At 33.3% G+C, this 115,343-nt stretch carries 87 protein-coding genes, 2 tRNA genes and 1 pseudogene (2 of these 90 only partly in view); 66 read left to right on the forward strand and 24 right to left on the reverse strand.

The genetic code is table 11. From position 1 onward, the window contains the following. Window positions 1–159: the 3' portion of a thioredoxin family protein gene (locus tag ACM55G_RS03990; RefSeq protein ID WP_416842612.1), read on the forward strand. 138 nt of this gene lie to the left of the window's left edge; only the last 159 of its 297 coding nucleotides appear in the window; the start codon falls outside the window, past its left edge; its stop codon occupies window positions 157–159. A gap of 14 nt (window positions 160–173) precedes the next feature. On the opposite strand, the gene ACM55G_RS03995 is transcribed toward ACM55G_RS03990, so the two are convergent. Then, a complete protein-coding gene (locus ACM55G_RS03995) occupies window positions 174–815 on the reverse strand; it encodes a polysaccharide deacetylase family protein (protein ID WP_416842613.1) in 642 nt (213 codons plus the stop codon). Window positions 816–898: 83 nt separating this feature from the next. Then, window positions 899–4,174, reverse strand: a complete 3,276-nt coding sequence (locus ACM55G_RS04000) for a glycosyltransferase family 117 protein (RefSeq protein WP_416842614.1) — start codon at window positions 4,172–4,174, stop codon at window positions 899–901. A gap of 252 nt (window positions 4,175–4,426) precedes the next feature. Here ACM55G_RS04000 and ACM55G_RS04005 point away from each other — a divergent pair. Further along, window positions 4,427–4,497 (forward strand) — tRNA-Gln (locus ACM55G_RS04005). Between the two features lie 127 nt (window positions 4,498–4,624). Here the strand turns inward: ACM55G_RS04005 and ACM55G_RS04010 are convergent. Continuing rightward, window positions 4,625–5,449, reverse strand: a complete 825-nt coding sequence (locus tag ACM55G_RS04010) for a universal stress protein (protein ID WP_416842615.1) — start codon at window positions 5,447–5,449, stop codon at window positions 4,625–4,627. Window positions 5,450–5,621: 172 nt separating this feature from the next. On the opposite strand from ACM55G_RS04010, the gene rimP reads away from it, so the two are divergent. From rimP to infB, 3 genes are all read left to right on the forward strand, one after another. Then, entirely contained in the window at window positions 5,622–6,086 is a 465-nt protein-coding gene (gene rimP / locus ACM55G_RS04015) for a ribosome assembly cofactor RimP (RefSeq protein ID WP_416842779.1), read from the forward strand. A gap of 13 nt (window positions 6,087–6,099) precedes the next feature. After that, window positions 6,100–7,353: a transcription termination factor NusA gene (gene nusA, locus ACM55G_RS04020; RefSeq protein WP_416842616.1), complete on the forward strand. Its 1,254-nt coding sequence runs from the start codon at window positions 6,100–6,102 to the stop codon at window positions 7,351–7,353. Between the two features lie 112 nt (window positions 7,354–7,465). Continuing rightward, window positions 7,466–10,369: a translation initiation factor IF-2 gene (gene infB, locus ACM55G_RS04025; protein ID WP_416842617.1), complete on the forward strand. Its 2,904-nt coding sequence runs from the start codon at window positions 7,466–7,468 to the stop codon at window positions 10,367–10,369. An 886-nt stretch (window positions 10,370–11,255) separates the two neighbouring features. Here the strand turns inward: infB and ACM55G_RS04030 are convergent. Then, the gene (locus ACM55G_RS04030; RefSeq protein WP_416842618.1) at window positions 11,256–11,645 is read right to left on the reverse strand and encodes an SPOR domain-containing protein; all 390 of its coding nucleotides are present in this window, start codon (window positions 11,643–11,645) and stop codon (window positions 11,256–11,258) included. Window positions 11,646–11,861: 216 nt separating this feature from the next. On the opposite strand from ACM55G_RS04030, the gene ACM55G_RS04035 reads away from it, so the two are divergent. From ACM55G_RS04035 to queG, 10 genes are all read left to right on the forward strand, one after another. After that, entirely contained in the window at window positions 11,862–13,196 is a 1,335-nt protein-coding gene (locus tag ACM55G_RS04035) for a c-type cytochrome (protein ID WP_416842619.1), read from the forward strand. A 29-nt stretch (window positions 13,197–13,225) separates the two neighbouring features. Continuing rightward, window positions 13,226–16,282, forward strand: a complete 3,057-nt coding sequence (locus ACM55G_RS04040; RefSeq protein WP_416842620.1) for a TAT-variant-translocated molybdopterin oxidoreductase — start codon at window positions 13,226–13,228, stop codon at window positions 16,280–16,282. A 38-nt stretch (window positions 16,283–16,320) separates the two neighbouring features. Then, a complete protein-coding gene (nrfD, locus tag ACM55G_RS04045; RefSeq protein ID WP_416842621.1) occupies window positions 16,321–17,724 on the forward strand; it encodes an NrfD/PsrC family molybdoenzyme membrane anchor subunit in 1,404 nt (467 codons plus the stop codon). Continuing rightward, the gene (locus ACM55G_RS04050) at window positions 17,717–18,241 is read left to right on the forward strand and encodes a DUF3341 domain-containing protein (protein WP_416842622.1); all 525 of its coding nucleotides are present in this window, start codon (window positions 17,717–17,719) and stop codon (window positions 18,239–18,241) included. The genes nrfD and ACM55G_RS04050 overlap by 8 nt, the downstream gene beginning before the upstream one ends. An 8-nt stretch (window positions 18,242–18,249) precedes the next feature. After that, window positions 18,250–18,798, forward strand: coding sequence for a c-type cytochrome (locus tag ACM55G_RS04055; RefSeq protein WP_416842623.1), 549 nt, complete (start codon window positions 18,250–18,252; stop codon window positions 18,796–18,798). Window positions 18,799–18,825: 27 nt separating this feature from the next. Next, complete coding sequence (locus tag ACM55G_RS04060) at window positions 18,826–20,178, forward strand: quinol:cytochrome C oxidoreductase (protein WP_416842780.1); 1,353 nt, start codon at window positions 18,826–18,828, stop codon at window positions 20,176–20,178. Between the two features lie 19 nt (window positions 20,179–20,197). Then, window positions 20,198–21,352 carry a cytochrome c oxidase subunit II gene (locus tag ACM55G_RS04065; RefSeq protein ID WP_416842624.1) on the forward strand — a complete coding sequence of 385 codons (1,155 nt, stop codon included), beginning with the start codon at window positions 20,198–20,200 and terminating at the stop codon, window positions 21,350–21,352. 29 nt (window positions 21,353–21,381) lie between these two features. Beyond that, window positions 21,382–23,178 carry a cytochrome c oxidase subunit I gene (locus ACM55G_RS04070; protein WP_416842625.1) on the forward strand — a complete coding sequence of 599 codons (1,797 nt, stop codon included), beginning with the start codon at window positions 21,382–21,384 and terminating at the stop codon, window positions 23,176–23,178. A 163-nt stretch (window positions 23,179–23,341) separates the two neighbouring features. Continuing rightward, a complete protein-coding gene (gene ruvB, locus ACM55G_RS04075; RefSeq protein WP_416842626.1) occupies window positions 23,342–24,364 on the forward strand; it encodes a Holliday junction branch migration DNA helicase RuvB in 1,023 nt (340 codons plus the stop codon). Window positions 24,365–24,479: 115 nt separating this feature from the next. After that, window positions 24,480–25,403 (forward strand): tRNA epoxyqueuosine(34) reductase QueG, encoded by a 924-nt coding sequence (queG, locus tag ACM55G_RS04080; RefSeq protein ID WP_416842781.1) that lies wholly within the window; start codon window positions 24,480–24,482, stop codon window positions 25,401–25,403. Window positions 25,404–25,425: 22 nt separating this feature from the next. Here the strand turns inward: queG and ACM55G_RS04085 are convergent, their stop codons facing one another. The 6 genes from ACM55G_RS04085 to ACM55G_RS04110 all read right to left on the reverse strand — a co-directional run bounded on the left by ACM55G_RS04085 (window position 25,426) and on the right by ACM55G_RS04110 (window position 33,503). Next, window positions 25,426–26,463, reverse strand: a complete 1,038-nt coding sequence (locus tag ACM55G_RS04085) for a LacI family DNA-binding transcriptional regulator (RefSeq protein WP_416842627.1) — start codon at window positions 26,461–26,463, stop codon at window positions 25,426–25,428. 238 nt (window positions 26,464–26,701) lie between these two features. Then, window positions 26,702–27,721: a LacI family DNA-binding transcriptional regulator gene (locus ACM55G_RS04090; RefSeq protein ID WP_416842628.1), complete on the reverse strand. Its 1,020-nt coding sequence runs from the start codon at window positions 27,719–27,721 to the stop codon at window positions 26,702–26,704. Between the two features lie 117 nt (window positions 27,722–27,838). Beyond that, entirely contained in the window at window positions 27,839–29,587 is a 1,749-nt protein-coding gene (locus ACM55G_RS04095) for a glycoside hydrolase family 13 protein (protein WP_416842629.1), read from the reverse strand. 35 nt (window positions 29,588–29,622) lie between these two features. After that, the gene (locus ACM55G_RS04100) at window positions 29,623–30,531 is read right to left on the reverse strand and encodes a carbohydrate kinase family protein (protein WP_416842630.1); all 909 of its coding nucleotides are present in this window, start codon (window positions 30,529–30,531) and stop codon (window positions 29,623–29,625) included. After that, the gene (locus tag ACM55G_RS04105; RefSeq protein ID WP_416842631.1) at window positions 30,524–31,855 is read right to left on the reverse strand and encodes a sugar porter family MFS transporter; all 1,332 of its coding nucleotides are present in this window, start codon (window positions 31,853–31,855) and stop codon (window positions 30,524–30,526) included. Before ACM55G_RS04105 ends, ACM55G_RS04100 begins: the two co-directional genes overlap by 8 nt. 52 nt (window positions 31,856–31,907) lie before the next feature. Further along, a complete protein-coding gene (locus ACM55G_RS04110) occupies window positions 31,908–33,503 on the reverse strand; it encodes a glycoside hydrolase family 32 protein (RefSeq protein WP_416842633.1) in 1,596 nt (531 codons plus the stop codon). A 196-nt stretch (window positions 33,504–33,699) separates the two neighbouring features. Here ACM55G_RS04110 and ACM55G_RS04115 point away from each other — a divergent pair, with 196 nt between their 5' ends. From ACM55G_RS04115 to ACM55G_RS04250, 28 genes are all read left to right on the forward strand, one after another. After that, the gene (locus tag ACM55G_RS04115; protein ID WP_416842634.1) at window positions 33,700–35,706 is read left to right on the forward strand and encodes a glycosyl hydrolase family 95 catalytic domain-containing protein; all 2,007 of its coding nucleotides are present in this window, start codon (window positions 33,700–33,702) and stop codon (window positions 35,704–35,706) included. Window positions 35,707–36,213: 507 nt separating this feature from the next. Continuing rightward, entirely contained in the window at window positions 36,214–39,186 is a 2,973-nt protein-coding gene (locus ACM55G_RS04120) for a SusC/RagA family TonB-linked outer membrane protein (protein WP_416842635.1), read from the forward strand. Window positions 39,187–39,196: 10 nt separating this feature from the next. Continuing rightward, window positions 39,197–40,723, forward strand: coding sequence for a RagB/SusD family nutrient uptake outer membrane protein (locus ACM55G_RS04125; RefSeq protein ID WP_416842636.1), 1,527 nt, complete (start codon window positions 39,197–39,199; stop codon window positions 40,721–40,723). A gap of 300 nt (window positions 40,724–41,023) precedes the next feature. Then, the gene (locus tag ACM55G_RS04130; protein ID WP_416842637.1) at window positions 41,024–44,341 is read left to right on the forward strand and encodes a VCBS repeat-containing protein; all 3,318 of its coding nucleotides are present in this window, start codon (window positions 41,024–41,026) and stop codon (window positions 44,339–44,341) included. Further along, complete coding sequence (locus tag ACM55G_RS04135) at window positions 44,334–47,594, forward strand: VCBS repeat-containing protein (protein ID WP_416842638.1); 3,261 nt, start codon at window positions 44,334–44,336, stop codon at window positions 47,592–47,594. The genes ACM55G_RS04130 and ACM55G_RS04135 overlap by 8 nt, the downstream gene beginning before the upstream one ends. Window positions 47,595–47,634: 40 nt before the next feature. Then, window positions 47,635–48,987 (forward strand): vanadium-dependent haloperoxidase, encoded by a 1,353-nt coding sequence (locus tag ACM55G_RS04140; RefSeq protein ID WP_416842639.1) that lies wholly within the window; start codon window positions 47,635–47,637, stop codon window positions 48,985–48,987. A gap of 1 nt (window position 48,988) precedes the next feature. Then, window positions 48,989–49,906: a GyrI-like domain-containing protein gene (locus tag ACM55G_RS04145; RefSeq protein WP_416842640.1), complete on the forward strand. Its 918-nt coding sequence runs from the start codon at window positions 48,989–48,991 to the stop codon at window positions 49,904–49,906. Window positions 49,907–50,044: 138 nt separating this feature from the next. Continuing rightward, a complete protein-coding gene (locus ACM55G_RS04150) occupies window positions 50,045–51,340 on the forward strand; it encodes an MFS transporter (RefSeq protein ID WP_416842641.1) in 1,296 nt (431 codons plus the stop codon). Between the two features lies 1 nt (window position 51,341). Next, on the forward strand, window positions 51,342–52,289 hold the full coding sequence (locus ACM55G_RS04155; RefSeq protein ID WP_416842642.1) for a carbohydrate kinase family protein: 948 nt from the start codon (window positions 51,342–51,344) through the stop codon (window positions 52,287–52,289). Between the two features lie 6 nt (window positions 52,290–52,295). Continuing rightward, entirely contained in the window at window positions 52,296–54,032 is a 1,737-nt protein-coding gene (locus ACM55G_RS04160) for an alpha-amylase family protein (RefSeq protein WP_416842643.1), read from the forward strand. 104 nt (window positions 54,033–54,136) lie between these two features. Next, on the forward strand, window positions 54,137–55,351 hold the full coding sequence (locus ACM55G_RS04165) for an MFS transporter (protein WP_416842644.1): 1,215 nt from the start codon (window positions 54,137–54,139) through the stop codon (window positions 55,349–55,351). Beyond that, window positions 55,348–57,213: a trehalase family glycosidase gene (locus ACM55G_RS04170; protein ID WP_416842645.1), complete on the forward strand. Its 1,866-nt coding sequence runs from the start codon at window positions 55,348–55,350 to the stop codon at window positions 57,211–57,213. The genes ACM55G_RS04165 and ACM55G_RS04170 overlap by 4 nt, the downstream gene beginning before the upstream one ends. Before the next feature lie 75 nt (window positions 57,214–57,288). Further along, window positions 57,289–57,714, forward strand: a complete 426-nt coding sequence (locus ACM55G_RS04175) for a CBS domain-containing protein (protein ID WP_416842646.1) — start codon at window positions 57,289–57,291, stop codon at window positions 57,712–57,714. Between the two features lie 156 nt (window positions 57,715–57,870). Further along, window positions 57,871–60,153 carry an NADP-dependent malic enzyme gene (locus tag ACM55G_RS04180; RefSeq protein WP_416842647.1) on the forward strand — a complete coding sequence of 761 codons (2,283 nt, stop codon included), beginning with the start codon at window positions 57,871–57,873 and terminating at the stop codon, window positions 60,151–60,153. Window positions 60,154–60,249: 96 nt separating this feature from the next. Further along, window positions 60,250–60,831: a Holliday junction branch migration protein RuvA gene (ruvA, locus tag ACM55G_RS04185; RefSeq protein WP_416842648.1), complete on the forward strand. Its 582-nt coding sequence runs from the start codon at window positions 60,250–60,252 to the stop codon at window positions 60,829–60,831. 23 nt (window positions 60,832–60,854) lie between these two features. Then, a complete protein-coding gene (sov, locus tag ACM55G_RS04190; RefSeq protein ID WP_416842649.1) occupies window positions 60,855–68,021 on the forward strand; it encodes a T9SS outer membrane translocon Sov/SprA in 7,167 nt (2,388 codons plus the stop codon). A 93-nt stretch (window positions 68,022–68,114) separates the two neighbouring features. After that, a complete protein-coding gene (gene gcvH / locus ACM55G_RS04195; protein WP_416842650.1) occupies window positions 68,115–68,495 on the forward strand; it encodes a glycine cleavage system protein GcvH in 381 nt (126 codons plus the stop codon). A gap of 55 nt (window positions 68,496–68,550) precedes the next feature. Beyond that, the gene (locus ACM55G_RS04200; protein ID WP_416842651.1) at window positions 68,551–68,871 is read left to right on the forward strand and encodes a VanZ family protein; all 321 of its coding nucleotides are present in this window, start codon (window positions 68,551–68,553) and stop codon (window positions 68,869–68,871) included. A 182-nt stretch (window positions 68,872–69,053) separates the two neighbouring features. Continuing rightward, window positions 69,054–69,797, forward strand: coding sequence for a deoxyribose-phosphate aldolase (gene deoC / locus ACM55G_RS04205; RefSeq protein WP_416842652.1), 744 nt, complete (start codon window positions 69,054–69,056; stop codon window positions 69,795–69,797). A gap of 18 nt (window positions 69,798–69,815) precedes the next feature. After that, window positions 69,816–71,933 carry a gliding motility protein RemB gene (locus ACM55G_RS04210; protein ID WP_416842653.1) on the forward strand — a complete coding sequence of 706 codons (2,118 nt, stop codon included), beginning with the start codon at window positions 69,816–69,818 and terminating at the stop codon, window positions 71,931–71,933. A gap of 106 nt (window positions 71,934–72,039) precedes the next feature. Beyond that, complete coding sequence (gene cyoE, locus ACM55G_RS04215; RefSeq protein ID WP_416842654.1) at window positions 72,040–72,942, forward strand: heme o synthase; 903 nt, start codon at window positions 72,040–72,042, stop codon at window positions 72,940–72,942. 2 nt (window positions 72,943–72,944) lie between these two features. Beyond that, complete coding sequence (locus ACM55G_RS04220) at window positions 72,945–73,532, forward strand: cytochrome c oxidase subunit 3 (protein WP_416842655.1); 588 nt, start codon at window positions 72,945–72,947, stop codon at window positions 73,530–73,532. A 42-nt stretch (window positions 73,533–73,574) separates the two neighbouring features. Next, window positions 73,575–74,552, forward strand: coding sequence for a cytochrome c oxidase subunit 3 (locus tag ACM55G_RS04225; protein ID WP_416842656.1), 978 nt, complete (start codon window positions 73,575–73,577; stop codon window positions 74,550–74,552). A 16-nt stretch (window positions 74,553–74,568) separates the two neighbouring features. Beyond that, the gene (locus tag ACM55G_RS04230) at window positions 74,569–74,919 is read left to right on the forward strand and encodes a cytochrome C oxidase subunit IV family protein (RefSeq protein ID WP_416842657.1); all 351 of its coding nucleotides are present in this window, start codon (window positions 74,569–74,571) and stop codon (window positions 74,917–74,919) included. A gap of 75 nt (window positions 74,920–74,994) precedes the next feature. Then, window positions 74,995–75,636 carry a hypothetical protein gene (locus ACM55G_RS04235; RefSeq protein ID WP_416842658.1) on the forward strand — a complete coding sequence of 214 codons (642 nt, stop codon included), beginning with the start codon at window positions 74,995–74,997 and terminating at the stop codon, window positions 75,634–75,636. A 12-nt stretch (window positions 75,637–75,648) separates the two neighbouring features. After that, window positions 75,649–76,335: an SCO family protein gene (locus ACM55G_RS04240; protein ID WP_416842659.1), complete on the forward strand. Its 687-nt coding sequence runs from the start codon at window positions 75,649–75,651 to the stop codon at window positions 76,333–76,335. Between the two features lies 1 nt (window position 76,336). Next, a complete protein-coding gene (locus ACM55G_RS04245; RefSeq protein ID WP_416842660.1) occupies window positions 76,337–76,921 on the forward strand; it encodes a DUF420 domain-containing protein in 585 nt (194 codons plus the stop codon). 7 nt (window positions 76,922–76,928) lie between these two features. Continuing rightward, window positions 76,929–77,177, forward strand: a complete 249-nt coding sequence (locus ACM55G_RS04250) for a hypothetical protein (protein WP_416842661.1) — start codon at window positions 76,929–76,931, stop codon at window positions 77,175–77,177. 91 nt (window positions 77,178–77,268) lie between these two features. On the opposite strand, the gene ACM55G_RS04255 is transcribed toward ACM55G_RS04250, so the two are convergent. Continuing rightward, a complete protein-coding gene (locus tag ACM55G_RS04255) occupies window positions 77,269–78,678 on the reverse strand; it encodes a DUF4403 family protein (RefSeq protein ID WP_416842662.1) in 1,410 nt (469 codons plus the stop codon). 192 nt (window positions 78,679–78,870) lie between these two features. On the opposite strand from ACM55G_RS04255, the gene ACM55G_RS04260 reads away from it, so the two are divergent. The 3 genes from ACM55G_RS04260 to tsaB all read left to right on the forward strand — a co-directional run bounded on the left by ACM55G_RS04260 (window position 78,871) and on the right by tsaB (window position 82,368). After that, a complete protein-coding gene (locus ACM55G_RS04260) occupies window positions 78,871–80,307 on the forward strand; it encodes a TolC family protein (protein WP_416842663.1) in 1,437 nt (478 codons plus the stop codon). 6 nt (window positions 80,308–80,313) lie between these two features. After that, window positions 80,314–81,618: an efflux RND transporter periplasmic adaptor subunit gene (locus ACM55G_RS04265; protein ID WP_416842664.1), complete on the forward strand. Its 1,305-nt coding sequence runs from the start codon at window positions 80,314–80,316 to the stop codon at window positions 81,616–81,618. A gap of 81 nt (window positions 81,619–81,699) precedes the next feature. Further along, window positions 81,700–82,368, forward strand: coding sequence for a tRNA (adenosine(37)-N6)-threonylcarbamoyltransferase complex dimerization subunit type 1 TsaB (gene tsaB / locus ACM55G_RS04270; RefSeq protein ID WP_416842665.1), 669 nt, complete (start codon window positions 81,700–81,702; stop codon window positions 82,366–82,368). 10 nt (window positions 82,369–82,378) lie between these two features. Here the strand turns inward: tsaB and ACM55G_RS04275 are convergent, their stop codons facing one another. From ACM55G_RS04275 to ACM55G_RS04285, 3 genes are all read right to left on the reverse strand, one after another. Continuing rightward, entirely contained in the window at window positions 82,379–83,206 is an 828-nt protein-coding gene (locus tag ACM55G_RS04275; RefSeq protein ID WP_416842666.1) for a mechanosensitive ion channel family protein, read from the reverse strand. A 75-nt stretch (window positions 83,207–83,281) separates the two neighbouring features. Further along, complete coding sequence (locus tag ACM55G_RS04280; protein WP_416842668.1) at window positions 83,282–83,791, reverse strand: YtxH domain-containing protein; 510 nt, start codon at window positions 83,789–83,791, stop codon at window positions 83,282–83,284. A gap of 455 nt (window positions 83,792–84,246) precedes the next feature. Next, the gene (locus ACM55G_RS04285; protein WP_416842669.1) at window positions 84,247–85,146 is read right to left on the reverse strand and encodes a NifU family protein; all 900 of its coding nucleotides are present in this window, start codon (window positions 85,144–85,146) and stop codon (window positions 84,247–84,249) included. A gap of 151 nt (window positions 85,147–85,297) precedes the next feature. Here ACM55G_RS04285 and ACM55G_RS04290 point away from each other — a divergent pair, with 151 nt between their 5' ends. Then, window positions 85,298–86,296 carry a PorP/SprF family type IX secretion system membrane protein gene (locus ACM55G_RS04290; protein ID WP_416842670.1) on the forward strand — a complete coding sequence of 333 codons (999 nt, stop codon included), beginning with the start codon at window positions 85,298–85,300 and terminating at the stop codon, window positions 86,294–86,296. Between the two features lie 12 nt (window positions 86,297–86,308). After that, a complete protein-coding gene (locus tag ACM55G_RS04295; protein ID WP_416842671.1) occupies window positions 86,309–86,827 on the forward strand; it encodes a gamma carbonic anhydrase family protein in 519 nt (172 codons plus the stop codon). A gap of 217 nt (window positions 86,828–87,044) precedes the next feature. Here the strand turns inward: ACM55G_RS04295 and murI are convergent, their stop codons facing one another. The 8 genes from murI to ACM55G_RS04335 all read right to left on the reverse strand — a co-directional run bounded on the left by murI (window position 87,045) and on the right by ACM55G_RS04335 (window position 95,588). Continuing rightward, window positions 87,045–87,821 carry a glutamate racemase gene (murI, locus tag ACM55G_RS04300; RefSeq protein WP_416842672.1) on the reverse strand — a complete coding sequence of 259 codons (777 nt, stop codon included), beginning with the start codon at window positions 87,819–87,821 and terminating at the stop codon, window positions 87,045–87,047. A 110-nt stretch (window positions 87,822–87,931) separates the two neighbouring features. Beyond that, a complete protein-coding gene (locus ACM55G_RS04305) occupies window positions 87,932–88,432 on the reverse strand; it encodes an OmpH/Skp family outer membrane protein (protein ID WP_416842673.1) in 501 nt (166 codons plus the stop codon). A 20-nt stretch (window positions 88,433–88,452) separates the two neighbouring features. Next, window positions 88,453–89,682 (reverse strand): OmpH/Skp family outer membrane protein, encoded by a 1,230-nt coding sequence (locus tag ACM55G_RS04310; RefSeq protein WP_416842674.1) that lies wholly within the window; start codon window positions 89,680–89,682, stop codon window positions 88,453–88,455. Between the two features lie 35 nt (window positions 89,683–89,717). Beyond that, entirely contained in the window at window positions 89,718–92,462 is a 2,745-nt protein-coding gene (locus ACM55G_RS04315; protein WP_416842675.1) for a BamA/OMP85 family outer membrane protein, read from the reverse strand. After that, the gene (locus tag ACM55G_RS04320; protein ID WP_416842676.1) at window positions 92,395–93,135 is read right to left on the reverse strand and encodes an isoprenyl transferase; all 741 of its coding nucleotides are present in this window, start codon (window positions 93,133–93,135) and stop codon (window positions 92,395–92,397) included. The genes ACM55G_RS04315 and ACM55G_RS04320 overlap by 68 nt, the downstream gene beginning before the upstream one ends. 4 nt (window positions 93,136–93,139) lie before the next feature. After that, window positions 93,140–93,823 carry a type IX secretion system protein PorG gene (gene porG, locus ACM55G_RS04325; protein WP_416842677.1) on the reverse strand — a complete coding sequence of 228 codons (684 nt, stop codon included), beginning with the start codon at window positions 93,821–93,823 and terminating at the stop codon, window positions 93,140–93,142. Between the two features lie 156 nt (window positions 93,824–93,979). Then, entirely contained in the window at window positions 93,980–94,864 is an 885-nt protein-coding gene (locus ACM55G_RS04330) for an NAD kinase (protein ID WP_416842678.1), read from the reverse strand. 64 nt (window positions 94,865–94,928) lie between these two features. Then, a complete protein-coding gene (locus tag ACM55G_RS04335) occupies window positions 94,929–95,588 on the reverse strand; it encodes a CBS domain-containing protein (RefSeq protein WP_416842680.1) in 660 nt (219 codons plus the stop codon). A 113-nt stretch (window positions 95,589–95,701) separates the two neighbouring features. Here ACM55G_RS04335 and ACM55G_RS04340 point away from each other — a divergent pair, with 113 nt between their 5' ends. The 15 genes from ACM55G_RS04340 to ACM55G_RS04410 all read left to right on the forward strand — a co-directional run bounded on the left by ACM55G_RS04340 (window position 95,702) and on the right by ACM55G_RS04410 (window position 109,221). After that, complete coding sequence (locus ACM55G_RS04340) at window positions 95,702–96,415, forward strand: pyridoxine 5'-phosphate synthase (protein WP_416842681.1); 714 nt, start codon at window positions 95,702–95,704, stop codon at window positions 96,413–96,415. A gap of 133 nt (window positions 96,416–96,548) precedes the next feature. After that, window positions 96,549–97,322, forward strand: coding sequence for an alpha/beta fold hydrolase (locus ACM55G_RS04345; RefSeq protein ID WP_416842682.1), 774 nt, complete (start codon window positions 96,549–96,551; stop codon window positions 97,320–97,322). 39 nt (window positions 97,323–97,361) lie between these two features. Beyond that, window positions 97,362–97,706 (forward strand): phage holin family protein, encoded by a 345-nt coding sequence (locus ACM55G_RS04350; RefSeq protein WP_416842683.1) that lies wholly within the window; start codon window positions 97,362–97,364, stop codon window positions 97,704–97,706. An 84-nt stretch (window positions 97,707–97,790) separates the two neighbouring features. After that, entirely contained in the window at window positions 97,791–98,162 is a 372-nt protein-coding gene (locus tag ACM55G_RS04355) for a hypothetical protein (RefSeq protein ID WP_416842684.1), read from the forward strand. 147 nt (window positions 98,163–98,309) lie between these two features. Continuing rightward, on the forward strand, window positions 98,310–99,206 hold the full coding sequence (locus ACM55G_RS04360) for a DUF3347 domain-containing protein (RefSeq protein ID WP_416842685.1): 897 nt from the start codon (window positions 98,310–98,312) through the stop codon (window positions 99,204–99,206). Between the two features lie 62 nt (window positions 99,207–99,268). Then, entirely contained in the window at window positions 99,269–99,982 is a 714-nt protein-coding gene (locus tag ACM55G_RS04365) for a DUF3347 domain-containing protein (protein WP_416842686.1), read from the forward strand. A gap of 1 nt (window position 99,983) precedes the next feature. After that, window positions 99,984–100,454 carry a heme-binding domain-containing protein gene (locus tag ACM55G_RS04370; RefSeq protein ID WP_416842687.1) on the forward strand — a complete coding sequence of 157 codons (471 nt, stop codon included), beginning with the start codon at window positions 99,984–99,986 and terminating at the stop codon, window positions 100,452–100,454. 172 nt (window positions 100,455–100,626) lie between these two features. Next, a complete protein-coding gene (locus ACM55G_RS04375) occupies window positions 100,627–100,734 on the forward strand; it encodes a heavy metal-binding domain-containing protein (RefSeq protein WP_416842688.1) in 108 nt (35 codons plus the stop codon). A 151-nt stretch (window positions 100,735–100,885) separates the two neighbouring features. Then, window positions 100,886–101,446, forward strand: a complete 561-nt coding sequence (locus ACM55G_RS04380) for a helix-turn-helix domain-containing protein (protein WP_416842689.1) — start codon at window positions 100,886–100,888, stop codon at window positions 101,444–101,446. A gap of 107 nt (window positions 101,447–101,553) precedes the next feature. Then, on the forward strand, window positions 101,554–102,003 hold the full coding sequence (locus ACM55G_RS04385) for a heavy metal-binding domain-containing protein (protein WP_416842690.1): 450 nt from the start codon (window positions 101,554–101,556) through the stop codon (window positions 102,001–102,003). A 57-nt stretch (window positions 102,004–102,060) separates the two neighbouring features. After that, the gene (locus ACM55G_RS04390; RefSeq protein ID WP_416842691.1) at window positions 102,061–104,592 is read left to right on the forward strand and encodes a heavy metal translocating P-type ATPase; all 2,532 of its coding nucleotides are present in this window, start codon (window positions 102,061–102,063) and stop codon (window positions 104,590–104,592) included. Between the two features lie 38 nt (window positions 104,593–104,630). Then, on the forward strand, window positions 104,631–107,276 hold the full coding sequence (locus ACM55G_RS04395) for a multicopper oxidase domain-containing protein (protein WP_416842692.1): 2,646 nt from the start codon (window positions 104,631–104,633) through the stop codon (window positions 107,274–107,276). A gap of 47 nt (window positions 107,277–107,323) precedes the next feature. Then, window positions 107,324–108,142: an MOSC domain-containing protein gene (locus ACM55G_RS04400; protein WP_416842693.1), complete on the forward strand. Its 819-nt coding sequence runs from the start codon at window positions 107,324–107,326 to the stop codon at window positions 108,140–108,142. Window positions 108,143–108,407: 265 nt separating this feature from the next. Continuing rightward, window positions 108,408–108,785, forward strand: coding sequence for a hypothetical protein (locus ACM55G_RS04405; protein WP_416842694.1), 378 nt, complete (start codon window positions 108,408–108,410; stop codon window positions 108,783–108,785). 364 nt (window positions 108,786–109,149) lie between these two features. After that, a tRNA-Glu gene (locus tag ACM55G_RS04410) sits at window positions 109,150–109,221 on the forward strand. 182 nt (window positions 109,222–109,403) lie between these two features. Here the strand turns inward: ACM55G_RS04410 and ACM55G_RS04415 are convergent. Both ACM55G_RS04415 and ACM55G_RS04420 read right to left on the reverse strand, forming a co-directional pair. Then, window positions 109,404–109,953 (reverse strand): annotated as a pseudogene (locus ACM55G_RS04415) (REP-associated tyrosine transposase). Window positions 109,954–110,429: 476 nt separating this feature from the next. Next, window positions 110,430–111,734 carry a hypothetical protein gene (locus ACM55G_RS04420; RefSeq protein WP_416842695.1) on the reverse strand — a complete coding sequence of 435 codons (1,305 nt, stop codon included), beginning with the start codon at window positions 111,732–111,734 and terminating at the stop codon, window positions 110,430–110,432. Between the two features lie 398 nt (window positions 111,735–112,132). Here ACM55G_RS04420 and ACM55G_RS04425 point away from each other — a divergent pair, with 398 nt between their 5' ends. The 3 genes from ACM55G_RS04425 to clpX all read left to right on the forward strand — a co-directional run. After that, the gene (locus ACM55G_RS04425; protein WP_416842696.1) at window positions 112,133–113,458 is read left to right on the forward strand and encodes a trigger factor; all 1,326 of its coding nucleotides are present in this window, start codon (window positions 112,133–112,135) and stop codon (window positions 113,456–113,458) included. A gap of 311 nt (window positions 113,459–113,769) precedes the next feature. Then, window positions 113,770–114,444, forward strand: coding sequence for an ATP-dependent Clp endopeptidase proteolytic subunit ClpP (gene clpP, locus ACM55G_RS04430; RefSeq protein WP_416842697.1), 675 nt, complete (start codon window positions 113,770–113,772; stop codon window positions 114,442–114,444). A gap of 76 nt (window positions 114,445–114,520) precedes the next feature. Beyond that, on the forward strand, window positions 114,521–115,343 hold the 5' portion of the coding sequence (gene clpX / locus ACM55G_RS04435) for an ATP-dependent Clp protease ATP-binding subunit ClpX (RefSeq protein WP_416842698.1). 410 nt of this gene lie beyond the right edge of the window; 823 of the gene's 1,233 nt are visible here — the first part of the coding sequence; the start codon lies at window positions 114,521–114,523; its stop codon lies beyond the right edge, outside the window.

Below are 115,343 nucleotides of genomic sequence, written 5' to 3' on the forward strand. Positions count from 1 at the left end.
ATAAAGATAGATGTTGATAAAAATCAGGAACTAGCTGAAGCACTTCGAATAAAAGGTCTTCCTACTCTAATGATTTACAAAGAGGGTTTAATGATCTGGAGACAATCCGGAGAGTTAGATGCTAATACTATTATTAGCATTGTTCAAGAACAATTGTAGTAAAAGCGTTGTTTTTATTCTATAATATCACAAATAAAGTTGTTTTCTTTTAGATAAGCTAAAGTTCTTGGAAGTACATATTCTAAGTTTTTGAATGCTTTTATACTGTCATGAAAAACAATTACACTTCCTGATTCTACAGTCGAAAGTACGTTTTCTAAACAATTTTCCTTAGAAAGGTTTTGATCAAAATCTGCGCTTAATACATCCCACATTATTATTTTGTAGCCTAATTTTTGTATTTTTTTTGCTTGAGCTGTTTTTATTTTTCCATAAGGTGGTCGGAAAAGTTTAGATTTTAAGTTGATACCAGATTGCTGAATGATTTCTTCACATCGTTTGAAATTTTCTAAATAAGCTCCAGTTGTAGTTTTCCAGCCGTTCAGATGATTGAAGGTGTGATTACCAATCGCATGTCCTGCGCTCATTATTTTTTTTAATATTTCGGGATGTTTAGCAATATTATCTCCGATGCAAAAAAAAGTAGCATCTACATCGTGTTTTTTTAATTGTTCCAAAACCCATTCTGTTATTTCCGGAATAGGTCCGTCATCAAAGGTGAGGTACACTTTGTTTTCAGAATTGGGAATATCCCAAGTATAATTTGAAAATATTTTTTTTATAATCAGATTTGTTTTTATCCAATAAAAATCCATTTGTTTTTTATTTAAAAGTAAAAAAAAATAGCGACATTTTTCAATATCGCTATGGTGTCTATTGTCAAATTCTTTAATTAAATTTACTCTTTTTCGCGACCAAAACGCTCGAACATTTTAATATACGTATTAAAAATCACTTTATTTTTTTTGAAAAAACCAGGATCTCCACTTTCTTTCATTACATGAAGTAAGCCTCTGTAGCGTTCAATGTCAGTTATTATATCTACTGCAATACCAGTTTGATCTACTGCATTGAGATTAATGTAATAATTTAAATTTTCTTTGTATTTAGTCATTAATTTTTCAAGGAGTTCCTGAGCTTTTGCTTTTTCTCCAATAGCATAATACCCTGTAGCAAATGGTTCAACCAGGGAATAATAGCCAAATTTATCCAAAGGCATTTTTGTCATGGCTAAATCAATAATGTTTTTAGCCTTGTCTTTCTTTCCTTCAGCAATTAACTGGGTCATTAATCGGGCAAGATTCATTCTGTATGTAATACTATTTTTTCGAGTTTCAGGATCATGATAAATGGTTTGACTTTCACTATTTCCCCAATCCCACTTCATAACGTTAGCGTACATTTTATCAGCATCAATCTGTCCCATTTCCATTTGGTTGTCATCTTTCCCCATTTTAGTTTTTAAAGGAACTAGTTTATAAACCATTCCGTCTAATTGAAGATAGTCTTTCATCCACAAATAATCTTCATTGTCAAACGCACCACCGCTAAAGTAAATAGGTCTTTTCCAGTTGTTATTAGCTACAATATCGAGCATCATTAATCTATTCTTGTACAATGCATTTCCTTTGATATCGATGTCTATGTAAGGAACAATAGAGTCATTATATTTAGCAGAAACAACTTTGTTTTTGATGATAACATTTTTGTCAACAGGAATTCTAAGTTTATTTGTTGGATAAAAATGAATGGTTTGTCCATTTTGCATCTCCACAGTAGATTTTGGGTTTTTAATAAAACTGATAAAATCTTTTAATTCCCATCTGCTTTCTACTTTTGGGATATGAGCCACATAATCCAGTTTGTCTCCCACATATTCATCATGTATAAATGAAATAGGTAACGGATCTGATTCGTATGTTTTAGTTTTCATTTGATCGATATACCAATCGGTCATGAAAAGGCTAGTGTTAACAATTTTCACATCGGTTCTTACTTTTTCAATTTCCTGAGCATACCAGAGTGGGAAAGTGTCATTATCACCAATAGTAAATAATATGGCATTAGGATCACAAGAAGTAAGGTATGCTTTTGCCATTGCAACGGCAGTATATCTATTTGAACGATCATGATCATCCCAGTTTTGAGATGCCATCAACACTGGAGCGGCCAGTAAACTGGTTACTATAATTATTGGGCCGGCTATTTTTGGAGCCAGATATTTCTGGAGACTTTCATATAAAGCATACACGCCAAATCCTATCCAGATTGCAAATACATAGAAAGAGCCCACTAAAGCATAATCTCTTTCTCGGGGTTCAAATGGTCTTTCATTCAGGTAAATTTTCAATGCTATTCCGGTGAATAAAAATAGCGCTAGCAAGACATAAAAGCTCTTTAAGTCTTTATTGGCATGGTACATTAAACCAATAAGGCCAAGAATGAAAGGTAAAAAGAAATATACATTTCGGCCTTTATTATTCAATACATCCGACGGTAAATTATCTTGTGAACCTAAATGGAGATTGTCAATAAATTGTATTCCGCTAATCCAATTTCCGTCTAAATTATCATATCTTCCTTGAACATCACTTTGACGCCCAACAAAATTCCACATCAAATACCTCCAATACATGTAGCCAAATTGATATTCGAACATGAAACTGAAATTGTCAACAGTAGTTGGTTTTTCTATGATTAGGTAATCTCCATAGCTTTTTAAGAAAGAAACGTAACCTCCATTGTCAATTTGTTTTTGAGCATACGATTGTCTAAATTCATGGACTGTTTTTTCGACTTCATTTTTCAATTGCGCGATGGCTTTGTTGTACTCCTCTTCAGTTAACTTGCTTGGATCAATACCATATTTTGCTAAATCATCCTCATAAGGATAATCGGGATTGATTCTAAACTCTGGAGGGTTTGAGAAATTCATGTAATTCTCTACGTGCTCAGTACTCCACATTCTAGGCAAAATAGTTTTTTGATTATCATCGCTATTTTGTTCGGCATTTTTAAAATTATTTGTGATAACGTATTTATCGGTTTTATAATCTCTTTCGTAGTTTGGAGCTTTGTCTAAATAAGGATGGTCCTTGTCTAAACCAGCAAAGGTTTCAGTATATTGAGAGCCATAAAACAAAGGATTGACGCCATATTGTTCTCTGTTATAATAAGCAAGAACTTCAGCTGCATCCGAAGGTTTGTTTTCGTTAATTACGGTATTTGCATTTGCTCTAATGGGCAACATCATCCAAGTGGAGAAGCCAATTAAAATAAACAAGATACAAAGGATTATAGTGTTGTAGAATACTAAACCTTTTTGTTTCGTGTATTTTAAACCAAAGTAAAAGAACGCAATGAATAGGAGTCCAACAAAAATACTTCCTGAATTAAATGGCATCCCTATTTTATTGACCATGAAAACCTCTGTATTTGCAAAGAAAGCCATCGTTAATGGCAGCAATAATTTGAATATAAAAAGTAGAACGGCAATAACAACAACATTTGCAATGATGAAATTTTTGACGGTGACAACTTTATGATGTTTGAAAAAATAGAGAAAACCAATTGCTGGGATTGTTAATAAAGCCATGAAATGAACTCCAAACGAAAGTCCGACAACTAGCGAAATAATCAATAACCATTTATTTCCTCTGGGGGTTTCCATGTCTTGTTCCCAACGTAAACCTAACCAAAATAACAACGCAATCAATAAAGAAGCCATCGCGTAAACTTCAGCTTCTACGGCATTGAACCAAAAACTATCGGAAAAAGTATACGCTAAAGCACCTACAAAACCACTACCTAAAACAGCTATATCATTGTTTTTATCATTTTTAGAAAATCGAGAAATTAGTTTTTTTAGGATCATTGTGGAGGACCAATACATAAATAATATAGTAAAGGCACTGGAGAAAACTGACATCATATTAACCATTAAAGCAATATGTTTATCATCTGAAGCAAACATGGCAAAAAAGGCGCCAATCATCTGGAATAAAGGTGCTCCAGGCGGATGCCCTACTTCTAATTTAGCAGCTGTGGCAATATATTCTCCACAATCCCAGAAACTCATTGTGGGTTCAACGGTGAGTGTGTATGTTACTAATGCGATTCCAAATGTAAACCAACCTATAATCGTATTCCATTTATTGAAATTGAATGTTGCCATATTTCAGTGCTAAATTGTAGTTAAATTTTGTGTTGCAAAGAAAATGTTTTTTTATGTAACGATACAGGCATTAACAAAATTTTCTAAAAAACAAATTCAGAAAACTAATGGTTTGGTTTCTAGTGCTTTTGAAAATTTTACCTACTGTTAGTAACCTAATCGAAAATTATTTTCAATAAAAAGCGATAAAAAATTTGTGCAAATTAAAATTTGTTCTAAATTTGCACTCGCTAAGCAGTAGCAAAGCAATTCTGGTCTATGGTGTAATGGTAACACAACTGTTTTTGGTGCAGTCGTTCAAGGTTCGAGTCCTTGTAGACCAACGTAAAGCCTCTCAATTTTTTGAGAGGCTTTTTTTATTGAAAAATTTCCCGAAAGTCTTTTTTGGATTATATATAAATGCTTAGATGGTGAAGGGGTTTAATGAAGGTTGATTTTGGGAACTAAAAATTAAATTTTAAAAGTAATGACTGGTTTGACAACGTGGCTTACTATGTTCTCACTGATACTTCCGTTAAAAAAATGGGCTAATCCGGTTCTGCCATGTGTGCAGAGGCCGATTAAATCAGCATTAATTGTATTTGAGAAATTGAGTATTCCGTTTTCTACATTGGCATCATTAAAAATATGTAAGGAGTAGTTTTGAATATCAAAATTAGCAATAAATTCATGCATTAATTTTTCACCGGTTAAGGTAGTTTTGAAACTATTGGGTGTGCAAATCATTACTAAAAATAGATTTGCATCAAAGATTTTAGTAAATTCAATCATTTTTTTGAATGGTTTTTTTATTTCATTCGAAAAATCTGATGCGAAAACGAAGTTTTTACCTTCAAATTTGCCGACATCTTTTTTGATGACTAAAACTGGGATATCAGAAAGGCGTACTACTTTTTCAGTATTAGAGCCAATGAGTAATTCTTCAATTCCAGATGATCCATGTGAGCCCATGACGATTAAATCAATTTTATTTTTTTTGCTAAAAGCTAAAATTCCGTTGGAAGCTCTTTCAAAATGGACTGTTTCGGTGACTGAAATTCCATTTAAATAGGGGCGTTCTTTGATTTTTTGGAACGTTTCGTTAGCTTTTTTTATAAATAACATTACTTCTGGAATTCCACTTCCTCCAGAAATGGCATCGCTCATTTGGCTTGGTAACTCCAGCATATGAAGTAAAAGTATTTCGCAATTATTTTTTTTGGCAATTTGTGCGGCTACTTTTAATGCGTCTTCAGCATGTTCTGAAAAATCGGTTGGTACTAAAATTCGTTTCATAATTAAAAGTTTAAATTATGTAAAAACAGGTATTTTAATGCTCGATTAAAGATAAGAAATATTTTAACAGCAGTCGATTATTTTAATTAATAAAAAAAACACTATATTTGCACCGTTATTTATTAAAATCTAGATAATGAGGGGACTAAATGTCCCCTCTTTTTATAAAAATATGACATTTAAAGAAAAAGTACATACGTTAGTGACAGAATGCCTTTTAGAAAAGCCTTCAGTTTTTTTGATAGACTTTACTATCACTGATGCTTTTAAGGTGATTGTGCATTTGGATGGTGATAGCGGAGTAGCGCTTCAGGATTGCATCGATGTGAGTCGTTTTATAGATAGTAACTTGGATCGCGAGGAACAAGATTACTCTTTAGAAGTAGCATCTGTAGGGGTTGGGTCGCCATTAAAATTAGTGAGGCAATACAAAAAAAATGTAGGGCGCACATTGATTGTGAAGACTGGGACAGAAATAATTGAAGCAGAATTAGTGGAAGCTAATGATGATTTTGTAATTTTGTCGTGGAAAGCAAGGGAGCCTAAAAAGATAGGAAAAGGAAAAGAGACAGTTCAAAAGGAACTAAAACTGCCTTACGCAGGTATAAAAGAAGCAATTGTTACAGTAACATTTTAATTAAAGAATTCGCATGGAAAATTTAGCATTGATCGATTCATTCTCAGAGTTTAAAGATGATAAACTTATTGATCGTGTAACGCTTATGGCAATTTTGGAAGATGTATTTAGAAATGCATTAAAGAAAAAATACGGTTCAGATGATAATTTCGATATTATTATAAATCCTGACAAAGGAGATATGGAAATTTGGAGAAGAAGAGTAATCGTTGCTGACGAGGATTTGGATTTTGAAAATGAAGAAATTACTTTGACAGAAGCAAGAAAAATTGAAGCCGATTTTGAAATTGGTGAAGAAGTTTCTGAAGAAGTAAAATTAATTGATTTAGGAAGAAGAGCTATTTTGGCCTTGCGCCAAAACTTAATTTCTAAAATTCATGAGCATGATAATACAAATCTTTATAAACAATTTAAAGATTTAATTGGAGATATTTACACTGCCGAAGTACATCATGTGCGTCCTAGGGTTGTGATTTTAGTTGATGATGAAGGGAATGAAATAATTTTACCAAAAGAAAAACAAATACCTTCTGATTTTTTCCGCAAGGGAGATAATGTGAGAGGAATAATAGAAAGCGTTGAATTGAAAGGGAATAAGCCTCAAATTATTATGTCTAGAACTTCTGAGAAGTTTTTGGAAAAGTTATTTGAGCAAGAAATTCCGGAAGTATTTGACGGGTTAATTATGGTGAAAAAAGTAGTAAGAATTCCAGGTGAAAAGGCAAAAGTAGCCGTAGATTCTTATGATGATAGAATTGATCCAGTTGGAGCTTGTGTTGGTATGAAAGGTTCTCGTATTCATGGAATTGTTCGTGAATTAGGAAATGAAAATATTGACGTAATCAATTATACTAGTAACATTCAATTGTTTATTACCAGAGCATTAAGCCCTGCTAAAGTTTCTTCGATTAAAATTAATGAAGATACTAAAAGAGCAGAGGTTTTCTTGAAACTGGAAGAAGTTTCTAAGGCAATTGGTCGTGGTGGACACAATATTAAATTAGCGGGTTTGTTAACTGGTTATGAATTAGATGTTATCCGAGAAGGTGATGTTGCAGGTGCAACTGCTGATGAGGATGATGTTGAATTGACTGAGTTTTCAGATGAAATTGAAGACTGGGTTATTGAGGAATTTGCGAAAATTGGTTTAGATACTGCAAAAAGTATTTTAAAACAAGATGTAGAAGATTTAGTAAGAAGAACTGACCTAGAAGAGGAAACGATTCTAGATGTAATGAGAATATTGAAAGAAGAATTTGACAGTTAGTCAATGTGTCTTCAACGATAAACATGCCACTTTACAATTAATTCTTGCTCGGTAGGTATCGAGTTAGAAGTGAAGTGAGGAATAACAAAAAAGATAATAATAAAAAGGTTTTATGTCTGAAGAGAGAATTATTAGAATAAACAAAGTTTTAAGGGAATTGAATATTTCTTTAGAAAGAGCTGTGGATTATCTAAAAGATAAAGGGATTGCTATTGAAGCTAATCCAAACACAAAAATTTCTGATGATGTATACAATGTCTTGTGCGGTCAGTTTGCTGGTGACAAAGGGAATAAAGAGGCTTCAAAAGAAGTAGGGGAAGAGAAAAGAAAAGAAAAAGAAGCTTTACGTGTGGAGAGAGAAAAAGAAATCGAAGACAAGCGTAAGCAAGATGAAGAACGACTAAAACAACAAGAAGTTATAAAAGCGAGAGCTGTTGTGACGGGTCCGGTTCAGGTTGGGAAAATTGATCTCAATCCTAAAAGACCAACAGTTGTACCTGTTCCTGCTAAGGTTGTTGAAAAAATCGAGGCTCCTGTAGTTAAAGCTCCAGCTCCGGTTGAAAAACCTGCTGTTGTTGAAGCTGTTCAAAAAGAGCCAGTTCAAAAAGAGCCAGTTCAAAAAGAACTTTCACAGGATAAATCTGTTTCAGATAAAAAAGAAGTTAAACCTGTTATTGGAATAAAAGAAGTTAAGAAAGAACCCCTAAAACAGGTTGTTGCTGAACCAATAAAAGTTGTTGCAATTGAAGAAGCACCTGTTGATGAGACTATAACGACTCAATATCAAAAATTATCAGGGACAACTTTGACAGGTCAAATAATTGATTTATCTCAATTTAATAAACCTAAGAAGAAAAAGGAAGAGCCTAAAATTACTCCAAACAAACCGGGTACGCCTGGAGCTGTAGGAGCTAATAATGCCAATAAAAATAAACGCAAGAGAATTGCTCCAAAGCCGGGTGCTCCTAGACCACCTGCAGTTCCCGGAGCTCCAAATCCAAATAAAATTACCCCAAATACTGGCGGTGGTGGTGGATTCAATGCAAATAGAAGTGCCAGGCCTGGTTTTGTAAAAGGAAACAGACCTGCAATTGTTGCAAAAGTGGAGCCTACGGAAGAGGAAGTTAAAAATCAAATTAGAGAGACTTTAGAAAAACTACAAGGAAAAGGTGGTAAATCTAAAGCTGCAAAATATAGAAGAGATAAAAGAGATACACACCGTCAGAAATCTGATGATGAGCAAAGAGCTATTGATGAAGGAAGTAAAACTATTAAAGTTACTGAATTTGTTACTGTAGGTGAAATTGCCATTATGATGGATGTGCCAATTACTAAAGTTATTGGTACTTGTATGTCACTTGGAATCATGGTTACCATGAATCAACGTCTTGATGCAGAAACATTGACAATTGTAGCCGATGAGTTTGGTTATGAAGTTGAATTTATTACTGTTGATATCGAAGAAGCGATTCAAGTAGTTGCTGATAAAGAAGAAGATTTAGTTTTCAGAGCACCTATCGTTACTGTAATGGGTCACGTCGATCACGGTAAAACATCGTTACTGGATTATATTCGTAAAGAAAATGTCATTGCTGGGGAGTCAGGTGGAATTACACAACATATCGGTGCCTACGGAGTAACATTAGATAATGGTCAAAAAATCGCATTTTTAGATACGCCAGGACACGAAGCTTTTACGGCGATGCGTGCTCGTGGAGCTCAGGTTACGGATATCGCTATTATTGTAATCGCAGCTGATGATGACATTATGCCGCAAACAAAAGAAGCAATAAGCCATGCTCAAGCAGCAGGTGTGCCAATTATTTTTGCTATCAATAAGGTGGATAAACCAAATGCTAATCCTGAAAAAATTAAAGAAAAATTAGCAGGTATGAATTTACTTGTTGAAGATTGGGGTGGAAAAATCCAATCTCATGATATTTCTGCCAAAACAGGATTGGGAGTTAAAGATTTATTAGAAAAGGTGTTATTAGAAGCTGAATTATTGGATTTAAAATCTAATCCAAATAAAGCAGCTCAAGGAACCGTTGTTGAAGCTTTCTTAGATAAAGGAAAAGGTTATGTTTCTACTATATTAGTACAACACGGAACACTTAAAATAGGTGATTATATGTTAGCTGGGAAGCATCATGGTAAGATTAAAGCCATGCATGATGAACGTGGAAATATAGTTACTGTTGCAGGTCCTTCGACCCCGGTTTCAGTTCTTGGGTTAGATGGTGCGGCAACTGCTGGTGATAAGTTTAACATTTTTGAAGATGAAAAAGAAGCAAAACAAATAGCATCTAAACGTTCTCAGTTAATGCGTGAACAATCAGTACGTACACAAAGACACATTACATTAGATGAAATTGGTCGTAGAATTGCATTGGGTCAATTTAAAGAATTGAACATTATCCTTAAAGGAGATGTTGATGGTTCTGTTGAAGCCTTGTCAGATTCGTTCTCTAAATTATCTACTGAAGAAATTCAAATTAATATCATACACAAAGGTGTTGGAGCAATTACAGAAACTGACGTTATGTTGGCTTCAGCTTCTGATGCAATCATTATCGGATTTAATGTTCGTCCTGCTGGAAATGCAAGACAATTGGCAGACAAAGAAGAAATTGATATCCGTTACTATTCTATTATCTACGCCGCTATCGATGACTTGAAAGATGCGATGGAAGGAATGCTTGCTCCGGAAATGAAAGAAGAAATTTTGGGTACTGCTGAAATTAGAGAGATATTCAAAATTTCTAAAGTTGGTTCTATTGCTGGAAGTATGGTTATGGACGGTAAAATTGTTAAAAACGCCAAAATGAGAATCATCAGAGATGGTGTTGTTGTCTTTACTGGAGAGTTATTAGCTTTGAAACGATTTAAAGATGATGTAAGAGACGTTGCTAAAGGATACGATTGTGGTATTCAAGTGAAAGGATACAATGATATCGAAGAAAGGGATGTTATTGAATCGTACCATGAAGTAGCTATCAAAAAGAAATTGAAATAGTATTTAATATATTAGCTTTTGATATAAAATCCCGACTCGTCGGGATTTTTTTTGTTTTATGTATTTATGATTCTTTGTTCGGGAGTAATGAGAGTTGTTTGATTTCAATTTGGGCGTGCCTCCCCATTTGGAAAAAATGGCTAGTAAGATTTATAAAGCATAAAAACGCAAAAATCAGGTAGCGCTACAAGTTATGGCAAGATGAGTTTTATCCGATAATATTAGACACTTTAGAAAAAATACAACATTGAGTAAATCTTTATGTAGATCTATTTATAGAAGCCGCGTTGCAAACGCTTTGTTTTATTGTAATAAAGTAAGTAGTATTTGAAAATGATCGCCAGAGAGAAACCAACTTTCAAGAGGACTGTGTGAATCGAGATTACATTAAAGATAAATTAAACAGAACAAATTTGTAAGAATTCAAAAATTGTTTTAATTATAAGTTTTGTTATTTGCCCTTATCTCTTATGCTCTTATTTTTGGAGTGCCTATTTTTTAGGAATAATCATTTAGTTAATTTCTAATGAGAAAAAAATAAAAAGATTTATTGGATTCCGATATGTGGCTTTTGTTAATAATTTACACGCAATTCTAATTCTTTAGATGTAAGAAGTCAATGAAAAAAAAATATTTTATAGTATTTAAAGCCATCGGTACGAGTGTCATTTTTTATATAAAAATGTTCCTTTTAAAAAAAAAATCAATGCAGGGTGTAATTGTCTAGTCAGAATTGGGTAGTAATATAAACTAAAGGCGTTTTGTAAATCTTGCCCACAACAATGAGAATTTACAATATGATAAAATAGAAAAACCATAATGAGAAGCTTTCTTATTTGAAAAAGTAATTATTGCCATAAATTATAAATTTAAATAGCGTTAACTTTTATTTATTTGGTTTTATCAAGAGTACATTTTTGTATTTTTTTCTAATGTCAATTAGATTTCGTTCGGCTTCAAAGCGAGTTTTAAAATTTCCTACCCAAACTTTATAATTTGGTGTATTGAATACAATTGTGCCGTCTAAGGTACTGAAATCTTGTTTAAATTCATTTAATATGTTTTTTGCTTTTTCACTGTCGCCACTAAAAATTTGAATTTTATACCAATCGTTTGCAGCGTTTAAAATGTTTGTTTTTCTTTTCTCATTTAACAATTGTTCGAATTTAGGGTCTTGGATTACCGTGATATTTCGATCTTGAGCGTTAATATAATTTGAGGTAAGGGATAATGTGATGGCGTAAAAAAAGGCTTTTGGGGGTGTTAAAATTCTCATAATGTGATAGTTTTTGTGCAAAAGTACTATTTATAGAATGAAACGAAATAATAAATATTATTTAGAATTAATATAAATTGAATTTAAGACTATTTTATGGTTTTGAGAATAGTTCTTAAGTCGTATTTTTGTCCAAGTTTTAAAAAATGTACTGTTTTTTTCTAAAAACATTAATAGAAAAAACCGTACCAATTTTAGTAGATAATCATTTATAATATGAAAAAGGTGGGTAACCATAATTCGATCTCAAGGAAATTATATCTTGGCTTAGGGCTAATGTTGATTTTCTCCCTAAATTCATTTGCGCAAACTGCAGTTCCTGCAGTCGCTCCTGCTGCAACGCCTGTTATGGTTGTTGCGACCCAAGGTGGTGATGCTGCAAAAGGAAAAGAGCTTTTTAATGCGAATTGCGCTGCATGTCATAAGCTAGATGCGAAAGCAACTGGTCCTATGCTAAGGGGTATTTCTGCAAAACATGACATGGCTTGGATTTACAAGTGGGTTCATAACAGTTCTGACATGATTAAATCAGGTGATGCAGTTGCTGTAAAAGTTTATGAAGAAAACAATAAATCAGTAATGACGGCCTTTCCTCAATTGTCGGAAGCCGATATTGATAATATTATAGCTTATACTTCAGAGCCAAAGGCGGAAGCTCCGGTTGTTGTGGGTACTGCTTCGGTACCGGGTTCTAGTGGTAATGATAGTAGTGTTTCTAATAATGTTATACTTGGCGCTCTAGCTTTAGTTATGGTTATGTTGGTTGTAATGTTGTTTTTGGTAAACAATGTTCTGACTAAGGTAGCTAAAGCTAATGGAATTGAAGTAGCTCCAAAAACACCAACCACTCCAATTTGGAAAGCCTTTGCTAGAAATCAATTTTTAGTATTAGTCACGTCTATATTTTTATTGTTGTCTGGTGCTTATTTTGTGTATGGTTTCTTAATGCAAATAGGTGTGGATCAAAATTACGAACCAATTCAGCCAATTCATTATTCTCATAGAATACATGCAGGTAGTAATGGAATTAGTTGTAAATATTGTCACTCATCGGCTAGAGTAAGCAAGAATGCTGGGATACCATCTTTGAATGTGTGTATGAATTGCCATAAAAACATTTCTGAAGTCTCTGATACTACTGCGACTCCAGATCACTCTAAGGCATTCTATGACGGAGAAATCCAAAAATTATATACTGCTGTTGGTTGGGATCAAGCAACTCAAAAATATACTGGAAAAACTCAGCCGGTTAAATGGGTTCGCATACACAATCTTCCTGATTTTGTTTACTTTAATCACTCACAGCACGTTACGGTAGCTGGTATTGAATGTCAAACTTGTCACGGTCCTGTTCAGACTTATGAGATTCAAAAACAATTTGCTCCGTTGACTATGGGTTGGTGTATTAATTGCCATAGAAAAACCGAAGTAAAAATGGAAGGCAATGATTATTACACAAAAATTCATGAAGAGCTTTCTAAGAAATACGGTGTAGACAAATTGACTGCAGCGCAAATGGGCGGTTTAGAATGTGGTAAATGCCATTATTAATCAAATTATTAAGATTTTAATATTTATATATGTCATCAAACAAAAAATACTGGAAAAGTGTTGAAGAGCTAGACGAAAATAGTTCTATTGTTGAGGCGCTTAGAAATAACGAATTTGTTGAAGAAATTCCTACTGATGAATTTTTAGGAAATAGTGATGCTTTGTCATCTTCGTCAACAACACGTCGCGATTTTTTAAAGTACGTTGGGTTTAGTACAGCGGCTGCTACGCTTGCAGCTTGCGAAGGTCCTGTGAATAAATCGATACCTTATGTGCTTCAGCCAGAACAAATCATTCCTGGAGTAGCAGATTATTATGCGACCTCAGTTTTTGATGGTTTCGATTTTGCGAATCTTTTGGTAAAAACACGTGAAGGGCGTCCTATTAAAATAGATAATAATACTATTGCTGGGGCAAAATTTTCTGCTAATGCTAGAATTCATGCGTCTATATTGTCATTATATGACAGTATGCGTTTGAAAGAACCAAAAATTGATGGTAAAAATTCAACATGGTCTGCTGTTGATGCTAAAATTAAGTCAAGTTTAGTTGATGCAAATGCAAAAGGCGGTCAAATTGTTCTTTTAACAAATACATTGGCAAGTCCATCAACTGAAAAATTAATTGCTGAATTTATTGGTAAAAATCCAAATGCTAAACATGTAGTTTATGACGCTGTGTCTTCATCGGAAGCTTTAGATGCTTTTGAAGCTGTTTATGGTGAAAGAGCTTTAGTTGATTACGATTTCTCAAAAGCTTCTCTTATAGTGTCTGTAGGTGCAGATTTTCTTGGTGATTGGCAAGGTGGAAGTTATGATTCAGGTTATGCTCAAGGCAGAATTCCGAAGAACGGAAAAATGTCTCGTCATTTTCAACTAGAATCTAATATGACTTTATCTGGTGCTGCTGCTGATAGACGTTTGGCGATGTCTACTGCAAATCAAAAGCAAGCGTTAGTTCACATATATAATGTAATAACTGGTTCTTCTGTAGCAGTTAGTTTAGATGATAAATTTAAATCTGAAGTTAATAAAGCTGCTCAGCAATTAAAAGCTGCTGGTTCAAAAGGAGTTTTAGTTTCAGGTATTCAAGATAAAAATGCTCAATTATTAGTTTTGGCTATCAATCAAGTATTGGCAAGCGAAGCTTTTAATACTTCAGGAACAAGACAAATAAGAAAAGGATCAAACGAAAAAGTTACTCAATTAGTTAAAGAAATGAAAGCGGGAAGTATTCATACTTTGATTATGAGTGGTGTTAATCCTGTTTACACTTTAGCGGATAGTAAATCATTTGTTGAAGGTTTGAAGAAAGTTAAAACTTCAGTTGCGTTTTCTTTAAAAGAAGATGAGACTGCTTTGCTTACTACAATCGCTGCTCCGGCTCCACATTATTTAGAGTCATGGGGAGATTTAAGTTTGACAAAAGGTACCTATAGCGTTACCCAGCCAACTATTCGTCCATTATTTGATACGAAGCAATTTCAAGACGTTTTATTGTCTTTGAATGGTGTTGGTGGAACTTTTTACGATTATTTAAAAGGGAATGCTTCAGGAATTGTTTCAGGTTCTACTTGGAATAAAGTGTTGCATGATGGTGTTTTTGTTGGAGCTATTCCAGCTTCTTCTGCATCTTCGGCTGATTATAGTGCTGCTGCAAATGCTTTGGCTCAATCAAAAGCTTCAGAAGGATTTGAATTGGTTTTATATACAAAAACTGGATTGGGAGATGGTCAACAAGCGAACAACCCTTGGTTGCAAGAATTGCCAGATCCAATGACAAGAGTTTCTTGGGATAATTATCTTACTGTTTCGAATGCTGATGCTAAGAAATATGGCTTATCTAATGAAATTGTAGCTAATGGTGGTTTGAATGGTAGTTATGCTACAATCACAACAACTGATGGTTTGAAATTACAAAATGTACCAGTAATAGTTCAGCCAGGTCAAGCTGTTGGAACTATTGGTTTAGCTTTAGGTTATGGTCGTAAAGCGGCTTTGAAAGAAGAAATGCAGGTAGGTTTAAATGCTTACCCATTATATAAAGGTTTTAATAATGTTCAATCGGTAACATTGGTTAAAGCTGACGGAGAACACGAATTTGCTTGTGTTCAAGGTCAAAAAACCTTGATGGGAAGAGGGGATATTATTAAAGAAACCTCTTTGGAAATTTTCAATACTAAAGGTGCTGAGTTCTGGAATGAAGAACCGATGGTGTCTTTGGATCACAAAGAAGTTGAAGCTACAAAAGTAGATTTATGGGATTCATTTGATCGTTCTACTGGACATCACTTCAATCTTTCTATCGATTTGAATGCTTGTACTGGTTGTGGTGCTTGTGTTATTGCTTGTCATGCTGAAAACAACGTTCCAGTTGTTGGTAAAGCGGAGATTAGAAGAAGTAGAGATATGCACTGGTTGCGTATTGACAGATATTATTCTTCTGAAAGTACATTTGCAGGCGATAATGAAAGAAAAGAAAATATTGCTGGTTTGTCAAGTTCATTGTCTACATTTAATGAAATGGAAAAAGCAGGAGATAATCCTCAAGTTTCTTTCCAACCGGTAATGTGTCAACACTGTAATCATGCGCCTTGTGAAACTGTTTGTCCAGTTGCCGCAACATCTCATGGTCGTCAGGGTCAAAATCAAATGGCTTATAACAGATGTGTTGGTACTCGTTACTGTGCAAACAACTGTCCTTATAAAGTGCGTCGTTTTAACTGGTTCTTGTATAACAAAAACAGTGAATTCGATTATCATATGAATGACGATTTAGGACGTATGGTATTAAACCCAGACGTAAATGTTCGTTCTCGTGGAGTTATGGAAAAATGTTCTATGTGTATTCAAATGACACAAGCTACAATTTTAAATGCAAAAAGAGAGGGAAGAGTAATCGTTGATGGAGAATTTCAAACGGCTTGTTCTAATGCTTGTTCTACTGGAGCAATGATTTTTGGAGATGTAAATGATAAAGAATCTAAAGTTACTAAATTGGCTGAAGACGAAAGAATGTATCATTTGTTAGAGCATGTTGGAACAAAACCAAATGTGATTTATCATGTTAAAGTTAGAAATACCTAGTACAAAAAATAATTAATTAAGAATCAATATAAAGGATTATGTCGTCTCACTACGAAGCAACCATTAGAAAACCCTTAGTTATAGGTGATAAATCTTATCACGATGTAACTGTAGATGTAGCTGCACCTGTAGAAGGTAAAGCAAATAAACATTGGTGGATTGTGTTTTCAATTGCATTAACCGCATTTCTTTGGGGAATGTGTTGTATCATTTACACTGTATCTACAGGTATTGGAACATGGGGATTAAATAAAACTGTAGGTTGGGCTTGGGATATCACTAACTTCGTTTGGTGGGTAGGTATCGGTCACGCAGGAACATTAATTTCAGCCGTATTATTGCTTTTCCGTCAAAGATGGAGAATGGCAATTAACCGTTCTGCGGAGGCAATGACCATTTTTTCTGTAATTCAGGCAGGTTTATTTCCAATCATACACATGGGGCGTCCATGGTTAGCGTATTGGGTTTTACCAATTCCGAATCAATTTGGTTCCTTGTGGGTAAATTTCAACTCTCCTTTGCTTTGGGATGTTTTTGCAATATCTACGTATCTTTCTGTTTCATTAGTTTTCTGGTGGACTGGTTTATTACCTGATTTTGCGATGTTGCGTGATAGAGCAATAACACCTTTTAACAAACGTGTTTATTCTATATTGAGTTTTGGATGGAGTGGTAGAGCAAAAGACTGGCAACGTTTCGAAGAAGTTTCTTTGGTTCTTGCAGGTTTGGCAACTCCTTTAGTACTTTCTGTACATACCATTGTATCAATGGATTTTGCTACCTCGGTAATTCCAGGTTGGCATACTACAATTTTTCCTCCTTACTTTGTTGCTGGAGCTGTTTTCTCAGGATTTGCCATGGTAAATACCTTGCTTATTATCATGAGAAAAGTTTCTAACCTTGAAGCTTACATTACTATTCAACACATAGAATTAATGAACATCGTAATCATGATTACGGGTTCTATTGTTGGTGTTGCCTATATCACGGAGCTTTTTATAGCTTGGTATTCAGGTGTAGAATATGAGCAATATGCGTTCTTAAACAGAGCAACTGGGCCTTACTGGTGGGCATATTGGTCAATGATGACTTGTAATGTTTTCTCTCCGCAATTCATGTGGTTTAAAAAATTAAGAACAAGCATTATGTTTTCTTTTATTATTTCAATTGTAGTAAACATTGGAATGTGGTTCGAAAGATTTGTAATCATTGTAACTTCGTTGCACAGAGATTATTTACCGTCTTCTTGGACAATGTTCTCCCCTACTTTTGTTGATATTGGAATTTTTATTGGAACTATAGGTTTCTTCTTCGTGTTGTTTTTGTTATATTCTAGAACATTCCCTGTTATAGCACAAGCGGAAGTAAAAACAATATTAAAAGGAACTGGAGATAATTACAAAAGAGCAAGAGAAGCAAATAAAGATTTACATCATGAGTAATAAAGTAATATACGCCATTTATAATGACGATGATATTTTGATGGATGCGGTTAAAAAAACCAGAGCAGCTCATTATCATATTGAAGAAGTTTTTTCTCCATTTCCTGTTCACGGTTTGGATAAAGCGATGGGGCTGGCTCCAACAAGATTAGCAATTTGTGCTTTCATTTACGGTTTAATTGGTTTGTCTTTCGGAACATGGATGATGAATTACATTATGATTCAGGATTGGCCTCAGGATATTGGTGGTAAACCAAGTTTTAGTTATATTCAAAACATGCCTTCTTTTGTTCCAATTATGTTTGAAGAAACAGTTTTCTTTGCGGCTCACTTAATGGTTATTACCTTTTATATGAGAAGTAAATTATGGCCTTTCAAACAAGCGGAGAATCCAGATGTGAGAACAACAGATGACCACTTTTTGATGGAAGTTGCTGTAAATGATAATGAAAGTGAATTAATTTCCTTTTTTGAAAGTACAGGAGCAGTAGAAGTTAAAGTAATTGTAAAGAATTAATTGTTGATATGAAAAGTCTATATAAAATAACATTTGTAATTTGTATTACTATTTTAGTTTCGTCTTGCCATAATAATTCGAAACCTAATTATCAATACATGCCTAATATGTATGAGCCTGTAAGTTATGAAACTTACGAAGAGTCAAGTGCATTCAAAAACGGTAAAGAAGGTCAACTTCCTCCTGTAGGAACGGTAAATAGAGGGTTTGAGCCTTATGAATATGAAAATTCAACTGCAGGTTATGATTTATCTAAATTAAATTTAAAATCACCACTCGATTCTATATCGGTTAAAGATGAAGAGAAATCTAAAGAATTATTTGAAATTTATTGTGGTATTTGCCACGGTAATGCAGGGGATGGTAAAGGTAAATTAGTTACACAAGGAAAATTCCTTGGTGTACCAAGTTATAAGGATAGGGTGATAACCGAAGGTAGTGTTTTTCATGTTCAAACTTACGGTTTAAATTCAATGGGTTCTTATGCTAACCAGTTGGATCAACACGAACGTTGGTTAGTGGCATCTTATGTTTTAAAACTGAAAGCTAAATTATAATTGTTGAACAAACTGATGGTAATAGATATGTATACATTTTCAAGTAAATTAAAAACATTTTCTTTTGTCTTAATGGCTGTTGGCCTTTTAGGAATAGGATATGGTTTTTTAACTGCACCAAAAGATATTCAAGAAGTTGAAAAACTACTTGCTGGTGAAACTCATGAAGGTCATGGTGAAGCAAAGCATGAAGTTGCAACTGCAACTACTGAAGCTCATGATGAAGTTAGTAAGACTAACGAAGTTAAAGAAGAGGCGGAACATAAAGAGCATTTAACCCATGTTTTAAAGCAATTGCAAAATAAGCCTTGGGCTTCATTATATGTTGCTTGTATTTTCTTTATGCTTATTGCTATGGGAACTTTAGCTTTTTATGCAATACAACAAGTTGCTCAAGCAGGTTGGTCTCCAGTTTTGTTTAGAGTTATGCAAGGTATAACGGCATATTTGCCTGTTGGTTCAGTTATATTTTTTGTATTTCTTATCATTTGTGGATTACACATTTTTCCTTCAAATAGTTTATTTATTTGGTTAGATCCTGAAGTCGTAGCTCATGATAAAATAATTGCTAATAAATCTGGATATCTTAATTTTCCTTTTTGGATCGTAAGAGCTGCGATTTTCCTAGCAGGTTGGAATTTATACCGTTATTTTTCTGCTAAAAATTGTTTAGAACAAGACGAAGCATCTGATAATCTTTCTTACAAAAAGAATTTTAATATCTCAGCAGGCTTTTTAGTTTTCTTTATCGTAACTGAATCTATTATGTCATGGGATTGGATTATGTCTATCGATCCACACTGGTCTAGTACTTTATTTGGATGGTATGTTTTTGCTAGTTTCTTTGTAAGTGGAATTACGATGATTACCATGGTAACGTTATACTTGAAATCTAGAGGATACTTAGAGCATGTGAATACAAGTCATATTCATGATTTAGCTAAATTTATGTTTGGTATTAGTGTATTCTGGACTTACTTATGGTTTTCACAATTCATGTTGATTTGGTATGCTAATATTCCTGAAGAGATAACTTATTTTGTAACAAGAATACAATTATACAATCTTCCATTTTTTGGTGCGGTAGTTATGAACTTCCTATTTCCAATATTGATTTTAGTTAACACTGACTTCAAAAGAATAACTTGGATTTTAGTTATGGCAGGTATAGTAATCTTATTAGGACATTACATTGATTTCTTTAATATGATTATGCCAGGAACGGTAGGGGATAGATGGTTTATTGGTGTTTCTGAAATCGCATCTGTTCTTTTCTTCCTTGGATTATTTATTTATGTTGTTTTTACAGCATTAACTAAAACTCCGCTGTTACCAAAAAGAAATCCATATATAGAAGAAAGTAAACATTTCCATTATTAATATTTAAAGAAAAAAACAGATGACAAGTTTGTTGGTAATTATAGTTTTAGTTTTATTAGCTGTTGCTTTATGGCAATTGACTAAAATATTCGACCTAACTCAAGTAGGATCAAATCCAGATAGTTCTCAAGTAGCTACGGATAATGATAATAATGTACAGGGTTATTTAATGTTCGGTTTTTTAGCTTTTATTTACATTTTCACAATCTATGGATTGTTTAAATGGGGGCCTCTTGTACTTCATACGCCAGCTTCTGAGCATGGTGGTCTTGTAGACAGTCTTATGAATATTACTTGGGTTTTGATCTTTATTGTTCAGGCAATCACTCAAGTTTTGTTGCATTATTTTGCCTTTAAATACAGAGGTAAAAAAGATCAAAAAGCTTTATACTTTGCTGATAATAATAAATTAGAAGCTATTTGGAGTGTTATTCCGGCAGTAGTTCTTGCAGGTCTAATTCTTTATGGTCTTTATGCTTGGACTAATATCATGTTTATTGATGATGAGGATGATACTGTTGTAATTGAATTATATGCACAACAATTTAAATGGACTGCACGATATGCAGGAAATGATAATGTTTTGGGTAAAGCTAACGTTAGGTATATTGAGGGTGTTAATACTCTTGGTGTAGACTTAGGAGATCCTTATTCTCAAGATGATATTGTTGTTTCAGAATTGCATATACCTAAAGGAAAAAAGATACATTTTAAAATGCGTTCTCAAGATGTTTTGCACTCAGCTTATATGCCTTATTTTAGAGCTCAAATGAATTGTGTTCCGGGGATGGTTACTGAATTCGCTTTTACTCCAATATACACTACTGCGGAATATAGAGATTTACCTTTTATGATTGAAAAGGTAGCTAATATAAATAATATTAGATCTAAGAAAAGTATTGAGTTAGTAGCTAATGGAGAAACAGGTTTGGATCCCTATGCTTTTGATTATTTGTTATTATGTAACAAAATTTGTGGGGCTTCACATTATAACATGCAAATGAAAATTATAGTTGATACTCCTGAAGAGTATAAAAAATGGTTAAGCGATAAAACAACTTTAGTACAAGAAGTAAAAGTTTCAAAAATTCCTGCTCCAGTAGAAGGAGAGACTGGAAAAGATTCCACTGGTACGAAAGACACCGCAGCTATTGTTAAAATAGCTATGAAATAATTATTAAGAAAAATTTAAAGTATACACATATGTCAGCAGAAGGTCACGATCACGGACACGATCACGAACACGAACATCACCATAAAGACACTTTTATTACTAAATATATTTTTAGTATCGATCACAAAATGATTGCCAAACAATACTTGATAACAGGTATTATTATGGGAATAATTGGTGTGGGTATGTCTATGCTTTTTAGAATGCAATTGGCTTGGCCAGAGCAATCTTTCAAAATATTTAATATATTACTTGGTGATAAATTTGCTCCAAATGGAGTTATGGCTAATGATATTTATTTAGCTTTGGTTACTATTCACGGAACGATAATGGTTTTCTTTGTTCTTACCGCAGGATTAAGCGGTACTTTTAGTAACTTATTAATACCGCTGCAAATTGGTGCTCGAGATATGGCATCAGGTTTTATGAATATGATTTCATATTGGTTATTCTTTTTATCAAGTGTAATCATGATAAGTTCATTATTTGTAGAAGCTGGTCCCGCTTCAGCTGGTTGGACTATTTATCCACCTTTAAGTGCTCTTCCACAGGCAATTCCTGGATCTGGAATGGGTATGACACTTTGGTTGATCTCTATGGCTATATTTATTGCTTCTTCTTTGATGGGATCTTTAAATTATGTTGTTACTGTAATCAATCTTAGAACTAAAGGGATGTCAATGACTAGATTGCCACTTACTATTTGGGCATTCTTTGTAACTGCAATTATTGGTATAGTTTCTTTTCCAGTTTTATTGTCAGCTGCTTTATTGTTGATTTTTGACAGAAGTTTTGGAACATCATTTTTCTTATCTGATATTTATATTGCAGGTGAAGTTTTACATTATCAAGGTGGTTCTCCAGTTTTGTTTGAGCACTTATTTTGGTTCTTAGGACATCCTGAAGTTTATATTGTATTATTACCAGCTTTAGGTATCACATCTGAAGTTATTGCGACTAACTCTCGTAAACCAATTTTTGGTTATAGAGCGATGATTATGTCAATTTTGGCAATCGCTTTCTTATCAACAATTGTTTGGGGTCATCACATGTTTATCTCGGGTATGAATCCATTCTTAGGGTCTGTATTTACATTTACAACTTTGTTGATTGCGATTCCTTCTGCTGTAAAAGCATTTAATTATATTACAACACTTTGGAAAGGAAATTTACAGTTGAATCCGGCTATGTTGTTTTCAATTGGTTTAGTTTCTACTTTTATAACAGGTGGTTTAACAGGTATTATCCTTGGAGATAGCACATTAGATATTAATGTTCACGATACATATTTTGTAGTTGCTCACTTCCACTTAGTGATGGGTATCTCTGCTCTTTATGGTATGTTTGCTGGTATTTATCACTGGTTTCCAAGAATGTTTGGAAGAATGCTTAATAAGAATTTAGGTTATGTTCACTTTTGGGTAACTGCAATATGTGCTTATGGTGTGTTTTTTCCAATGCACTTTATTGGATTAGCTGGTTTGCCAAGACGTTATTACACGAACACAAACTTTCCATTATTTGATGATCTACAGAATGTAAATGTTCTTATAACTACTTTTGCATTGATTGGAGGAGTATTTCAATTGGTTTTCTTGTATAACTTTTTCAGTAGTATTTTCTACGGTAAAAGAGCAGTTCAAAATCCTTGGAAATCAAATACACTTGAATGGACGGCACCAGTAGAGCATATCCATGGTAACTGGCCAGGTGAAATTCCTGAAGTTCACCGTTGGCCATATGATTACAGTAATCCAGCACATGATGTTGATTTTGTACCTCAAAATGTTCCTATGAAAGAAGGTGAAGAAGTTTTACATCACTAATCTTAAATATAATATAAAGCCTCTGCGAAAGTAGAGGCTTTTTTTGTGATGTTTGTTTTTTATTTATGATTCTTGCAAACCTTATTTACAGCGGTTTTTTAAATTTTTATTGCATTTGTAATTTATAATTTATAATTCAAAATTGCTTTCTTATCTTTGTTAAATGAATGAAAATTTAGATCCAACAACAAACAGTTATAATGCAGATGAGCTTGATCTTGAAAAAAAATTAAGACCGCTTTCATTCAATGATTTTGCAGGTCAAGACCAAATATTAGAAAATTTAAAAGTTTTTGTGCAGGCAGCAAATCAAAGAAATGAAGCACTTGATCATACTCTTTTTCATGGTCCTCCAGGGTTAGGGAAAACAACTTTGGCAAATATTCTTGCCAATGAGTTGCAAGTAGGCATAAAAATTACTTCAGGACCTGTTTTGGACAAACCCGGAGACTTAGCAGGGTTGTTAACCAATCTGGAAGAAAGAGATGTGTTATTCATTGATGAAATTCATCGTTTAAGTCCCATAGTCGAAGAGTATTTGTATTCTGCTATGGAAGACTTCAAGATTGATATAATGATTGAATCTGGACCAAATGCAAGAACCGTTCAAATTAATCTAAATCCGTTTACTTTAATTGGTGCAACAACTCGTTCGGGACTTTTAACGGCTCCCATGAGAGCCCGTTTTGGGATTTCATCACGTTTGCAATATTACACAACAGAGTTATTAACCACAATTGTGGAACGAAGTGCCGCTATTTTCAAAATGCCTATTACTATGGAAGCGGCAATCGAAATTGCCGGTAGAAGTAGAGGAACACCACGTATAGCTAATGCGTTATTGCGTCGGGTTCGTGATTTTGCACAAATAAAAGGAAATGGCAAAATTGATATCGAAATTGCTCGTTATGCGCTAAAAGCGCTAAACGTAGATGCTCATGGATTGGATGAAATGGACAATAAGATTCTAACTACTATTATTGACAAGTTCAAAGGTGGACCTGTTGGTTTATCAACTTTGGCCACAGCCGTTTCTGAAAGTAGTGAAACGATCGAAGAAGTTTACGAGCCGTTTCTCATTCAAGAAGGATTTATAATGAGAACGCCTAGAGGAAGGGAAGTTACTGACAAAGCCTATAAACATCTAGGGAAACTTAATACAAATATTCAAGGCGGGTTATTTTAATTTTAAGAGCTATATAGGTTGCCGCTTCAAACAAAGCGCACTGAACTCGTAGAAAATAGCGGCTAAGTGAAATAAACAAAGCTAGTTTGAATAAATTATTAATTTTAATCTTTCTATCATAATTCAAAAATCTAAATACACACAATTCATAAAATCTGAAGCAAAACGACTCGGTTTTTTGGCTTGTGGTATTTCTAAAGCTCAGTTTTTAGAGGAGGAAGCTCCACGCTTAGAAAATTGGTTAAATAAGAATAGAAATGGTGAAATGACATACATGGAAAATCATTTTGACAAACGTTTAAATCCAGCCTTGCTTGTCGATGATGCTAAAAGTGTCGTTTCTCTTTTATTAAATTACTATCCCGAGGAACTTCAAAATCCGGATTCTTATAAAATCTCAAAATATGCTTATGGACAAGATTACCATTTTGTCATTAAAGAAAAGCTAAAGGAGTTTTTATTTTCCATTCAATCAGCTATCGGTGAAGTTTCTGGCCGTGCCTTTGTAGATTCAGCACCAATACTCGATAAAGCGTGGGCTGCCAAAAGTGGTTTAGGTTGGATTGGTAAAAATAGTAATTTACTGACTCAAAAAGTAGGTTCTTTTTACTTTATTGCCGAACTAATTATCGATTTAGATTTAGAGCATGATAATGCTACATCCGATCACTGTGGTACTTGTACCGCTTGTATTGACGCTTGTCCAACGGAAGCAATTATAGCTCCTTATATTGTTGATGGGAGTAAATGTATTTCCTACTTTACTATAGAGCTTAAGGAGAATATACCTCAAGAAATGAAAGGAAAATTTGATGATTGGGCTTTTGGCTGTGATGTTTGTCAAGATGTTTGCCCATGGAATAAATTTTCAAAAGCACATAAGGAACCTTTATTTAGCCCAAAACCAGAATTAATTTCTATGTCCAAAAAAGATTGGAAAGAAATTACTGAAGAAACATTTAGAGTTGTGTTTAAAAATTCGCCTCTTAAAAGAACAAAATTTCAAGGAATTAAACGGAATATTGATTTTTTAGAGTAATTTGATATTTTATCAGCTGATTTTAAGTTAAGCTAATTAATTTTATAGAAGATTCTCTAACAATAACACTAGTTTCTAATTCAATAGTTCTTGGGGTAAATGGAATACCTTCTTTATTACAATTCATTTCTTCCAATAATATGTTAAAAGACTCAATTCCCATTTCATGGCTTGGCTGATTTATAGTGCTCAATTTTGGTGTCAGTACTTGTGACATAAACCAATTGCTGAAACCAATTACAGCAACTTGATGAGGAACTTTAATTTTGTTGTCATTAAAATGCGATAATACACCTACTGCAACTAAATCAGTAACAGCAAATACTCCGTCAACATCAGGATGATCTTTTATTATTTGTTTAGCGAAATCTAATCCTTCCTGAAAAGACACTGCCTCGCATGTATAGACTAATTTGGTGTCAAAAAGTATATTGTTTTTTTCTAAAGCTTTTTTATACCCAATATAACGATCAATGGAATTTTGTGGATTTAAAGGGCCACGAATATGTGCGATTTTTTTACAGCCATTATCGATTAAATGCTGAACAGCGTTAAATGCTGCTTTTTGGTCATCTATAATTACTTTTGAGCAAGAAATTAGTTTGTTTATTTTATCAAACATAACAAAAGGAATATTCCTGTTGATTATTTCTTTTAAGTGGTCGTCATTATTTGATTCGTTAGAAAGTGAAATAATAATTCCATCTACTCTTTTCTTGATAAGGAGTTCTACTTGTTTTTTTTCTAATTCTAATGACTCATTTGATTGTAGAATAATAACCAAATAGCCATTTTTTTCCGCTTCATCAATAATAGCATTTACCACATTCGAAAAAAAGTGATGCACTACTTCAGGAATAATTAAACCTATAGTTTTTGACTCTTTTGTTCTTAAATTTACGGCAAAGCTGTTAGGTGTATAATGTAGATTTTGTGCCAGATCAATTACAGCTTGTTTAGTTTTTGCACTAACATCAGGATAGTTTTTCAATGCTTTTGAAACAGTGGTTATTGAAATTCCTAATTTTGTTGCAATTTCTTTAAGAGTGATGTCTTTCATGAATTGGATTTCTACGTATTTAATTTATAAAAATATTTTTAGGAACAGTTTTGTTTAAAATTTGAAAAGTCTTTGACCTAATTTATTTTATTAGAAACAGTTTTACTTTTATATATTCCTTTACAAGATATTAATTTTTATCGTAATTCTGTTTTTTTTATCAAAATAAACAAATTAATAGAGATTAGTTAAATTATGGATTACAGTAGTTTGTTGTTTTTATTGAAGAGTTGGATTTTTAAGTAGACTGTCTTTCAATTATTCGGGTTCCTAATTCAATTGACTGAAAAACTATAGGCAAATTATTCTTTTTTAGATTAATCTCATCAAATAAAATTGATGCTGATTTTTTTCCAATTTCAAATCCCGGTTGGTCTATGGTTGAAAGTTTTGGACTTATTACACTTGACATGAACCAATTGCTGAAGCCCAAAACGGCAATCTGTGTGGGAATAGCAATTCCTACTTCATTTAAATATTTAATAATTCCAACAGCAACTAAATCAGTCACTGCAAAAATAGCGTCTATTTCTGGATGCTCATTGACTACTTTTTTTGCATTTTCATAACCATTTTCAAAATCCAAATTATTATCACACACATAAACCAATGCGGAATCATAAATGATATTATTGTCTTCTAGTGCCTTTTTATATCCTAAAAATCGGTCAATGGAATTCTGTGGTAAATAGGAGCCTCTAAAATGAGCAATTTTTTTATATCCTTTTTTTATAAGATAACTAACGGCATCATAAGCTGCTTTTCTATCGTTAATAGTTACTTTAGAACAGTTAACAAGCTTTGCAATTTTATCAAAAAGTACGAGTGGAGTATTATAAGAAAGGATACTCTTTAAATGTTCAAATTCGCCTGTTTCGTTAGATAAAGACATTAGAATTCCGTCGACTCTTTTATTTAATAAAAGGTTAATTTGTTTTTTTTCAAAGTCTAATTTTTCATTTGATTGTAAAATAATAACCAGGTAGTCCCTCTTCTCAGCCTCTTCAAGAATTCCTTGAATGACATTTGAAAAAAAGTCATGAACAAGTGTTGGGATTATCAAACCTATTGTTTTAGATTCTTTTGTCCTTAAGTTTACTGCAAAACTGTTTGGAGTATAATTTAAGTGATTTGCTAATTCAATAACTGCATTTTTTGTCTTTTGACTTACATCTGAGTAGCCTTTCAATGCCTTTGAAACGGTTGTAATAGAAATTCCTAATTGATTTGCAATTTGTTTGAGAGTGGTATTGTTCATATTTCTATACTCTATAGAAGCTGAATAAAAAACTGCTTCTTGAAAAACGAATTTACAATTAATTTATTGTAATTCAATTTTCAACAAACAGTTTAATTTTAAATTTGCATTTTATATTTATTTTTTAAGCTCTAGTACAATGGCTTCGTAAGGTCTTAGCATGCTGTTGTTTAGTTGTTTGGTATTAGGGTAGTTGTCTAAAATAATTTTAGATTTAGCAACTGGAATTCCTATTTTGTAAGGGCTATTTTTATCAGTAAAATTTAATAAAACCAATAATTTTTTACCGTTCAGTTCTCTTGTGTAAGCATATACATTTGGATTTTCTTTGTCTAACAAGGTATAATTTCCATAAACAAGTGTTGGCTCTTTTTTGCGTAATTGTACTAATTTTCTAAAATAATTTAACACTGAATTTGGATCTTTTTCTTGCGCTTCGACATTTATGGTTTTGTAATTTGGATTTACTTTCAGCCATGGTTTTCCACTAGTAAAACCTGCGTTTTGAGTATCATCCCATTGAAAAGGTGTTCTTCCGTTTTCTCTAGAAGTTTGTTTTTGTCCTTCTAAAAAACCATTCAAATCGCCCCCTTTATTTTTTAATCCAATGTATTTGTTGCGGGTGTCAACATCATGATAATCATCAATTGAATTGAATCTAATGTTGACCATTCCTAATTCATCTCCATAATAATAATAAGGAGTTCCTCGCATTGTCATCACAAAAGTCGAAAGCATTTTTGATGAAATTTCTCTAAATTCAGTAGTATCATTACCAAACTTGCTGACCATTCTGGGTTGATCGTGATTAGCAAGAAAAATAGAAAGCCAACCTTTGTCTTTAAAGGCTTCATCATAACGAGAAAAAATCTCTTTGTATTTTACAAGACCAAAATCTTTTAAATGTTTACCAATATCAACACTTTCAAAATGGTATGCCATGTTTAATTCTTTTCGGTCTGGATCTACAAATTGCATCGCATCTTCTGGAGAGCTACCAGCACCTTCAGCAACGGTCATGATATCATATTTACTAAATATTTCTCTATTCATTTCTTGTAAATATTCATGTAAATGAGGGCCGACTCCGTAGTATTTTATGATGTTTTTTTCATATCCTTTTGGCAATTCTGGCCAAGTTGTGTCTTTTGAAGCAAACTGAAATGCATCCATTCTAAAACCATCAATGCCTTTGTCTAACCAAAATTTCATCATATCATATACTTCATATCTAACTTTTGGGTTCTCCCAATTTAAATCGGGTTGTTTTTGTGAAAAATAATGAAGGTAATAGGAATTCGTTTGCCCATCATATTTCCAAGCATCACTATTCACGTCAAAAAAACTCCAACGATAAGGTGGTTTGCCTTTTTCGGCTGGCCACCAATGGTAATAATCTCTATATTTATTATCTCTAGAACTTCTGGATTGTTTGAACCATTCATGTTCGTCACTGCTATGATTTACCACTAAATCCATGACAAGTTTGATGCCTCGCTTGTGCATTTCTTTTAATAAAAGATCAAAATCTTCCATAGTTCCAAAATCCTTCATTATTTCACGATAATTACTAATGTCATAGCCGTTATCATCATTTGGAGACGTATAAATAGGATTAAGCCAAACTGCATCTATTCCTAGGCTTTTAACATAATCTAATTTAGATATAATTCCTTTTAAATCTCCAACTCCATCACCATCACTATCCTTGAAACTTCTAGTATATATTTGATATACAACAGCTTCTTTCCACCATTTTGGGTCATTTTTTTGAGTCATTTTTACAGACATGTTTTGTGCTATTGTACTTTCAGTTGTGAATAGTATCAAAGCTGAAAATAAGAATGATTTGATAATAGGTTTCATGGTTTTTTTATTAATGGTATCAGGATTATTTGGTATTATTTTTTTGTAGGGTTCATAAATGCATGAATCACTTTGTCTGTTATTTTTGGGTTTGCGCCTTCATTTTTTGCTACCAAAGCACCCATGGCACAAGCAAAATCAATTGCATTTTGGGGTTCTTCATTGCTTAATAATTTATAAAGTAATGCGGCTAAAAACGAATCGCCCGAACCTACTGTGTCTATGACCTCAATTTTATAACCACTATTATAATACATTTTTTCGTTGTAATATAAAACTGCTCCATGGCTACCTTTAGTTACGCAGATGTGTTTTGTATTTGTTTGCTCTGCAATAAAAAGAATATTTTGTTCCAGTGAATGATATGGAGAGTTAAGGAAACTACTTATTTCATACAATTCATCATCATTAAATTTTATAAAATCAGATTGTAGCATTAATCGAATAAGTACTTCTTTTGTGTAAAATGGTGCCCGCAGATTGACGTCAAATATTTTGTATTTAGCATAATTGATAAGTTCCAATAAAGTATTAAATGAAATCAAATCCCTGCAAACAAGACTTCCGTAAATAAATGCATTAGCTTTTTTGACCACGTTTTCAATTTCTGGATTGCATTCAATTTTATCCCAAGCAACAGGATAATTGATAGTATAGGATGCAGATCCTTTTTTATCTAATTGGACCAATACTTCACCAGTTAAAAAGGAATCATCGATTTGTATAGTGTTCGTTGACACACCATTTTCTTTGATAAATTCGAGTAATTCTTTGCCTATTTCATCATTTCCAACACGGCTTATTATTTGAGATTTTACCTTAAGTGAAGCTAGTCGAAGTGCCACATTCAAGGGAGCTCCACCAATTTTTTTATGTGTTGGGAAAACATCAAACAATACTTCTCCAAAACAAACGACGTTAATTTCTTTTTTGATATTATTCATTGTTAAGCATTTTATGTTCTAATTCTTCTAATGATAATCCTTTAGTTTCGGGCATCATAAATAGTACAAATACCAATTGCAAAACCATCATAAAGGCAAAAAAAGCAAATATGGGCCAAGGATTTTCTTTAAACAAGTCAATTACAACTGGTCCTGCCAATGTAATTAAAGCTGCAAAAATCCAGTGAATTCCAGTCCCAAATGATTGTCCGTTTGCCCGAACATTATTCGGAAATATTTCGGAAATAAATACCCAAATTACGGCTCCTTGTCCTATAGCGTGTGAGGCTATAAATAATAAGATGGATATCATTAAAATAATCGAACCTAAATTATTGTGAAAAGCCAACGCTACCATTGCTAAACTCACAATGTATCCTATGGAGCCAATAAGCATCAGTTGTTTTCTTCCCAGAACATCTATTAATCGCATACCCACAATAGTAAAAATCAAATTTATTAATCCAATTAATATGGAGTTCATCAAAGATTCTTTCGAGCCTAATCCTGCCATTTCTAATATTTCAGGAGCATAGTACAAGATAAAATTGATTCCTGACAATTGGTTGAAAAAAGCAAGTAGAAAAGCTAAAATTACCGGTAGTTTATATTTATTGGAAAAAATGGTTTCTTTTACTGTGGAGTCAACAACATCTTTTTTTATTTCTTCAAAATTTGCTAAAGCTTCTTCTTTAGTATAAATCATTTCTAATACTTTCAAACCAGCAGCGTCGTCCCTCTTTTTCAAAATTAACCAACGTGGACTGTCTGGAATTTGCAAAACAATAATGCTGTAAATGAATGCCGGTAAAGCGACTATTCCAATCATCCATCGCCAGTCATTTGCACCAGCAAATCCTTCGAACAAATAATTAGAAAAGAATGCTATCAAGATTCCAAATACAATGTTGAATTGGAATAACGCAACTAATTTTCCTCTGTTTTTTGCTGTGGAAATTTCAGAAATGTAGATAGGTGCCGCTACAGATGAGGCTCCCACGCCGATTCCTCCTATAAAACGAAAGAATGAAAAGAGATAAGGATTTGGAGCTAATGCAGAACCTAAAGCGGATACTAAAAATAGGATACCAATCCAAAAAAGAGTCTTTTTTCTACCCAATTTATCACAGGGAATTCCACCGAATAAGGCACCAAAAACAGTTCCCCATAATGCCATAGACATAATGAAAATTCCATGGAATAATGGGGTGGTGTGCCACAATTCTTTGATTGGTAAATTTGCACCGGATATTACTACAGTGTCAAAGCCAAATAAAAATCCCGCTACAGCTACGGTGAGGGACCAATTTCGAACGTTATTCATTTGTTATAATTTTGGTTAATAGTTTTGGTTTTTTTTATTCTCTACAGGGGTGTTATTTTTTCCAAATTTCTTTGATTTTATTTATAGAAATGTTTTTAATTTCTTGATCTTGATTCGATTGAATCTGTAAAACGGTGTATGGCTTTTTAGGAAAAATTTGTTCTGTAAAACTGTAAATTCCTTCATTTAAGAAAATTTCAATAGAAGACCAATCTAAAAGAATTCGATAGTCAATAGTTTCTGAAACAAGGTTTGGAGTTGACGTTTTATGAATTTTTTTTCCAAAATTTTCTTCAAACTTTACTATGCCTGAATGTCGTCTGTCGAAGGAAAATATTTTTTGTTTAGCATCATAATTAATTACTAAAGAATCTTTTGCATTATTAGAAAATATCAATTTTAGATTCTTTGATTGCGCTTTAAATTTAATTTCTGATTGATTGAGGTTGTTGTATTTTATCGTGATTGTTTGATTTGCAGTAATATCTAGTGTCTCTTTTGAAAATTCAGAAATCACTTGTTTTTTTAGCTGTTCAACCGGAATGCTTTTTAGAATGTAATTCACGCCTAATTTTTCAATTGAAAGTTCTCTGGGTAGCGTCATGGCACTTCTCCAGTTTTTTGTGGGTGTGTTTCGGGCATAAAGCCAATTGCTCATCCAGCCTATAAATATGCGTTTGTCGTTTGGGGCATCATTATAGGTAACTCCTGCATAATTATCCGCTCCATAGTCAATCCATTTGGTTTCTTTTTGTGTTGTATGAAACGTTTTTCCGTCGAAATCACCAATGAAATATTGCGTTCCTGAACCGCCATTTGGTGCTCCTGGATTGATACTTATAAGTAAAACCCATTTTTCTTCATTTGAATTAGCTACTTTTAATTTGAAAATATCAGGACATTCCCAAACGCCACCATGGGCACCATTATTTTTACCAAATTCACTTTCGAATATCCAAGTGATTAGATTTTTTGAACTGTAAAATTGAGCATGGTCGCCGGCCACTAAAACTAAATTCCAAAGATTAGTTTCGCTGTTCCAAAAAACTTTGGGATCTCTAAAGTCTTTTAATCCGGAATTTCCTAAGATTGGATTTCCTTTATATTTCAACCAAGTATCTCCTTCGTCTAAACTATAGGCCAATCCTTGTGTTTGAAAATTTGTTTTTCCTGTTTTTTCGCCATCCATATTATGATAGGTAAAAATAGCAATCATTGGTGGGTTGGCTTTAGTTCCCAATCCAGAAGTGTTATTCAGGTCTATAACGGCACTTCCTGAAAAGATGAGTCCTAATTTATCAGGAAATAAGGCAATATTCTTGTGTTTCCAATGAATTAAATCCGTACTCGTTGCATGTCCCCAATGCATTGGTCCCCATACAATATCATTTGGATAATATTGGTAGAACAAATGATAAATACCTTTATAAAATACCATTCCATTAGGATCATTCATCCAGTTTTTTTCTGGAGAAAAATGAAATTGTGGGCGATAAGGTTCTTTGTAGTTTTTTGAAGGATCAATTTCTATTTTTTCAGGGGAATTTATAGTAAAGATGGTATTACTATCTTCTTTTTTACAAGAAAAGAGGGCTATTGCAGTTCCGAAGAAAAATAAAATGAGTAAAATAATATTTGAGAACTTCATTTAAAAAAGGATTTATTTTTATATTATCTTTATAAAAATAGAATTCTTTTTTTAGATTATTCAATCTGGTGTTATCAAAAACGTTTTCGGTAAGTCGAAAACGTTTTCGATTTATAATCAACCTACTATGTGAGATTATTTAATATTTTAACAAATAAATTATATAAGTTTGAATATATTATTAAAAATTACAATTATGATTTCAAATTTTAAAAGCTTTATATTCCTACTTTTCGTGAGTCCAATTGTTTTTGGTCAAGCCAAATCAGATGAGTGGCATTTGTATGCAAATTCCAGGGAAAATTATTATGGAGTTGCTATGGCAAATGGTCAAATAGGAATTGTTACAGACGATACTCCTTTAAAAACAAAAGAGATAATCCTTAATGGTGTTTACGATGGTAGTCCTGAAAATGGAATAAGTAGAATTGTGAGAGGGATTGAATTTTTAAACTTACGCCTTACAATAAACAATCAAGAAATAAAATCGGACAATATCGATAATTGGAGTCAAGTAATTTCTATGAAAGAAGGAACAAGTACAACTGCGTTTACGTTCAAAGATTTTGCAAGTATTAATTATACAATTTTAGCAAATAGAGCGGTTCCGTATTCAGCTATGGCAATTGTCGAAATTACTCCTAATAAAGATATCGAGATAAAGGCTTATAATTATATGATTGTCCCTGATGAATTGAAAGAAGCCAAAAGTCAATATCGGGTTTTAAAAGATAATCAATACTTGATGCCTGTTTTTGGAACAACTGCAAAAACCTTAACAGGCAAATATATGGTTTCAGCATCAACTACATTTCTTTTTGACGGGCAAAGTGAAACATTGAATCAAGTAGGAAATGAAGTTGGTTTTTCTAAAAAATTATTAAAAGGAAAAAAATATCGATTTGCTATTGCCGGTGGAATTTGTACTTCAAAAGATATTAAGGATCCATTGAATGAATCCGAAAGACAGCCCATTTATGCATTGCAACAAGGGATTGATAATTTATTGAATCGTCATAAACAAGCTTGGGCTGAATTATGGAATACGGGAGACATCCAAATCGAAGGCGATTTAGACGCGCAACAACGCGTAAGATTCGCTTTGTACAATTTGTATTCTTACATACGTCCGGAAACAAGACAAAGTATTGCGCCTATGGGGTTGTCTTCTCAAGGTTATAATGGACATATTTTTTGGGATAGCGAACTTTGGATGTATCCTACACTTTTAGCCTTGCAACCTGATATGGCAAAATCATGTTTGGATTACCGTTCCGACCGTTTGCAAAAAGCAAAACAAAAAGCTACAATATATGGCTATAAAGGGGCGATGTATCCCTGGGAATCTGATGACACTGGAGAAGAGGCTACCCCAACTTGGGCTTTGACTGGAATTTTTGAACAACATATTACGGCTGATGTTTCGATTGCATTTTGGAATTATTACGCTTATACACAGGATAAGTCTTGGTTAAGAAAAGAATGGAGCGTGTTGAAAGAAACTGCTGATTTCTGGGTAAGCCGTGTAGTTAAGAATCAGGATGGAAGTTATTCTATTTTGAATGTTGTTGGTGCGGATGAATATGCGCAGCATGTCGATGATAATGCATTCACAAATGCCTCAGCTATTGAATCATTAAAAAACACCATTAAGGCAGCCACAATTTTGAACGAACCTATTGATCCAAAATGGGTATCGGTATCTGAAAAATTAGTAATTCATACTGAAAATGGAATCACCCAGAATTACAAAGGGTATAAAGGACAGATTATAAAACAAGCGGATGTGAATTTATTAGCATATCCTTTACACATCATTACTGATAAAGCACAAATAAAAAAAGATTTGGAATATTACACCGAAAAAATTGATAAAAAAGATGGTCCTGCGATGGCCTCAGGAGTTTTATCCGTTTTATATGCGCGATTAGGAGATAAAGAAAAAGCCTACAGTTATTTTGTAAAATCGTATTTGCCAAACAGCCGTCCTCCTTTTGGTGTTTTTTCGGAATCAGCCAATAGCAACAATCCATATTTTGCAACGGGTGCAGGCGCTATGCTGCAAGCTGTTATCTATGGCTTTGGTGGCGTAGAACAAACTGACCACGGATTGCAATATAATAAAGGGCTATTGCCAAAAAAATGGAAATCCTTAAAGATAATTGGTTTGGGAATGGATAACAAAACAATCACAATAGAATAAATCCATAAAACAATATTTTTAGCCACGAATACACTTTTTAATCTTTTTTAAAGGATTGTAAAAAGTAGTGTATTCGTGGTTTTTTTTTTTTTTTTAGGTAACCTTTTTTCTTTTCGAAAGAATAAAAGTTTAAAAAGTGAGATTTTTTAGCCTGAGTTTCCTATTCGGAAGCCATTGTCTCAATTTGAAATAAACAACAATAAAAAATGATTTATTCGCAATCCTTTTTTAGTAAAATAGGTTTGAGTTGGTGATTGTGGAAGTAATTTTAGATAAAAAAGGGCTGAATGTTAAATATCTGTTTTTTTTAAGTCTTTTTTTTATATTTAATATAATTTTAGTATTAATATTCTGAAGTATTAATTTTAAAATCGAAAACGTTTTCGGCGTAACGAAAACGTTATAGTTTGTGATTTTCTTAATATTATCATAAAATTAGTATTATGTTTACGTCATATTTTAAAACAAACCATTAAAACAAATTATTAACCAACTTATTTATTACGTATGAAAAATAGTCTACTAAAAGGCTTGATGGTGTTTCTAACGATGCTATGTACTAGTTTGACCTATTCGCAAGATGTGTCCGGTACAGTATCTGATGCTAGTGGTCCTCTTCCAGGGGCTTCTATATTAGTTAAAGGAACAACAAATGGAGCGCAAACAGATCTCGATGGAAATTTTACTATCAAAAATGTTGGCTCAAACGCAGTCTTGGTTTTCAGTTACATTGGTCTCAAGACTCAGGAAGTAAGTGTAGCAGGAAAAAGCTCAGTGAAAGTAATCTTAAAAGAAGATTCAGCTGAATTAAAAGAAGTAGTAGTTATTGGCTACGGTTCTGTTAAAAAGAAAGATGCAACTGGTGCAGTTGATCAAATTGGAGCAAAAGATTTTGATAATGTAGCGTCTCCTTCTCCAGCTCAATTATTGAGAGGTAAAGTAGCAGGTGTACAGGTAACGCAGTCAAGTGGAGAGCCAGGAGCTGGTGTTGCTATTAGAGTTCGTGGAAATTCTTCTATTCGTTCAGGAAACGGTCCGTTAATTGTTATTGATGGTGTGCCATTGGATGGTGGAAATGTTTCAGCTGGTGGGGATAACTTGCTAGGTGCTTCGTCTGCAAAGAATCCATTAAACTTTGTAAATCAAAATGATATTGAAAGTATTAGTGTGTTGAAAGATGCATCTTCTACGGCTATCTATGGTTCTCGTGGTGCAAATGGAGTTATTGTAATCACAACTAAAAAAGGAAAATCCAAAGAGCCTCAATTAACATACAGTTCATCAGTTCAATTTAGTAAAATGTCAGGTAAATTTGGCGTAATGAGCGCGGATGAATTTGTGGCAGCGGGTGGAGATGACAAGGGTTCAAGATCTTACAATTGGAAAGATGCAGTTTTGCGTAATGGCTTTTCAATGAACCATGATTTGTCTTTCAGTAAAACAACTGAAAATTCAAATACAAGAGTCTCTTTTGGAGCTTCTAACACTGATGGTATTGTAAAAAATACAGGTTTGGATAAATATTCGGCTTCTTTTTACAATTCTAATGATTTCTTTGGTGGCGCTTTAAAAGTGGAGTCAAGAGTTATCTATGCTTCATTAAAAGATGAAACTACTATTTTATCTAATGATGCAGGTTTTATTGGAAATATAATTGGTACTGCTTTGTATTGGAATCCTACATTGCCTATTTATAAAGCTAATGGTTCGTATAATTCAATAAGTAATACTTATTTAAATCCAGTAGAATTATTAAATTCTTACAAAGATTATACCAATACAAATAAATTGTTAGGGAGTATTAATACGACTTGGAAAATCAATAGTAAATTGAAATATCAATTCTTATTTGGTATAGAAAGTTCTACTTCGACTAGAAAAAGTCAGTTATTGCCAACTATGCGTATTTTGGATGTAGCAACTGCTGCTGTTCCAGGAGGTACAAATATAAAGTATGGTCAAGCTAATATTGCTAGCCAAAATAAGTTTAACAAAACTTTCGAGCACACTTTGAATTACAACAATGATTTTGGTGATAATTTTAACTTAGATGCGTTAGTTGGTTATTCTTATTATGATTATACTGCTGATGGAAGTGGTTCGAGAGGAAAGGGATATGATAATGCTCAAACTAATCTAATTGATAATATCGAAGGCGGTCTTCAAAATGAATTTAGAGTTTCTTCTTATAGAAACAGAGTGGAATTACAATCTTATTTTGGAAGAGTAAATGCTACTTTGTACAAAAGATTAATTCTTACAGGAACGTTGCGTTCTGATGGTTCTACCAAATTAGGGGTAAACAACAAATACGATTATTTTCCTTCTGTAGGTGTCGCTTACAAAGTAGTAGATGACAAAGAAGGTTTAGTGAATAGTTTCAAAATTAGAGGAAACTACGGTATAACTGGAAATCAGGAATTTGCACCGAACTCTGCGATTGCAAGAGCATCTTATGGTAACAATGGAACTTTAGGCGTTGACAGTAATGCTAATGCTGATTTAAAATGGGAAACTACTAAATCGTATGGTGTTGGGACAGATTTTGAGTTGTTGAATAATAAATTGACTGGGTCTTTGGATTATTTTCAAAGAGATACAAAAGATTTAATTTTTCCGGTACCTGCAGCTGCTACCCAACCAGGACCACCGTCTCCACGTTTTAAAAACTTACCAGGTAACCTAATTAATAAAGGTGTTGAGGTTTCTTTGAGCTACAAAGTGATTGATACAGAAGATTTAACTTGGGATATCTCAGGGAATGCATCTTTCTTGCAAAATAAAATGACAAATTTTGCAGGGTTTATATCTACTGGAGGTTTAAATGGTCAAGGATTGTCAGGTGCTTATGCACAGGTGATTACTAATGATAAACCAATTTACTCTTATTATATGTATGAGTGGAGAGGATACGACTCTACTGGAAATTCTATCTATGCTGATGCATCAGGAAATGATACTGGTTTAGGTACTGCAGCTAAAAAGATATTAGACAAACAACCATTGCCAAAAATTAATGTTGGTTTCTCAACTAATCTTACTTTTAAAGGTTTTGATGCTAGTGCTTCTTTCTATGGTGCTTTCGGTCATTATATTTACAACAATACAACAAATGCATATTTCTTTAAAGGTGCTTTCCTTGGAGGTAGAAACGTAACTAAGGAAGCTGCAACTTCTGCTCAAGCGCAAGGTGATCCAAATTCGCCATCTACTAAATACCTTGAAAAAGGTGATTTCTTAAGAATGGGGAATCTAACTTTTGGTTATACAGTAAAAGGAGCTATTTTAGAGAGATTTAAAATTAAATCAGCTCGTTTTTATGTAAATGGTTCTAATTTATTTGTAATTACAAATTATTCAGGTTCAGATCCTGAGGTTGATACAGATAAATCATTAAATGGTGTGCCATCTGCAGGTATGGAATATTTATCTTATCCTAGAGAGAAAAGTGTAGCTGTTGGACTTAACGTAACATTTTAATTAAAAAACAATGAAAAGAAATAACATTATAAAAAGCATCTTATTCGCCAGTACAATCGTACTAGGGGTAAGTTGTACCAATCTAGAAGAGGAAGTATTAGATGGTGTGGTAGTTGGTAATTCAGCAGGGGGAACAGTAAACAGTGCATCTCTATTAACTAAAGCTTATGAAGGTTTAAGAGAATTTCAAGGTCAAGGTCAAATGTTCGCTTTAGACGAAATGTCTACAGATGCATTAGTAGGTCCTACTCGTGGTGGTGACTGGGATGATAATGCGACATGGAGACAAATCCATACGCATACATGGGCGCCAGATCACAATGAAGTTAGAGGTGCGTGGAACTCTTTGTTATCAAATGTTTATAACTGTAATTTAGTTGTTGAAAACGGTACGGCTGCAGAGGTTTTGCAAGCGCGTTTTTTAAGAGCATTTTACTATTATAATGTGGTTGATTTGTTTGGTCAAGCACCTTATAGAGAAGCTGGTTCTTCATTAGAATCGGATCCAAAAGTATGGACTAGACAAGAAGCAACAACATATGTAATTAGTGAATTAGAAGCCATTGTTGGTACGCTGCCTGACCGTCTTGCTGGTGACGCCAGTATCGCAAATAAAGATGCTGCTAGATTTTTATTGGCAAAATTGTACTTAAATAAAGGAGTATTTAATGCTGCAAATCCAGCAGGTCCTTATGTTTTTGACGCTGCTGATATGACTAAAGTTGTAAGTTATGTTAATGCAATAAGTAGCTCTTTGGCTTCAGATTATTGGGATAATTTTAAACCTGATAACAATACCTCTCCTGAAATATTGTTTTCATCTAAGAATTTAAGAGGTGGACAGGGTGGAAATATTCAGTCAAGATGGAGAATGGGTATGCATTACAATCAAACTCCTGATGGATGGAACGGCTTTGCTACCGTTGCGGAATATTATAACAAATTTAATCCGAATGACAGACGTATTAAAAATGCAGATCCAGCGATTATTGCTTCTTTTGGTAACAATGTTGGATTTCAAGTTGGTCAAATGTACAAAGCAGGTGGGACTACTGCATTGAAAGATAGAAATGGAAATCCTTTATTTTTTACTCCAGCTTTAACTTTAATTACAAGCGGTGCTACTTTAGAAACTGCAGGTATTAGAAGTCAAAAATATATTCCGGATGCTGATAATTTAGGTACTCCAGAAAATGATTATGAATTCATGCGTTATTCTGATGCTTTGTTAATGAAAGCTGAAGCAATTCTAAGAGGTGGAACTGGGACTATGGCTACTGATGCGGTTAATACTGCCAAAATGATTACTAGAACTAATGTTACAGGAACTTTTCCAACGACTTTAGACGCTGTCTATGCAGAAAGAGGTAAAGAATTATGGTATGAAGGATGGAGAAGAAATGATATGATTCGTTTTGGAAAATTCTTGGCCGCAAGAGAACTAAAACCGTATGTTTCTGATAACAGATATACTTTATTCCCTATACCGGCAGATGCTTTATTCAATGCTAATTTGAAGCAAAATCCAGGTTACTAAAAAATTGTTTACAATTAATTATTTTTTGAGTTAGTTATAGAGAGGGTATTTATTACCCTCTCTATTTTTTTATAAAAGTCTGATTCTTAATTTGGGTATCATTTATAGAGGGATAAATTTCTTTTTTAAAAGACAAATAATATATACTTATAAGCCTTTTCTTACTCCTCTTTATTTGTAGTTAAAACTTATTTATTTTAACGTATTTCTATTCTCTTTATTGGTTTATTTATTTTTTTATACAGTGAATATTACATAAATTGGCATCTTCTAATTACCTAATCAAATAGTATTTTAAATATGTTTAACCGTATTATTTTATTTTTCCTTTTTCTCTTTTTTTTTACTAATTGTTCCAAAGAAAACCTAGAAAATAAAGACGATTTATTCTCCAAATTAGATGCTTCAAATACCGGAATTGATTTTGTAAATGAAGTTAAGAATGGTACGGATATGAACATATTCAAATACAGAAATTTTTATAATGGCGGTGGTGTAGCAATAGGCGACATCAATAATGATGGGCTTTCGGATGTGTATTTCACTTCTAATCTCGGCGCTAATAAACTTTATTTGAACAAGGGAAATTTTAAATTTGAAGATATCTCTAACAAAGCAGGTGTTGAAGGAAATGAATCATGGTCAACTGGTGTGGTAATGGTTGACATTAATGGTGATGGATTACTCGATATTTATGTTTGTAATGCGGGTAATAATATTAACTCGATACGGAAAAGCCAACTTTTTATTAATAATGGTAACTTGACTTTTACCGATAAAGCCGAACAATATAATCTTGCGGATACTGGCATCACTACACACGCCGCTTTTTTTGATTATGATAAAGATGGGGATTTAGATTGTTACATACTTAACAATAGCTTTATACCCGTTAGTAGCCTTAATTATTCCAACAAAAGGGATTTACGAGATAAAGATTGGGATGTAGCAGATATTCTTAAAGGAGGCGGAGATAAATTATTGCGAAATGATAACGGAAAATTTATTGATGTAAGCGAAGCATCTGGAATATATGGTAGTCTTATAGGTTTTGGCTTGGGAGTTACAGTAGGTGATGTAAATGGAGATTTATATCCGGACATATATATATCAAATGATTTTTACGAAAGAGATTATTTATATATAAATAATAAAAACGGAACTTTTTCAGAAAAAATTCAGGGATGGGCAGGTCACATAAGTCAATCTTCTATGGGGGCTGATATGGCGGATATAAACAATGATGGTAATGCTGATATATTTGTAACAGATATGCTACCGGAACACGATGAGCGCTTGAAAACTACCACAAATTTTGAAAACTATGATTTATATCTTAGAAAAATAAATTTAGATTTTTTCAATCAATACATGCAAAATACGTTGCAACTTAATAATGGAAATAATCAATTTCTTGAAATAGCAAATTATGGGGGTGTCTCTAAAACAGATTGGAGTTGGGGCGCTTTAATGTTTGATATGGATAATGACGGTTACAAAGATATTTACGTATGCAATGGGATTTATAACGATTTGACCAATCAAGACTTTGTTGATTTTTTTGCTAATGAATTTATGCAAAAAATGATAGTTACTGGCAAGAAAGAAGAAATTGAAACCATTATCAATAAAATGCCAAGTACCCCAATACCAAATTATGCTTTTAAAAACAATAAAAATTTAACGTTTACCAATGAAGCCAAAAATTGGGGATTGGATACGCCCAGTTTTTCCAATGGGGCTGCTTATGGAGACTTAGACAATGATGGAGATTTAGATTTGATCGTCAATAATGTTAATATGGAAGCTTTTGTTTATAGGAATAATTCAGAGAAAAACAAAGAAAACCATTTTGTAAAAGTAAAACTAAAAGGGGATAATCAGAATAGATTTGGTGTGGGAAGCGTTGTTCAATTATTTTCAGGAACAGAAATTTTAAGACAGGAGTTAATCCCATCAAGAGGTTTTCAATCCTCTGTTGATTATGTTATGACTTTTGGAATTGGGAGTAAAAAAATTGATTCTTTACAAGTGATTTGGCCAAACAGTAAATTTCAAACGATTAAAAAAATAAAAAATAACAGTACGCTCGATTTAAATATTGTAAATGCAAAATCAAATTTTGTTCCAAAAATAGACAAATCAAAAGCGCTGTTTTCTGAAAAGCAAAGTCAGTTTTTGACACATAAAGAAAATGATTATATTGATTTTGATTATGAAGGTTTAATTTCAAAAGAACTTTCACAGGAAGGACCTTCGTTAGCTGTTACAGATATTAATGGTGATGGTAATGAGGATCTTTTTATTGGCGGAGCCAAAGGACAAGCAGGGAAGATTTATTTGAATAATGGCCAAGATAATTACACGATAACGGTTCAAAAAGATTTAAATAATGATGCCAATTATGAAGATACTGCAGCCAGTTTTTTTGATGCTGATGGTGATGGAGATCAGGATTTACTAGTTGGTTCTGGTGGAAACGAAAAAACGGATCAAATGAATTATAAAAATAGATTGTATTTGAATAATGGAAAAGGATTTTTCACCAAAAGTAAAACGAATATTCCATCGACTAATAACAATGTTTCCGTAATAGCTGCAAATGATTTTGATAATGATGGCGATATTGATGTTTTTATTGGTAGTCGAAGCGTTCCTGGGGTTTATGGAATTGATCCAAAACACTTACTATTGGAAAATGATGGGAAAGGAAATTTTATTAATGTAACCGATAAGAAAGCTTTCAAATTGAATGAAATAGGTATGATTACCGATGCTGTTTGGGAAGATATTGATAATGACGGAAAAAAAGATTTAATTATTGTAGGCGATTGGATGGCCCCAAGAATATTCAAAAATACGGGAAGACGTTTGGCGGATTATAAATCAAATCTTACTGAATTAAAAGGTTTTTGGAATGCAATCAGCTGTTTAGATATGAATAATGATGGTAAAAAAGATCTAGTACTTGGCAATAAAGGAACTAATACTCCTTATAAAGCATCAAGCACTAATCCGATGCGATTATTTATAAATGATTTTGACAATAATGGAACGATCGAACAAATTGCAACCCGTTTTATAGATAATAAAGATGTGCCCATTCATTTAAAACAAGAATTAGCCAAACAAATACCTTCAATCAAAAAGAAGAATTTAAGTTATGCTGACTATTCCAAAAAATCATTTCAGGAGCTATTTGCTCAAGACATAGTTGATAATTCTATCGAAAAAAAGGTAACGATTCAAGAAAGTGTAATCGCAATTAATAAAGGAAATGGAAAGTTTGAAGTTAAAGCGTTACCAAAAGAAGTTCAATTATCCTGTGTAAATGCTATTTGTGCTTTGGATGTTAATAAAGATGGAATTTTAGATTTAATTTTGGGTGGAAATCAATACGAATTTAAGCCTCAGTTTACCAGATTAGATGCTAATTATGGAAGTGTTCTTTTAGGTTCAAAAAAAGGTACTTTCTCATGGCTACCCTACAATAAATCAGGGTTTTTTATCAAAGGAGAAGTGAAACATGTTAAAACTATAAAAAATAAGAAGAACACTATTTCCATTGTAGCTGTTGTAAATGATAATACTCCTAAAATATTTAAAAGCAATGAATAATTTTTTTAGAATAGGATTGGCTTCATTACTGATAATTAGTTGTTCAAAAAAGCAAGATCAGTTGTTTGAAAAACTCTCTCCAGAGAAAAGCAATATTACATTCAACAATCAGCTAGATCCTTCCAAAAACATTTCTATTTTAGACTATCTCTACTATTATAATGGAGGTGGTGTTGCGTTAGGGGATATCAATAATGACGGGTTGGTTGATATTTATTTTACTTCAAATCAAGGTAAAAATAAATTGTATTTGAATAAAGGCGGAAATAAGTTTGACGATATTACTGCAAAAGCAGAAGTAGAAGGACAAAGTGATTGGAATGCTGGGGCTATAATGGCAGATGTAAATGGAGATGGATATTTAGATATTTATGTTTGTGCGGTTGTTGGTATTAATGGTTTTGAAGGACATAACGAATTATTTATCAATAATAAGAATAATACATTTACTGAAAGTGCGGCTGAATATGGATTAGATCTTGATAATTACAGCTCATCGGCTGCATTTTTTGATTATGATAATGATGGCGATTTAGATATGTATTTATTAAATCATGCCGTACATTCGGAATTATCATTTGGTAATGCTGAAATTAGAAATAAGAGAAGTTACGAATGCGGAGATAAATTATTTAGAAATGATAATAACAAATTTGTAGATGTAAGTGTACAAGCCGGCATTTTTGGAGGAGCTAATGGGTACGGTTTAGGAATAGCAGTTTCTGATTTCAATCTTGACGGGTATCCTGATATTTATATTTGTAATGACTTTCATGAAGATGATTATTATTACTTAAATAACGGTGACGGTACTTTTACGGAAAGTTTGAAAAAACATTTTGGACATACCAGTAGATTCTCAATGGGAGTCGATGTTGCGGATATCAATCATGATGGATTTCCTGATATTATGACATTAGACATGCTTCCAGAAGACGAAAAAGTTTTGAAATCTTCACTAGGGGATGACAATGTTCAAATGCTGAAAATGAGAACGGAGAAATTAGGGTATCATTACCAGTATACCAGAAACATGTTGCAATTGAATCAAGCAGGAGAACATTTTACAGAAACTGCTTTGCTAAGTGGTGTTGCTGCTACTGATTGGAGTTGGAGCGCATTATTTGCTGATTATGATGAGGATGGAGAACAAGATATATTTGTATGTAATGGAATTCCAAAACGTCCCAACGATTTGGATTATGTGAAATACTTTTCAAACGATCAAATAAAAAGCAAAATCAGTGCTACTAAATTGTTAGACAAAGAAGCTTTAAGGAAAATGCCAAAAGGAAATGTGACCAATTACGTTTTTCAAGGTTCAAAAGATTTAATCTTTAAAAACAGATCTAAAGATTGGATTGAAAATGATTCCATAATTTCAAATGGTAGTGGTTATGCTGATATTGATAATGATGGGGATTTAGACGTAATTACTAATAATTTAAATAGCGTTGCTTCCGTTTATGTAAACAGCACGAATAAAAGTTCTAACTATTTAAAATTGAGATTGCAGTTTGGCGGGAAAAATACTTTTGGTATTGGGACCAAAGTAATTTCTTATTCTAAAGGGAAAAAACAATTTAAGGAACTGCAAACTACGAGAGGATTCCAATCTTCTTCGGAGCCTATTATTCATTTTGGTTATGGGAATACAAGAACTATAGATTCGGTAACGGTTATTTGGCCAGACAAAACATATCAAACATTGAAAAATGTCAAAACGTGTCAAACACTGACTATAAAACTGAATAGCAACCGAAAAGCATTTGATTATGCTAAATTACATCCTGCGATCCTGCCTGTTTTTAAAAAGGTACCGACTAATTTAGGAATCGACTTTACGCATCAGGAAAATGATTATATCGATTTTGTTTTCCAAAAATTAATTCCTTACCAACGTTCTGATCGTGGTCCAGCAACGGCAATAGGTGATTTAAATGGAGACGGTAAAGAGGATATTTTCTTTGGAGGCGCCAAAAATAAAAAAGCAGCTATTTACATTCAAAATCCAAAAGGGTTTACTAAAAAGTCGTATAACGAAATTGAGAAGGATTCTATTTTTGAAGATGCTTCAGCTGTAATTGGAGATTTTAATAATGATCAAATCAACGATTTGTTTGTGGCTTCCGGTGGAGGTGAAAATGCCTCTAATTTGCAAAGCCGATTATATTTAGCCAATAAGGGGAAATTAGTAAAAACGATTTTACCACAGTTATCTCAAAATGCTTCAGTTGTAAAAACTTTCGATTATGATAAAGATGGTGATTTAGATGTTTTTATTGGTAATAATTCGGTTAACAATAGATTTGGTAGCATGCCAGATTGTTATTTATTGAACAATAATAAAGGTGTGTTTACTATTGTTGAAAGTAAAACTTTTTCAAAAATTGGAATGGTTACTGATGTTATTTTTACGGATTTTAATAAAGATGGTAAAATGGATATTATCGCAATTGGGGAATGGATGAAACCAACTTTTTTTGCCAATACGGGAGGAAAATTCAAAGATGTTACCGAAACTATTTTTCCTGAAAAAAGTAATGGATTATGGCAGTCTATAATACCTTTTGATATTGATAATGATGGTGATAAGGATTATTTAGTTGGAAACTGGGGAATGAATTCTAAATTTAAAGCTTCGCAGGAGTTTCCTATGAAAATGTATTATGACGATTTTGATGGTAATGGTTCTTTTGAAACTATTGTGGCTAAAGAGAAAAATGGAAAGTATTACAACACAATGGGGCTAGATGAGTTAGCCGAACAGTTTAGTGGCATGCTTAAAAAGAAATTCAATACTTATAAATCATTTGCAGGAAAAACGCTGGAAGAGGTTTTTGATCCCAAAATGCTCGAAAAGGCAAAATTATATGAAGTGCACAATTTGAAATCGGGGTATTTAAGAAACGACAAAGGGAAATTTACTTTTATTGCTTTTTCTAATAAAATGCAAGTAGCACCAATTACCTGTTTTGTGAAATCAAATTTTGATTCGGATAAAAAAGAAGAAGTATTTGCTGCAGGAAATTATTTTGGGGTGTCACCTTATCATAGCCGATTTGATGGGTTTTCAGGAGCTTTAATAAAAAACGAAAAAACAATCTATTTAGGCAATCAAATTGGTGTCGATTTAACTCAGAAAGCAGTTAAGCATTTGGATATTATTAATCTCAATAGCAAAAAATATTTATTGATTACCATCAATAACAACAAAACTGAGGTTTTTGAAATACCAATGGTTAAGAATTAATTTAAAAAATACTACAAAAAAAATAATTAAACCAAAAAAAATGAAATCTAAGATTTATCTTTTAGGACTTATAATACTCTCTTTTATTTCGTGTAAAAAAGAGAATTCAATTAAAGTTACAACAAATGATTACTGTGCTGCAGTAGATACAGTAACGGGAATTATGGTTCATGATATCTTTTCACCACCCGTTGCGAGTAGAATTTACGTTTATCCTAATATTGCAGCCTATGAGATTATGGCTCAAAACAATACTAAATATGAAAGTCTGCAAGGGCAATTAAAAGGATTAGATTCTATCCCTAAACTGGATTTGAAAAGTGGAGTTAACAAAAATTTAGCTGCACTTATTGCCCATATTGAAGTGAGTAAACAATTGATCTTTTCTGAAGAAGCTTTAGAAAAATACAGAGATAGTTTATATGAAAAATGGGAAAATGAAAACCCTGAGGAATTCTTGGCTTCTAAGGAATATGGCTTAAAAGTAGCGGAGCGAATTAAAAAATGGATGGGTAAAGACAATTACAAGCAAACTCGAACTTTTTCTAAATTTTCGGTTTATGCAAACCAGCCCGGAAGATGGCAGCCAACACCGCCAGCTTATATGGATGCTGTTGAGCCTCATTGGGGAGAAATAAGAACTTTAGTGATGGATTCGGCTTCTCAATTTAAAGCAATTGCACCCCATCCTTTTTCTACAGATAAAAATTCTGCTTTTTACAAAGAAGCAAAGGAAACTTATGACGTAGGGAATATGATTTCCGAAAAATTAATTGCAATGGAGAAAAATAAAAGTAAGGTGATTCCGTCAGAATCAGCGATTGCTACTTTTTGGGATTGTAATCCGTATGCTACGGTTACTCAAGGTCACATGATGTTTGCCAAGAAGAAAAACTCACCGGATGCACATTGGATGAATATAACTAAAATTGCACTGAAAAAAAATAAATGCGACTTTGAAACTGCTGTTTTTGCTTACACTAAAACGTCAATCGGAGTTTTTGAAAGTATCATCAGTTGTTGGAATGGAAAATTCAGAACTAATGTAGTTAGACCGGAAACCTATATTAATCAAAATATTGATGAAAATTGGAGACCGCAATTGCAAACGCCTCCTTTCCCAGAATATACTAGCGGACATTCAGTGATTTCTTCTTGTTCGTCACTAATTTTAACTTCTATTTTTGGAGATAATTTTAGTTATATTGATGATTCTGAAGTTTCTTTTGGATTACCAAAAAGACCTTTTAAATCATTCAAACAAGCAGCAGCAGAAGCCGCAATAAGTAGACTGTACGGAGGTATTCACTACAGAGCCGCAATTGAAAATGGCGTGGTTCAAGGTAATAATATTGGGAATTATTTGAATGAAAAATTAAAGATGCTTAAATAATATGATAGTCAGAAAAAAATATATAATAGGATTTAGTGCATTTTTTTTATTGTTTTTAGCTTGGTATTTATTTATTAAAAAAAGTGATTATTGTATTTCATTTAAGGTTAATACTGCTACAGGAACTGTTTTTCAGGGTGTTCAGGAATGGTCAGCCAATCAATTAGTAAATCAAAAAGAAAATTATACTACTCAGGAAAAGAGAAATTTTGATTTTATCAAACAAGAAATGAATAAAGGGAATTCTCATATGGAATATACTTGGGAAATGAAATCCATTAATGACTCAATAACCGCAGTAACCGTTGGCATAAAAGATTTCGATAATAGTTTGTTCAATAGACTTACGGCGCCTTTTTATAGCACTAAGTTTAAGGTAGAACAAATTAAAAAAATAACCGATTTTAAAAACGGCTTAAATAATCATTTAAAAAATTTTAAAGTCAAGATTGAAGGTGAAGGTACTTCTCAAGAAACATTTGTAGCGTACATAAACTTGAAAAGTATATTGCAGGAAAAAGCACAAACTATGATCGCAAATGATGCAATTATAACTGGTTTTTTGCAACAAAATAATATTAAGATAATAGGAAGACCTTATTTAGAAATTCAAAGTTGGGATCTTGATAAGGAAACTGTCAATTTTAATTATTGTTTTCCAATTGATAAGAGCACCAAAATTATCGAAGATGAGATTGTTAAATTCAAAACATTACCAGCTTTTAAAGGTTTAAAAGCAACCTATTATGGGAATTTCAGAACTTCAGACAGAGCATGGTTTGCATTGTTGGATTATGCGAAAGAGCATGACATTAAGTTAGACAATAAACCACTAGAACATTTTCTTGCAAATCCTTTTAATGGAGGAAATGAATTGGAATGGGAAACTAAGGTAATCATCCCGTTTGTTTCTGAATAAGGGGATGCTTTTTTTTAAGGAATTTAAATATGTCGAAAACGTTTTCGGGTCTTACGAAAACGTTTTTGTTTGTATTCTATATTCAATTGGCAATAATAAAATTATTTTTACAAATAATTAACAATTTAACCGACTAGAATGAGCTTTAAAGTAAAATTAAATTTTTGGCAGATAATCAATATGAATGTTGGTTTTTTTGGCATTCAGTATAGTTTCGGTTTGCAGCAAAGTGCTGTAAACCCCATATATGATTTTTTGCATGCAAGTCCAGATCAAATCCCAATATTGAATCTTGCAGGTCCGTTAACGGGCTTGTTGATACAGCCCATAATTGGTGCGATGAGTGACAAAACTTGGCATCCAAGATGGGGAAGGCGAAAACCTTACTTTTTTATTGGAGCAATAATTTGTAGTATCGCTTTATTTATGTTCCCATTTAGCAGTTCATTATGGATGGCTGCAGGTTTACTCTGGATTCTAGATGTTGGTAACAATACCGCAATGGAGCCATATCGCGCTTTTATTGCTGATACGTTAGACGAAGAACAACAGCCCGTAGGCTTTCAGGCTCAAAGTTTTTTTACCGGTTTCGGACAGTTTCTGGCCTATATTTCTCTATTTCTATTTCCACTTGTTTTTGTGGGTTACACAGGGGCATTGCCAACTTGGATTTATGCTTCCTTTTTTCTAGGAGCGGTACTGTCGGTTACTTCCATTTGGTGGAGTATGAATAAAATTAAAGAAATCCCGCCAACTGCGGAAGAAATAGCAATTTTAAAGGCAGAACCATTAAAATTTTATTCGCCTTTCATCGATATCTATAAAGCGGTTTTAGAAATGCCAACTGTGATGTGGCAACTATTTCTGGTTTATTTATTTCAGTGGTATGCCATGATGTGTTATTGGCAAAATAATTCAAAAAGTATTGCTTTGTCAGTATGGAATGTTACACCAAAAAATACAGTGGGTTATGAAAAAGCCGTCGAATGGAATGGGTTGATAGGCGCTTTTGGATTTATAGTTACTTTTTCAATAGCTTTTTATTTGGCGAAATTAGCTAAAAAATACGGTGCAAAAAGCATTCATTTTGGTTGTCTTTTATTAGGAGCAATTTCTTTTTTGTGGTTTCCAATAGTACAAAATCAATATGTGTTTTTTACAGTGATTATAGGTTACGGAATTGCTTGGGCAAGTATGATGGGTATTCCGTATTTGATGGTTGTTGCTGTTGTCCCAAAAGAGCGTTATGGAGTTTATATGGGGATTATTAATATGATGATTGTTATTCCAATGATTATTCAAAACCTATCCTTTGGTTATATTTTAAAAAACTTTTTAGATAACGATCCACGTCAAGCTATTAGTTTTGCGGGTGTATTGTTAGTCATTGCTGCGCTGTGCACATTATTAATAAAAATAAAAAAAACGAAATAAAGTGTATAATGAAATAAATAATAGGGATAAAATAGATATCCTTTGTGTTGGTGAAGTACTTGTAGATTTTATTGGTCATCAAGAAGATGTTCTAATTAATGATACTAGAGATTATCATAGGTATTTAGGAGGCTCACCTACTAACGTTGCTATGAATTCAACGCGATTAGGGTTAAATACTATAATGGTTGCAACTGTAGGGAACGATGGTTTTGGTTCCTATATTTCGGAACGTTTAGCAAGTGTTGGAGTGAATATAAACCACCTTAAAGTCCTAGATAATAAATCAACTAGTGTGATTTTTGTTTCAAGGTCTCAGGGAACACCAGATTTCATACCGTACCGTTCCGCGGATTGTTGTATTTATGAGGAACAAATTTCAACAGAAATACTATCTAATACTAAGATATTTCATACTACTTGTTTCGCATTAAGTAAAAATCCTGCACAAAAAACGATCTTAAAGAAAGCACAAGAAGCATACGATTTAGGATGTAAGCTAAGTATAGATGTAAACTATGCAAGAAAGCTATGGAAAAGTAAAAGTAAGGCTCTTAAAGTTATCAATGCCTATTGTAAGTTCAATCCATTAATAAAAATTAGTGAGGATGATATGTTGCGTCTTTTTGAGAAGGAGCTTCCACATGAAGAGATATTTGAATTTTTTCACCATCAAGGAGTAGATACTGTTTGCTTAACATTAGGGAGCAAAGGGGTTAAATTATCTCAAAAAGGAAAAGATATTATACAAATGCCAGCAATAAAAATTGATAAAGTTATGGACTCCACAGGAGCAGGGGATGCTTTTTGGTCCGGATTTTTATTCGCTTATATTAAGGAAAAATCAATTAATGAATGTTTGGACATCGCTTTAAAATTAGCGGCTTTGAAATTGCAAAATGTAGGACGATTGCCGGATAACATCAATATCCTTTCTAAACTTTTATAAAATACGATGCAAGAAAATAATAAAAAGATCAGTAATGGGGTTATGCTCAATATTTATCCAGATAGTATTGGAGAAAAATTAACGGATACTGTAAGCATGCTTAAAATGTCTGAATTCAAAGATACTTTTTCTTTATTGTATGTTCTGCCCACTTTTTTCAATAGCGATTTAGACAGAGGATTTTCTATTATTGATTATGATATCAATGCCGATTTAGTTGGCACAAAAGATTTACTCGATTTAAAAGAACTCAATATAAATTTAAAGTTTGATATCGTATTAAATCATCTTTCTGTAGCTTCCCCTCAGTTTAAAGACATACTACAATACGGTAATGAATCAAAATTTAAAGATTTTTTTATAAATTGGAACGAATTCTGGGAGGGAAACGGGGTACTGAATGAAGATGGAATTGTAATTCCAGAACCAGAATTTCTCAATAAATTGTTTATGAGAAAGTTAGGGTTGCCCATCTTGAAAGTACGTTTTCCCGATGGTACAGAACAGCCTTATTGGAATACTTTTTATCAGCAAATAACCTACAATCCAATTACTGTAGTTGATTTACAAAATCTAAAAGGTTTAACGGAAGAGAAAAGTCAGTTTATTGTTGCCGTGCTTAATGCCGCAATTAAGGATAATCAAGATTTCAAGACCGTTGATTTTAAAGATTGTACTCCTTTAAAATCAGAAATTTTACAAATTGTTGAACAAAAGCGTTCCTATTTAGGACAAATGGATGTCAATGGTGAATCGCCTTTAGTATGGGAATTTTATGAGGAGACTCTAAAAAAATTAAACGGTTATGGTTGTAATATCCTTCGATTAGATGCTTTTGCCTATTTGCATAAACAAGTAGGGGAATCTAATTTTTTTAATAAACCGGGAACTTGGGAATATTTAGAGCGTATTAAGAAAATAGCAGAACAAAATAATTTGATGTTACTGCCAGAAATCCACGCAGAATATGGTTTGCATTTACATGATGAGGTAGCTAATGAAGGCTATTATATCTATGATTTTTTCTTACCTGGTTTAACGATACATACCATCGAAAATAAAACCAGTAAAGCCTTATTGAGTTGGGCTAAGGAAATTATTGCTAAAGGATATAAAACAGTAAACATGCTTGGTTGCCATGATGGAATACCTGTTTTGGACTTGAAAGGCAAGGAGGTAAATGGTGCTTATAATAAAGGATTGTTAGAAGATGCTGACATTAAAGGCATCATGGATAAAATCATAGAACGGGGTGGTCGTGTAAAAAATCTTTACGATCCATCAGGGAATAAAATTTCCTATTATCAAATAAATGCTACCTTTTTTAGTGCACTAGGAGAAGACGAACAAAAGCTACTTCTTGCAAGAGCTATTCAATTGTTTATGCCGGGTATACCGCAGGTTTGGTATTTAGATATTTTTGCCGGTAAAAATAATTATGAAGCAGCAGATAATGGAGGTAGTGCCGGACATAAAGAAATTAATCGCACTACATTGACAATGTCGGATATTGATCAGGGATTGAAAACAGGAGTTGTTAGTAAACAGCTAGACATTATTCGGTTAAGAAATACTTCGAATGCATTTTCAGGTAAGGTAGAAATCAATGATACTGTAGTAGAAATTATAGATATCAAATGGGTAAATGGTATCTCAGTTGCGCACTTAAAGGCAAACCTTCAAACCTATGGATTTACAATTAACCATACTGAAAATGGTTTGACACGCACTATGAGTTTTTAAATTTTATCCCGTATCAAAATTGAGTATTTAAATATAAAATAAATATTTGTCATACCTAAAAAGATTGGAAATACTAATTATACAAATTAATTAAGAAAAAAAATATGAAAAAAAACACTGTCAAAATTGCAATGTATCTTAATTACTTTGTTTTTGCAATATTATTAAATAGTGTTGGGATTGTTATACTAAAAGCGCAAGCGAATTACGGGGTAGATGAATTGCAAGCTAGTGTTTTGGAAGCATTCAAGGATATGCCTATTGCGATAGTTTCTTTTTTGATAGCGTCATTTTTGCCAAGAATAGGGTACAAAAGGGCCATGCTGATTGGATTAGCATTGGTTTCAGTAGCTTGTGTTAACATGTATTTTGGTAATTCGTTTAACACTGCAAAAATACTTTTTGCAACTGTTGGTGTCTCCTTTGCTTTGATTAAAGTCTCCGTTTATTCCCTAATTGGGACGGTTACAGAAAATCAGAAAGAACATAATAGCTTGATGAGCAGTATTGAGGGTGTTTTTATGATTGGAATTGCCTTGGCATACTTTTTATTTCCTGCTTTTAATTCTGATACAAATCCAGATTCATGGTTAAATGTGTATTGGTTGTTGGCTGGAATTTCATTAGTATCATTTGGATTTTTATTTTTCACTAAATTTGAAAACCAAACGGAAATTCCAGGAGTAGATTTAGCAGGTGATTTTAAAGAGATGTTCAAATTATTTGCCAAGCTTCTTACCATCGTTTTCGTAATTAGTGCTTTTTTGTTTGTGATGATTGAGCAAGGAATAATGTCCTGGTTGCCTACTTTTAATAGTAAAGTACTGCATCTACCAGAAAACATTAGTATAATGATGGCAAGTATATTGGCAATTACTTTAGCTGTTGGACGACTTTTAGCGGGAGTGATTACTAAAAAAATTGATTGGATTTGGGTACTCAGTTTTTGTATCGTGATGGCCATGCTGATTGTTGTTTTTGTTCTTCCAAAAACAGTTGGGTTAGAGGTGAAAGAAATTAGTTCACTTAGCGACATTCCATTAATAGGATTTGCATTTCCGTTGGTTGGACTTTTTATTGCCCCTATTTATCCACTTTTAAATTCGGTGGTCTTAAGTGCTTTACCAAAGAAACTGCACAGTTCAATGACAGGTTTAATCGTTGTTTTCTCGGCTCTTGGAGGTACGCTTGGATCCAGAACCATTGGTTATCTGTTCAAAAATGAAGGTCCTGAAAATGCATTTTTCTATACTTTAATTCCAATGTCATTACTGCTTATCTCCTTTTTTTTATTAAAAAAACTTACTTCTAAAATATGAATTTCTTAATTAACATAGACAAGGTGTTTCATGAATTATTACTTCAAGAAGATACCGATAAAGATAAAAAAATCACTAAAGATGATAATGGACCTAAAAAGTTTGCTTTAGTTGATGAAAATACAAAACAAGAAATTGTTATTGAGGGAACGTATCATTTGTCAAATTTACTGCAAGAATTAGCTTTATTAAAAGAAAATAAAGTGGATAAAGGGGAAATAGATTTGAGCCGTATTCAAGAAAATCCTGTAGAGCGAATTTCAAGAAAAATTAGAGATGACTATTGGAATGAATTGACCAGAACTATTGATAGAAAAGGTTTGGATCAAATTCTTCAGGATGAGAAAACGACTAATGAAGTTCCTACGCTTTATGTTTCGGCAAAAGATAAGCTAGGTGTTGCCTATTTTCAGGAATTGGAAAAAGAACTTCAGAATTTTAAAGTAGGTGTTTTACCCGAAAATTTCTCAATGGAATATGTAGATACATTGGATGAAAAACCGGGTATTTTGGCTTTAGCTTTAGAGCGAAAAACATACAGTTTTCAAGGAGTACCTTTCGTGGTTCCCGGAGGAAGATTTAATGAAATGTATGGCTGGGATAGTTATTTTATAGGGGTTGGTTTGATAATTGACAATCAACTGGAAAAAGCAATGTCAATTGCCGAAAATTTTAAATATCAAATCATACATTACGGCAAGATTCTAAATGCGAATAGAAGTTATTACTTAACGAGAACACAACCACCATTGTATTCTTCATTATTAATTGAAATTGTAAAAAAGAAAGTGCCCAGTTTAGAATGGTTGAGAAGCCATTTGGAAACAGTTATTTTGGAGTATAATACGGTTTGGATGGTCCAAGGAAAAAGATTAACGCCAACTGGTTTAAATCGATACAAAGCAGATGGAGTGGGAATGCCATTTGAAGTAGAACCTGGTCATTTTGATGATATTTTAGAGCCGTATGCTAAAAAATATAATTTGCCAATTCGAGAGTTTGAAAAACAGTATTTAAACCGAACTCTTGTAGATGCGGAGCTTGACGTATATTTTGTTCATGATCGTAGTTTGAGAGAAAGTGGGCATGATACAACCGATAGACTTATAAATACCTGTGCCAATTTAAACTCGGTGGATGTCAATAGTTTTCTTTATAAATACGAAAAGGACATTGCTTACTTGATAAAAGAGTATTTAAATAATACTTTCCAAGTTGGAGATGTAACATATACATCAGAAGAATGGGAGCAGAAAGCACTTTTTAGAAAAGAGAAAATTAATGAATTGTGTTGGAATGAGGAATTAAGTATGTATTTTGATTATGATTTTGTAAATAAGAGACAATTTCCATTTGAAGCAGCAACTACATTTTTTCCTTTATGGGCGGGTTTGTGTAATGAAAACCAAGCTAAAAAATTGGTAGAAATAGCCTTGCCGCAATTTATTAAAACCGGAGGTATTACAGGAAGTACCAAAGCCAGTAGTGATAGTTTTTCAAAAGATGCTCCACAACGACAATGGGATTATCCATTTGGTTGGGCACCACATCAAATGTTATTGTGGGAGGGTTTAATTAACTATAAATGTTTCAATAAGGCTCAGGAAATGATTTACAGATGGTTGTGGTTAATCACTAAAAATGCGGTTGAATACAACGGAACCATTCCTGAAAAATTTGATTTAGAAATCAGTTCACATAAGGTTTTTGCTGAATATGGTAATGTAGGAACTGAATTTGATTACATCGCTAAGGAAGGATTTGGCTGGATGAATGCATCCTATCAATACGGTTTGCAAATATTGAGTGATAATTTAAAACAAGAACTAAATAAGCTAACTTCGCCCGATGAATTGTTTTAATGTGAAATAAATAATTAAATTGAGCATTTGAATAACTATTTTTTTTAACTTTATAATAAATTAAACTTATCTATTATGACTGTTAATCAAATATTAAGCACAAAAGGGAAGGAAGTTTATTCCATACTTTCCACTAACACTGTATACGAAGCATTGACAGTGATGAGCGAAAAAAACATTGGAGCGATTCTTATCATCGAAGATGGAATTTTGAAAGGTGTTTTGTCTGAGAGAGATTATGCCAGAAAAATTGTTTTGAAAGCTAAGTCTTCAAAGAAAGCTTTTGTTCATGAAATTATGGAGGTAGATGTTGTTACAGTAAATCCTTCCGATAATTTAGATTATTGTATGGAATTAATGAGTACTAAAAGAGTGAGGCATTTACCTGTTTTAGAAAACGATACTGTAATAGGAATTATATCCATAAGCGATGTTGTGAAAGCAATAATTGAAATCCAAAAAGATACAATTCAACATTTAAACTCATATATCACACAATAAAAGTTAAATAGTTCAATAAATAAAAATAGCTGCAAATTTTTGCAGCTATTTTTATTTATATCTGCAGGACTTATCTGTTGTTTATAAAAGAATAGGATAAAAGCTGACTTTTTAAACCAAGTCTTATATCTTTGTAACAGTACAAAATCTAACAAAATGGACAAGAATAGCAAAAGAAGAGAAGCATTATTATACCACGCAAAGCCAACTCCTGGTAAAATTCAGGTAGTTCCTACTAAGAAATATGCAACACAAAGAGATCTGTCTTTGGCCTATTCCCCTGGTGTAGCCGAGCCTTGTTTGGAGATTGCAAAAGATGTTAATAATGTTTATAAATATACTGCAAAAGGGAATCTAGTCGCTGTAATTACTAATGGTACAGCAGTATTAGGACTTGGTGATATCGGTCCTGAAGCATCCAAGCCAGTGATGGAAGGTAAGGGATTGTTATTTAAAATTTTTGCTGATATTGATGTGTTTGATATTGAAATTGGAACAAAAGATATTGAGGAATTTATCCAAACAGTAAAAAATATAGCACCAACTTTTGGTGGAATTAATTTAGAAGATATTAAGGCTCCAGAGTCTTTTGAGATAGAAAGAAGATTGGTTGAAGAACTGAATATTCCCGTAATGCATGATGATCAACACGGAACTGCGATTATCTCATCAGCTGCTTTGTTGAATGCATTAGAACTAGCGAATAAAAAATCAGAAGATGTGAAAATGGTCGTTTCAGGAGCAGGTTCTGCAGCTTTAGCTTGTGCCGATTTATATGTTTTATTAGGAGTAAAAGTTGAAAATATATTGATGTTTAATAGTAAAGGAGTTTTGACGAAAGACAATCCTTCTCTTTCTGTTTTGCAACAAAAATATGCCAGAGACATAAAACCAATGAGTCTTGAAGAAGCATTAGTTGGGGCAGATATCTTTTTAGGTTTATCAACTGGAGGAATTATGTCTCCACAAATGTTGATGGGAATGGCAGAAAACCCAATCGTTTTTGCGATGGCCAATCCAGATCCGGAAATTGATTATAATCTTGCTGTTGCTACCCGAAAAGACGTTATCATGGCCACGGGACGATCTGATTTTCCTAATCAAGTAAATAATGTCCTTGGATTTCCTTATATTTTTAGAGGAGCGCTTGATGTTCGTGCAACCAAAATAAACGAAGCTATGAAAATGGCCGCTGTTAAAGCGTTAGCTTTATTAACAAAAGAATCTGTTCCTGAACAAGTAAACGTGGCTTATGGAGCGACTAAATTGGTTTTTGGAAAAGAATACATTATTCCTAAACCATTTGATCCAAGATTAATAACTATAGTGGCGCCTGCTGTGGCAAAAGCAGCTATGGATTCAGGAGTAGCGTTAAATCCTATCACTGATTGGAAAAAGTATGAAGAGGAACTTTTAGACCGATTGGGAAATGACAACAAAATGGTTCGGTTGATTACCAATAGGGCCAAAATGGACCCAAAAAGAATCGTTTTTGCGGAAGCAGATCATTTAGATGTGCTTAAAGCAGCTCAAATTGTATTAGAAGAAGGTATCGGTTTTCCAATATTATTGGGGAACAAAGAAATTATTTTAGAATTAAAAGAAGAGCTAGGTTTTGATGCCGATGTTCAAATTATAGATCCAAAAATAAAAGAAGAGGAATCTAGAAGAAATAAGTTTGCCAAAACCTATTGGTCGTCCAGACAAAGACGCGGAATATCTTTATTAGATGCTCAAAAATTAATGCGTGAAAGAAACTATTTTGCGGCCATGATGGTCAATGAAGGTGAAGCTGATGCGCTTGTTACAGGACATTCCAGAAGTTATCCATCTGTTGTAAAACCAATGTTGCAACTTATTGAAAAAGCTCATGGTGCTTCACTTGTTGCCACCACAAATATGATGATGACGAGTCGTGGGCCGATGTTTTTATCGGATACCGCCATTAATATAAATCCTTCTGCAGATGATTTGGCTAAAATTGCCATTATGACTGCAAAAACTGCCCGAATGTTTGGAGTGGAGCCAGTAATTGCGATGATATCGTTTTCTAATTTTGGTTCTTCTACAAATCAAAGTGCGACTAAGGTGAGAGAAGCAGTGGATTATTTGCATAAAAACCATCCTGAAATGGTTATTGATGGTGAAATTCAAGCTGATTTTGCTTTAAATCCGGAGATGTTGAAGGCAAAGTTTCCGTTTTCTAAATTAGCAGGTAAAAAAGTTAATACTTTGATTTTCCCGAATCTAGAATCGGCTAATATTACCTATAAACTTTTGAAAGAACTGAATAAAGTAGATTCAATAGGACCTATCATGTTAGGAATGGGAAAACCAGTTCACATATTTCAACTTGGTGCAAGCGTAGAAGAAATGGTAAATATGGCCGCTATTGCTGTAATTGACGCTCAAGAAAAAGAGAAGAAAAAAACAATGTAAATTAGATGATTCTTTGATTAGAAGAGCATTTAAACAAAAGAATTTAACAAAATTATGTGCTAATTTTATTATATTTGGTGACATATATTATAAAAGATGATTGCACATATAGCAGGAAAATTAGTAGAAAAGACACCAACACAGGTAGTTATTGATTGTGGCGGTGTAGGGTATCATGTGAACATATCTTTGCATACCTACTCTTTACTCCCAAATACTGAATTTATAAAATTGTATACGCATCTTCAAATAAAAGAAGATGCGCATACTTTATTTGGTTTTGTAGAAAAATCAGAAAGGGAAATTTTTAAATTATTATTGTCAGTTTCTGGTATTGGGGCTAGTATAGCCAGAACGATGTTATCATCATTAGACCCAAAACAAATTACAAACGCTATTGCATCAGGCGATGTAGTTACAATTCAATCTATAAAAGGAATTGGTAGTAAAACGGCACAAAGAGTAATACTTGATTTGAAAGAAAAAGTATTGAAATTGTATGATTTAGACGAAGTTTCTATGTCACAAAGCAATACAAATAGAGATGAAGCGTTATCTGCTTTGGAGGTCTTAGGGTTTGTTCGAAAAACTTCAGAACGAATCATCGAAAAAATTGTAAAAGAGGATCCAGATGCTTCTGTTGAATCGATTATTAAGAAAGCTTTAAAGAACTTATAAAAGGTACTCAAAACACGGATTATATGCATAAAATTTGTATTTTTTTGCTAGTCATATTTTGTGGTTTTGTATCGCAAGCTCAGGTAACACCGGTCGCTCAGGATACAATTAATACGGGTTTCTCTACAGGGAAAGTCCAATTAAAAGATCCTCAAAGTGTTCTTTCTGCTTACACATATGATCCTGTTACGGATAGGTATATTTATACCAATTCTGTAAATGGATTTTCAATCAACTATCCTATTATTTTAACTCCAAAAGAGTATGAAAACTTGGTTTTGAAAGAATCTATGCGAGATTATTTTAAGAAAAAAGTAGATGCTATTGATGGAAAAAAAGAAGGCAGTGAAGCTGCTAAAAAAGATTTATTACCAAGGTATTATGTGAAATCCGGGCTTTTTGAGTCCATTTTTGGAAGTAATACGATTGATGTAAAACCAACTGGTTCTATAGAAATGGATTTGGGTATGCGTTATACCAAACAAGATAACCCTTCATTTTCTCCTAGAAACAGATCCAATCTCTCTTTTGATTTTAATCAAAGGATAAGCATGAGCTTAATGGGAAAAGTGGGAACACGACTCAATGTAAACGCTAATTACGATACCCAGTCTACTTTTGCTTTTCAAAATCTAATCAAGTTAGAATATGCACCCTCGGAGGATGATATTATTCAGAAAATTGAAGTTGGAAATGTAAGTTTGCCTTTGAATAGCTCTTTAATTAGGGGAGCGCAAAGTTTATTTGGTGTAAAAACACAATTACAATTTGGAAAAACTACTATTACCGGTATATTTTCGGAACAAAAATCCCAAACTAAAAGTTTAATTGCTCAAGGTGGCGGAACGATTCAGGACTTTGATTTGTATGCGCTAGATTATGATAATGACCGACACTTTTTCTTGTCTCAATATTTTAGAAACAAATACGATGCGTCACTAAAAAATTATCCTTTTATTGATAGTAGAGTTCAGATTTCAAGATTGGAAATTTGGGTTACCAACAAGCAAAACAGAGTTAGCACAACAAACAACAATCTAAGAAATATTATTGCACTTCAGGATTTAGGAGAAGGGCAATTAACGGATTTACGAGGGATTCCAATTAATGATAATGAAATTGTTGTGTTGGATCCATCAACGGGGATATTTAATAATCCGGTCAATTCTCCTTCTGATAATTCAAATAATGATTACGATCCTGCACAAATAAATGCAGGAACTGGTTTGTTGAATAATAACATACGAGAAATTGTTAGTTCAAGTTCTGGATTTAATGTTACTGTAAGTGAAGGTCAAGACTACTCTAAATTAGAAAATGCAAGAAAACTGAATCCTAATGAATATACTTTTAATGCACAATTAGGGTATATTTCATTGCAACAACGACTAGCCAATGATGAGGTTTTAGCTGTAGCATATCAATATACAATTGGGGATAAAGTCTATCAAGTGGGAGAATTTGGTAATGACGGAGTTGATGCGACAGTTGTTACAGGAAATAGTAACAATTCAACTCAGGCAATTATAACGCAAAGTTTGATATTGAAAATGCTGAAAAGTAATTTGACCAATGTTAAGAATCCGGTGTGGAACCTGATGATGAAAAATATTTATCAGATTCCTGGGGCTTATCAAGTGAAGCAGGAAGACTTCAGATTTAATATCCTTTATACAGATCCTTCAGCTTTAAATTACATTACAGAAGTTGCGGGAAGTCCTTTCCCGCCGAATCCATTGCCTGAAAATAAAGTAGCAGAAACTCCTTTGTTAAAAGTATTTAATTTAGATAAACTGAATTACAATAATGATCCACAAACTGGGGGTGATGGTTTTTTTGATTTTATGCAAGGCTTAACGATTGACGCTCAAAACGGTAGGATAATATTCACCACCAAAGAGCCATTTGGAGAACTCTTGTTTTCTAAATTATCAAACACCGGTTCAGGAGAAAATTATAATGATGCCAATACATACAATCTTAATCAAAAGAAATACGTGTTTAGAAACATGTATCGCAACACACAATCTGGCGCTTTACAAGACAGTGAAAAGAATAAATTTTTATTAAGAGGGAAGTATAAATCCTCAGGCGGTGACGGAATCCCAATTGGTGCTTTCAATGTTCCCAGAGGTTCAGTTGTAGTAACTGCTGGAGGAAGGGTTTTGGTTGAAGGAATTGATTATAGTGTGAATTATCAATTGGGGAGAGTTCAAATTTTAGATCCTTCTCTTCAAGCTTCCAATACACCTATTGAAGTGTCTTTGGAAAATAATTCTATTTTTGGTCAGCAAACCAGAAGGTTTATGGGTGTAAATGTAGAGCATAAAATTTCTAATAATTTCTTGGTTGGAGCGACTTTTTTAAAAATGACGGAGAAACCATTTACCCAAAAATCCAGTTTTGGTCAGGAATCTGTAAATAATACCATTTTTGGGTTTAACTCCAATTTTTCTACTGAAGTTCCTCTTTTGACCCGATTAGTGAATAAATTACCAAATTTAGATACTGATGTTCCTTCGAATCTTTCTATAAGAGGAGAGATTGCATTTTTGAAACCTGATTCGCCAAAAGCAGATCGTTTTGAGGGAGAATCCACTATTTATGTGGATGATTTTGAAGGCTCTCAATCGACCATTGATATGCGTTCTCCATATGCTTGGAGTTTGTCATCGACTCCGGAGAAAAACGCCAGAAGCACGTATGATTTTAATGGCAATGCTAATGATTTGAGTTATGGGTTTAAAAGAGCCAAGTTGGCTTGGTATTCAATTGACCCAGTTTTTTATACTCAAAAACCATCCGGAATTACAAATGAAGAATTGTCTTTTAATACAACCAGAAGAATTTTTAGTGAAGAGTTGTATCCTTTAACTGATATTGCACAGGGACAATCCCAAGTTGTAAATACATTGGATTTAAGTTATTATCCGTCTGATAGAGGTCCGTATAATAATAGTTCTAACGTTTCTGCAAACCCAACAAGTAATTTTGGGGGAATTATGAGATCATTAAATTCTACTAATTTCGAACAAGGAAACGTTGAATATATTCAATTTTGGGTATTAGATCCATATGTAGGAACTGGTCAAATACCGCAGTCAAACACCGGTAAAGTTTATTTCAATTTAGGTGAAGTATCCGAGGATGTATTAAAAGATGGAAGGAAACAATATGAAAACGGACTTGGTCCGGATCAGATACTGGCCAATCCACAATCCATTTGGGGAGATGTACCCGCATCACAATCTTTAATTTATGCTTTTGATACTAATGCAGATAACAGAACCAATCAGGATGTTGGTTTAGATGGTTTGGCTAATGTCAAAGAAGGTAGTATTTACAATAATTATGCGTCTGATTCGGATCCTGCAGCAGATGATTATACTTATTATTTGAATGCCTCAGGAAATGTTTTAGACAGATATAAAAAATACAATGGCGTAGATGGAAACTCCGCAGTTGATATTAATGATCCTAATCGAGGTTCTTCTACATTTCCTGATGTAGAAGATATTAATAGGGACAATACAATGAATACTATCAATGCGTATTATGAATACAGTATTGATGTTAAGCCTAATATGAATGTGGGGGAAAATTACATAACTGATATAAGAAGTACACAAGTTACATTGCCAAACGGTGCTGTAACTGACGCAAGATGGATTCAGTTTAAAATTCCTGTTTCGCAACCTGAAAACACAATCGGTAATATCTCTGATTTTAGATCAATCCGTTTCATGAGAATGTTTATGACCGGTTTTAATGACCAAGTGACTGTTCGTTTTGGGGCGTTAGATTTAGTGAGAGGAGAATGGAGAAGATATACCAATACACTTGATTTTAATGATACAAATGTTGCTGATGACAAAACGACCTTAGATGTTTTAGCAGTTAATGTTCAAGAAAATAATGAAAGATGTCCCGTAAATTATATCACTCCTCCGGGGGTTGTTAGAGAGCAATTGTATAATAATAATACCGTTATCAACCAGAATGAGCAATCATTATCTTTAAGAGTATCTGGTAACGGACTGGAACCAGAAGATTCAAGAGCGGTTTTTAAAAATGTGAGTATTGACATGCGTCAGTTCAAAAAATTGAAAATGTTCTTGCATGCGGAATCTTTGCCAAATGAAATCGTCCTTCGGGATAATCAAATGGTAGGTTTTATCCGTTTTGGAAATGATTTCACACAGAATTTTTATCAAATAGAAATTCCCTTAAAAGTTACCGTTCCTTCCTCAACTTCGAGTTCTGATTGTTCGGCCCTGAGTGCCGAAGCGGTTTGGCCAGAAGACAATGAAATTGATCTGTCATTGGCATTATTGACTAAATTGAAAATTCAGGCAATGAGCATTGATAAGAGTACACTTCCGCTGGATGGAATCTATTATCAAAATGAAGAGGAGTTAGATCCGTCTTTGGCCAATAAAAATAATAAGCTGAGATTGGGTATCAAAGGAAATCCTAATTTTGGATTAGCGCGAACATTAATGGTTGGTGTAAAAAGTAACGAAACCCATCAAGATGTTAAAGGAGAAGTTTGGTTTAATGAACTTCGTTTAGCTGATATGGATAACCAGGGCGGTATGGCTGCCGTGTTGAATGTAGATTCAAATTTTGCTGATTTTGCCACAGTTTCTGCCACAGGTAAAAAAAGCACCATAGGTTTTGGAGCATTAGAAGAAGGTCCGAATGAAAGAAATCGTGAGGATACAAAACAATATAATATTGTAACGAATGTTAATTTAGGTAAATTATTACCGCCAAAATGGGGAATTAATTTACCGTTCAATTATGCTATCGGGGAAGAAATGATTACTCCAGAATATGACCCTTTTAATCAAGATATTAAATTAAAACAGTTATTGAATAATACTACAGATAAAGCGGAACGGGATAATATTCAAAGTAGAGCCACAGATTATACGAAACGTCAAAGTATCAATTTCATCGGTGTAAGAAAAGAAAGAAGACCAGAACAAAAACAACACGTTTATGATCCGGAAAATTTCACTTTTTCACAGTCTTTTAATCAAGTGGAGCGTCATGATTTTGAAATCGAGGATTATGTGGATCAGCATGCAAATTCATCTGTCGATTATGCCTATAGTTTTCAGCCTAAGCCAGTAGAGCCGTTCAAGAAAACTGCTTTTATGAAGAAAAGTAATTATTGGAAGCTACTGAGTGATTTCAACTTTAATTATCTGCCTTCAAACATATCTTTTAATACCAATATTATTAGACAGTACAATCGTCAACAATTTAGACAAGTTGATGTAGAAGGAATTGGTCTTGATCCATTGTACAGAAGAAATTTTGCTTTCAATTATCAGTATGGGTTTAATTTTAATTTGACAAAAGCGTTAAAATTAAATTATACGGCTTCCTCCAGTAATATTGTCAAAAGTTATTTAAACGAAAATAATGAACCAATTGATACTTTTACAATTTGGGATAGTTATTGGGATATTGGAGATCCTAATCAGCACATGCAGCAATTGGTAGTGAATTATGAGTTGCCAATTAATAAAATTCCGCTATTTAGTTTTATAAAAGCGAACTATTCTTACACAGGTGATTATAGTTGGCAACGTGCGTCTAATGCATTGTCTCAAATAGAAATTGAAGGGAATAGCTATAATTTAGGAAATACAGTTCAAAATGCAAGCTCAAATAATTTGAATGCTACATTCAATATGGATGCGCTTTATAAGTATTTGGGACTATCAAAAAATACAAATAAAGCAGCTGCTAAACCTAAGGTGACTGTACCGAAACCCGGAGAAAAAGTGGTGAATACAAATACACAACAAATTGCAAAGAGCAATGAATTTCTAGATGGTTTGATGGGTATTTTAACGAGTGTTAAAAATATCCAGATGAACTATACAGAGAACAGTGGGACGATATTGCCAGGATATACACCAAGTGTGGGGTTCCTTGGTTCATCGAGACCGTCATTAGGATTTATTTTTGGAAGCCAGGATGATGTGCGATATGAAGCTGCTAAGAACGGTTGGCTTACTAATTATCCTAATTTTAATCAAAATTATTCACAAGTAACCAATAAATTATTTAAAGCTACGGCAAATGTAGATTTATTACCTGACTTAAAAATCGATTTGTCATTAGACAGAGCGTATTCTAAGAATTTTTCAGAACAATATGATGTAACTGATGGGCAATATAATTCGAGATCTCCCTACAGTTTTGGTCTTTTTTCAATTTCTACAGTCTTAATAAAAACATCTTTCTCAACTAGTGATGAAAATGCATCTGTAGCTTTTGACGATTTTAGAAATAATAGACTAGCAGTTGCGAATCGATTGGCAGCGCAGCGCGGGATAGATATCAATAATCCGGCAAATCTAGATGCCGAAGGATATCCTTTAGGGTATGGAAAAAATAATCAAGCGGTATTATTACCAGCTTTTTTAGCGGCGTATACAGGAACTAATGCAACGGATGTTTCACTGGGAATTTTCAGAAATTTTCCAATACCAAATTGGGCTGTAAAATACAATGGATTGATGCGTTATGCTTTTTTCAAAAAGAATTTCAAACGCTTTTCAATGCAACACGGTTATAGAGCTTCTTATACTATTAATTCGTTTAGATCTAATTTTGAATATGATAAAACACCAAACGGTGTCGATGCAAGTGGTAATTTTTTCAACAGCACAATTATGTCAAACATCAATTTAGTGGAGCAGTTTAGTCCACTTATTAGAATGGATTTTGAACTGAAAAGCTCATTGAAAGTGCTAACCGAAATAAAGAAAGACCGGGCGCTGTCTATGAGTTTTGATAATAATCTATTAACAGAAGTAAAAGGAATTGAATATATTGTTGGACTTGGTTACCGATTTAAAGATGTTATTTTCTCCTCCAGATTGGCGGACAATCCAACAGGAATCATAAAAAGTGACATTAACATAAAAGGAGATCTTTCGTATCGAAACAATCAAACGATTGTTAGGTATTTAGATTATGATAACAATCAATTGGCGGGAGGTCAAAATATTTGGTCTTTAAAAATTACAGCAGATTATGCTTTTAGTAAAAATTTGACGGCAATTTTCTACTACGATCATTCATTTTCAAAAGCAGTAATATCAACTTCTTTTCCTTTAACAAATATTCGATCAGGATTTACGATGCGTTATAATTTTGGGAATTAATTTTTTTAAAATCTAAACAAGATTTGAATTGAGATTGTTACATTTGTCACCTAAAATTCAATTATCAATTAATAATTATCAATTAGTATTTATATGAACATACCAGCAAATTTAAAATACACTAAAGATCACGAATGGATTAGTATTGAAGGTGATATTGCAACAGTAGGAATTACTGATTTTGCACAAAAGGAATTAGGAGATATCGTATATGTTGAAGTGGAAACTTTAGACCAGACTTTAGATAAAGATGAGGTTTTTGGAACTGTTGAAGCTGTTAAGACTGTGTCTGACTTGTTTATTCCATTATCAGGTGAGATTATTGCGTTTAATGATAAATTAGAAAACACACCGGAAAGCGTGAATTCTGATCCTTATGGGGCCGGATGGATGATAAAAATAAAAATCACAAACGAAGCAGAAATTGATTCTTTGCTTTCAAGTGAATCTTACAAAGAACTTATTGGTGTCTAAACAATTCTATTTTTGGATAGCTTTATCTTGGACAGGATTAATAATCTTTTTTTGTTTGATTAAATCAAGCGATATACCCGCCGTTCATATTGCGAATCTGGATAAAGTTGTTCATTCCTCTTTTCATTTTGTGTTTACATTGCTTTGGTTTTTATTTTTTAAGAAGCAATTCAATAGTTTAACTATTTTTAGGCCTTTGTTACTTTCATTTGTTTTTTCCATTTTTTTTGGAATAGCAATCGAGATAGCACAAACGTTATTTACCACAACTAGAAAAGGAGATTTGTTTGATGTGGCAGCAAATTTATCGGGAGCGATTCTCGCCATTTGCGTCATTTTGTTTTTTAAAAAGTACACGAACTTAAATAGAGTTTGATATGGATTACTATCCCACTTCGGTGGGATTTTTTTATTTAAAAAATGATTTATTTTTTTATAATCAAGAATTTATAAATAAGATTGCATCTTTACGAAGTAGTTGATAATAGTATTTAAATGTGAAATTAAAATGTATTTTTGCTAATTAAATTTTATCAATATCATGTAACCATAAGAAAAATGAATATTAAACAATATTTAGATTCTACTTATTTAAAAACAGCAATACAGGCAGGACTTAGTAAAGCTGATAATGCTATTCTTGTTAAGAAATTTATTCAAGAAGCCATCGATGAGCATTTTAAGCTTATAATGATTCGGCCAAATATGGTTTCTACTGCCAAAGAAATGATTACTAAGGCGAACTCAAGTTTGCTAATAGGTACAGTGATTGATTTTCCGGAAGGCAAGTCTCGTGTAGAGGTGAAAATTGCGGAAGCAATTCAAGCGATTGAAGATGGAGCCGATGATTTGGATTTCGTTTGTAATTACGAAGCATTCAAAAATGGGAATATTGATTTGGTTAAAGATGAAGTTCTAAAATGTACGCTTTTTGGACTTGAAAATAATAAAGTTGTAAAATGGATTATCGAAGTAGCGGCTCTCGATGATAAACAGATTATTCAACTGTCCGTTTTGATAAAAAATATCGTTATTTCAAATTTTAAAGAAGAATTGTACCAATTGGTTTTTGTAAAGTCATCTACAGGATTTTATAAAACAGTAGATAGTTTGCCAAATGGAGCTACAATTCCAACTATAATTATGATGTTGGAAAATGCTTCGCCACTTCCAGTAAAAGCAGCTGGAGGAGTAAGGACTTATGAGGAAGCTGTTGAGATGATTCGATTGGGCGTAAAGCGAATTGGAACCTCGGGAGCAAAAGCAATTGCGGATGGGCAAAATTCACCAACTGATTACTAAATTTACAAAGAAAACAACATGAAAAAAGGTTTGTCAACATTGCTTTTATCATTTTATTCATTTTTTATTTATTCGCAAGACATTAGTTCGACTCAGTCGAGTGTTTCTGCCGAAAGGTTTCCTGTTTTTATGAATTGTGAAAACTTGCAAGCTAAGGAGTTGGAAAAATGTTTTTATTATCAAGTGCAAAATTTTGTATTTCAAAATTTTGAAGTCCCTGAAAATCTTAAACAAAATAATTTCAAAGGTAGCGTAGAAGTGCTTTTTGAAGTTGACGGTAACGGTGTTTTCAAAGTAATTTATGTAAATGCTACAGAGGAGGATTTAATAAAAGAAACTAAGAAAGTTTTTGGAGCGTTTCCAAAGATTAAACCATCAACTTATAATGGGAAGCCTACATACTCTAAATATACAATTGCAATTACTATCCCTTTAAAAAGTCCAGAACAGTTGGCTTCAGAAGCACTTGCTCGTGCAGAAATTTTGCCAAGTGAAACAAAGCAACTTACCGAATTAGATAGTATTGTTTATAAAAAATTCAATAGCCCACAGTTCGAAAGTCATTTGAGTATTCCTTTTTCATATAGTTATTATTCTCAGTTTGATGCTTCTTTAAATCAAGTGGGTAGCAATAATCATACGGCATCAAAACCTTATACTTATGTAGAGGTTTCTAAATATTATGACCTTAAAACAGTAAATGATAAGCTCAAAAAAAATGTTTCGGGCTGGTGGGCCAAGAAATTATGGAATGAGAGTACAGTTGAAATCCAAGGAGAGGGCTATTGGTTTACTTTGAATCCTATTTTGGACTTACAAGTTGGCAAAGCATCCCAGACTAAAGCAAATTACACGTATGTGAATACCCGTGGAATTAATTTTCGTGGTGGATTAGGAAAGCAAATTAATTTCACAACGACAGTTTTTGAAAGTCAGGGGCGATTTGCGGATTATTACAATCGTTATGCCGAATCTATAAAGCCAGCGGGTGGCAATCCTGCGATTATTCCGGGTATGGGGATTGCTAAAGATTTTAAAACAGATGCGTATGATTTCCCATTGGCAGAAGCCAATATAACTTTTGCGCCCAGTAAAAATTTTGATTTACAATTGGGTTACGGAAGAAATTTTATAGGGGATGGATACCGCTCTTTATTAGAAAGTGACGGGGCAAGTCCGTATCCGTATTTTAAAATAAACACTAATTTTTGGAAAATTAAATACACCAATACATACATGTGGCTTAAGGATGTTCGTCCAGAGGTTACGCTCGAAAGAACCTATGCCACCAAATTTATGGCAAATCATTATTTGAGTTGGAATGTGTCAAATAAATTGAATCTGGGTTTCTTTGAATCGGTAATTTGGACTGACACTAATAACAGAGGATTTGATGTGAACTTTGTAAATCCAATTATTTTTTATCGTTCGGTTGAATTCGCCTCCTCAGCTAGAAGTGGGAATGCGCTTTTAGGGTTGACTTATAAATACAAATGGAGTAATCAGATTAATACATACGGACAGTTTCTTCTTGATGAATTTTCTCTTGGAGATATTAAAAAAGGGGATAATAGCTGGAAAAATAAATTTGGGTATCAGCTAGGTGTTAAATATTACAATGCATTTCAGGTTGAAAATTTAATACTGCAATTAGAGTACAACCACGTGCGTCCTTATGTCTATTCTCATAGTAGTCCCATTACAAATTATGGGCATAATAATCAGAGTGTAGGACATCAATGGGGTGGAAATTTCAAAGAATTTTTAGTAATTGCCCGATATCATAAAGACAGATACTTTGCTGATGCAAAAATAACGATGGGTACTCGAGGATTGGATTTTGATACTACAGAAGACAGTTCTAACTATGGAGGGAATATTTATAAGGATTATGATGAAAAGAGAGCATCAAACAGCGGTGTAAAAGTAGGTCAGGGAAATAAAACAGCTGTTTTTATTACGGATATACAAGCGGGATATTTGATAAACCCAGCAACCAATTTGAAGCTTTTTGGAAGCTATATTTATAGAAATTTTGATCCCACAAAAAATACGGCAACAACCTTTAATGAAAGTACTAATTGGTTTACATTAGGAATACGTTCCGATGTTTTTAATTGGTATTTTGATTATTAGCATCAGTATTATTTCTAAAGAAGCTTTTTTATGAATTGTTTTTTGTCAAATCCCTTTTGATAAACTACTTTTGCAAAAGTTTTTACAAAGCAAATAAATACTAGCATTGAACGCAACCCAAAATACACTTTCATTAAAATCTGTTTATATTGATTTCCGCGAGATAACCAAAGCCCGCCTCGCTGTTAGCGTCGTGTTTTCATCTGTTGCAGGATTTATGCTTGGGATTACTGATATCCACTCCTTCAGTTGGATGGTGTTGTTGAAACTGGCAATTGGGGGGTATTGTATGGTAGGCGCTTCTAATGCTTTTAATCAGGTTATTGAGAAAGATTTAGACGCTCTGATGGATCGGACAAAAAATCGACCGGTTCCGGCTGGGAGAATGTCTTCTGGTACAGCATTGATCATTGCAAGCCTTCTTACTATTGTAGGAATTGTTTTGTTGTATTCAATCAATTCTAAAACGGCCATGTTTGGTGCTATTTCGATATTTCTTTATACAAGTGTTTATACCCCATTGAAAACCATGACATCATTGTCGGTTTTTGTAGGGGCCTTTCCGGGTGCAATTCCTTTCATGTTGGGATGGGTTGCAGCAACGGGAGAATTTGGTATAGAGGCAGGTACGTTGTTTTTAATTCAGTTTTTCTGGCAGTTTCCACATTTTTGGGCTATCGGATGGTTTTTATATGAAGATTATGAAAAAGCAGGTTTTTTTATGCTTCCAACTGGAAAAAAAGATAAATCAACCGCTTTACAGATCATTCTATATACGGTTTGGCTTATTATAGCCTCGCTTTTGCCAGTTCTGGGTTATACAGGTCAGTTATTTATTACGCCTATAGCAGCTATTATTGTGTTCTTGCTGGGGCTTTGGATGCTCTATTATGGAGTGCAATTATACAAATTAAGAACTGCCAAAGCTGCAAAAACTTTGATGCTGGTGAGTGTTTCTTATATTACTTTGTTACAATTAGTTTATATATTTGATAAATTTTTAAGATAGTTATGGAGATTACAATGACAACAGACGAACATAAATCTAGAACAGCACGGTCATATAAGTTGATACTGCTGTTTGCAATGGTTAGCATGACTATGATGTTTGCAGGGCTTACAAGTGCTTTTGTGGTGAGTAAATCTAGAGCCGATTGGTTGAAGGATTTTCAATTACCAACCGCTTTTTATTATAGTACAATAGCAATTATTGGCTGTAGTGTTGCTTTTCATTTGGCAAAAAAAGCAATTCAAAAAGACAATCAAAAAGGGACAACTATATTTCTTTTGTCTACCTTAGCATTGGGAATTATATTTGTAATTTTGCAATTTGCAGGCTTTGGTCAAATAGTGTCAAATGGGTATTATTTTACAGGAAGTGAGAGTTCGATAACAACAACTTTTTTGTATATTGTAACCGTTGTGCACTTGGCTCACCTTGCTGGTGGTCTAATTTCGTTGCTAATTATAATTTATAATCATTTTAAACAAAAATACAATTCAACTCAAACTCTTGGAATTGAACTAGGTGCAATGTACTGGCACTTTCTTGATTTCCTATGGGTTTATTTATTTTTATTTTTATATTTCTTTAAATAATAAAAAAACGTAAATTTGGGAACTTTTTAACGAATAACTTATATGGAAGCGACAGTTACTACTGCAAATAGTGAAGAAAAAACTTGGGGAGGCGGCACAGAGCCAATGGGAGCAAGTTATGGCAAATTGATGATGTGGTTTTTTATCGTATCAGATGCCTTGACATTCTCTGGATTTCTAGCAGCCTATGGATTTTCTAGATTTAAATTTATTGAGACATGGCCATTGGCCGATGAGGTGTTTACTCACTTTCCATTTATGCACGGAGTATCTGCTCCGATGTATTATGTAGCATTAATGACATTTATTTTGATTTTTTCATCAGTAACAATGGTTTTGGCTGTTGATGCTGGGCATCAAATGAAAAAAAACAAAGTGGTTCTTTACATGTTTTTAACAATCATTGGAGGTATGATCTTCGTTGGTTCACAAGCATGGGAATGGAAGAATTTTATAAAAGGCGAATATGGTGCTGTTGAGACAAAAGGAGGTAGCTTACTTCAGTTTGTTGATAAAGAAGGGCGTCGTGTAGCACTTGCTGATTTTGCAACAACTTTACATGAAGAAAGGGAGCAATTGACAAGAAGTAAAGGAAAATGGTTTATGGATGAGCCTTCTTTACCATCTTATTCAGTTGCCGAAGTTCAAGCAGGTTTCAAAGCACATCCTGATCTTTTGATCAGAACTGAAACTATAACTGCTGAAAAGCAAAAGACAGTTCTTTCTAGAAAAGATTCAGAATTAAGATTAAGTCAAGCTAGTTTAGTGATAGAAGGAGCTAATTTAACTCACAACGAATACGGAAGTAAATTATTTGCTGACTTCTTTTTCTTTATCACAGGTTTTCACGGTTTTCACGTATTTTCGGGAATTATTATCAATATCATTATATTTTTCAATGTTCTTGTAGGAACTTATGAGAAAAGAGGAAGTTATGAAATGGTTGAAAAAGTGGGGTTATACTGGCACTTTGTTGATTTAGTTTGGGTATTTGTATTTACGTTTTTCTACTTAGTTTAATTTTAGATTTATCATTATGTCACACGAACATGTTTCTAATACAAAAAGAATTTGGACAGTTTTTGGTCTTTTATCTGTAATAACCATTGTTGAGGTTATTTTTGGAATTCTTAAGCCAAATGTTCTTCACATGAATAGTTTTATGGCAATGAGTTTACTGAACTGGTTGTTTATAATCTTAACACTTGTAAAAGCATATTATATTGTATGGGCTTTCATGCACATGGAGGGAGAGAAAAGTACGCTAAAAAATGCAGTTGTTTTACCAGTAATTTTTTTAATATTATATTTACTTTTCATTCTTTTGACTGAAGGGAATTATATTTATGAGGTTTTTAAGAATTCTACGATTAAATGGAATTTTTAACAAGATATTAATTCAAAAAAAGGGTACGCATTGCGTGCCTTTTTTTATTTTTGTACTTTAAATTTTATCACGATAATGAAAAAGAATATTGTCCTTTTTGTACTCTTTATTTTGCCTATTGTTGCTTATCTTTTTTTTGCATCCGGTATAAATAGTTTTACGAAGTTACCTGTTATTACACCTAAAATTGATGATTTTGGAGAATGGCAATCTTTAAAGGGCGAGAAAGTTAGTCTAAATAATAAAATAACTATTTTAGGATTTTCTGGTTCTGAAATTTTAAAAAACAGAGGTAATTTTTTTAATCTAAATGAAAAAATTTATCAACGATACCATACTTTTAAGGATTTACAATTTGTTGTGCTTTGTCCTTTAGGCACTGAAGGCGATACAAAAAAGGTTGTCGATGCATTGGGTGCTTTTACAGATGTAAGCCAATGGCATTTTGTTTTTGCTTCACCTCAAGAAATCAATGCATACTACAATCAACTTAAACTAGTTGGAAAGCTTGATAAAAATTTAGGTACTCCAAATGTATATATAGTAGATAAAGAAAGAAATCTTAGAGGAAGAAAGGAAAAGAAAGAATATAAAGAAGGATATAATACATTTCATCCTGCTGATTTGAGTAATGAAATGTTAGATGATTTTAAAGTCATTTTGTATGAATATCGAGCAGCACTTAAAAAAAATCACAATGCCACAAAAGAACTTTAATTCTTAGAATTTATGCTTAAAAATAAATCATACATAGGAATTTCCTTTATTATTTTGCTTTTTGGGATTTATGCTGTGCCAAAAATAATTGATAGAATACAAAATAACGATATTGTAAAAGGAGATCGTTTGGATAAAGTCGGGGAGATAAAAAAGGATGATGGTAAATTAGTGAAGATTGGTCCTGCTCCAAAATTTGAATTAGTAAATCAGGATAATAAAAAAATTACGAATGAAACCTATAAAGGTAAAGTATATGTTTTAGAATTTTTCTTTACTACGTGTCCTTCAATTTGCCCAAAAATGAATTTGAGTATGTTGGCAATTGAAAACACTTTCTTTGGAAATCCTAATTTTGGAATTGTTTCTATTACTATAGATCCAACTCATGATACTCCCGCGATTTTAAAAGCACATGCTAAATTATTAGGAGTTAAATCGTCTAATTGGAATTTTCTGACGGGTGATAAAGATTATATTTTTGACATTGCAAATAAAGGTTTTAATCTTTATGTTGGTGAAAATAGTAAAGTAAGTGGTGGTTTTGAGCATTCAGGACTGTTTGCCTTGATAGACAAAAACGGTTTTATCCGTTGTAGAAAAGATGATTTTGGCAATCCAATTTTATATTACGATGGATTAGATAAAAAAGGTGTTAGAGATATTCAACAAGATATTAATATTTTATTAAAAGATTAAAATGGAAGATAAATCGATTGAAAAAAAATATGGTAAATGGATTATTATCCTATCTGTACTTATACCAGTGGCTGTGGCTATACTTTTTAAAGTGAAACTTAAAGATTTTGGTATTCATGTAACCCCTTTGCGTTTCCTACCTTCAATGTATGCTACTATAAATGGCGTTACAGCTGTTTTATTAGTTTTGGCTGTTTGGGCTATTAAAAAGGGAAAAAGAGTGCTTCATGAAAATTTAATGAAATCTGCAATAGCTTGTTCTATTGCCTTTCTAGTTATGTATGTTGCGTATCACATGACGGCCGATTCTACTATTTTTGGAGATAGCAATCATAATGGTGAAATAGATCTTGCTGAAAAATTGAATGTAGGCAATTTAAGAGTGGTTTATTTTATAATTTTGATTACCCATATAATTTTATCTATTGTTATTATTCCACTTGTTTTAGTAACATATGTTCGAGCTCTAGCCAGTAGATTTGATAAGCATAAAAAAATTGCCAAAATAACATTTCCAATTTGGTTGTATGTTGCCGTTACCGGTGTAGTTGTTTACTTAATGATTTCGCCGTATTATGTTCAATAAAGATAAAATGAAAAAGATTATAACGATACGGTTTTCAAAATTTGTAAAGACGAGTTTCTTTCTTGTAGTGTCTTTCTTCTTACACTTACCCGTAAATGCGCAATGCGCGATGTGCCGTGCGGCATTATCTGGTGAAGGGAATAAAGCTAAAGCAGCGGCTGTTAATGACGGAATCGTTTACTTAATGGTAATTCCTTATATTCTAGTTGGGGCTATTGGGTATGCTATTTATAGAATGAAAAAGAAGAAAGCCTAAGGTTATAAATTTTAAAAAAAAAACAACAAAGCAAATTCCATTTTTATCTGAATGGCTGCCTCTCCTTCGGGGAGGGTTGGGGAGGGGGTCTCTATTTTAAACCATCAACCGATACATGTATCATTCCTGTAACTTTTATAAAAGCAATAATAGCCTGATTGGTTAGTTCTATTTTTTGGAACTGAATATCCTCCATTTTCCCGTTTACAAAAACACCCGGCATTGGTGAATAATTTTTTAAATAATTCATCATGCTTTTTTTGCCTTCATCTAAATTTGTTTTTATTGAATAGCGACAACTTTGTTGAATTTTTCTTAAAACTAATCCTTGAGCCAGCCAGTTGGCAGTTCGCATTAATTTGTTCTTGGTGTCCAGGGCGTAGTCTAATTTATCAAAAAACACTTCTTTCGTTTTGTCATTATATTGTGGAAAACCTGCTAAATAAATAGTTCCGTTTACAGACCCCAATACATCTAAGGCTATTATCATTTTGCCGTTTTTGTGCCAAATGGCTACGTTTTGTACTTTTACTTTCTTACTTCCGGAACCAAATTCTTGTCCAGAGAAATTTTTAGTCATTATTTTTGAAGCTTCTGCATAAGTAGAAACAGCAACAATATTAGCGGTTATTTCTTGAGGTATTTTTATAACGGGTTTTAAAACAATTTTATTTTTGTCGAATTTAGATTCGGGTTTCTTGCCTATCAATGTTTCCATAGAACATTTCATACCCATTTCTAACAAAAAAGTATCATTTTTTAGTTTGGCAGTAGTAGAATAGATTTCAATTGGAATAATGCGAAGCCAGCTTTTATATTCTTCATTCATTTGAAAAGGAGTGCAAATTTTTTCTAATGCGGATAGAACATTAGGTTTGAAATCCATAGATGTTGCAATAGCATCGTCAATTTTCTTTTCAATTTTCGATTTAAAAAGTTTGATTGCGGGATTAATAAGATAAGTTACGGGAACATTTTTTCCAAAAACGGTCATCGTTGGGCTTTCGTTCCAGTCTAATGATTTTAGTTCGGTTTTAGTGTTTAATTTCCAATTAATTAGGCCAGTATCACTTATTAAAGTCACCACGCCATCTAGGTTGAATTCTCGTGTGTCATAAAATTCAATACCCATTTTTTTTGTGCCAATTCTATATTTTACTTTAGCCTTGAGTGGTAAAATAGTTTTTATTTTCTCTCCAGAAATTCCTTTTTCATTTGTAATTATAATAGGTGCCTGTTTCCAAACTTTCATTTCGATGCCATCATCTTCAATAGTATTGTCTTCATATATTAATCCGTTTAAGAGCGAGTTCGTTTGGTTTTCAATATCTTTTAGTTTTATGCTAATTGGCAAATTGATAAAAGAAGGAATATTTTCGTAAACTAATGGAACAGCATCATCAGGTTCAGGTTTTAATGTGGCTATTTTTTGAGAAGTGGAACAACCATAAATCAATAAGATATACGCTATGGAGAGTAAGATTGAAAAGAATTTCGGCATTTTATTTTAGTTTAAAAGGCAAAATTAACAAAACAAATATATTTTCAGCATTTTTTGTAACAAATGCTAATTTTCAAAGTCTAATTGTTTTATAATGGATTCTAGTATAAATTATTTACTAATATTTATAAGTTCTTTAATAGAAAAAGTTAAATTTGTTTAGCAGTGGTACTGCACTTTTATACGAAATATATGGGAAAAAGAAGTTTTCTTAGTTTAATTCTAATGTTATTTTTTAGCATTATCATTCAGGCACAATCTAAAAAGTGGACCTTGGAAGAATGTGTGAAATATGCGATACAAAATAATATTTCAATCAAGCAAGCCGAATTAGATTCTAAAACGGCTGTAATTGATAAAAAAGGGGCATTAGGAAATTTTCTTCCCTCTTTAAATGGCAATGCATCTCATTCTTGGAATATTGGTTTAAATCAGGATATTACTACGGGACTTTTACAAAATAAAACAACTCAGTTTACCTCTGCAGGAGCTAATATTGGGATTGATATTTATAAAGGGTTGCAAAATCAAAATACACTTCGTAAAGCCAATCTTTCGATAGTAGCAGCGAAATATCAATTGCAAAAAATGCAGGAAGATGTTGCGTTAAATGTTGCCAATGCATTTTTACAGATTCTTTTTAATAAAGAAAATTTAAAAGTGCAGCAAGAACAATTAGGAATCAATCAAAAACAATATTCACGTTCAGAAGAATTAGTCAATGCAGGCTCAATTCCTCGTGGTGATTTATTGGATATAAAAGCGACTGTTGCGTCTAATAATCAAAATGTTATTGCAGCTGAAAATGCTTTGTTAATTTCAAAATTGAGTTTAGCTCAATTGTTACAATTAAAAGAATTTGAAAACTTTGATATCATCGACGATACTAATGTTAAAGATGAGAACAATATTTTAGCGCAAACTCCGGCAGAAATTTACGATAAAGCAAAAGATAATAAAATCGAATTGAAAATTGCTAAAACCAATTTGGAGATAGCAGAAAAAAATGTTGCTATTGCAAAAGGGGCTTTTCAACCTACTCTCCAAGGATTTTATAGTTTTAGTTCGAGGGTTGCCTACAGTGATAGAGTTTTAGGTGTTCAGCCTAATACCTCAAATCCTACATCTATAGTTGGGTATGTGCAAGGAACAAATCAAAATGTTTTGCAAAATAATTTTTCACCCGTATTAGGAAATGCATTACCATTTTGGGATCAATTCAGTAACAACAAAGGACAGTCTTTTGGAGCACAATTGTCTGTTCCAATTTTTAATGGGTTTTCAGCAAGAAATAATGTGGAACGTTCTAAAGTAAGTTTAGAAAAATCAAAACTTGTATTAGAACAACAAGATTTAGATTTACAAAGAAATGTTTTTACTGCATTTACAGATGTAAAAGGAGCTTTAAATGCGCATGAATCGTCCATTGTAGCTTTAGAATCAAGACAAGAAGCTTATAATTATGCTAAAGAGAAATATGCTGTAGGTTTGATGAATTCTTTTGATTTCAACCAATCACAAACGTTACTTACTAATGCACAATCTGAGGTTCTTAGAACGAAATACGATTACATTTTTAAAATTAAAATTTTAGAATTCTATTTTGGAATTCCAATCATTAAAAACTAGATTATTATGTCAAAAAAAACAATTTATATCTTAATTGGTAGTGCAGTGGTTATAATTGCAGTATTGATAGTGCTTTCCAAAAAAGGAATTATTGGAAATAAAGATAAAGGTAAAGAAGTAGAAATAGTTCAAGTTGACGCTACTACAATAGTTGAAACTGTTTCTGCTACGGGGAAAATTCAGCCTGAAATTGAAGTAAAAATATCTTCTATGGTTTCAGGAGAAATTATTTCGTTGCCTATAAAGGAAGGACAAGTAGTCAAAAAAGGAGATTTGTTAGTAAAGATAAATCCAGATTTATATACTTCTGGTTTAAATAGAACAGTTGCCAATTTATCAGGAACTAAAGCAGGTTTGAGCCAGGCTGATGCCTCTTTTAAAGAAGCCAAAGCAAGTTATGACAGAAATAAAACGTTGTTCGATAAAGGAATTATTTCCAGATCAGATTGGGATAAATCAATTGCTTCTTTTGAGGTTGCAAAAGCGACCAAGCAAACAGCCTATTTTAATGTAAAGAGTGCTTCGGCTTCGGTAAATGAAGCTCAAGATAATCTGGGACGAACAATTATTTATGCGCCGGCTGACGGAACAGTTTCAGTACTTAATGTGGAGTTAGGCGAGCGTGTATTGGGTACACAACAAATGGCGGGAACTGAAATTTTGAGAGTTGCTAACCTCAATAACATGGAAGTTGAAGTTGATGTTAATGAAAATGACATTGTGAAAATAAAAGTAGGTGATGAAGCAAAAGTTGAAGTTGATGCTTATTTAAAAAAACAGTTTAAAGGAATTGTTACCAGTATTTCTAACTCGGCAAGTTCTTCTTTGACAGCTGATCAAGTAACTAATTTTAAAGTAAAAGTAAGAATACTTAAAGAATCATATCAGGATTTTCTAGAAGGTAAACCGGCAGCATATTCTCCTTTTAGACCGGGAATGACAGCAACAGTTGATATTATTACCAAAACAAAAAAAAATGTTTTGTCTGTGCCAATAAGCTCAGTTGTGGTAAAATCAGATACCGCTGCCGTTAAAGAAATAAAAATTGAGGATCCTAAATCCGATGAGAAAAAAGCAGCACCTAAAAGCGATAAGAAATTTGAATGTGTTTTTGTTAAAGTAGGTGATAAAGCTAAAATAAGAATCATTAGAACAGGAATTCAAGATGACACTAATATTGAAGTTTTAACGGGGCTTAAAAAAGGAGATGTAGTTATTACAGGACCTTACACTACCGTTTCTAAAGAGCTTAATTCTGGGGATAAAGTAACGTTAAAAACAGAAAAAGATAAAGAAGAAAGCAAGAAATAAGACATAAAGTACATATATTTGAAAATCACAATTGTAAATTTTATTTTAGGATTGTGATTTTCACGTTAAAATAAAATAAAATTGGATTACATACTTAATATTGAAACTGCCACAAAAAACTGTTCTGTTGCTCTAGCAAAAGAAGGGAAAACAATTTTGTGCAAAGAAATTGCAGAAGAAGGGTATTCTCACGCAGAACGACTACATGTTTTTATTGAAGAAATTATACAAGAAGCAGGAATTGAGTTCAAAGATTTAGTTGCTGTTGCAGTCAGTCAAGGACCTGGATCTTATACAGGATTGCGAATAGGAGTTTCTGCCGCAAAAGGCCTTTGTTTCGCTTTAGGTATTCCTTTGATTGCTGTTGATACATTGAAAGCTTTAGCTTCTCAGGTAATAGTCTCAGATGGATTAATTATACCAATGATTGATGCCAGGAGAATGGAAGTTTACAGCGCCATTTTTACCCCGGATTTTGAAAATAAGAGAGAAACCTTAGCGGAAATTATTACTGAAAATTCTTTCGAAGATTTAACGCAAATACTTTATTTCGTGGGTGATTGTGCCGAAAAATGTAAATCGGTTTTAAATAGAGATAATTTTGTTTTTTTAGAAGATATCAAATATCCTTCAGCTAAAGAAATGAGTTTGTTAAGTTTTGAAAAATTCAAAATAAAAGACACAGTAGATGTCGCTTATTTTGAACCGTATTATTTGAAAGATTTTATGATTACGACTTCAAAGAAGTAGGTTGTTTAAATTAAGAATCGGCTTTTGATAATCCTTTTGCAAAAGGTTGAATGACGATTCCGGCAGCATCAAATGCAACTTTACAGTTTTCTAAAGTTTGAGAGAAAACTTCGCCAAAATCTTCATTATTTGCCCATGGTCTAACTGCAAGTTGGATGGCATTATCAGTCAAGTTCTTTACTGAAACTTCAGGAATGGGAGTTTTAAGTATTTTTGGATTACTATTTAAAACAGCAGTAATGATGTCTTTTGCCTTTTTAATATCAGTATCATAAGAAATAGCGATAGTCAAATCGGCTCTCCTAAATCCTTGCAGCGAATAATTGATAATAGTCCCATTAGATAACGATCCATTTGGAATAAAAATAGTTTGATTGTTCCCGTTGATTAATTTGGTCACAAATATTTGTATCTCACTCACTGTTCCAATAACACCTTGCGCCTCAATTGTATGACCGACCTTAAATGGTTTAAACATAATAATTAGCATTCCTCCTGCAAAATTTGACAAAGAACCTTGAAGTGATAAACCTACTGCAAGTCCCATAGCGCCAAGAATAGCTACAAAAGAAGAAGTTTCTATCCCTAGTTTTGAGATGAAGGATACAAATAATAGGACTCTTAAAACCCAAAGTAAAATATCGGCAAGAAACTTAGTCAAAGTAGGGTCTAAATCTCTTTTTATCATTATCCCTCGTATGAATCTGTTGAGAAGCCGAATGATGTAAAGTCCAGCAAATAAAATAACAAATGCAGAAATTAATTTTGGAGAATAATCGATTAATGCTTTTACAAAAGTACTGGCGTAATCAGTAAGTTGATTCGGGTCTAAATTCATTTTGAGTAATAAAAAACCCTCTCAAAAGAGAAGGTTTAGATTTGAAGCGCAAAAATACAAATAAATTTTTATAAATTAATCTGCATCTTCTTCTATTCTATTTATAGTTTTTTTGGCAATTTCTTTAACTTCTGATTCGGCATCATTTGCTAATTTATTTGTTTTTTCGCAAATAGTTTCAACAGCTTCAGATGCTGCTGCTTTGGTTTTACTGGCTGCATTTTTAATTTTATCAGCAGTTACTTCAGTTTTTTCTTTTACGCTTTCAACTACTTTTCCTAAAGCATCACTAGTTGTTTCCTTGTTATGACCGGTAAAATCTTCTACTTTAGCTAAGATTGGTGCAGCAGTTTCTTTTACTTTATCAATTGTTTCCTCAGCAAATGTTTCTACTTTTTCTAAAATTGGTGCGGCAGTTACTTTTGCTTTATCAAAAGTTTCTTCAGCGAATGTTTCCGCTTTTTCAATATAAGGTGCTGCGGTTTCTTTAGCATGTTCAAAAGTTGTTTCGGCTTTGTCGGCTAATTGACTGGCTGTTTCTTTGGCTGTGCCAAACAAGTTTTTTAAAAAAGAAGATAGTCCCATGTTGTATATATTTGATTAGACTTACAATATTAAGAAATTTTTTCTAAGAATGCTTTGCTAAAGCGTTAATAATTTGCTGAAAATCAGTATTTGACGCTAAATAAGTTTGATTTTGATAGACATAAGAAGCGTTTCGTCATTTTTTATTGTGAAGATAAAAAGAACAGGTTTTCTGTTTTTTTGGATTCTCGCCAAAACACTATTAGGTAAATAAAGTTTGTTTATTTGTCGGAATAGTAGTAGTCAAAAGATAGCAAGGATATCAGGAATTCTAAAATAAATTATAAATAAAAAGCGTCTCAAATGAAACGCTTAAAATTAGTTTGCTAAAATTGATCTATTCGAGTTTGAAAGTTAATTTTAGATTCACTTTAAATTCAGTATCTATTTTATTTAAAATGGTAATTATTTTATGTAACTATAAATTAGTCAGTCAAATATATATTTAAGCTGGTTTATGCGTTTATGGCTTCCACTTTAATTTCTTCGTCATTCAACATGCTTTTTAACATGTTCTCAATACCGCTTTTTAAAGTAAATGTTGATGATGGACAACCGCTACAAGCACCTTGAAGGATTACTTTTACAGTTTTATCAGCTTCGTTATAAGAGTCAAATGCAATATTACCTCCGTCAGCTTGTACGGCTGGTTTTACATATTCCTCTAGGATATTGATGATTTGTTGTGAAGTAACATCCAGATTGTCGAATTCTTTTGCTTTAGTGTTTTCTTCAGCGGTCACGGCTTCAATGAAATTTTCATCTAAAACTGTTCCTCCATTTTCAATATATTGCTTGATGAAACTTCTTATTTCCAGGGTTATTTCCTGCCATTCATTGATTTCATATTTGGTTACCGAGATGTAGTTTTCGTCAATGAAAACTTCTTTTACATAAGGAAATTTGAATAATTCTTTTGCCAAAGGCGAAGCACCAGTTTGATCAATGTTTTTGAATTCAATAGCATTTTTGGTCAATATTCGGCTCACCACAAATTTTAAAGCGGCCGGATTAGGAGTTGTTTCTCCATAAACGGTTATAGGCTGTTTTTTTGTTTTGTTTTCGTCTGGAGTAATTATTATTCCACCATCATTTACAAATTTTTCTATTTGTTCTGCCACTGCATCTTTTACATCTTCCCATTCCACAATACTATATTTTTCGATAGCTATGAAGTTTCCCGAGATATAAATTGTTTTTACAAAAGGTAAATAAAATAGTTGTTGGGCTAGAGGGGAAGATTTGGCCTCATCTATATTTTTGAATTCAAAACTTTCATTTTGAGTAATAAAATCTGCAAATTCAAATTTTAATATCGTTGGGTTTTGTGTTTCTTTTATGCTAATTTTTGTCATGATCTTAGTAAATTTTTACAAATTTAGTAAAGTTATTTTCCACGAATAGCTATATTTGAATTTTAATAAAATAAATTAACAATAATTTAGTTATTAACAAGGTAATATACCTCTCATTGAATCAGCAATTCCTTTATATAATAGTATTTCTATGTATAATAAAATTAAAATTTTTGCGGTCCTGTTTTTTGTATATCAGTATTCTTTTTCACAAGAAGGAGTTGCTGTATATTCTGATTATCTATCGGATAATTATTATTTGATACACCCTTCAATGGCGGGAGCAGCAAACTGTGCGAAAATTAGACTTACGGGACGTAAACAATGGTTTAGTCAAGAAGATGCGCCAGAACTTCAGACCCTTAGTTTTAATGGTCGAATAGGGGAAAAGGCAGGAGCGGGAATTATTCTTTTTAATGATAAAAATGGCTATCATTCTCAAAAAGGGATTAAGCTTACATATGCGTATCACCTTATGTTTTCAAGAGATGAAATTGATTTAAATCAATTGTCTTTTGGTATTAGTGCAGGATTGATTCAAAGTCAATTAAATGAAACTGAGTTTTTGCAATCAGGAGAATTTGATCCTATTATTGATGGAACCGTAGTGCAAAAAGATTCTTATTTCAATTTTGATATTGGAGCGTCGTATAATTATTTAGATTTTTATGTTCATGGCACCGTAAAAAATGCGATTGAAACTAGAAGGGATATTTACACGGAATATGAAAGCGATAACTTAAGAAAATATTTGCTGAGTGCCGGTTATGTTTTTGGGGATTCAAATAGAATATTATGGGAACCATCGTTTTTATTTCAATTAGTAGATAAAACAAAAGAAAAATCTATTGACTTTAATATTAAGGCCTATAAAAATATGGATTTCGGAAAGCTTTGGGCAGGACTATCCTACCGCAGAAGTATAGATGGAACTGAATATACAGATGCTAATGGAATTTCGAAACAGAAGCTTCAATATATTACTCCTATCGTTGGAGTTAATTTCAATAATTTCATGTTTGCTTACACGTATTCACATGTTTCAGGTCCTGTAAAATTTGATAATGGTGGCTTTCACCAAATCACTTTAGGAATCAACTTATTTTGTAAGCCTGAAAAATACGAATGTTACTGTCCAGCCATCAATTAATTTACTTTATTTATGTTAATTAAATCTGTTAACGGAAAAACCCCTTCTATACCCGAGGATTGTTATGTAGCCGAGAATGCTACTATTGTTGGTGATGTAAGTTTTGGTACTTCATGTAGTGTTTGGTTTAATGCCGTAATAAGGGGTGATGTGAATTTTATCAAAATAGGCAATAAAGTAAATATTCAAGATGGTGCCATTATTCATTGTACGTATAAAAAGCATCCAACAATTATAGGAAATAATGTTTCTATTGGCCATAATGCAATTGTACACGGTTGTACCATTCATGATAATGTATTGATAGGAATGGGCGCAATTATTATGGATAATTGTGTTATAGAAAGTAATTCTATTGTTGCTGCCGGAGCTGTTATTACCCAAAATACAATTGTTGGTTCTGGGTCGATTTGGGCTGGTGTTCCTGCCAAAAAGGTAAAAGACATTGATCAATCAGATTTTGCAGGGGAAATCGAACGTATTTCAAATAATTATGTAATGTATTCCAGTTGGTTCAAGGAAGAAGAGTAATTTATCCTACATTAAAGACTTCGACAACATAACTTGGGTTTTATTACATTGTTATTACTCAATCCATTTAAATAACACTAGAAGCTACTTATTGATGAATTAATGCGGTTCTATTGGACAAAAACGAAGATCAGTGATTAATTTTAAAATAATAGTCTTATATAATATCTTAAGGTTTAGATGGGATTTAGTTTGTCAAAAATAAAATTTGAATAGATTAAAAATCTATTTCTTCAACTGAGTATTTATTTTCCAAAATTTTAGTTAAAACCTTTGCATTGCTATTCGTATAGAAAAGAGGTTCGCTTTTTTCGGCTGACGACAGTCCTATTTTTTCTTTTAATATTTTTTTAGTCTGTTTGGCAACAGCTTCACCGGAATCGATGATGTGAATATGTTTGGGTATTATCTTTTTTATTTGAGGAATCAAATACGGATAATGACTACATCCCAATACTAAATAATCAATGTTAGCTTCAATCATAGGGGTGAGATAGGAGTGAAGTAGTTTTGTCATTTCCGGCGAATTGATTTCGCCATTTTCAATCAGTTGTACTAATCCATGACCTACTTGCTCAATTATTTTGGTGTCCCGATACATTTCGGTAGTCTTATTAAAAAGCTCACTGTTTAATGTGCCTTGTGTAGCTAGTATTCCTATAATTTGCGTCTTAGAATGCGTAGCAGCAGGTTTTATGGCTGGTTCGATACCTATGAAAGGGACATCGTATTTTTCTCGTAATTCTCGAATGGCATTGGTGGTGGCGGTATTACAAGCTACTACAATTAATTTACAGTTCATTTTTAGTAGAAAATCAGTATTTTTTATGCTTAAGGTAACAATCTCATCTTTCGATTTTTGACCATAAGGAGCATTCTTGCTATCTGCTAAATAGATTGTTTTTTCATTAGGGAGTAAATCATGAATTGCTCTCCATATTGAAGTGCCTCCAATACCTGAGTCAAAAATTCCGATTGGTTTATTGTTGTCCATAGAAACAAAGTTAAGTGCTACCATTTAAATTTCCTAAAATTTATTTTAACAAAAAAAAACTGCTCGATCCCAAATTTGGGTGAGCAGTAATTTGAATTAGTATCAGTTTTTTAGAAACCTAAATCTTTTTTTACATCCATAGTCAAGTTTGGACCATCAGCAAGTAAAAGAGTAGAACCATCTAATACATATTGAAATCCTTTTGCTTTACCAACTTTTTGGATAGAAGCTCTTACTTTTTCCATTAAAGGTTTTACGATATCAGATTCTTTTTGTTGTAATTCTTTTTGCGCATTGTCTCTAAAATCAACAATTCTTTTTTGCATATCTTGAACTTCTTTAGAACGTTCTCCATTTACAACTTCAGTTACTGTTGCAGATTCTGCTTCGTATTTTTTTAATTTTGTTTGGTATTCTTCAACCATTTTTTTGTAATCACCATCATAAGTACCACTCAATTTCTCTAATTGTTTTTGAGCTTCTAACATAGCTGGCATTTTTGCCATAATTTCACTTACATCAACATGAGCAGTTTTTGCTTGTGCATTCATAGTTTGGTTTGCAGCAAAAAAAAGTACTCCTGCAATTAGTAAAGTTTTGATTTGTTTCATCGTTTTTAAAATATTTAATATTAATTTTTGTTTGTATTCTCTTTTAATTTTTCTGCAGCTGCTTTTTTAATAGCTTCTCTTTCTTCTATAATTTTTTTTCTTTTTTCTTCTAAAGCTTTTTTACGGTCATCCAAGATTTTTTTACGATCTTCTAAAACTTTTGTTTTTTGTTCCTCTTGTTTCAGTTTAGGATCTTCTACTGTTGTGGGAGTTACTCCAGTCGAATCATTGACTGTTTTTTTCGTTTTTAAATCTTCTGTTTTAGCAGAGGCAGAAATCATGCCATTTTTTTTCGCTTCTCTTTCTTCAAGTATTTGTTTTCTTTTCTCTTCAGCTACTTTCTTGCGATCTTCAATTAGTTTTTTACGATCTTCCAGTGTTTTTTCTCGAAGTTCTGCCTGTTTTAGCTTTGCTTCTGCAGCAGTTGTTTTAGAAGCTTCAATTTCTTGGGCTTTATCAGTCGCTGCCGATTTTTTACTATCGGTTATAATTCCTGTCTTTTTCGCTTCTCTCTCAGATAGAAGTTGTTGTCTTCTCTCTTCAAATTCTTTTTTCTTTTCTTCTTGAAGTAATTTCCGGTCAGCTATAATTTTATCTCTTGCTGCTTTTTTCTCATCCAATGCCTTTTGTCTGTCAGCCAAAACAGGATTTTCATCCAATGCATCCTCTTTATTTTCTTTTGCTTCCTCTTCTTTGAGTTGTTTTTTGCTTAATTGTTCTCTCTTTTCAGTTCGATTCAATACGCGTACAACCTGATCGCTGATGTCAAATCTTTTTGCTGCAAAAAGCATTGTCAAATCAGAGGATTTATCAAAAATAAAATCATATTTTTTTGCTTCTGCTATATCTTGTACAGCAGTAAAAACTTGATCTTGTATTGGCTTTGCCAGAACTGATTTTTGTTGAATCAAATCTCCATTGGCTCCAAATCTTTTTTGTTGGTAATCTAAATTCTCGTTTTCAAGGAACTTAATTTCTGTTTCTCTTTCGTTAATAAGTTCTTTTGTGAGTAAAGCTTGCTCAGCCCTTAATGCATTTTTTAACTTATCAATTTCATTTTTTTTACCTTCAATCTCTTGTTTCCATTTTTGAGCTTTTTGCTCTAATTGGATTGTGGCTTCGGTATAATCCGGTACATTCTGAAGAATGTACTCCATGTCAATATAACCTACTTTGGTTCCCCTAGTTTGCGCATCAACTGTATTTACTACTGTCAGCGCTAAAAATATAAATAAAAATTGTTTTCTCATAACTTTAATGTATTAGAAAAATTTTTAACTAATTTTTAAAATTGTTGTCCAATGATAAAATGGGTTTCCCATCCGTTTGGTTTGGCTGTTCCAGGTAAAGCATCAAAACCATATCCGAAATCTATTCCTAATAATCCAAATGCAGGCATAAATACACGTAAACCAGCTCCTGCGGAACGACTTAATGCAAACGGATTGTAGCTTTTGAAATTTGCATAAGAAGAGCCTGCTTCTAAAAACGTTAATGCATATATAGATGCTGACGATTTTAGTGTTATTGGATAACGCATTTCCAATGAAAATTTATTATAAACCGTTGCTCCAATTTGCTCACCAACACTGTTTACTGGAGTTAATGAGTTGTTTGGATATCCTCTCAACTGAATGGTTTCTCTACCATCCATTGAGTAATTTGCTAATCCATCACCTCCTACATAGAATCTTTCGAACGGTACAACACCTCTATCTTGGTTGTATGCTCCAAGGAATCCAAATTCAGTTAAAGTTCGGAGTACTAATTTACCATAAATTTTTGTGTACCAGTCTGCTTTGAACTTAATTTTATAATATTCTAACCAATTAAATTTTTTCTGATCCACTTTAGATGGGTCAGCAGCAGCATCTTGGTAATTAGAGACTTTATTTGGCGTAGCATTTGTAGTACTAGGAATGGCTTGAACATAATCTCCTTCATTCACTTGTATTCCATTTGAACCGGTGTAAGTTGCTCCAGTATATTTGTATTTATATTCTTGCTGTTCGTCTAATTTTGCATAATCAATTCCATTTATTAATGAATATGGAGGAGTTACTTTTGCCGAAATACTAAACTCTGATCCGTACGTTGGGAAAATTGGATTTACCCCTTTGTTGCTTCTGGTTAGACCAATAGTGTAAGCTAAGTTTCTTGAAGTTCCATTTCCAAATGTAAATAACCCTGTGTTGTAATTATTTAAGGCATAATGTTGGTAACTTACAGATTGTGATAAAACAAAGAAATCATCTGGCACCATTAATCTTTTAGCTAAACCAACTGACAAAGTAAGGATGTTAAAACTTTTAGTTTTATCAACTCTTTGTGTTACGTAATTATTTAAAAACTGTTTGCTATACGATAAGGATGTGCTAAATTGTACTGGTTTTTTTTGTCCAAACCAAGGTTCAGAAAATGACATACTATAGGTTTGAAAGTAAGTGCTTCCTTGTAATCTCAATGAAACTTTTTGACCGTCTCCCATTGGTAAAGGTTTGTAAGCATCTTTATTCAAAATATTTCTTGCTGAAAAATTATTAAATGACAATCCCAAAGTTCCTATGAAACCACCTCCGCCGTAACCACCCTGAAGTTCTATTTGGCTAGATCCTTTTTCAATAAGATTGTATTCAATATCAACGGTTCCCGCACTAGAATCTACATTTTTAAATTTTGGATCAATCGCTTCGGGATCAAAAAATCCCAATTGTCCTATTTCACGAATGGTTCTAACTAATTCTTCTTTACTGTATTTTTCTCCAGGTTTAGTTCTCAGTTCTCGATAAATTACACGGTCATTTGTTTTGTCATTTCCTACAACTGTAATTTTATTGAAATAGGCCATAGGTCCTTCTGTAACTCTTATCTCGAAATCGATAGTGTCGTTTGCCGTTTTTACCTCTACAGCATTTATATTTGAAAATAAATAGCCGTTGTTTTGATATAAATTGGTAATATCTTCACCATCAGGTTTAGATTTGTCAGCAATTCTTTTTTCAAGAAGTACACCATTATAGGTTTCTCCTTTTTTAACACCTAAAATTCTGCTCAATAATTGATCTGAATAAACAGTATTACCTAAAAATTTAATATCTCCAAAATAGTACTTGTTTCCCTCTTCTACATTTATTTTAATGGATAATGCGTTTTTGTCTTTGTTGTAAGTAACAGAATCAGAAAGTATCCGAGCATCACGATATCCTTTTTCTTTGTAAACAGCTATTACCTTTTCTAAATCGGTTTTATATTTTGATTGTATAAATTTTGATGCTTTTAAGACTCGAATAAAATTTTTCTGTTTCGTATCTTTCATTGCTTTACGCAAAACTTTACCCGATAATTTTGTGTTGCCAACAAAATCAATGTTTTGAATTTTTATTTTTTGACCCTTATCAATATTTACAAGCATGTTTACTTGATTTATTGTTGTAGTATCTTTAATAGTATTTATAGTTACTTTAGTATTGTAGTAACCATCTTTTTTGTATTTATTTTCAATGTAATTTTTTGTAGTGGTAATTAAATTTTCGTTAACGATTTTATTTTTAGTAAGACCATTATCTTTAATTAAACCTTCAGTTTTGTTTTTCTTAATACCAACAAATTTCACCTCATTTAATTTGGGTAATTCTGCAATATTTAAATCCAAATAAATACTGTCATTTTGAATTCGATTAACGTAAAACGAAATTTCATCAAAAAGCCCTAGTTTTCCAAGTTTTTTAATAGCGCTGCTTATTTCTTCACCCGGAATTGTTATTTCTTGTCCTTTTTGAAGTCCTGCAAAAGTTACCACGGTCTGAGAATTGAAGCTTATTTTTCCAACAACTGTAACATCTGCCAGAATGTATTTTTTTCCTTGGTCAAAAGGAACTCTTTCTTGAGCTTTAATTTGAGTAAAACTACCAAAAATCAAAATTGTAAGGACTGTTTTTATGCTTTTTTGTAACACTAAAAAATTATTTAATTTGTTCACTTGTTTTTCCAAATCTACGTTCTCTTTTTTGATAACTAATGATAGCCTCATATAAATCTTGTTCTTTAAAGTCTGGCCATAATATATCAGTAAAATATAATTCTGCATAGGCTATTTGCCACAACAAAAAATTACTTATTCTATGTTCTCCGCTGGTTCGTATTAATAAATCTACGTCAGGTAAATTTTGCGTGTAAAGATGCTCATTTATAATTGAATCGTCAATAGTGTCTATTGAAATTATATTATTTTTAACTTTACTACAAATGTTCCTAACCGCACTGACTAATTCCTCTCTGGAACCATAGCTTAAGGCCAGTGTTAATGTCATTTGCGTATTGTCCTTTGTTTTGTTTATTACATCGAGAAGTTCCTTTTGAGCCGATTTTGGTAATTTTTCTAGGTTACCAATAGCATTTAGTTTGATGTTGTTTTTTTGTAATGTGATCAGTTCTTTTTTTAATGAATTGATCAAAACTCTCATTAGCGTTTCTACTTCCAGTTTTGGTCTGTTCCAGTTTTCAGTAGAAAAAGCGTATAGCGTAAGATACTCGATACCTAATTTAGCGCTAGCTTCTATTATTTTTTTAACTGATTTTGTTCCGCTTTCGTGCCCTAAAGCTCTTAAAAGTCCTTTTTGTTTCGCCCAACGACCATTGCCATCCATTATAATGGCTAAATGTTGGGGCAAATTTGTAGCGTCTATTGTAGGTAGTAAATCCATTTCTTTAATCTGCACAGTAACAAGGTTTGTTTCCAAAGGTATAAGTAAGGGTTAATCCCGAAAAAACATACCAATCATTATTATTTAAATTTCCAAATCTTAACATTTCTAAATTATCATTCTTCGGATTACTTCCATCCAAATTGTCTGTAAGCGCATATCGTGCCCCAACTTCTGCGGCCAATATAATATTAGGTGTAATATTTGATTTTATTCCTAAATTAATTGGAATGGCAAAAGAACCTGAACTTTTATCTTTCCTAGTTTCACCAGCTAAAATATATAATTCATTATATCTAAAATAGCTTATTCCGGAATATATATAAGGAGTGATTTTACTCCTCATTTCATGAAGATTAAAATCGAAAAAATTGAATTCAAGGCCTAAAGATACTTCTTTTATGCTATTTTCAAAACGATATCCTCTTTGGTTTCTGCCAGCTTCTTCAGAATCCAAATCGTTTGAAGTGATTTTTGATTGTGTGTACGAAAACCTGTAGGAGTGTCTTGAGCTTTTATTCCATTTATAAAGAAGTCCGAAAGCGGGTTCGTTTGGAGAAATATAGGTTGTGGGACCAACATCTCCAACGTAGTTAATACCTCCCACAAAAACACCAATCTCATGAATTTGAGCTTGTGTTGCCAAGAAGGGAAATAGGCATAACAATAAATTAAAAACTTTGTTCATTTAGTTAAAATTGCGTGCAAATATAACAATTATCGATACGATTCAATACCCATCTTGTTAATTGTCTTTTATTTTAAAAAATTAACAACAAATAGGCTTTAGATAAATCAAAACGTGAAAAATAGATAGAATCGTATAGTGTTTAACTAAAATGATTTAATTCCTTTTGTCTTCTCCCCAAAGTAATTTGTTACGGAGTGTTTTTAAAAATGTTTCATCGGGAATTTCAACCATATTGATTTGAAAAGGAGTTTTCTTAATGGTTAAGATAGATTCATTTTTTATAGTGGTAACTCTGGAGTCCAATGAAATTAAATAATTTTCCTCTCGACCGGAAACTTTTAATTTAATTTCAGTTTCATCCGGAACAACAAGTGGTCTGGCGGTAAGATTGTGTGGCGCTATTGGAGTAATAACTAAGCTTTTTACAGTTGGGGTCAAAATAGGACCACCGCAACTTAAGGAATATCCCGTAGATCCGGTTGGTGTAGAAATAATTAGACCGTCAGCCCAGTATGAGTTTAAATATTCATCGTCTAGATAGGTGTCAATTGTAATCATTGAGGTGGTATCTTTTCGGCTAACCGTGATTTCATTCATCGCAAAATTAATTTCCTGAATCGATTCGTTATCGGTAGAACATGTCAAACTGAGTAAAGTTCTCTTGGAAAGCGTGTATTTTCTCTCTATAACAAATTGCATAAATTCTGCAATGTTTTCTTTCTGAACGTTGGCCAGAAATCCTAATCTTCCTGCATTTATGCCTAATATTGGAATCCCTGAATCCCGAACCAAAGTAGCAGCTCTCAAAATTGTTCCGTCACCACCAATGCTGATGAGCAGGTCAAAACTTTGGTCTAATTCAGTGTGGGAAGAAAAGGTTTTGTATTTTTTTTCTATAATTTTTTTTTCGTTAACCATCGACAAAAAATTAGATTCGATGATCATCTCAACGCTGTTCTTGTTAAAAAAATTAAAGATGTCATTTATAATAGGTTCTGTACTATTTTGATAATATTGTCCGTATATGGCTACTTTCATCTTTTTAATCTTTTAATCGCTGATATGTTTATTGAGTAACTGCTTAACTTAACAAACGGCTAAGCTATATATTAAGGTATTTGTCTAAATAATCAGAACGTTCCTTTAAGTTATTGATGTAATTGTCTTCTTGATGCTCAGATATGATTTCATAATTATACCTTCTAAATGTTTGGATTATTTCATTCATGGCTCCCAAACTTATTTTCATAGTAACTTGAACGCTTTCAACATCAGCATCAGATATAAATAAACCCAAAAGCTTCCCGTTATTGCTTTCCACAATTTGGGTGATCTGACTCATTGAATAATCTAAAATAGGTTTTTTGACAACAATAATTCCGCCTGGTTCTTTTAAAAATGGTGTTTCATGGAAAAATTTCATGATGTCCTCTATTTCATAATAGCCTACATATTTATTGTTTTCGTCTAAAACAGGAACTAAATTAGTATGGTTTTTTGCAAAAATTTCTAAAACATCGAGCCATATAGTATTGGTTCTGGTAAAAAAGCCTTCAAGGGTAAAGCGGTAATCAGCTACTTTCTTATCGGTATCAAAAGTTTCTATATCTTCGGATGCTATACTCCCAATATAAATTCCCTCTTCAATCACCGGAAAGTGAGAAAAGTGCAATTCATCAAAAAAGTCTTGAACAACCGCAATAGTGTCTTGGCTGTCAATCGCTTTAAAATCATTGGTAATATAGTTGGTAATTTCTGTCATAAATCAATCGGCAATATTTCATGCAAAATAATCAAAAATAAGCAAAAACTCCTAAGTTTTACTTTGTATTTTTGCTCCAATAAATACTATTATCACAATCAAAAAGTGTTCCAATGACAAAGTTAAGTGTAAACATCAATAAAATAGCTACTTTACGAAATGCTCGTGGTGGAAATGTCCCTGATTTATTAAAAGTCGCAACCGACATTCAAAAGTTTGGAGCCGAAGGAATCACCATTCACCCACGTCCAGACGAACGTCACATTCGTTATCAAGACGCCCGCGATTTGAAATCCATTGTTTATACTGAATATAATATTGAAGGAAATCCAGAGAAAACATTTATTGATCTTGTTCTCGAAATAAAACCTACCCAAGTGACTTTAGTTCCGGATGCTGTGGATGCGATAACTTCAAATGCAGGTTGGAATACGATAAAACATGCCGATTATCTCAAAGAAGTGGTTCAGGAATTTCAGCGCAACGGAATTAGAACGTCCATTTTTGTTGACCCGATTCTCGAAATGATCGAAGGTGCCAAAAAAATTGGAACCGAAAGAATCGAATTATACACCGAAGCCTTTGCGCACGAATACAGTTTGGGCAACCAAAGAGGAATACAGCCGTATATGGAATCAGCTATTTTAGCCAATCAAATTGGATTAGGAATCAATGCAGGCCATGATTTAAGTTTGGATAACATTCATTTTTTCAAAGAAAATATTCCGGGATTACTGGAAGTTTCCATAGGTCATGCTTTAATTTCCGAAGCCATTTACCTGGGATTGGATAATGTGATCAATATGTATTTGCAAAAATTAAAATAAAATAATTGGGGCGTGACCCGCTGAAAAAGCGGGTCGGGCTATTCGTTGCAAGTCCTCACAAAACTCCATTTCATTCCGTTTTGTTCCGGGCTTTTCACTACTATCCCTCACGCGCTCACCAAATCCCATACCTATGCTCTACTCAAAAATTGAAGGTTCAGGCCAGCCGCTTTTAATTCTTCACGGCTTTCTAGGAATGTCTGATAATTGGAAAACACTAGCTGCTCAATTTGCCGCTGATTTTCAAGTTCACATTCTCGATTTACGCAATCACGGACGAAGTTTACATGCTGAAGAATTCAGTTATGAAATAATGGTTCAGGATGTTTTTGAATATTGTCAAACCCATACTTTAGAAAATATCAATATAATCGGGCATTCAATGGGCGGGAAAGTAGCGATGCTTTTAGCAACAACACATCCGGAATTGGTAGATAAATTGGTTGTCGCGGACATTGCACCAAAATTTTATCCGCAGCACCATCAGGATATTTTGGCGGGTTTAAATGCCGTTGATTTTTCAATCAAACCAAGCCGTAGCGAAGTCGAGGAAATTATGACAAAATACATTCCTGATTTTGGAACACGACAATTCCTAATGAAAAATTTGTATTGGCAAGAACCAGGACAACTCGCCTTCCGATTTAATTTGGAAGTTTTCAATGCTAAAATGGATGAAATTGGAATTCCATTAAAGGAAAATTTAATTTTCGCAAAACCAACGTTGTTTATCCGTGGTGGAAATTCCAATTATATTTTGGATAGCGATTTCGAAAATATAAAACATCATTTTCCAACAGCAACAGTTGAAACAATTTCGAATGTAGGACATTGGCTTCATGCCGAAAACCCAGCCGTTTTTTATCAAACAGTGATCTCATTTTTAAAATATAGTAATCGAATTTAAATTTTTCTTACATTTATTGAAATTTTAAAACAAAAAACCATGAATTTATTGATAAGAATTCTTGTTACTTCAGGATTAGTGTTGCTAATTGCTCATTTTATGCCAGGGGTTCATGTGGCTGGATTTACTACAGCATTAATTGTAGCGGTTGTTTTGGGTTTACTTAATATATTTATCAAACCAATATTGGTGATATTAACGTTGCCAGTTACCATTCTTACATTGGGATTGTTTTTATTAGTGATCAATGCGTTAATTATCTTGCTGTGTACCAATATCGTAGGTGGATTTAGTGTTGATTCCTTTTGGACCGCCTTTCTTTTTAGTATCATATTGTCTCTTTCGCAATCCATCATGAATGGGATATTAGGAGAGGGGAAATAATCAATTATTTAACAGTTAATTGTGATTGTATTAAATCACAATGATTGTTGATTTAATACCTTTGTACTATAAATCGCTTGATAAATGTCAAAAAAGTTTTACATAATGCTTCTTGTTATGTTTGGTTTCTGTATGATTCCAAGCTTATCTTTTGCATGTGGAACTAAATCGGAGAAAGCGTGTTGCAAAAAAGAAACTTTTTCCAAAACGGGAAATGCCGACTGTTGTAACAAAGAGCATGCTTCTAAAAAGAAATCACATGAGGGTTGCAATGGAGCCTGTAAGAATATTTCTTGCGGTAGTTCGACTATTCATTTGGGGTTAACTACATTGTCTTACATCGATTTAAACAATAAAAACTTTTGTTTCTCTTCAGAAAAACAAAATTACTATTATTCAGAAATCTTTATTTCTTCTGATTTCCGATCTGTTTGGCTTCCACCCAAAATAAGCTAAATTCCTTTTTAGATAGCCATAAAAGGGTTTAATTCAAAGCGTTAATGCTTTAAAATCATTAAATTTATAGTCAAATTCAATTTTCAGCAATGCATACCATTGCTCCAATGTTATTTGCGACAAACTCACTTCAAATTATTTAAAACAATGAACTCAATAAAAAAAATAGTGATGGCAATTATAGTATTGCTTTCAGTCACAATGGTGGACGCACAAATTAAAAATGCCAAAACCGAAATGGTAAAAATCTACGGGAATTGCGGAATGTGTAAAACAACGATAGAGAAAGCCGGAAACTTGAAAAAGGTAGCTCAGGTAGATTGGAATAAGGATACCAAAATGGCTATGCTGACCTATGATTCACAAAAAACAAATCAAGAGGAAATATTGAAACGGATTGCTTTGGCGGGTTATGACAGTAACAGTTTTCTTGCTCCGGAAGCTGCCTATAATAATCTTTCCGGATGTTGTCAATACGATAGGGAAGCGAAAGTGGCCGTATCCGAAACTAAAACTCAGCCGATCGATGGCGAACAGAGGATGCAAATGGGAGCTATGACAAATCATGAAGATCACGAAAATTCAGGTATTTTAAAGCAAGAAAAAACAACGAATAATCAATTGAAACCCGTTTTTGATAATTATTTTTTGTTGAAAGATGCCTTGGTGAAAACCGATGGTAAAGCGGCTTCTTCGATAGCTAAAAATCTATTAGTTTCCTTAAATAGTGTAAAAATGAATGAATTGGCAATGGATGTTCACCTGGTTTGGATGGAAGTCATGACGGATTTGATTGCTGGAACCAAAAATATTTCTGAAACACAAGACATTAAAAAACAAAGAACGCTGTTTATGTCTTTGTCAAAAAAAATACACGATTTGATAAAAGTCGCTAAGTACGAAACTCCCGTTTTTTACCAGTTTTGCCCAATGTTTAATGATGGAAAAGGTGCTAATTGGTTGAGTAAAGAGGATTCGATTAAAAATCCTTATTATGGTTCTCAGATGTTGGGTTGTGGTAAAACGGTTGAAACGATTAAGTAATATATAGGATTGAATTATAACGGTAACTTCAAAATAAAACTAAAAATCAATAAACATAAAATATGAAAAATATAATCCTTTCTTCGATCGCATGCGCATTGCTATTTACTGCTTGTTACCAAAAAAATAAGCAAACCGAAACAACAAATCCTGCATCAGCTAAGAGTTCTTCAGAATTATATGCCTGTTCCATGCATCCTGAAATTACAGGAAAAAAAGGGGAAACGTGTTCTAAGTGCGGAATGGAATTAACAGAACCTGTTGCTGAAACTCAGGAAAATGAAACAAAAAAAACGACCACTATTGTTACGCCTAAATCTGAAACGAAAGTAGTTATTTCCTCGTCGGTTGCTATTGATGAAATTGTAAATAGTTATTTAAAACTAAAAAACGCATTGATTAAAGATGATTCCAAAGGTGCTGCTAATGCTGGAAAAAAATTATATGCCACTTTTAACAGCGTAAATACCAGTAGTATAAATCCAAAGTTAAAAGCTGAATACATCGAAATTACTGATGATGCCAAAGAACAGGCAGAACATATCGGGGATAATGCTGGGAAAATTGACCACCAAAGAGAACATTTTGTTATGTTGAGTAAAGACATAAATGATTTATTAAAAACCTTTGGAACAAAACAAAAATTATATCAAGATTATTGTCCAATGGCAGATGAAGGTAAAGGGGCTATTTGGATAAGTGAAACCAAGGAAATAAAAAATCCATATTATGGTTCTAATATGCTTACTTGTGGTTCAATAAAAAAAACATTATAAAATGAAGAAAAGCATCAAAAAAATATTTTTTGTAGGATTAATTATTTTTTTATTGATGCAACTGTATCAACCTGCTCGTAATGTGAATTCCGAGCAGGACACGACAGTAGATTTCAAAAAAGTGTATTTCGTTTCTAAAAATGTAGAAACTATCTTAAAAACGTCTTGTTATGATTGTCATAGTAATAATACTAATTATCCTTTGTATTCTTACATTCAGCCAGCACGGTTTTTTATGGAAAGCCATATCAAGGAAGGTAAAGAAAATTTGAACTTTGATGAATTTGGCAGTTATTCCAAGCGAAAACAAAAAAATAAATTAGACAGAATGGTTAAACAAATAAAATCGAATGAAATGCCTTTGGCTTCTTACACTTTAATTCATAAAGATGCAATTCTGTCACCTGCACAAAAAAACGAATTAATGGATTGGATTATTAAAACAAAAGATAGTGTATTAAATGGATATTAAAAAGTAACATAGCTTAAAAAAAATACCAAATAATATACAATTTTTGAAATTATAAGAAGAAGTGTAATGGGAAATCTTAATTCTTGTTTTGGTTCAGAAATTTAAAAGCCAAGAGTCTGTTTCTATATTGATATAGAGTGAATTATACCGACGGGCATTAATACAAAAAACGATGAAAAATAGTTCAACAATGTATGCTTGTCCGATGCACCCTGAAGTTCAAGGGAAGTTGAATGATAAATGTCCAAAATGGAATGAAATTAACGGAGCCTGTTCCTAAACTACTAAAAAAGCAATAAATAAAATAAGTTTTTTCGTATTTAAACTTGACAGCCTAACCGTTAAATTTAAAAGTTTCGGTTCTAAGATAAATAATTTATGAAATATAAAATACTATTAAGCAAGAGTATGTATCAAAATAATATTGTAAAATGAAGCTCTATATCAAAAATATGGTATGTGATCGCTGTATAATGGTTGTGAAATCAGAACTCGAAAAAATTGGAATTTTTCCTATTTCAGTTGAATTGGGTAAAGTTGAATTTTTAGGCGATTTCAAAGACAATCAGAAGCAAGATTTAGAAATAAAATTACAATCACTTGGATTTGAGTTGTTAGAGGATAAAACGACTATAACTATTGAGATGGTTAAATGCCTAATTGTTAATTTGGTCCATCATCAAAATAATGAATTAAAAACTAATTTGTCAAACTATTTGTCAGAGCAATTAGGTCAAGATTACTGCACATTGAGTAATTTGTTTTCTGAAGTACAAGGGACAACTATTGAGCATTATTTTATTGCTCAAAAGATTGAAAAAGTGAAGGAATTATTAATGTATAAAGAATTGACTTTAAGTGAAATTGCAATTAAATTGAATTATAGCGATGTAGCGCATTTGAGTAATCAGTTTAAAAAAATTACGGGCGTAACGCCAACTCATTTTAAACAATTAAAAGAAAATAACAGATTACAAATTGATGGTTTGTAAAATTTACAAATCATTTCCAAAATTCTACAACGAGTGAAAATACTAGGTCTAGTACCTTTGACTAGTAGAAATAAATATTGGGTTTAATAATTTTAATAAAAGAAAAAATGAAAACATTAATTATCGTACTAAGCGTCTTCTTAGCAGTGAATTCAATGGCATCAGCTCAAGAAGCTGTAAAATCCTCCCAAAAGGAAACGCATAAAGAAATGTATACGTGTCCAATGCATCCTGATGAAATGAGTAGCAAAGAAGGAGAGTGTAGTAAGTGCGGAATGAAATTGGTGAAAATATTAAAACACGACACCTCGGGTAAAGGGAGAAAAACAACAGTAGTTTCAACATACGTTTGCAAAATGGATGGTACAACTTCTGATAAACCTGGGAAATGTTCTAAATGCGGAATGAAAATGACTGCAGAAAAAGTTCAAAAATCGGGGTATTCTTGTCCAATGCACCCAAAAGAAATGAGTGATAAATCTGGAAAATGTCCTAAATGCGGTATGCAAATGACACCGATAAAAAGTGATAAAAAAGAAGAGAATCATCAACATTAAAGTTTTTTCAAATCGGTTCTATAAATTTTATAGAACCGATTTTTTTAATTCAACATTATGAAACATACGTATTCAGTCATCGGAATGTCTTGCAACGGTTGTCGTTCCAAAGTCGAAAAAACATTAAATACTATCGATGGAATTCAAGCAACAGTTACTTTGGATCCGCCGATGGCAACGATAACAATGGATAAGCACATTCCCACTGCTCAATTGCAAGAGGCATTGACAGCTGTAGGAAAATATACAATAGCAATGAATAACGCTGTTGCTTCTCATGGAACGATGGAGAAGCTAATGGAGAAATCATGTTGCAACACGAATAAACCGCAAGAGAAAACAATAACTTTACCTAGTAATGCGCAAGGAAAATATTATTGTCCGATGCATTGCGAGGGCGAAAAAGTCTATGATAAACCGGGAAGTTGTCCCGTTTGCGGAATGAATCTGGAAAAAGTTCCAGAATTGAGTGTTGCAAAAATAGTGTACACCTGTCCCATGCATCCCGAAGTAATCAAAGAAGGCCCCAGTTCTTGCCCTATTTGTGGAATGGATTTAGTGCCAATGAAGCCTACCGACTCTGAAGAAAATAAGGTATATAATGACTTGGTGCGTAAAATGAAAATCGCAGTAGTTTTTACGGTTCCTATTTTCATTCTTGCCATGTCAGATATGATTCCGAATAATCCGTTAATGAAAATTATGGATGCTTCAAAATGGAATTGGGTACAACTAATTGTATCGCTTCCAGTCGTTTTTTATGCGTGTTGGATGTTTTTTGAGCGCGCTTGGAAATCCATTATTACTTGGAATCTCAATATGTTCACCCTTATCGGAATTGGTACAGGAGTGGCGTTTTTATTTAGTTTAGTGGGAATGTTTTTTCCAACTATTTTTCCTGAGGATTTTAAAACGCATAACGGAACGGTTTCGCTTTATTTTGAAGCGACAACTGTCATCCTAACATTGGTTTTATTGGGACAATTACTCGAGGCCAGAGCACACAGTCAAACCAGTGGAGCCATAAAAGAATTGTTGAAATTAGCACCAACCGAAGCCACTTTAATTATTGATGGAACTGATAAAGTGATTTCAATTCACGACATCAAAAAAGGAGATTTATTGCGTGTAAAACCAGGAGATAAAATTCCGGTCGATGGAAAAATCACCGATGGCGAAAGCACCATTGATGAATCGATGATTACAGGCGAACCCATTCCTTTGGATAAAAGAATAGGCGATAGTATTAGTTCTGGAACAATCAACGGGAACAAATCCTTTGTGATGATTGCCGAAAAAGTGGGTTCGGATACCCTGCTTTCGCAAATTGTACAAATGGTCAATACCGCCAGCCGCTCTAAAGCACCCATCCAGAAACTAGCCGATAAGATCGCTAAATATTTTGTGCCAATTGTGGTCTTTGTTTCGGTAGTCACCTTTTTTGTTTGGGCAAAATTTGGACCGGAACCCGCACTTGTTTATGGATTTATCAATGCTATTGCTGTGTTGATTATTGCCTGTCCGTGTGCTTTGGGATTGGCCACACCTATGTCAGTGATGGTCGGAGTAGGGAAAGGGGCGCAATCCGGAGTTTTGATAAAAAATGCCGAAGCGCTGGAAAACATGAACAAAGTAAATGTGCTGATTACAGATAAAACAGGAACAATCACCGAAGGAAAACCTTCCGTTGAAAAAGTATTTTCCCTGCAAAATGACGAAAATGAACTATTGCAAAGTATCGCTTCCTTAAATCAGTATAGTGAACATCCTTTGGCGCAAGCCGTAGTCAATTTTGCGAAAGCGAAAGAAGTTGCATTAATCGAGGTAACCGATTTTGAAGCCATTTCAGGAAAAGGAGTTGTTGGTACAGTAACCAATAAAAAAGTAGCGCTCGGAAATACAAAATTAATGGAACAGGTGAGTGCTTCAGTCTCTGAAGAATTAGAAAATAAAATCACAGCCGAACAAAAAATGGGGAAAACAGTTTCTTATATTTCAGTTGACGGAATTGCGGTGGGATTTGTGTCCATCAGTGACGCTATAAAAGCAACAAGTGTTGAAGCTATAAAAGAATTAATTCGTCAAGGGGTTGAGGTCATTATGCTTACCGGAGATAATGAAAATACGGCAAAGGCTGTGGCAGCAGAACTGAATTTAACGTCATTTAAAGCGGGTTGTTTGCCAGAAGACAAGCTCAAGGAAATTAAACGACTGCAAGCTGAAGGGAAAATTGTAGCCATGGCGGGCGATGGAATCAACGATGCTCCAGCTTTGGCGCAAGCTGATGTCGGCATTGCCATGGGAACAGGAACTGATGTGGCGATAGAAAGTGCGAAAATAACGTTGGTGAAAGGTGATTTACAAGGAATAGTGAAAGCCAAAAATTTAAGTCATGCTGTGATGCGAAATATCAAACAAAATTTATTCTTTGCGTTTTTCTATAATGTGCTTGGAATTCCAATTGCAGCGGGTGTTTTGTATCCTTTTTTTGGGATTTTACTTTCACCAATGATTGCGGCTTTGGCCATGAGTTTCAGTTCGGTTTCCGTAATTGTGAATGCGTTGCGATTGCGTGGTTTAAAACTTTAAACAAAAATATTTAAGCGTTTCTTAGAAAATTAAAAAACATGAAAAGTACTATACTACTACTTGTATTCCTGATGATTATTTCTCCTTTTGCAAAAGCAGAAAATAAAAATGGAATTACCATTTCCAGAATAGCATCCATTTTTCAAACACAGCCGGTAACGTACACTTGTGTGATGCACCCGGAAATTCATGCGAGTAAACCCGGAAAATGTCCCAAATGCGGGATGGATTTAATCAAAGAAAAAGAGAAATCGGTAAAAAAAGCAGTTGCCAAAAAACAAGTGCCAAAAGCAATTGTTAAAAAGCAAATCCCGTTGCGAACCAGCGTGAATCAAACCAAAGCGGCAAGTGCGGATGCGCATCAAAATCATGTAAATGTTCCTGTAGACAGCATCACAACGAAAGCGAAGCCCGTTAAAAGAACAGCGAAAAATGCACCGCCTAGAACGGTTCGGTATGATTTATATGTTCGCGATACCATTGTCACTTTTGGCGATACGCCTAAAACAGCAATAGCGGTAAACGGACAAATTCCGATGCCAACACTCACCTTTACCGAAGGCGATATTGCCGAAATTTATGTGCATAATGAGTTGGATGAAGAGACTTCGTTGCACTGGCACGGATTGTTTTTGCCTAATAAAGAGGATGGTGTGCCCAATTTGACTCAAATGCCAATTAAACCACATACAATACACAAATATACATTCCCAATTATTCAACATGGAACGCATTGGTACCACAGCCACACCGGTTTGCAGGAGCAAATAGGGATGTACGGTTCTTTTGTAATGAATAAAAGAAATGAAGACCCAACTTTTAGAATAGGAATTGATGATTTACCAACGGTGCCAATCATTTTGAGTGAATGGACGGACTTAAATCCGAAAAATGTCCATCGAATGTTGCACAATGCAACCGATTGGTTTGCGATTCAAAAAGGAACTACACAAAGTTATGCAGAAGCTATTAAAGCGGGATATTTTAAGACGAAAGTTGCCAACGAATGGAAACGAATGAATGCGATGGATGTAAGTGATGTGTATTACAATAAATTCCTTATTAACGGCAAAAATGAAAGCCAACTTTCGCAGTTTAAAGCGGGTGATAAAGTGAGGCTGCGGATTGCCAATGGAGGCGCCTCTACCTATTTTTGGCTGACGTATGCCGGTGGGAAAATTACCGTGGTGGCCAGTGATGGAAACGATGTGGAGCCAGTTGAAGTCGACCGGTTAATTGTTGCGGTATCCGAAACCTATGATGTTGTCGTGACCATTCCTGCCGATAAGACTGCTTTTGAATTTTTAGTCACTTCTGAAGATCGCACAAAATCCGCATCGTTGTATTTAGGAGATGGAATCAAGCAATTGATATCGCCTTTGCCAAAATTAAAATATTTTGAAGGAATGAAAATGATGAACGGCATGATGAAAATGAATGGCGATTTAGATGATATGGGCATGAAAATGTCGCTGAATCAAATGGACATGAATGTAGTGATGTATCCTGAAATCACCGGGCCAATAGATTCTAAAGAAGGAACACAAAAAGAAGTTGAAATGGATCATTCGTCTCATGATATGGGAAAAATGAAAATGGGGGAAACCGCTCCGAAAATGGATGGAATGAAAATGACGGAGGAGGATTATAATAGTAATGCATTATCTGATATTACTACGTTAAATTATGCCATGCTGAAATCACCCACTAAAACAACCTTGCCAAAAGACGCACCTGTAAAAGAATTGCGGTTTGAATTGTCTGGAAACATGAATCGCTACGTGTGGAGTCTGGACAATAAAGTGGTTTCTGAAGCCGATAAAATTCTAATTAAAAAAGGAGAGAATGTTCGAGTTGTACTTTTCAATGGCTCCATGATGCGCCACCCGATGCATCTACACGGACATGATTTTAGAGTCTTGAATGGTCAGGAAGAGTTTGCTCCCATGAAAAATATCATTGACATTATGCCCATGGAAACCGATACGATTGAGTTTAATGCGAATGTCAAAGGCGATTGGTTTTTTCATTGTCACATTCTCTATCACATGATGGCGGGAATGGGTCGCATTTTTAGTTATGAAAATCAAGAGCCCAATCCTTTGATTCCAAATCCAAAATTAGCGCAACGCAAATTATTCGCCGATGACAGGGCTTTTCATGTGATGGCCGAAAATGATTTTGCCACCAATGGAAATGATGGAATGCTGATGATTCAAAACACACGTTGGAGTATTGGTACTGAATGGCGTTTGGGTTATACCGATCATCACGGTTATGAAACTGAAACACACATTGGACGCTACATCGGGAAAATGCAATGGTTAATGCCGTTCATTGGTTTTGACTGGCGGTATCGCAAAATGGAAATGGGAGTAATGGAAGAGAATCTTTTTGGACAAACGAATACCAAAGACAATCGCGCTGTTTTCAGTGCCGGAGTCGAATATACGTTGCCCATGCTCATCAAAGCACAAGCAGAAGTATTTACGGACGGAAATTTTAGGTTGCAATTTGAACGCATGGATATTCCAGTTTCCAAAAGATTGCGCATGAATTTAATGTGGAATACCGACAAGGAATACATGGCAGGATTGCGGTATATTGTCAAGAGAAATTTCGGAATTACCACGCATTATGACAGCGATATGGGATTTGGTTTTGGATTGAGTTTGAATTATTAAAAAACGGAATACTTTGTTTTTGTAATTTTGAGAAAAAATATAGTGCTATGGTACAACTTTCAGAAATCTGGATTTATCCTGTAAAATCATTAGGTGGAATTAAATTGCAGGAAGCTCAAGTAACCGATCGGGGGTTGGAGCACGATCGCCGTTGGTTATTGGTTGATGAGAACGCAATGTTTCTGTCGCAAAGGGAACATCCGGAATTAGCTCTTTTTCAGCCTGAAATTACAGGGGATTTTTTGAAGATTACACATCGGGTACAATTAGATACGATACAATTTCCGCTGCAGCAATCTTTTTCGGAAACCGAAACTACGATTGAGGTGATGGTTTGGGAGGATTCCATTCAGGCGTATGAAGTCGGTTCGGTTATTTCAGATTGGTTTTCCCAATTATTGGGATTTTCGGCTCGTTTGGTCTATATGCCCGAGGAAAGTCATCGAAAAGTAGAGACTAAATACGCAGTGACGGAAGCCGATATTAATTCTTTTTCGGATGGTTATCCTTTTTTGTTGATTGGTCAATCGTCATTGGATGATTTGAATTCACGTATGAAGGAAGCACTTCCAATGAATCGGTTTCGACCTAATTTTGTTTTTACAGGCGGTGACGCTTATGAAGAAGATTCTTGGAAAGAATTTACAATTGGTGAATTGACTTTTTTTGGCGTGAAACCTTGCGGAAGATGTGTAATGACAACAGTAGACCAAGAAAAAGGTGAGACCTCAGGAAAAGATCCTTTGCTGACTTTATCAAAATACAGGACAGTGAGAAATAATGTGTTGTTTGGACAAAACTTGATAGGTTCTGGAACTGGTTTTGTTACTGTTGGTGATGCTATTGCCGTTTTGATTTCTATTTAAGTTCCATTTTTTCCTCATAAGATAGACTTAAAATTATTAGTAGCTCATTATTGTGGGCGCAAAGAGAAGATTGCACAGCTTGTTTGTTGGAAATGTGTGAATTATAGAATTATTACCAAAAATTGTATTACATTTTTGCAAATGTTTCGGGTTATTTTTGCTTCTTAGGAACAAATTATTCAAGCCATCACTCAAAATTATTTACAGGAATAATTGCTTGTCGGTTTTGGATGAGAAACAAGTATTAATATAAAAACATATAATAATGTCAGAAAAAAACAAAAAACAATTTGGTGTTTGGATGGATGCACATCATGCAACTATTGTAGGAAGAGAAAATGTAGATTCAGGGGAGTTCGTAATATTAGGTCACGAAAAAGTTGACGGACAAGGTCGTAATTCCAGCGAAAACGCAGCAAACAATGCTGAAAGAGATTTGCTTTATAAACTATTCAAAAACATCACTGCTCATATGCAAAATGTAGATGAATTGCATGTGACGGGAACTGGTACTGCTCAAGAACAATTTATTAAATATTTGAATGAGACTCCACAGTATAAAAATGTTGAGACTAAAGAAAGTACGTCTAATAAAATGGATGATGAAAGTTTAATTGAATATGTGGCTGCACAGTTCAACTAATCGCTTTAAAAAAAAGCTATTTTTATTGGTTAAAATGAAATGCCTCCAAAAAGTCAAACGCTATTTGGAGGCATTTTTATGGAGAGAAAAGTCAGAGAAGACGATAAATTTATTCTTTGAATCTTTGCGGAGCTGGGTGTTTTTTATTCTTTGTGTTCACAAGTGGCGCCTTTAGCATTAGATTTTAGATTTGTTCTTTGAAAAATCAGCTTGTTAAAAAACAATCGTATTATTGGTAGGCGTTATTACTGAATTGATTACAATTTACAAGTTCAGTACAGGCTGTTTTTATTTGAAGGTTTTTGGGTTTGGCTTTGTACATCTCAAAAATAGTGCTATTTTTGCACCCGAAATAGAAAAACAAGGCCCGTTCGTCTATCGGTTAGGACGCATGGTTTTCATCCATGTAAGAGCGGTTCGATTCCGCTACGGGCTACAATTTATAAACACAAGCTTAAAAAGCCTCGAAAATTATCTTTCGAGGCTTTTTTTATTATTGGTTTTAGCTGTTATTTTTGTAAATTAATAGTCAGAGACGTTTGCGCAATTTATACCACATATTTATTCTTTAAAAGAGTGCCGCTAACGCGAGCGTGAAGCTCGTGCCCACTATCAAAATTAATTGAAATCTATCTCTAAAATCGTTTGGTCATTATTTCCGTAATTTCTGGCACTACTATATTTCCAATCTATGGGATCAGTTAAAAAAACCGGATTCGACTGGATTGTAATGTATATAATTAAGTTTTTGTTCAAAAACCTTTAATGACCAAATTTCTATTGTATGATTATCCTGTTGCCAAAATTGTCTATGCTTTACATTACTATTCTTTTTTCCTGCTCGTTCCATCATCCAAAGCATCCATTCTCTTCGGCTTTCCTGAGCATTTTCTTCGATTGTTTGAAGCATTTTTTTTGATGTAAATCCTTTGAAATCTCGCATTAATCCTGATGGATTGTCATTTCCTGAGGGAAATATTAAATGAAGATGGCTTGGCATAATGCAATACCCATAAATTTCCATTGCCTTATTTTTTCTGCAAAAGTCTAATGATTCAATGATATTCCCAAAATACGCATCTCTTGTAAATACATCTATCCAATTTACTGTGGCAAAGCTTACAAAATAAGCTCCTGTACTTTCTCCAAATTTATATTTTGTGCTCATAGGTTTTGCTTTTGTTTAATCTAATTGTCAACTAAAAGTAAATGGATTAGTTCTAGTTTTTTTAGAAGCAGAAAATTTAGATTTAGATTTTTGTTTTTCCTGTTTTTGTTTGCGGTCAGGAGCGGAGATTAAATTAGTTCGCTTACTCTAGCGCGAGCGTCCCGCTCGTGTCTCTTATGAAATTTATTTTTTTAGATTTTTTTTTGTATTTCCTGCTTTTGATTACGGTCACGAGCGGGACGCTCGCGCTAGCTATACATTCTCAAGCCAGCGGGGGGTTAAATTGGTTCGCTTACGCGAGCGCGAGCGTCCCGCTCGTGTCTCTTATGAAATTTATTTTTTTAGATTTTATTTTTGTATTTCCTGCTTTTGTTTACGGTCACGAGCGGGACGCTAGCGCTAGCTATACATGCTCAAGCCAGCGGTGGGAAAACTACTTAACTTAATGACATTGCGCTTGCGCTCGCGTTTTTTATTTATTTATTAAAATCACTTTCTGATATATTTTGTGAATTAAATGAATTTGAAACTCCATTTGATACAACATCTAGACTTAATTGATAACTAGGAATATTTCTTCCTTTGCTATCCCGTTGAATATTAAAATTTAAAATATCATCTCCTTTTTCATACATTGGGTTTTTTATGAATTTTCCAATACATTGTCCATTTTCAATTTTAGAAAGCCAATTTTTTCCATAAGCAATTTTGAGATAGTATTCTCCTTCTGGTATATAATCAATACTGTAAGTTGAACCGCTATTTATGAATACATATCTTATACATTTTTCTGTTTCTATATTCATAATTTTTAGAGAAACATCTGTTCCACCACCAACAATAACTTCTAGACGATTTTTTATGTTTCCTTTTTTTGGTTTGTAATTATAACAAGACGAAAGTTGTCCATTTATTATTTCTTCTTCTCTCCAACCTTCAGCAATTAATCTCTCTTTTTCTTTCTTAAATTTTTCTTTATTTTCTTTTTTTAATATTTCTTGTTTATTAAATGTATAGTCTAAATCTCCATTTTTAGGTTTTTCATTATTTTGACTTTGATTTAAAGTTTCATTCCATAAATCTGTAATATCATTACTTAAAATTTTGTCGCCAAATCCTAATATTTCATTTTCTTTTAAAATTGCGGATTTAAAAATCCCTATATATTTTCCTCCTCCTCCTGCATAAAAATCAGTATTAATTGTTTCTGTGGTTTTGTCTAAGCTATTGTAACCAATTGAATTTTTAGCTGTAATGTAATATTCGATAGTTACATTTTTTGGTGTATGAATTGTAAGAATTTTTTTTTCATCACTTGCAGAGAAAAAGACTACATCATTTATATCAAATTCCAAAGTTTCATTTTTCATCCATATTTTATTGCTTGGCAATAATGTATATGATTTTACATAATTAAATTCCTTGTCATTTTCAAAAACATATTTAATTCGAACTGTCAAATTACTTCTTTCGATTATTTGATTAGAATTATTTTGAATATTCAATTTAGATCGAATTCCTTTAAGTTTCTGCTCAAATAATTCTTCTCTTAAAAATCCTTTTAATAATATTGTTTGTTCATAATTACCATCGAATTGAGAATGATATTTTTTAAAATGAGCCCAGTTAATTGCAGGTCCAACAATATCTAATTTTGAAATTTCTTTATTTTTGATTAGAATATTTTTATGGCTAACAATTTCAAATTCATTCTTTTCACAAGAAGTGAAAAACATCATAATTGCTAATATATAAATAGAATGACAAATATTTTTTTTCATTTTTAAATACTTTTTATTGAAATTTTGGATAAAATGACTTAGAAATCGTTTAAATATATGTTAAATTTAATTATTAAAAATCCAAATATATAAATAAATTATTACAAATTTAACGCAGAGATTTTTATTGTTGCATACTTCGAGCCGCGTGAAGGATGGTAGTGGAGCTCTTTTATGGGCTGCCTTTTCTTGGCAGGCGATAAAAAGCGGGAACGTACAGCCTGACCCGCAGTTTTTACGCAGGGACACGCCCAAATTATTTTCTTTTTCAGACCTATGATTCTATCAAATAACCGCCTAAAATTCAATCCCGAAGGTTCGGCACTAAAATGCTTGTTTGGGTTGGAAAAATTTTATAATTTTGCAATCCAATTTTATTATGTAAATTAAAGAAGAAGATGGATATCAAAAGAGTAGCAATAGACGCTGTGAATGAAACAATTGTAATGACTGTTGTTCACATGGATTACAAAGGACAAGTAGCAAAAAGAATAAACGAAAAAATGCCTTTGGCAACAGTTAAGGGATTTAGAAAAGGGGCTGTGCCTAAAGATCTTGTTGAAAAACAATACGGTAAAGCAATCAAACAAGAAGAAATTCAAAAAGTAGTTGATTTGGCTTTAGAGCGTTTCGTACAATCAGAAAGATTAAACCTTCTTGGAACGCCACTTCCTAAAGTAAACGACGATTTTTCTTGGGATGCTGAAGAACTGGTTTTCGAATATGAAATTGGTTTAGTACCAAACTTCGTATTGGATTTAGAAGCTACAAACGACATCGTGAAATATGTAGTTTCTGCTGATGCTAAATTAATCGACGGTCAAGTAGAAAGAATCCAAAAACAATTTGGAACTGCAATTCCTCAAGAAGTTGTTGCTGCAGATTCAGATATTACCGGAACTTTCACAAACGAAGAAAAAGGAATTAATAACGCTACCACTATTGCTGCTGATCTTTTCAAAGACAAAGCGACTTTTGATTTATTCATTGGTAAAAAAGTAGGGGATGTAGTGACTGTAAATACTAAAGGTTTATTCCAGGACGATCATCAATTGATGGATGTTATGAAAGTAAGTCATGATGACGTTCACGGATTAGAAGTTAATGTAGATTTCACAATCGAAGCGATCAATACAGCTGAATTGGCTGAATTGAACCAAGAATTGTTTGACAAACTTTTTGGAGCAGGAACTGTTGCTTCACTTGAAGAATTGAAAGCAAAAATCAAGGAAGATGCTGAGACTCAATTTGCACAACAAGCTGACCAAAAATTATTGGCTGATGTTCAGGATTTCTTGATCGAAAATACAAAATTCGACTTGCCATCTGAATTCTTGAAAAAATGGTTGCAAACGGTTGGAGAGAAAAAATTGTCTCCTGAAGAAGCTGAAGTAGAATATACAAGATCAGAAAGAGGATTGCGTTTTCAGTTAATCGAAGGTAGAGCAATGGCTTCTAGTGACATCAAAATAACTTTTGAAGACTTGAAAACATTCACGACAAAAAATATCAAACAACAAATGGCGCAATTCGGGCAAACAAATCCTACTGACGAAGAAGTTCAAGGAATTGTTGCAAGAGTTTTGTCAAATCAAGACGAAGTAAAAAGACTTTCGGACCAAGTTGTTGCGGAGAAATTATTGGAATTGTTCAAAGAGAAAGCAAATCCTACTACTAAAGAAGTAACTTACGACGAATTTATTGCCGCTTCATACGGAGAATAATTTCTAAAAAAATAAGTATATTTGAGCGTCAAAAGAATAATTTTTTTGGCGCTCTTTTATTTGAATTAATTTCAGGAGCTAATCCAGCTATCCGTTGCAAGTTTTTTCTTCCGTTTAAGTTTTTTTTATGCTTACAAGAGCTTCTTCCAGTCGCTTTGCAAGCATAAAAAAACTAAAAAACGGAATTCAAAAAGCTTTTCACTTTTATCTGGGCTAAAAAATAAGACATATTGACATCATTTGTAAAGAGGTATGACCTTTGCATTAAATGGAATTAGAAGATAATAACGTAAAACTTAGAACAAAAAAATATGAACTACGGTAAAGAATTTAAAAAGTTTGCTACAAAGGACCACGGCGTAAACTCCATGTATTACGATAAAATCGTAGGTGCAATGACTCCTAAAAACATGACTCCATATATCATTGAAGAACGTCAGTTGAATATTTCACAATTAGACGTTTTCTCCAGACTGATGATGGACCGAATTATATTCTTGGGAACAGGAATTGATGACCAAATTGCAAATATCGTTCAGGCACAGTTATTGTTCCTTGAAAGTGCTGATGCTTCAAAAGATATTCAAATTTATTTGAATTCTCCTGGAGGAAGCGTTTACGCAGGATTGGGAATTTATGACACGATGCAATACATCAAACCAGATGTAGCGACAATTTGTACCGGAATGGCAGCTTCTATGGGAGCAGTGTTGTTGTGTGCAGGTGCTGCAGGAAAACGTTCGGCATTGCCACATTCACGAGTAATGATTCACCAACCATCAGGCGGAGCGCAAGGAGTTGCTACCGATATGGAAATCAACTTACGTGAAATGTTGAAATTGAAAGATGAATTATACAAAATTATCTCTCATCACTCCGGCCAAACTTTCGAGAAAGTGCATAACGATAGCGAACGTGATTATTGGATGATTGCCGAAGAAGCAAAAGCATACGGAATGATTGATGAAGTTTTAGTAAGAGGATAAATTTAGTATTCAGTTTGCAGTCACAGTTTACAGTATTGTAACTGCGACTGCAAACTGCGACTGAGAACTAAAAAAAATGGCAAAAGTAGTATTAGAGTGTTCGTTTTGTGGAAGAAAAAAGCCAGAAACCAATTTGTTGATTGCTGGTATCAATGCACATATTTGTGATAAATGTATTGAACAAGCACACGGAATTGTTTTAGAAGAATTGAAATCCAGCGGAAGTTCAAAACTGGTTGGAGATTTGATTTTGAAAAAACCAAAAGAAATCAGGGCGTTCTTGGATCAATATGTAATTGGACAGGACCAAACTAAAAAAGTAATGTCGGTTGCGGTTTACAATCACTACAAACGTTTGATGCAACAGCAATTGGACGATGAGGTGGAGATTGAAAAAAGCAACATCATCATGGTAGGACAAACAGGAACAGGAAAAACATTGGTGGCTAAAACCATTGCAAAAATGTTGGATGTGCCTTTGGCTATTGTTGATGCGACCGTTTTAACAGAAGCAGGTTATGTTGGGGAAGATGTCGAAAGTATTTTGACACGCCTACTTCAAGCTGCTGATTATGATGTGGCCAAAGCCGAACGTGGAATTGTATTCATTGACGAAATAGATAAAATTGCACGTAAAAGTGATAATCCGTCTATTACGCGTGACGTTTCTGGGGAAGGTGTGCAGCAAGCATTATTGAAATTATTGGAAGGAACCGTTGTGAATGTGCCACCAAAAGGAGGACGCAAGCACCCGGACCAAAAATTTGTAGAGGTAAATACACAAAATATTTTGTTTATCGCCGGTGGTGCTTTTGATGGAATCGAACGAATTATTTCGAAACGATTGAACCGTCAAGCCGTAGGTTATTCTACTTCTAAAAATGTGGACAATATTGACA

It is taken from the genome of Flavobacterium algoriphilum, from assembly GCF_048158655.1.
In the GTDB taxonomy this organism is placed as follows: domain Bacteria; phylum Bacteroidota; class Bacteroidia; order Flavobacteriales; family Flavobacteriaceae; genus Flavobacterium; species Flavobacterium algoriphilum.

What these genes read in the sequence shown, in the direction of transcription:
- ACM55G_RS04345 (WP_416842682.1), top strand. Translation starts at nt 96,549, where the DNA reads ATGCTCTACTCAAAAATTGAAGGTTCAGGCCAGCCGCTTTTAATTCTT.
- ACM55G_RS04330 (WP_416842678.1), bottom strand. Translation starts at nt 94,864, where the DNA reads ATGAAAGTAGCCATATACGGACAATATTATCAAAATAGTACAGAACCT.
- ACM55G_RS04100 (WP_416842630.1), bottom strand. Translation starts at nt 30,531, where the DNA reads ATGAATAATATCAAAAAAGAAATTAACGTCGTTTGTTTTGGAGAAGTA.
- ACM55G_RS04245 (WP_416842660.1), top strand. Translation starts at nt 76,337, where the DNA reads ATGGAAGATAAATCGATTGAAAAAAAATATGGTAAATGGATTATTATC.
- sov (WP_416842649.1), top strand. Translation starts at nt 60,855, where the DNA reads ATGCATAAAATTTGTATTTTTTTGCTAGTCATATTTTGTGGTTTTGTA.
- ACM55G_RS04310 (WP_416842674.1), bottom strand. Translation starts at nt 89,682, where the DNA reads ATGAGAAAACAATTTTTATTTATATTTTTAGCGCTGACAGTAGTAAAT.
- ACM55G_RS04355 (WP_416842684.1), top strand. Translation starts at nt 97,791, where the DNA reads ATGTCAAAAAAGTTTTACATAATGCTTCTTGTTATGTTTGGTTTCTGT.
- ACM55G_RS04055 (WP_416842623.1), top strand. Translation starts at nt 18,250, where the DNA reads ATGAAAAGTCTATATAAAATAACATTTGTAATTTGTATTACTATTTTA.
- ACM55G_RS04335 (WP_416842680.1), bottom strand. Translation starts at nt 95,588, where the DNA reads ATGACAGAAATTACCAACTATATTACCAATGATTTTAAAGCGATTGAC.
- ACM55G_RS04295 (WP_416842671.1), top strand. Translation starts at nt 86,309, where the DNA reads ATGTTAATTAAATCTGTTAACGGAAAAACCCCTTCTATACCCGAGGAT.
- ACM55G_RS04120 (WP_416842635.1), top strand. Translation starts at nt 36,214, where the DNA reads ATGAAAAATAGTCTACTAAAAGGCTTGATGGTGTTTCTAACGATGCTA.
- murI (WP_416842672.1), bottom strand. Translation starts at nt 87,821, where the DNA reads ATGGACAACAATAAACCAATCGGAATTTTTGACTCAGGTATTGGAGGC.
- ACM55G_RS04280 (WP_416842668.1), bottom strand. Translation starts at nt 83,791, where the DNA reads ATGGGACTATCTTCTTTTTTAAAAAACTTGTTTGGCACAGCCAAAGAA.
- ACM55G_RS04265 (WP_416842664.1), top strand. Translation starts at nt 80,314, where the DNA reads ATGTCAAAAAAAACAATTTATATCTTAATTGGTAGTGCAGTGGTTATA.
- ACM55G_RS04160 (WP_416842643.1), top strand. Translation starts at nt 52,296, where the DNA reads ATGCAAGAAAATAATAAAAAGATCAGTAATGGGGTTATGCTCAATATT.
- ACM55G_RS04125 (WP_416842636.1), top strand. Translation starts at nt 39,197, where the DNA reads ATGAAAAGAAATAACATTATAAAAAGCATCTTATTCGCCAGTACAATC.
- ACM55G_RS04425 (WP_416842696.1), top strand. Translation starts at nt 112,133, where the DNA reads ATGGATATCAAAAGAGTAGCAATAGACGCTGTGAATGAAACAATTGTA.
- ACM55G_RS04375 (WP_416842688.1), top strand. Translation starts at nt 100,627, where the DNA reads ATGAAAAATAGTTCAACAATGTATGCTTGTCCGATGCACCCTGAAGTT.
- ACM55G_RS04315 (WP_416842675.1), bottom strand. Translation starts at nt 92,462, where the DNA reads ATGAGGCTATCATTAGTTATCAAAAAAGAGAACGTAGATTTGGAAAAA.
- ACM55G_RS04320 (WP_416842676.1), bottom strand. Translation starts at nt 93,135, where the DNA reads ATGGATTTACTACCTACAATAGACGCTACAAATTTGCCCCAACATTTA.
- clpP (WP_416842697.1), top strand. Translation starts at nt 113,770, where the DNA reads ATGAACTACGGTAAAGAATTTAAAAAGTTTGCTACAAAGGACCACGGC.
- ACM55G_RS04235 (WP_416842658.1), top strand. Translation starts at nt 74,995, where the DNA reads ATGAAAAAGAATATTGTCCTTTTTGTACTCTTTATTTTGCCTATTGTT.
- ACM55G_RS04170 (WP_416842645.1), top strand. Translation starts at nt 55,348, where the DNA reads ATGAATTTCTTAATTAACATAGACAAGGTGTTTCATGAATTATTACTT.
- ACM55G_RS04035 (WP_416842619.1), top strand. Translation starts at nt 11,862, where the DNA reads ATGAAAAAGGTGGGTAACCATAATTCGATCTCAAGGAAATTATATCTT.
- ACM55G_RS04250 (WP_416842661.1), top strand. Translation starts at nt 76,929, where the DNA reads ATGAAAAAGATTATAACGATACGGTTTTCAAAATTTGTAAAGACGAGT.
- ACM55G_RS04070 (WP_416842625.1), top strand. Translation starts at nt 21,382, where the DNA reads ATGTCAGCAGAAGGTCACGATCACGGACACGATCACGAACACGAACAT.
- ACM55G_RS04110 (WP_416842633.1), bottom strand. Translation starts at nt 33,503, where the DNA reads ATGAAGTTCTCAAATATTATTTTACTCATTTTATTTTTCTTCGGAACT.
- ACM55G_RS04030 (WP_416842618.1), bottom strand. Translation starts at nt 11,645, where the DNA reads ATGAGAATTTTAACACCCCCAAAAGCCTTTTTTTACGCCATCACATTA.
- ACM55G_RS04150 (WP_416842641.1), top strand. Translation starts at nt 50,045, where the DNA reads ATGAGCTTTAAAGTAAAATTAAATTTTTGGCAGATAATCAATATGAAT.
- ACM55G_RS04230 (WP_416842657.1), top strand. Translation starts at nt 74,569, where the DNA reads ATGTCACACGAACATGTTTCTAATACAAAAAGAATTTGGACAGTTTTT.
- rimP (WP_416842779.1), top strand. Translation starts at nt 5,622, where the DNA reads ATGACATTTAAAGAAAAAGTACATACGTTAGTGACAGAATGCCTTTTA.
- nrfD (WP_416842621.1), top strand. Translation starts at nt 16,321, where the DNA reads ATGTCGTCTCACTACGAAGCAACCATTAGAAAACCCTTAGTTATAGGT.
- ACM55G_RS04220 (WP_416842655.1), top strand. Translation starts at nt 72,945, where the DNA reads ATGGAGATTACAATGACAACAGACGAACATAAATCTAGAACAGCACGG.
- ACM55G_RS04365 (WP_416842686.1), top strand. Translation starts at nt 99,269, where the DNA reads ATGAAAAATATAATCCTTTCTTCGATCGCATGCGCATTGCTATTTACT.
- ACM55G_RS04085 (WP_416842627.1), bottom strand. Translation starts at nt 26,463, where the DNA reads ATGAAAGACATCACTCTTAAAGAAATTGCAACAAAATTAGGAATTTCA.
- ACM55G_RS04175 (WP_416842646.1), top strand. Translation starts at nt 57,289, where the DNA reads ATGACTGTTAATCAAATATTAAGCACAAAAGGGAAGGAAGTTTATTCC.
- ACM55G_RS04105 (WP_416842631.1), bottom strand. Translation starts at nt 31,855, where the DNA reads ATGAATAACGTTCGAAATTGGTCCCTCACCGTAGCTGTAGCGGGATTT.
- ACM55G_RS04370 (WP_416842687.1), top strand. Translation starts at nt 99,984, where the DNA reads ATGAAGAAAAGCATCAAAAAAATATTTTTTGTAGGATTAATTATTTTT.
- ACM55G_RS04340 (WP_416842681.1), top strand. Translation starts at nt 95,702, where the DNA reads ATGACAAAGTTAAGTGTAAACATCAATAAAATAGCTACTTTACGAAAT.
- ACM55G_RS04225 (WP_416842656.1), top strand. Translation starts at nt 73,575, where the DNA reads ATGGAAGCGACAGTTACTACTGCAAATAGTGAAGAAAAAACTTGGGGA.
- ACM55G_RS04050 (WP_416842622.1), top strand. Translation starts at nt 17,717, where the DNA reads ATGAGTAATAAAGTAATATACGCCATTTATAATGACGATGATATTTTG.
- ACM55G_RS04240 (WP_416842659.1), top strand. Translation starts at nt 75,649, where the DNA reads ATGCTTAAAAATAAATCATACATAGGAATTTCCTTTATTATTTTGCTT.
- ACM55G_RS04390 (WP_416842691.1), top strand. Translation starts at nt 102,061, where the DNA reads ATGAAACATACGTATTCAGTCATCGGAATGTCTTGCAACGGTTGTCGT.
- ACM55G_RS04210 (WP_416842653.1), top strand. Translation starts at nt 69,816, where the DNA reads ATGAAAAAAGGTTTGTCAACATTGCTTTTATCATTTTATTCATTTTTT.
- ACM55G_RS04040 (WP_416842620.1), top strand. Translation starts at nt 13,226, where the DNA reads ATGTCATCAAACAAAAAATACTGGAAAAGTGTTGAAGAGCTAGACGAA.
- ACM55G_RS04400 (WP_416842693.1), top strand. Translation starts at nt 107,324, where the DNA reads ATGGTACAACTTTCAGAAATCTGGATTTATCCTGTAAAATCATTAGGT.
- ACM55G_RS04260 (WP_416842663.1), top strand. Translation starts at nt 78,871, where the DNA reads ATGGGAAAAAGAAGTTTTCTTAGTTTAATTCTAATGTTATTTTTTAGC.
- ACM55G_RS04305 (WP_416842673.1), bottom strand. Translation starts at nt 88,432, where the DNA reads ATGAAACAAATCAAAACTTTACTAATTGCAGGAGTACTTTTTTTTGCT.
- nusA (WP_416842616.1), top strand. Translation starts at nt 6,100, where the DNA reads ATGGAAAATTTAGCATTGATCGATTCATTCTCAGAGTTTAAAGATGAT.
- porG (WP_416842677.1), bottom strand. Translation starts at nt 93,823, where the DNA reads ATGAACAAAGTTTTTAATTTATTGTTATGCCTATTTCCCTTCTTGGCA.
- ACM55G_RS04060 (WP_416842780.1), top strand. Translation starts at nt 18,826, where the DNA reads ATGTATACATTTTCAAGTAAATTAAAAACATTTTCTTTTGTCTTAATG.
- ACM55G_RS04405 (WP_416842694.1), top strand. Translation starts at nt 108,408, where the DNA reads ATGTCAGAAAAAAACAAAAAACAATTTGGTGTTTGGATGGATGCACAT.
- deoC (WP_416842652.1), top strand. Translation starts at nt 69,054, where the DNA reads ATGAATATTAAACAATATTTAGATTCTACTTATTTAAAAACAGCAATA.
- ACM55G_RS04275 (WP_416842666.1), bottom strand. Translation starts at nt 83,206, where the DNA reads ATGAATTTAGACCCGAATCAACTTACTGATTACGCCAGTACTTTTGTA.
- infB (WP_416842617.1), top strand. Translation starts at nt 7,466, where the DNA reads ATGTCTGAAGAGAGAATTATTAGAATAAACAAAGTTTTAAGGGAATTG.
- ACM55G_RS04115 (WP_416842634.1), top strand. Translation starts at nt 33,700, where the DNA reads ATGATTTCAAATTTTAAAAGCTTTATATTCCTACTTTTCGTGAGTCCA.
- ACM55G_RS04290 (WP_416842670.1), top strand. Translation starts at nt 85,298, where the DNA reads ATGTATAATAAAATTAAAATTTTTGCGGTCCTGTTTTTTGTATATCAG.
- ACM55G_RS04350 (WP_416842683.1), top strand. Translation starts at nt 97,362, where the DNA reads ATGAATTTATTGATAAGAATTCTTGTTACTTCAGGATTAGTGTTGCTA.
- ACM55G_RS04130 (WP_416842637.1), top strand. Translation starts at nt 41,024, where the DNA reads ATGTTTAACCGTATTATTTTATTTTTCCTTTTTCTCTTTTTTTTTACT.
- ACM55G_RS04010 (WP_416842615.1), bottom strand. Translation starts at nt 5,449, where the DNA reads ATGAAACGAATTTTAGTACCAACCGATTTTTCAGAACATGCTGAAGAC.
- ACM55G_RS04090 (WP_416842628.1), bottom strand. Translation starts at nt 27,721, where the DNA reads ATGAACAATACCACTCTCAAACAAATTGCAAATCAATTAGGAATTTCT.
- ACM55G_RS04145 (WP_416842640.1), top strand. Translation starts at nt 48,989, where the DNA reads ATGATAGTCAGAAAAAAATATATAATAGGATTTAGTGCATTTTTTTTA.
- ACM55G_RS04385 (WP_416842690.1), top strand. Translation starts at nt 101,554, where the DNA reads ATGAAAACATTAATTATCGTACTAAGCGTCTTCTTAGCAGTGAATTCA.
- ACM55G_RS04395 (WP_416842692.1), top strand. Translation starts at nt 104,631, where the DNA reads ATGAAAAGTACTATACTACTACTTGTATTCCTGATGATTATTTCTCCT.
- ACM55G_RS04000 (WP_416842614.1), bottom strand. Translation starts at nt 4,174, where the DNA reads ATGGCAACATTCAATTTCAATAAATGGAATACGATTATAGGTTGGTTT.
- ruvB (WP_416842626.1), top strand. Translation starts at nt 23,342, where the DNA reads ATGAATGAAAATTTAGATCCAACAACAAACAGTTATAATGCAGATGAG.
- ACM55G_RS04095 (WP_416842629.1), bottom strand. Translation starts at nt 29,587, where the DNA reads ATGAAACCTATTATCAAATCATTCTTATTTTCAGCTTTGATACTATTC.
- ACM55G_RS04135 (WP_416842638.1), top strand. Translation starts at nt 44,334, where the DNA reads ATGAATAATTTTTTTAGAATAGGATTGGCTTCATTACTGATAATTAGT.
- ACM55G_RS04255 (WP_416842662.1), bottom strand. Translation starts at nt 78,678, where the DNA reads ATGCCGAAATTCTTTTCAATCTTACTCTCCATAGCGTATATCTTATTG.
- ruvA (WP_416842648.1), top strand. Translation starts at nt 60,250, where the DNA reads ATGATTGCACATATAGCAGGAAAATTAGTAGAAAAGACACCAACACAG.
- ACM55G_RS04140 (WP_416842639.1), top strand. Translation starts at nt 47,635, where the DNA reads ATGAAATCTAAGATTTATCTTTTAGGACTTATAATACTCTCTTTTATT.
- ACM55G_RS03995 (WP_416842613.1), bottom strand. Translation starts at nt 815, where the DNA reads ATGGATTTTTATTGGATAAAAACAAATCTGATTATAAAAAAAATATTT.
- ACM55G_RS04360 (WP_416842685.1), top strand. Translation starts at nt 98,310, where the DNA reads ATGAACTCAATAAAAAAAATAGTGATGGCAATTATAGTATTGCTTTCA.
- ACM55G_RS04380 (WP_416842689.1), top strand. Translation starts at nt 100,886, where the DNA reads ATGAAGCTCTATATCAAAAATATGGTATGTGATCGCTGTATAATGGTT.
- ACM55G_RS04420 (WP_416842695.1), bottom strand. Translation starts at nt 111,734, where the DNA reads ATGAAAAAAAATATTTGTCATTCTATTTATATATTAGCAATTATGATG.
- ACM55G_RS04065 (WP_416842624.1), top strand. Translation starts at nt 20,198, where the DNA reads ATGACAAGTTTGTTGGTAATTATAGTTTTAGTTTTATTAGCTGTTGCT.
- ACM55G_RS04180 (WP_416842647.1), top strand. Translation starts at nt 57,871, where the DNA reads ATGGACAAGAATAGCAAAAGAAGAGAAGCATTATTATACCACGCAAAG.
- gcvH (WP_416842650.1), top strand. Translation starts at nt 68,115, where the DNA reads ATGAACATACCAGCAAATTTAAAATACACTAAAGATCACGAATGGATT.
- ACM55G_RS04285 (WP_416842669.1), bottom strand. Translation starts at nt 85,146, where the DNA reads ATGACAAAAATTAGCATAAAAGAAACACAAAACCCAACGATATTAAAA.
- ACM55G_RS04165 (WP_416842644.1), top strand. Translation starts at nt 54,137, where the DNA reads ATGAAAAAAAACACTGTCAAAATTGCAATGTATCTTAATTACTTTGTT.